The organism is Nonomuraea ceibae (genome assembly GCF_019396325.1).
Classification (GTDB): domain Bacteria; phylum Actinomycetota; class Actinomycetes; order Streptosporangiales; family Streptosporangiaceae; genus Nonomuraea; species Nonomuraea ceibae.
The window spans coordinates 1-93,698 of the sequence record NZ_JAHKRO010000023.1; the positions used below are offsets into that span (position 1 = coordinate 1).

Below are 93,698 nucleotides of genomic sequence, written 5' to 3' on the forward strand. Positions count from 1 at the left end.
CCAAAAAAGGTTTGATACCAGGCAACATTATCTCCGTCATATTTGACGAGGTGTTGCATGAAAAACTTCATGCACTGGCTTTTGACACACTGTTGAGTTCTCAAGAAACGGACGCTTGCTCCCCAGTCCTGCGAGAGGCGCTCATTTCGTTGTGTCTCAATTCTTTCAGCCGTTCAAGTCTCTGTCAAATTGACCGGACTTGCTCGACCTGCTGGAATTTCGACGCCCCGCTAACTTACCAGCTTGCGAGGAGTGCCTTCGCCAGCCGCACAGCCCATACCGAAATCACCTGAGTGAGGAGGTTGGGTTGCGCCGCACCGCGTCGGCTTCTAAAGATTAGCAGCGCCCAAGACCGTTCGTGCCGTGTTGCCTGCGCCGCCAGGCCACAAATCGATCACGGCCGACCATAGACTCCCCCACGTGAGCAGAGGCAACACGCCCCCTGTGGCGAAGAAGGTTCCGGCTGAGCGCACCCATCACGGCGACACCGTGATCGACGAGTACGCCTGGCTTACCGACAAAGACGATCCGGAGACGATCGCCTACCTGGAGGCGGAGAACGCCTTTCTCAAGGAGGAGACCGCCCATCTGACCGAGCTCCAGGAGCAGGTCTTCCAGGAGATCAAGGGCCGCACGCAGGAGACCGACCTGTCGGTGCCGAGCCGCAAGGGCGGCTGGTGGTACTTCTCCCGCACCGAGGAGGGCAAGCAGTACGCCACCTCCTGCCGCGTCCCCGCTGACGGCGACACGCCGCCGGAGATCACGCCGGGCGAGCGCCTCGACCGCGAGCAGGTCATCCTCGACGGCAACGAGCTGGCCGGCGACAGCCCGTTCTTCTCCGTCGGCACCAGCTCCGTCTCGCCCGACGGCACGATGCTGGCCTACTCCACCGACTTCAAGGGCGACGAGCGTTTCACGCTGCGGTTCAAGAACCTGGCGACGGGCGAGCTGCTCGAGGACGAGATCACCGACATCTTCTACGGCGGCGCCTGGTCGGCCGACGGGTCGGCGTTCTTCTACACGCGGGTCGACGACGCCTGGCGGCCCTACCAGGTCTACCGGCACACGCTCGGCACCAGCGAGGACGTGCTCGTCTACGAGGAGACCGACGAGCGGTTCTGGGTGGGCATCGGGCTGACCCGCAGCGAGCGCTACCTGGTGCTCGGCGCGGGCAGCAAGATCACCAGCGAGGTGCGCATCCTCGACGCCGCCGACCCGGCGGGCGAGTTCCGGCTGGTGAGGCCCCGCAAGACCGGCGTCGAGTACGGCATCGAGCACGCGGGCGACTTCTTCTACGTGCTCCACAACGAGAACGCGCGCAACTTCGAGCTGGCCACCGCGCCGCTCGACGACCCCGGCGTCTGGACGCCGGTGATCGAGCACCGGGAGGACACCCGGCTGCTGGAGATCGACGCGTTCGCGGGCCACGCCGTCGTGCACTTCCGCCGTGACGGCCTGACCGGGCTGCGGGTGCTGCCCGAGGGCGAAGCCCCGTACGAGATCGACTTTCCGGAGCCGCTGTACGACGTCGGGCCGGCCGGGAACCCGGAGTTCGTGACGAACCGGCTGCGCCTGGCCTACACCAGCATGGTGACGCCGGCCAGCGTCTACGACTACGACCTGGCCACGCGGGAGCTGATCCTGCTGAAGCGGCGGCCGGTGCTCGGCGGCTACGACCCCGAGGACTACGAGCAGTTCCGCGAGTGGGCCACGGCCGAGGACGGCACCGAGGTCCCGATCTCCGTCGTCAAGCGCAAGGACACGACGCTGCCGGCTCCGACGCTGCTGTACGGGTACGGCAGCTACGAGACGTCGATCGACCCGGGCTTCTCGGTGCCGCGGCTGTCGCTGCTGGACCGGGGGTTCGTGTTCGCGATCGCGCACGTGCGCGGCGGCGGCGAGATGGGCCGGCGCTGGTACGAGGAGGGCAAGCTCACCAGCAAGAGGAACACGTTCACCGACTTCGTGGCCGCGGCCCGGCATCTCAAGCAGGCCGGGTGGAGCGGGCGGGTGATCGCCAGGGGCGGTTCGGCGGGCGGGCTGCTCATGGGCGCGGCGGTCAACCTGGCTCCGGAGGAGTTCGCGGGCGTGGTGGCTGAGGTGCCGTTCGTGGACGCGCTGAACACGATCCTCGACCCGTCGCTCCCGCTGACGGTGATCGAATGGGACGAGTGGGGCGACCCGCTGCACAACGCGGACGTGTACGCGTACATGAAGGGGTACACGCCGTACGAGAACGTGGACGACAGAACGTATCCGCCGATTCTCGCGATCACCAGCCTGAACGACACGCGGGTGCTCTACCACGAGCCGGCCAAGTGGATCGCGCGGCTGCGCGCCACGGCCAAGGGCGGGCCGTTCCTGCTGAAGACGGAGATGGGCGCGGGACACGGCGGGCGCAGCGGACGGTACGACGCCTGGCGCGAGGAGGCGTTCGCGCTGTCGTGGATCATCGAAAGAGGGACAGCATGACGTACGAGGCCGACGCCGCCCGCTACGAGCGGCAGCCGTACAACCGGAGTGGGCGCAGCGGGCTGAAGCTGCCGGCGGTGTCGCTGGGGCTGTGGCACAACTTCGGTGACGACCGGCCGCTGGAGAACTCGCGGGCGATCCTGCGCCGGGCCTTCGACCTGGGCGTGACGCACTTCGACCTGGCCAACAACTACGGCGTGCCGTACGGGTCGGCGGAGCGGACGTTCGGGCGGATCTTCCGGCAGGACTTCTCCGCGTACCGGGACGAGCTGGTCATCTCCACCAAGGCCGGCTACGACATGTGGCCCGGCCCGTACGGCGAATGGGGGTCGCGCAAGTACCTGCTGGCCAGCCTGGACCAGTCGCTGGGCCGGATGGGCCTGGAGTACGTGGACGTCTTCTACAGCCATCGGCCCGATCCCGACACGCCGCTGGAGGAGACCATGGGCGCGCTGGACCGGGCGGTGCGCTCGGGCAAGGCGCTGTACGCGGGCATCTCCAACTACTCCGCGGAGCAGACCGCCCAGGCGGCCAGGATCATGCGGGAGCTGGGCACGCCGCTGCTCATCCACCAGCCGTCCTACTCGGTGATCAACAGGTGGATCGAGGGCGGGCTGCTCGACACGCTGGAGGAGGCGGGCATGGGCTGCATCGTCTACTCGCCGCTGGCGCAGGGGCTGCTGACCGACCGCTACCTGAAGGGCGTGCCGGCGGACTCTCGGGCGGCGACCAGCCGGTTCCTCAGCGAGAAGCAGATCGACGTGGAGCTGGCGCGCTCGCTGGACGAGCTGGCCAGGGGGCGCGGGCAGAGCCTGGCCCAGATGGCGCTGTCGTGGACGCTGCGCGACCCGCGCGTCACGAGCGTGCTGATCGGCGCGAGCAGCGTGCGTCAGCTGGAGGACAACGTGGCGTGCGTGGACGGCCCGGCGTTCACCGAGGACGAGCTCAAGGCGATCGACGAGATCACAGAGCCTCGTGCCGCTGCAGGTAGGTGAACGACGCCCAGCCCGGCAGCACCGGCAGCCAGAACGTGAGAAGCCGGTAGAGCAGCACGGCCGAGGTGGCAAGGGTCGGCGGCACTCCCGCGACGCTCAGCCCGGCGGTGAGTGAGATCTCGACCGCGCCCAGGCCACCCGGCGTGGGCGCGGCCGAGCCGATGGCGTTGGCGGTGAGGTAGACGACCGCGACCGTGGTGAAGTCGATCTCGCCGCGGAACGCGTGGACGCACGCGTAGAGGCAGGCCACGAAGGCGATGGTGATCATGAGAGTGCCGACGGCTCCCTCGATCATCTTGCGCGGCGTCTGCAGCACGTCGAGCAGCCGGGGCAGCACGTTGGCGAACAGCCGCTGCATCCGCCGGGTGATGAAGCGGCGCACCGGCGGGATGCCGAAGAGCACCACGACCAGCAGCGCCACCGACAGCAGCACCACGACGAGGCCGCGCGACGGCGTGAACGTGGTGGCGGTGTTGGAGCCGGTGATGTAGGCGAACAGCAGCAACAGGCCGATGTGGAAGACCATCATGACGAGCTGCGAGGCGCCCACGCTGGCCACGGCCAGCGCCGGGACGATGCCGCGCTTCTGCAGGTAGCGGGTGTTGATCGCGACGCCGCCGACGGCCGCGGGCGCGACGAGCTTGACGAACGAGGCGGCGAACTGCACCAGGACCGTGCGCCACAGGGGCAGGTGCTCGGGCACGAAGCCGCGCAGCATCAGCGCGGCGGCCACGAAGCTGACGAACGAGGCGAGCAGCGCCAGGCCGGTCCAGGCCCAGTTGGCGGTGGTGACGACCTGCACCACGTCGACCCGGCTGAGCTGGGACAGCACGATGTAGGCGGCGAACGTGCTGGCGATGATCGTGACGAGCGTGCGCGGCCGGAAGCGCTCCAGCCGGATCTCCTCCGGCTTGCTCTGCGGCTTGAGCGCGACGATCTGCTCGCGGATCGCGGTGAGCAGGTGCTTGTCCTTCTTCAGCGCGGCGCGGGTCTCGCGGGTGAGCGCGATGCGCTGGAGCAGCGGCATGGCGGTGGCCAGCGCGTCGGAGCCCATGACGGCGCTGGCGGCCCTGACGGACCGCTCGGCGCCGACGCGCAGCGCCAGATAGGTGAGGAGCTGGGCGATGTCGAGGCGCAGCAGCAGGTCACCGGCGGCGATCTCGCCGCTGCGGGCGTCGGTGAGCACGACGCGGCCGGCCCGGTCGAGGTGGATGCCGTCGCCGGTCAGCCTGCGGTGGGCGAGACGCTGGATCTGCAGCAGCGAGACCTGCTCCCAGATCTGGGCGAGGACGTCGTCGCTGATCTCCTCGTCGGGCACCTCGTCGAGCGGCCGGGTGTCGAGGTGCTCGTAGACGAGCAGCGCGGCCTCGGTGCCGATCTCGCTGGTGCCGAGCAGGCGGGGCGTGCTGGCCCCGGCGGCCTGGGCGGCGTAGGCCATGAGCGCCTCGCGCTCCAGCTCGGCGCGCAGTGACCTGATGGCCTTGCGCCGGGTCTCGGAGTTGAGCCGGATGCGCCGCCACAGCCGGTACGGCAGGCCGGCCACCTGGCGGTCGCGGTCGAGCACGGTGACGTCGAGGCTCGCGCCGTCGGCCAGCCCGACGGCGTAGCGGCGGCTGCCCTGGTGGTCGTCCTCGATGCGGCGGGCCGACACCGGGGAGAACGAGAGTCTGCGCAGCGTGGCCACGACGGCGTTGCCGGGCGGCCTGGTGTTGGGGCTGCCGATCCCGTACAGGGTGGCGTAGCCCATCGCCATGCCGACCAGGACGGTGACGATGGCGCCGGGCAGGGTGATCTGGCCGCCGGAGTAGAGCGCCAGGATGTCGAGGCCGATCACGGTCCACACGAGCGCCCGCCAGGTGGGGCGGCGGGAGATGCGGACGGCGGTGGCGTAGGCGGTGACGGAGGTGAGCAGCGTGTTGAGCGGCTCGATGGGCCGGCCGCCGGTGAGCAGCCTGCCGAGGTCGTCGACGTTGCCGCCGACCAGCCACTGGCCGAGCAGGAACGAGCCGACCATGCCGACGATGGCGGCGATGAGCCCTTCGGCGACGCGCAGGCCGTCGCGGTGGAAGACCCGTTCGACGGCGAAGGCGACGGGCACGATGAGCACGGCCGCGCCGCCGACGAAGGTCGCGACGCGGCTGAGCAGCGGCACCAGGGCGGTGCCCTCGCTGACGTCGCGTTCGAGGCCGCTGAGCGTCTGCTTGGCCACCAGCGCGAGCAGGATCACCGCGCCGAGCGTGAGCAGCGTGGCGAACAGCCGCAGCAGGTCGGAGGGCCTGCGCAGGCGCTGGGGCAGGAGCGGCTCGACGACGTAGACGTCCGCGTCAGCGCGCGCTTCGCCCACGGCTGGATCCCCTTCCGAGAGGTCCTCCGCGTCTTCGCTTTCTCTGATTTCGGCCACCGACAGTGATTCTGCACCTTTCCGGGCGCATCGTACGATCTGTGAGCCCCGTGTCGGTGGAGCTCCAACCCTTCACCTTGATTTCTACCGTGAACTCCCCCTGACCGCGCCGCAGGGGCTCCACATAAGCTGTGACGCATGTCGGGCGAACTGAAGGTGCTGGGAGCGTGTCCGCTTGACTGCCCGGACACCTGCTCCTGGGTGGTCACCGTGCGGGACGGCGAAGCGGTCAAGATGCGCGGCAACCCCGACCATCCCTATACGCGCGGCGCGCTGTGCGTGAAGGTCAACCGCTACCTGGAGCAGACGCGGGCGCCCGACCGCATCCTCCACCCGCTGCGCCGCACCGGCCCCAAGGGGTCCGGGCAGTTCGAGCGCATCTCCTGGGAGGAGGCGCTGGAGGAGATCTCCGTACGGCTGCGCGGCATCGTCGAGGAGCACGGCGGCGAGGCGATCTGGCCCTACCAGGGCACGGGCACGCTGGGCTACCTCCAGGGCTGCGAGGGCGTGGCCGGCCGCCGGTTCTGGAACATGCTGGGCGCCTCGCGGCACTGGCTGAACATCTGCTCGGCGGCGGGCACCTCCGGTCTCCGGCTGACCAACGGCACGGCCGGCGGCATGGACCCGGAGAACTTCGCACAGTCCCGGCTGATCCTGCTGTGGGGCACGAACACGCTCACCAGCGGTCACCACCTGTGGAAGTTCGTGCAGGACGCGCGGGCCGAGGGCGCGCACGTGGTGGCGATCGACCCGATCCGCACCAGGACCGCCGACCAGGCCGACCAGCATCTGGCGATCCGGCCGGGCACCGACGCGGCGCTCGCGCTGGGCCTGCTGAACGTGGTGCTGGCGGAGGGCGCGCAGGACGAGGACTTCCTGGCCCGGCACACCGACGGCTGGGAGAGCTTCCGCGCCGAGATCCTGAGATATCCGGTCGAGACGGCGGCGGAGATCACCGGCATCCCGGCCGCCGACATCCACAGCCTGGGGATGAGGCTTGCCCACACCCGGCCCACCGCGATCCGCGCCACCATGGGCATCCAGCGCCACGAGGGCGGCGGCACCGCGATGCGCACGATCGCCGCGATCCCCGCCGTGACCGGCGACTGGCGGCATCCGGGCGGCGGCGTCGCCTACTCGACCAGCGACCACGTGCACGTCAACATCGACACGCGCGACGACCTGCTGGCCAAGCCGGTGCGCACGCTCACCATGACCCGGCTGGCCTCCGAGCTGGCCGACCCCGACTCGGTCAAGTGCCTGTGGGTCTACGGCGCGAACCCGGTCGGCTCGACCTCCGACAGCAACCGGATCAGGCGCGGGCTGATGCGCGACGACCTGTTCACGGTCGTCATGGAGCAGTTCCCGACCGACACGGTCGACTACGCCGACATCGTGCTCCCCGCGACGATGCAGACCGAGCACATGGACCTGCACGCCGGCTACGGCCACCTCTACCTCCTGTGGAACGAGCCCGCGAGCCCGCCGCCGGGCGAGTGCCTGTCGACGACCGAGACCTTCCGCCGGCTGGCGGCGCACATGGGGATGACCGAGCCGTCCCTGTTCGACACGGATCTGGAGCTGGCCGAGAACCTGCTGTCCAGCGGGCATTCCTCGCTTGAGGGCATCACCGTCGACAGGCTGCGCAAGGAGGGCTGGGTGCGGATGAACTACCCCGATCCCTTCACGCCGCACGCCGACGGCTTCCCGACCCGGTCCGGCCGGCTGCGGTTCCCGCCGCCGGGCAAGGCGTACGTGCCGTCGCTGTCGGCGCGCACGGCGGGGCGCGGCCCGTACCCGCTGACGCTGATCACGCCGGCCCCGCACACGTTCCTCAACACCACCTTCGGCAACAACCCGGAGCTGCGGCGGCGGGCCAAGGAGCCGGTCGTGCTGGTCAACCCGGCCGACGCGCGGGCGCGCAGGCTGAGCGACGGGCAGCGGGTGCGGGTGCACAACGCCGGCGGCGGCTTCCTGGCCGACGTCGAGATCAGCGACCGGGTGGCGCCCGGCGTGGTGGCCTCGCCCAAGGGCCGCTGGCCCAAGCTCAGCCCGGGCGGCGCCAACCCCAACACGGTCGTCGCCGAGCGTGACGCCGACCTGGGCAGGGGTGCGGTCTACCACGACAACCTGGTGGAGCTCAGCCCTTGTGCCGGTCCATGAACGCCACGACCCGGTCGATGACCTCGGTGGCGTAGGGGCCGCGGAACAGGTCGGAGGCGTGCGCGCTCTCGCCCTTGATGACGTGGATCTGCCGGTCGGGGGCGCGGGTGGCGGCGTCGTGCGCGGTCTGCAGGTCGTCGGCGCCGCCGTAGCTGTCGTGCTCGGTGCCGATCTGGAGCAGCGGCACCTTCAGCTTCGCGGCCTCGGCGGCGTCGATCGCGCCTGACAGGGCGATCACCCCGGCGGCCTTGTCCCCCAACTCCAGCGCGGCGGTCGCCGAGACGGTGGCGCCGATCGAGCCGCCCGCCAGGAAGACCCGCTCGACGCCCTTCTCCTTGGCCAGCCGCCTGGCCATCGCCAGCGCGGTGTCCTCGGGCAGGTCGACGGACTTGCGCGCGTACAGCAGGACGCGGTAGCCGGCGGCGACGAGCCGGTCGGACAGCGGGCGCCAGGAGCACACGTTGCCGCGCCGCTCGTAGGTGATGACGACGCCGACCTCGCCCTTGCCGGTGATGACGCCGGGCATGTCGTCGCCGTAGGTGAAGATCTTGCCGTCGTCGCGGGTGTAGCAGCCGCTCACGTTGGGGCCCTTCGCCTTCGCCTTCGTCGGCGTGGGGGTCGGGGTGGGCGTGGGCGTGGGGGTCGGGGTGGCGCTGGGTGGCGGTGACGGGCTGGGGGCGGCCGAGGTGCTGACCGCGCCTCCGCAAGCGGTCAGCACCAGTACGAGTCCCAACGAGCCGACTATCGCGCGCATGGCCGCCCCTTTCTCTGAGACTATGTCAGAAGTGACATAGTTGCCAGGAACAATACTCTGGACGCACCATGACCTCAACGCTGGGATTCGCGATCCTCGCCGTGCTGGCCCGCGGCGAGCGCACCGGGTACGACATCGCCCAGGCGATGCGCCGGCCGGTGGCCTACTTCTGGACGGCCAGGCACAGCCAGATCCATACCGAGCTGCAGAAACTGCTGGCCGAAGGGCTGGTCGCGTACGAGACGCAGGCGGGGCCCGGGCCGCAGGACAAGAAGATCTACCGGCTGACCGGCGCGGGCACGGCGGCGCTGCGCGAGTGGGTGACCGAGCCGCCGCGCGAGCGGCCGGAGCGCGACGAGCTGGTGCTCAAGACCTACACGGCCTGGCTCGCCGAGCCGGAGGCGCTGCGGCGGCTCTTCGCCGACCAGCTCGCCCGCCACGAGGCCAGGCTGGCCGACTACGAGCGCGAGGAGGAGCTGTTCGGCGGGCCGCCGCCGGTCGGCGACCCGCGCTTCGGCAACTACGCGACGCTGCGGTGCGGGCTCGGCTACGAGCGGCACCGGGCCGACTGGTGCAGGTGGATGCTGGCTCAGCTCAGCGCGAGCTTGTAGCCCTCGTGCGAGGCGGTGAAGCCGAGCGAGTCGTAGAAGCGGTGCGCGTCGGCGCGGGACTTGTCGGAGGTGAGCTGCACCATGGCGCAGCCCCGGGCGCGGGCCCGGTCGATGCCCCACTGGATCATCCTGCGGCCCAGCCCCTCCCCCCGGCTGGAGGCGGCGACCCGGACGGCCTCGATCTGGCACCGCTCGGCGCCCAGCCGCGACAGCCCGGCCAGGTAGGTGAGGTGCATGGTGCCGATCACCTTGCCGTCGCGCTCGGCGACGATCAGCTCGTCGTACGGGTCGGCGTCGATGCGGTCGAAGGCGGCCAGGTAGCGCTCGTCGGACGGGTCGCCCTCGCGGGCGGCTCCGAGCGGGTCGTCGGCCAGCATCGCCACGATCGCGGGCACGTCGTCCCGGCGGGCCCGGCGGAAGAGCAGGGACAGGACATAGTGGGACTCGGGGATGTCGGGGTTGGACGGCAGGCCCATCTTCTTGCCGCTGGGGGTGAACCCCTTGCTCGCGTACAGCGCCCTGGCCGCCGTGTTGTGGTCGACGCACCACAGCTCGACCTCGTCCACGCCGACCTCCCTGGCGTGCGCGACGGCCGCGTCGACCAGCCGTGAGGCGACCCCGCGGCCCCTGGCCTCCGGCGCGACCCACATCGACAGCAGGTGCGCCCGGCCCTCCTCGACCCGCACACACACCAGCCCGGCGTCGCCGCCGTCGATGACGGCCACCCGCCACCACGACCCTGACAGCCGCTCAGCCCACGTCTCGGCGGTGAACGCGCTCTCCCGCTCGTAGGAGGACCCGAACGCGTCAGGCGCCTCCTGGAGCGCGCGCAGGCGGATCGCCTTCAGCCGCTCCCACTCCTCGGCGCCGAACTGCTCAATCGTCACATCTCGCATGAACTGCATCATGTCAGGGACTGGTCAGGGCTTCGCCCCTGCTAGTTGAGTCCGGGAACGGCACGATCCCCTCGATGCGCAGTCTGGGGGCGTCGGTGTTGTCCAGCACGGTCACCCGCACGTCCAGCAGCTCGACCACCTCGGCCTGCTCCTCCGGGCTCATGTTCGCCAGGCGGCTGCTGGCTCGCTCGGCCAGCTCGATCAGAGCGCGCACCCGCTCGGACTCCCCGTTGGCGTCGTCGACTCGGGCCACAAGCTGAGCCCGTCGCGTGCGCAGTTCGGCCATCTCCCCCCGGATGCGGTCGGTCGCGGCCTTGACCACATCCGCAGCTACCCCCACCCGCAGGTACTCGGCAACGTCGTCCACCAGGCTGCGCTCCAGCTTGGTCAACTGCGTTGAGATCTGCGCCAGTTCGTCGCGTTCGGCCTCCACCTGGTCGGCGCGGTTGGCGTAGTAGTCAGCGGCCAGCCGCAGCAGGCGTTCCGGTCGCCCGAGCAGGTCGCGCACCTCGGCCCACACCCGCAGCTCGATCGCCTCGCACGCCTGGTTGACGCAGTCGCACTTGGGTACCCCCGTCGAGGTCCACCTCCTCCCCTTGCACCGGTAGACCCGCGTCTTGCAGCCGGACGGCAGCAGCCCCCCGTAGGGCATCCTGCACGGCGACATCAGCCGACCCCGGTTGAGCAGGTACGGGCGGACCTGGGTCGAGTGGCGGGTGCGTCGGCTCAGCGCCTCTTGCAGGGCGAGCCACCGCTCTTCGCTGATGATCGGCTCAACGCGAATGAGGATCGGCTCGCCGTACTTGCCGCTGGACTTCTTGCCGCCCCAGCTCAGCTCACCGATCAGACCTCGGTTCTTGCGCAGCACGTCACGAAGGTTGTCGTAGTGCCAAGGGTTGCCGTTGCGTTGCCGATAGCCCTCGGCGTTGAGCCGCACTGCGGCCTGCCCTCGGGTCAGCCCCTCATCCACGATCCAGCCGACCACCATCCGCAGCATGGCGACCTCGTCGGCGTTGTGAACGATCTGGTTGTTGCGGCCTTGCCCGACGAGCCGGTAACCGTACGGCAGCGCGCTCGGGCTTGCAGGCCACCCGCCCGCCCTGGCCTTGGCGTGTTGCCCCTTGGCCATCTGCTCGACCACCGAGTCACGGTCAAGCTCGGCCAGTCCCAGGAACTGGAGTCGCAGGAACCTGCCTTGGGGGGTGGTGGTGTCGATGTTCAGCTCGGTCACGGCCAGTCCCACGCCGAGTTCCTCAAGCTCGAACGACAGGTTGAGCCCGATCCGCGCGTTCCTGGCGAACCGCTTGAAGTTCATGACCACCACCACATCGAACGCCCTGGCGGCTGCGGCTCGCATCAACTGCGACCACTCGGGGCGGTCGGCCTTCGTCCCCGTGTAACCCTCTTCCCGGTACACGGCCACCGCCTGCCACCCCCGACCCTCGGCGTACTGCCGACACACCCGGATCTGGTCGTCCAGGCTCGTGTTGTCGATCTGGTCCTCGGTCGAGACCCTGGCGTAAATCGCTGCTCTCATGTTCTGCCTCCTCGAATAGGGCTGGACCCCCGGTTTGCCGCATGGGCTCCGGGGGCCTGTGGTGGGGTGGGGGATCAGCCGGAGACTTTCTCGTCGCCGCTCCGCGCAGCCGCGCGAGCCGCCTTGGCCTGGGCGCGAGCCACCGCGCGGTCGCCCTTCTCCTTGAACCGCTTGTCGGCGTTCGCGAGCATCGTGGTCAGCTTGTTCTTGAGGGCGTCGCTGGCCTTGCCCGCCTTGGCGAGGGCCTGGGCCTTGGTCAGCTTCTTGGCGGCAACCGCCTTGACCAGCTCGCTGCACATCTTGGCGTCGTGTCCGGGGGCGAACAGGCCCTTGCTGTCCTTGCCGCACCCGCAGAAGCAGGGGGTCGGCTCAACGGTCTTCTTGGCGGGCTTGGCGGGGGCAGTGGTCTTGGCCATGGTTACTTCTCCTTGCGAGCGGTGAGGGTGAACGTCGAGTGGTTGGAGTCGAGCCGGATGAAGCCGAACGAATTCAGCATGTGGGCGAATTCAGCGGGCAGCTCAACGAGCCATTCGCCGCTGATTACGTCGCCAGCCTCGAATCGGGGGCAGTAGCCGAATAGTGCGGCCAGGGCTTCTCTTGCCCCGTCGGCCTGCTGCACCGGGATGTTATTGCCACCCCAGAGGAGCCGAACCCGCGCCTTTTCTGTCATACCCAATTCAAATATTTCGATTTGCCCTCGCATAAGTATTCGAATTAAGCCCGTTATAAGGCCGTGATTGGGGGCCTGGCGCTGCCCACACCGCCCCCGGTGCCCCTGGAGCGCCCCCGTGGGGTAGTACCGCCGCTGGATACCCCACGAGAACGTGCCCTGGCCGCTCATCGGGCCTAGCGCCCACCCTGAGCCCCACCCGGCTCCCACCCATTCGCCGAGAGGTCTCCAGGGGCTCCGCAGGCGGTGGGTGGGCGTAGGGGTGGGCGATCAGGTGGGCAGATCCTCCAGGCGATGCGGCATCCGGGGTGCTTGCTGCTTTGCCGGACCCGTCCCCCGAATGTTCCATTCGAGCAACAACCGATCGTCCTCGTCGGGGGTCCAGTCGGGGGTGGCCTTGAAATCGGCCACCTCACAGCCGAGGACCTTTGCCGCCTTAAATAGCGACTGCCAGCCGGGGTCAGCCCGACCGATCTCCCAGTCCTTGAGTGACCCTGTCTTGATACGAATCTTGCGAGCCAGCTCGGCGCGACCCATGCCCGCCTTAACGCGCATCAGCCGGAACTTGAGCGGGTGGAAGTGCTCGGTCATTACGCCTTCCTCTCGGGGAGCAGCCGGAACTCCAGCCGACCCACACGCCCGACGCTGTCGAACGCATTGATGAGCGGCTCCATCTGGGCTTTGTCGAGAACCAGGTATTCGCCTCGCATGAGGCAGGCGTGACCGGTTACGAACGACCACAACAACTCGTCCAGGTCGGCCCAGTGCGGGCCAGCCGTGACCTTGACGAGAATGTGCGTGTCGCCGTACCAGCCGTATCGCTTGAGCAGTCCATCGCCGCGCTTCTTGAACCTCGCCCAGACGGGCTTAACGGTGTAGGTGGTCATCGGGTTCCCCTCTCCTTTACGACGGCTCGCCAGAAGTCCGAGCCCTTCCTAATTCCGTATTCGCGACCCCACTCGGCGAGGGTGCGATAGCCCGCGTCGGCGGAGACTCCTGCCTTGTCGGCCTTGCTGGCTGCCTCCACAACCGCAGGGGGTGCGCTCGGCGCACTGGGCGCATGCACCGGGCGCATATCGACCTGGGCGGGTGCATGCACCGGGCTCGGGCTGGGTGCACCGGGCGCATGCACCGGACGGTTTGTCAGGTAGTCCTGCATCAAGTCGTCGAACAGATCCCGGTTCTTGTGAATGAACGTCAGGTCGCTGCCAGTCAGATCGATGGGTCGCCCTCGCGCGATCTCTGCCCACACAGCGACCAGCCGCGCCATTCGCTCCAGCCTGCTCATTCGCCCTCCCCGAGCCATTCGCTGACGACTTGCTTTGCGCGATAGTCGGCGAGGTGGAATATCAGCCGCCGCATGAACTCGACCTTGAATTCGGGCGTCTCTTGCAACGCGCCCAGGTCCTCGCCCGCCGTCTTGAGGAGTCGGTTAACGTCCATCACTCGTCGTCCTCGTCCTCGGCCAGGCCGACGTATTCGAACTCGCACCCGCTTTCGTTGACGTATTCGTAGACGGTAATGAGCCGCCCTCGTGCGCCGACCACCATCGCGCTGCCGTCTGCGTCCCAGGCTTCCACTCTCTCGGTCATGCGACTTTCCTTACCGTTGAACTTGAACGCGAAGGCGGCGACGAGTCCGGGGTTCGCGGGAATGAGCTGCATTTGATTTCTCCTAATAGTGGTTTGGGGGCGGGGTGCAGGGGGTGCAGGGGGTGCAAGCACCCGCCCACCCCTGGCTGCTCTGGGGGCTCTCCCAGCCCTATCCGCCCCCCACGTAGCGGGGTGGGGCCGGAGCTGCACCCCCTGCACCCCCTGGTGCTCCGTGCCCGGTGAGAAGGCTGCGGGGGTGCAGTGGGGTGCAGCTAGTGCTTGGCAGCCCAGTTGCGGAGATATTCGCCCTGGGGGTCGTGAATTACCTTGAGACCCCGGAAGCCGCGTACCCCCTTAACCGCTGCGGGTTCCACACCTGCACCCCGGAGTCGGTCGTAGAATTCAGCGGCCTTAAGGACGCCGTATCGACCGTGTTCCGCCCACCTGCGATAGGCGTCGTAAAGCTCGGTGCGCTTAACGTGGCTGTGCGCGGGGTCGCGCTCACAGCATTCGTCCAGCCAGGTCTCAACCTGGTTTGTCCGACGCTTGAACTCGCTCATTGCCTCCTTGGCGGACGGTGGCTCGTCGAAGTTGCCGCGTTGCATTAGCCGCTGGAGCGCGGGAATGGCCTTGGCCGCGATTCCCTTAATCTCCTCGGGCGTCTGGAGCCGGGCGTCAAGCCCTCGGTCCTCCCGACCCGTGAAGTCGTGGGGGAACGGCAGCACGACCCACCTCGACATGTAGCCCGTCGTCACGTCGGCGGACCCAGGAATCTTGTTGGCGCTGAATACCGGGACCGCCCAGGGCGTGAAGTCGAATGCGTCCCTGTTCTTGAACTCCGCCGTGATCACGTCTTCGCCCGTGATCGCCTTGAACTTGGCCGTCTGCTCCAGGTAGGTGCCGTCGATGTCACCCGCGATGTTGGCGATCTTGCCGAACAGGCTGGCCGCTGCGAACCGCTCCATGTTGAGGGCCTGGAGGGTCACCGCAGTGACGTTCTCGACTCCGAGGATCGACTTGATCATCCGAATCCAGGTGCCCTTGCCGTTGCGACCCGAGCCGTGCAACATGACCGCCTTGTGAAGCGGGTTGCCCGAGTACATCAGGTAGCCGATCAGCTCCCACACCATGCCGATCACGTCGGCGGGGACGACGCTCGCCAGGAACTTGTCGAACTCCGGACAGGTCGCGTCGGGGTCCCACTCGGTGTGGAGCTGGACCGTGGACAGCGCGTCCGGCGAATGCGGGTGGAGTGTCCCGGTCCGCCAGTCGAGGAGCCCGTTCCGGAAGTTGATCCACTCGCTGACCGGGTCGCAGGCGATCTCAGGCGCGGTGGCTCGGATCATCGCCTCGACGTCAACCGCGTGCCTGACCCGGAACGCTTCGTCCAGCAGCTTGGCTGCTCGGGTCCTGACCGCGTGCTTGTCGAGTCGCCACACGCCGTCGCGGTAGGCCCAGAGGTGGCCGCTGACGCCCAGCCCGATCGGTCCCTCCTTGAGGATCGCCTCGGCCAGCGTGGCGACCAGGAGCTGCTTCGTGTCTCCTCCGTTGAGGTAACCGAAGAAGTCCGAGTCGTAAGCGATGCTGGAACTCGGTCGGTCGAAGCCGTCGAAGTAACCCGAGTCGCGGGTCCGGTACTCGCTACGGGGGGCCTCGAAGCTGTCGAGCAGGTCCGTCAGAGCGTCGTACGCGTACTCGTGAGCCAACTCGCCGCCAGCCACATACTGCCCCAGCTTGAAGCAGCAGGCGTTGAGGGTGTTGTTGAAGGTGCCGTCGTCGGCCTTCCACACCTTCTTGAGCGTCTTGAGTACCTCGTCCAACTGACGCTTGCCGAAGCTGCTGCCCTCGGTGTTGGTGTACTTCGGCGCGCGGGGTGGCCCGAGCGGGGTGACCTCCTTGCCCGCGCGTTCGGGGGCTCCCGGCAGCGTGTGGCGAGACAGCAACGCGGCCTCGTCGTGTGTCAGCTCCTTGGCCTCGTCGAGGGGGCGAATCCACGCCCGGTTGCCGCCCTTGTGGTGCTCGGACGGCGGAGCCATGACCCCGCCTCGGCGCTGACCCAGCACGTCGAACCGGATGCGGTTCTTGTTGGTGCTCGGAGCAGCCCAGCGGAACACGCCCTGGCAGCTTGCGGGAAGCTTGAACCACCAGTGGGGCCTGCCGTGTGGCGGCTGGCTGACGGCAGCCTTCTCCAGGATGCTCCCGAGCCTCTCCGTCCAGTACTCGACGGCCTCGTCGGAGTCCGGATCGACCACCACCCACTCATCCGGCACGCGAACCCAGATGCCGCACTTGTTGCCGAACGACATCTCGTACTCGATCGTGTCGAGCGAGGTCGGCCCAGGGAACTCGTCCTTGTTCCACTTGCCGAACGACTTCTTGTCGGGCGAGCCATCCGCCTGCCTGCCGACCGTCAGGACGAACATGCCCCTGTCAGCCAGCTCCTTGGCGGAGTTCTTGAGCGCCAACCTAATGTCAACCTGGATTGACGGAGCGTTACCCTCCGTGCTTGACTGGGTGGCAGAGCGCGTAGTAGGGGCGGGGCTGTGCGGGTTGGCGTTCACGCAGCCTCGCCCTCCTCCGTGTCGGCCTCGTCCGGCTTGAAGAGGATCGCCAGCAACCTGCGGTAGCGGTCGGGGTCGGGCTTGTAGTCCCAGTTGGCCTCACGCATTGCCGCCCCCGAACTCCACGAAGTCGTAGAACTCAGCGACGTCGCAACCGAGGATCGCGGCGAACTCGACTGCCCTCTCGGGCGAGGGACTCCGGCGTCCGGTCTGGTAGGTCGGGATGCGAGTCTCGGACCTTGGGAACGGCCAGCGGGGGTCACGCAGCGAGACACCAGCCCGCAGTCTGGCCTGACGGAACTTCTCCCCGTTCCACACGGGTGTCTTGAGAGTCGTAGACACGACAAATGCCCTTCGGCTGAACCGAAGGTCGTCGGGGCGGCTGATCGACCTGGGTCCGAACGCCTCGGGCGTTCCCCAAAGAGTCCACCTGTCGGTGCCTGCATCAGCAGGAGGTCCGGAGACCCGCTCTCAATCCGCTCTGGTTTCCCGTACGAGCTGCCCGTTAATGCCGGGCTCAGCAGTGCCGCACCACCAGTAGAGCACAGCCCGCGTCAGCGGCAAAAGATAGCCGGGCTTGTCAAGTCCCGTAACGGGGCGGCCTGGGGCATGGGTCTTGGCTTCGTATGGGTCACGGGAAGTTACGGCCGGCCATACTCGTCGTTACTGCGGGAACGTGCCCCCCGGTTCCCCGAGAAAAAGAGGAAGACTGCGCGGTCTTGCATTGGGTTGAGGGGGCCATGTGCTGACCCCCTCCTTTCCCCTTCAGTCCTCCAGCGGCAACGCTGCGACCGCAGTCACCCAGTCGGGCGGCAAGGTCGGGTCGTTGAGGAACGCCAGCCACACCGCCGTGCGGTTGGCCTTCACTTCCTTGAGCGCGGCCAACACATGATCGAACAGGTTGAGGACCTCATCCGTGGTGGCCTGCGTCCGACCGTCATCGTCGGGCGTCAGTCAGCGGTCAAGCTCGTCGTCGCTCATCCAGCTCAGATCGATGTGCGCGGTGCTTGGCTTGTCCATCGCTCGCGGCGCGGTGGCCCGACCGTACTGGATCAGTGCCGCTGCCTGCGCCGCTTGCTGGCACTCGGGCGTGTCTTCGCCGTACGCCGTGACCGCTGCTGGGGCCTGGCTGGGCGCAGTGCCGGGGGCACTGGGGGGCTGGTTTTCCACTGTCTTCTCCTGGGTTGGTGCGGTGCGGTGCGGTGCCTGGCGGGGAGTGGGCGGAAGGCAACACACCCACTCCCCGTTCCCAGGTCGGACCCCCTCGGAGTTGGGGTCCCTTCGGAGGAGCACCACTTCCTCCGGGTCTTTGGGGCCTTGGGGAGGTCACAGTCCCCACCGTGACCTCCCCTTCGGGCCGACGACCCCTTAACCTTTAGGTCGTCTCCACGGGAGTCGCTAACCCCCAATGGGCGACCGGCTGAGTGAAAGTCGCCCACGTTGTTGACGGGGGAGGGAGGGAGTGACCGGGTGGGGTCGCCTCCCCCGCCAAGCTTTAAGCGGTGGTCGGCACGTCCAGCATCCGGAACGCGTTCGGCACGACCACGTTGCCGCCAGTGCGGAACCACATGTACAGCCCGCGCTGACCAGTCGGTCGGCGGTTCGGACCCGTCACCATCGGAACGGGCTCGATCGTGGTGCCGATGCGGTCGGCGATCACGTAGTTGTTGAAGTCGCCGTAGATCATGACGTAGTTGCTGGCCGTGGCAGCCGGGTCGATGACCCCGTCCATGTTGCTGTTCTCGTTCATCCGCCGACCCAGCAGGTTGCCGCCCGTCAGCTCCGGGAACTTGAGCGCGCCGTTACCGGTCTCGAACTGCCGAAGCAGGTTGATGATCGGCAGGGCGGCCATCCACTGCGCCCTCGGCGTGAACCTGGGCGGGAGCGACTCCTGGAGCAGGAACGGGTGCGCAGCGGTCAGGGCCTCGCCCGTGGCGTTGATCTCGGCGACCGTGCCCGCCAGAGCCGTCACGATGCCCGTGGGCTGGTTGGTCCCGGTGCCGACGACGTACGCCTCCGCCCTGAGCTGGTCGGCTGCGTCCACGAGCAGCCTGCTCAGCTCCTGGGCCAGGTTGACCGCGTCCATCCCGACCTCGAACGAGTACTGCACGTAGGCGTCGCCCTTGTGGACAGGCACGGACACCTGACCCACACTCGGCGAGGCGTCGGTGGTCTCCTCCTCCTCGGGCCTCCAGCTCGCCGTGACACCCGCGCTGGTGACGCCGTGCCACACGTCGCTGTTGGTCTGCACCACCCTGGCCAGTCGCCGCATGGGGTCCACGCTGCCGTCGCTCGTGAGCAGGATCGCGGGGTCCAGGTGGAACGGCACCATGTAGCCGCCCTCGCCGTCCGTGAGGCTCATGGACCGCATCTCGCTGCGCAGCTTCTCGACGGCGGTGAACGCCTGGCGTTCCTCGTCGTCCCACATCATGTGACCGCGCAGCGGGTCAGCGAGAACCTGGGCGAACGCCCGCTCGTACGCCGGGCTGCCTGTGGTCGTGATCCACCTCTCGGCGAGCCCCTGGTGCATCCGCGCACCCTGCCGGAGGAGGGCCTCGGCCTTCTCCTGGGCCGCAGCCGGAATCGCCGCTCGCTCGATGGTCCTGAGGGCCTGGTCGCGAGTGCTGCCGCTGTTGGTCGGGTGGTGGCCGTCGTATTCGTGGACACCCCGCTCGGTCTTGAGGTCGCCTCGGCTCGTCAGGCTAGCCAGCCGGAGGTTGCGCTCCTCGCGCGTCAGGTCCTCGAACTCGGTCGTCAGGGAGTCGAACTCCTGGGCCTGGGCTCGGGTCGGATTGTCGTGACTGCCCAGCCGCTCCATGTCAGCGGCGACGTCTCGCAGTCGGGCCACAACCTGCGCGTGGCGCTTCGCGTTGTTCATGTCTGGTTCTCCTAGGTGAGAGTGGTGAGTTCTCCCCTAGCGACGTCGAGCGTGCCCGCTGGCTCCGCGACGTGACGCCTCCGGCGTCCGGCCTGGTTCGAGGTGCTGATGGGGGTGGCATCTGCAACGGGTGAGCCAGGCTCGGCGCGTGCGTGCTGCCCCCCAGGGAATCAGCCCTGCGGGTTACGGCAAAAGCCCCCTGCTATGCAGGGGCGTCCTCAGGCTCGGGCGGTGGCCCCACGAACGAGCCGATCTGCGGAACCGTGTAGATCAAGCCTTCATCGCGGAGCGATGCCACCACTTTGCGAGCCGTGCCACGGGCGATGCCGAACTCCTGCATGATGGCGGTCTCGGACGGCAGCGGAACGCCACGCTTGTACTCGCCCGACTCGATCCGCTTGCGCAGGATGTTGGCGACCTGCCTCCATTTCGGCTGGTCAGCCCGTAGTTCCGTCACACCTCAACCGTAGACATGCAGGTCAGAGCATCTTCATTCGACTACGAGCATGCTTAACCTTGAACGAGTATGTACGAGCCCCTACGCTGGGGGAATGCTGCATCCCCCGTCACGAATCAAGATCGAGGTCGAGGGCGCGACCCTCACCGTTCCCGAGTTCATGCACTCGCTGGCCTACCTGGCGCGTGTCTACAAGGTCGGCGAAGTGTCCCCCATCGAGCAAATGCTTACGATCAACATCGACGAGGCTTACGGCTGGCTGGACACCCACATCGGAGACCAGCAGTACGGCGACATTCAGGTCTACGACGTCACTTGGGCTGCCACCAAGCCCCCGACGCTGCTGCGCACCCTGCCCAGCCGCCGCAGGCAGCGCTAGCGGGGATGGGTCTCGGAAGCCCTCGGAGGTACTCCGGACAGCACGGAGGGCACCCCCTGGGCTCTGTGGCCCTGGGCAGTGCCCTCGTGGTCTCCGTGAGGCTCCCGTCTACGCGGCTAACGTGAACGGCAGCCCACCCTTAACTGCCAGGGTCGAAATCAGGGTCCATCCCCGATGTGGGCAGGGGGCGGCCGGAGGCACGCTGAGGACATGAACGAAATCACCCGACGTGATGAAGTCTCGCTGTCCGCCGCCGCCCTGCGCGGCGCTCCGTGGAAGGCCGCCGCCATCGGCGGTGGCGCCGTCGCCGCGACCAGTTTCGGGGTCGGGCTGCTCGGCGGCGGCGGCGACATGGTGTGGGCGCTGGGGCTGGGCATCAGCCTGTTCGCGCTGATCGCGGCCGTGGGCGCGGTGTCCAAGCCCGAGGAGGGCGACCGGGTGACCCGGCAGGCGCGCGTGTGGGGCCTGCGCCACCCGTGGAAGTTCGCGCTGCTGCCGGCCGGCATCACCGCGGTGCTCGACTACCCGGTGCAGCTCGTGCTCGACGGGGAGGGCGTGTTCGGCTCGGCGGTGCACGCCGGCTGGCACGGACTGCTCGTCTACGTGATCGCCGCCGTGCTCACGCTCACCATGCAGGGCCGGGCGCGCTCAGCTCGCTGAGGCGGCCCGCTCGGCCTCGCTCCGGCAGACGCAGAACTCGTTGCCCTCGGGATCGCGCATGGTGACCCAGCCGAGACCGTTCTCGTCGCGCCGGTCGTCGTAGATGGTGGCGCCGAGGCCGAGCAGGCGCTCGACCTCCTGGTCGCGGGTGCGGCCCTCGGTGCCGTTGACGTCCAGGTGCAGCCGGTTCTTCACGGACTTGCCCTCCGGCACCCGGATGAACAGCAGGAACGGGTCGTGCTTGGTGCGCAGCATCACCTCGTCGTCGCCCGGCATGTCGCCGTCGCCGAGCGGGAGGCCCGTGGCCTTGCTCCACCAGGTGGCGAGCTCGTACGGGTCGGCGCAGTCAATGGTCACAGCGTGAATCTCGATCATTCGGCCACTCAATCGCGACACCGGCAATCGAGTCAAGCCGGTTAGTGCGCGCCGGCCAGGTTGAGCCCGACGACCCCGGCCAGGATGAGCCCGATGGAGATCAGGCGGATCGCCGAGACGTCGTCGCCCATGGCCAGCATGCCGAGCACCGCCGTGCCGACCGCGCCGATGCCGGTCCACACGGCGTACGCGGTGCCGACCTCGAGGGACTTGAGGGCGTACGCGAGCATGCCGAAGCTCAGGAGCGCGGTGAGCAGGAAGGAGACGGACCACCACACGTGGGTGAAACCGTTGCTGAGCTTGAGCGACAGGGCCATCGCGACTTCGGCGACGCCGGCGAGAACGAGGATGATCCAGGCCATCGTGGCATGACTCCTTCAGCGGGACTGCAGTGTCATGCGTCGTCTTTACCTACCGGGTACGGCGCGTCTCGTCCGGGAGCTGTGCTCACAACACGGAACGCCCCCAGGGCCGCGATCATTCCCACCAGATCGTGACCCAGCGGTCGCGGGGCATCGGCCACATCCCCATCTCCTGCGCCGTGCGCGCCACCTCGTCGGCCCGTGCCGGGTCGAGGCAGATGCGGTGGCAGGCGCTGGCGGCCAGCTCCTCCAGGGAGCTGAATCGTTCCAGCGGGGCCTCGCGCTCCTCCACGCGCACCGCGAAGCCCAGCGCGGCGGCCAGCGCCACGCAGTCCTCGGCGACGGGCCGCACGGGACGGTCGACGCCGTGGAAGTGCTGCCAGAGCGGCGCCAGCCAGCTCATGGGATGGCGGTGCGGCAGCTCCAGCACCACGCGGCGGCGGGTGCGCGAGTCCAGCGCGAACAGGAACGGCGCCAGGTCGGGGACGTTGTAGACCACGTGCGCGGCCACCGACACGTCGACCTCGGGCACCTCGCCCGCCACGTCCGGCCAGCGGCCCGCGATCGCGGTGGTGCGCACGCCCAGCTTGTCGGCGCGGGCCGAGAGCTCGTCGAGCATCTCGGGCGAGCTGTCGACGGCGTAGAGGTGGCCGATGCGCTCGCGCAGCGGCAGCGACGAGGCGCCCGGTCCCGAGCCGACGTCCAGCAGCGTGCCGCCCTCGGGCAGCGCCTGCCTCACGCGCGTCATGGTGGGCCCGTCGTCGGGCTCGGCGAGCGCTCTGTCGGTGCGGCTGGTGAACCGGCTCACCGGATAGCCCCACGGATCGACCGGGGCCGCGGCCAGGATCTCCGGCGGAATGGCCCAGGATTCCAGGCGCTCTCGCCATCTCGCGGCGAGTTCTTCGGCATCCACGGAGATGAGCATGCCACGCATATCCATGGTTACCGGCGGGTAGCATTGCTAGTAAGGTTACTCACCGGTAGATGAAGGACTCGGTTCAAGGAGAGCTGCACCCATGGGCCACTACAAGAGCAACGTGCGTGACCTGGAGTTCAACCTTTTCGAGGTGTTCGGGCGACGCGAGATCCTCGGCAGGGGCCCGTACGCGGACGTGGACGAGGACACGGCCCGCAGCATCCTGGATGAGGCCGAGCGGCTGGCGACGGGCGTCCTGGCCGACTCGTTCGAGGAGGGCGACCGCAACCCGCCCGTCTTCGACGCCGCCACCGGGTCCGTCACCATCCCCGACGGCTTCAAGAAGTCGTTCAAGACGCTGGTCGACGGCGGCTGGGCGCACCTCGACCTGCCCACCGACCTGGGCGGCCCCGGCATCCCGCGGAGCCTGGCGTGGGCCACCGCCGAGATGGTCCTGGGCGCCAACCCGGCGCTGTACATGTACGCGGCGGGCCCGAACTTCGCCTACACGCTGTGGAAGGTCGGCACCCCGGAGCAGAAGCGCTTCGCCGAGCTGGCCATCGAGCGCAACTGGGGCGCCACCATGGTGCTGACCGAGCCCGACGCCGGCTCCGACGTGGGTGCAGGCCGCGCCAAGGCGATCCAGCAGGACGACGGCACCTGGCACATCGAGGGCGTCAAGCGCTTCATCACCAGCGCCGAGCACGACATGGCCGAGAACATCTTCCACCTGGTCCTGGCCCGCCCCGAGGGCCACGGCCCCGGCACCAAGGGCCTGTCGATGTTCCTGGTGCCCAAGTTCCACGTGAACCTGGAGACCGGCGAGCTCGGCGAGCGCAACGGCGCGTACGTGACCAACGTCGAGAAGAAGATGGGCCTGAAGGTCTCCACGACCTGCGAGCTCACCTTCGGCGACAAGCACCCGGCGGTCGGCTGGCTGGTCGGCGACGTGCACGAGGGCATCAAGCAGATGTTCATGGTCATCGAGCACGCCCGCATGATGGTCGGCACCAAGGCCATCGCCACCCTGTCCACCGGCTACCTGAACGCGCTGGAGTACGCCAAGCAGCGCTTCCAGGGCGCCGACCTGACCAAGATGGCCGACAAGGCCGCCCCGCGCGTGACCGTGGTCAACCACCCGGACGTGCGGCGCGAGCTGATGCTGCAGAAGGCGTACGCCGAGGGCATGCGGGCGCTGGTGCTCTACACGGCGACCTTCCAGGACGCCATCCAGATCGACCCCGACGACCGGCACGCGCACGCGATGAACGACCTGCTGCTGCCGCTGGTCAAGGGCGTCGGCTCGGAGCGCTCGTACGAACTGCTGGCGCGCTCGCTGCAGACGCTGGGCGGCTCCGGCTACCTCCAGGACTACCCGATCGAGCAGTACATCCGGGACGCGAAGATCGACTCCCTGTACGAGGGCACGACCGCGATCCAGGGCCTGGACCTGTTCTTCCGCAAGATCCTGCGCAACCAGGGCGCGGCCGTGGGCGCGCTGCTGACCGAGATCAACGAGTTCGCCGCCTCCGAGGCGGGCAACGGCCGACTCAAGGAGGAGCGCAAGCTGCTCGCCGAGGCCGCCGCCGAGGTCAAGGCCATGGGCGACACGATGGCCGGCTGGGCGCTCGGGTCGCTGGAGAAGCCGGAGGAGGTCTACCGCGTCGGGCTCAACACCACCCGGTTCCTGCTCTCGCTGGGCGACCTGGTGATCGGCTGGCTGCTGCTGCGCCAGGCCGAGGTGGCGCTGGCCCGCCTGGCGGACGGCGACGACCCCTTCTACCAGGGCAAGGTCGCGGCGGCGTCGTTCTTCGCCACGACCGTGCTGCCCCGCCTGGCCGCCGAGCGCCGCACGCTCGACGCCACTGGTCAGGAGCTCATGGAGCTGCCCGAAGAGGCCTTCTGACGAACGCGCCGGCCCGATGGCCGGCGCGTTCTTCGCACCATTTCCCTATTAAACCTGTAGGAAATGTTGACTTAGTGGCGGCGGACGCCTAGGTTCGGCGGCATGAGAGTGGGCCGTTTCAGACATGCCGTTGCCGCAACCACGCTGCTGCTGGCCACCGCAGCCTGTGGGACGAGCCAGGCCGGATCCGTCCAGAAGGAACTGCGCTACCAAGGCAGCGTCGGCGCGGTCACCTTCCCCGAACTGGCCGAGGAGCTGGGCTACCTCGGCGACATCAAGCTGAAGTGGGTCGGCAACACCACCTCCGGGCCGCAGGACATCCAGTCCGCAGCCACCGGCCAGACCGACTTCGGCGGCGCCTTCAACGGCGCCATCGTCAAGCTCCGGGCCGCCCGGGCCCCCATCAAGGCCGTGATCGGCTACTACGGCGCGGACGAGAAGTCGTTCAGCGGCTACTACGTGCCCGAGGACAGCCCGATCAGGACCGCGCGCGACCTCATCGGCAAGAAGATCGGCGTCAACACGCTCGGCGCGCACCACGAGGCCGTGATCAAGGAGTATCTGACCCGGGCCGGGCTCACGCCCGCCGAGATCGAGCGCGTCCAGCTCGTCGTCGTCCCGCCGGTCAACACCGAGCAGGCGCTGCGCCAGGGACAGCTCGACGTCGGCACCCTCGGCGGCATCCTCAAGGACAAGGCGCTGGAGCGCGGCGGGCTGCGGCCGCTGTTCACCGACACCGGGCTGTTCGGGCCGTTCACCGCCGGCTCGGTCGTCTTCCGCGAGGCGTTCATCGCCGACAACCCCGAGGTCGTCCGCACGTTCGTGACCGGCTTCGCCAAGGCCGTGCACTGGGCCCAGACCCGCCCCCGCGAGGAGGTGGTCGCCAAGTTCGAGCAGATCATCAACCGCCGCGGCCGCAACGAGGACCCGAGCACCGTGCGCTACTGGAAGAGCTCGGGCATCGCCGGCCCAGGCGGGGTGATCGCCGTCAAGGAGTTCCAGACCTGGATCGACTGGCTGGAGCGCTCCGGCGACATCAGGCCCGGCCAGGTCGAGGCCGGCGACGTCTTCACCAACGCGTTCAACCCCTACGCCGGCCAGAGCGCCTCATGACGACACTGAGCGAGACCGCCGTCCGCACCAAGATCGGCATCCGGGGCGTGGGCCGGACGTTCACGGTCCGGGGCGAGCCGTTCACCGCGCTGGCGGACATCGACCTGGACGTGCGCGAAGGAGAGTTCCTGACGCTGGTCGGGCCGAGCGGCTGCGGCAAGTCCACCCTCCTCGACCTGATCGCCGGGCTGGCCGCGCCGAGCAGCGGCGAGATCCTCATCGACGGCGCCCCCGTCACCGGCCCCGGGCTCGACCGGGGCGTGGTCTTCCAGCAGTACGCGCTGTTCCCGTGGCGGTCGGCCCGGGCCAACGTCGAGTTCGGGCTGGAGGCCAAGGGCGTGCCCCGCCGCGAGCGCGCCGGGCGGGCCAGGCACTACCTGGACCTGGTCGGCCTGGCCGGGTTCGAGGACCGCTACCCGCACGAGCTGTCGGGCGGCATGCGCCAGCGGGTCGCCATCGCGCGCAGCCTCGCCTTCGACCCCGACGTGCTGCTCATGGACGAGCCGTTCGCCGCCCTGGACGCCCAGACGCGCGAGTCGCTGCAGGGCGAGCTGCTGGACGTGTGGCGCAAGACCGGCAAGACGATCGTGTTCATCACCCACAGCATCGACGAGGCCGTCTACCTGGGCCAGCGGGTCGCCGTCATGACCTCCAGGCCGGGGCGGATCAAGGAGGTCGTCGAGGTGTCGTTCGACTCGCGCGAGGGCGACCTCCGGGCCGACCCGGCGTTCGGCGCGTACCGGCACCACGTGTGGAGCCTGCTGCGCGCCGAGGTGGCGGCGGCCCAGGAGCAGGAGCGGGCCTCGTGAGCGCCGTCCGGCGGGCCGCCGCCCGGTCGGCGGCCGTCCTGCTGCTCCTGGCGGCCTGGGAGGGGCTGCCCCGGCTGGGCGTGGTCGACCCGGTCTTCGTGCCGCCGCTCTCGGTGAACCTCCAGGCCGGCTACGACCTGCTGCTCGGCGGTCAACTGCCCGAGCACGTACGGGCGTCGCTGGTGCGCTCGCTGTCCGGGTTCGGCCTGGCCATCCTGCTGGCCATCCCGCTCGGGCTGCTGATCGGCTGGTACCGGCCGGTGGCCGACACGCTGGTGCCGCTGCTGGAGGTGTTCCGCAACACCTCGGCGGTCGCGCTGCTGCCCGTCTTCACGCTGATCCTCGGCATCGGCGAGACCACGAAGATCACCTTCGTGCTGTACGCCTGCTCCTGGCCGATCCTGCTCAACACCATCAGCGGGGTGCGGGCGGTCGAGCCGTTGCTGGTCAAGTCGGCCAGGTCGATGGGCGTCGGCCCGGTCCGGCTGTTCCAGAAGGTGATCCTGCCCGCCGCCGTGCCCGCCGTCTTCACCGGCATCCGGCTGGCCGGGGCGTACGCGATCCTCGTCCTGCTCTTCGCCGAGATGGTCGGCGCCAAGGCGGGGCTCGGCTACCTGATCCAGGACGCCCAGTTCAGCTTCCGCATCCCCGACATGTACGCCGGAATCATCACGATCTCCCTGCTCGGCCTGCTGTTCAACCTGCTGCTGGTCAGCGTCGAGCGCCGCTTCAGCACCTGGAGGACCACATGAGCAGACAGCTACGCCTCAACGCCTTCCTCATGGGCGTCGGCCACCACGAGGCCGCCTGGCGGCACCCGCTGACCGAGCCCGCCCGCCTGGCCGACGTCCGCCACTACCAGGAGCTGGCCAGGATCGCCGAGGCGGGCAAGCTGGACTCCGTCTTCCTGGCCGACGGGGTGGCGCTGCAGGCCGACGTCCGGCACAACGCGCTCGGCGGGCTCGAACCGCTGACCCTGCTGTCCGCGCTCGCCGCCGTGACCGACCACGTCGGGCTGATCGCGACCGTCTCGACGACCTACAACGAGCCGTTCCACGTCGCCCGCAAGTTCGCCTCGCTCGACCACATCAGCGGCGGCCGGGCCGGCTGGAACATCGTCACCTCCGCCGGCGAGGCCGAGGCGCGCAACTTCGGCATCGAGCGGCCCGCGCACGCCGACCGCTACGCCCGCGCCACCGAGTTCCTGGACGTGGTCACCAAGCTCTGGGACAGCTGGGAGGACGACGCCGTCGTGGCCGACCGGGCGGGCGGCGTCTACGCCGACACCGGCAAGATCCACGCGATCGAGCACGCCGGCGAGCGGTTCTCCGTACGCGGCCCGCTGAACACCCAGCGGCCGCCGCAGGGGCATCCGCTGCTCGTCCAGGCGGGCTCGTCGGAGGACGGCAAGGAGTTCGCCGCCCGCTACGCCGAGGCCGTGTTCACCGCCCAGCAGACGCTGGAGGAGGGCCGGGCGTTCTACCGCGACCTCAAGAGCCGCCTGACCCGCCACGGCCGGCAGCCCAGCGACCTGCTCGTCCTGCCCGGGATCTCGCCCGTCATCGGCTCCACCGAGAGCGAGGCCCGCCGCCTGGAACGCGAGCTGGACGAGCTCATCATCCCCGCCTACGGGCTGGCCCAGCTCTCCACGCTCGTCGGCATCGAGCTGGACCACGACGCGCTCGACCGGCCGCTGCCCGACGTGGGCGTCGACACCGAGGGCGCGCAGAGCCGCCGCAAGCTCGTCGTGGACCTCGCCAGGCGCGACAACCTCACCGTGCGGCAGCTCATCGCCCGGCTGGCCGGCGGCCGTGGGCACCGGGTGGTGGCCGGGGCGCCCGAGCAGATCGCCGACCAGATCCAGGAGTGGTTCGAGGGCGGCGCGGCCGACGGGTTCAACATCATGCCGCCGCTCCTGCCCAGCGGGCTGCACGACTTCGTCGACCACGTCGTGCCGGAGCTGCGCGTCAGGGGGCTGTTCCGGCACGAGTACGAGGGCCGTACGCTGCGCGAGAACTACGGCCTGAGCAGGCCGGGCTCCCGCTACGCCGCCGATCGGGCCGCCGACCTGGTGGTGGCCGGATGAGCCTCGTCACGCTGGTCGGCAACCCGCGAGAGGGCTCCAGGACGCTCGCGGCGGCCTCGACGGCCGCCGAGGCCGTCGGGCGGCGGATCGGGCACGACGGGCCGCCCGAGGTCGTGGACCTGTCGGCGCTCGGGCCGCACCTGCTCGCCGCCACCCCGTCGGCCGCCGTGGAGGTGGCCGTGGAGCTGGTCACCGGGGCACGCGTGCTGGTGGTGGCCAGCCCCACCTACAAGGGCACCTACACCGGGCTGCTCAAGTCCTTCCTGGACCGGCTGCCTCCCGCCGCGCTGCGCGGGACCGCGGCGCTGCCCCTGCTGGTCATGGGCGACCCGGCGCACTCCCTGGCCGTCGAGGTGCACCTGCGGCCGCTGCTGGTGGAGCTCGGCGCCGTCGTGCCCACGCCCGGCCTGGCGCTGCTGGAGTCGCGGCTGCCGCAGCTCGGCGAGGTGCTCGCCGACTGGGCCGACCGGGTCGCGCCCCAGGTCGCGGCGGTGCTCAGGCAGGAGGTGGCGTCCTGAGGGTGTGATCCGCGTTACCCGGGTATGACCGAGGACGTACTAGCTCTTTGCCTGTCGCTGGAGGCCGTCATGGGTGTCGGGGTCAGCATCTTCTTCCTCACGCTCGGCGCCATCCTGAGATTCGCCATCGAGCCCGACGTGTTCGGCCAGAGCGTCCACATGGACGTGATCGGCCTCATCTTCATGATCGTCGGAGGCGCCGGGATCGTGCTGAGCGTCGTGCTCGCGCCCCGGCGCGGCCGCACCTCCGACGACCGGCTGATGCACCGCGAGAACAACCCGCCCGAGCTCTAGAGCGCTCTAGAGCTCCAGCTGCACCGCGGCGCGCGAGGCCAGGATCGGCTTGACGTGATGGGCGATCACCTTCTGGTGCTCCGGGTGGTCGCGGTAGGTCACGTAGTCGTCCTCGGAGTCGAAGTCGGCGACGACGGCGAACTCGTGGTTGCCCTGGTTGATGCCCGCGTCCATGCCAACCGTGTAGGAGCGGATCTGCGGGATGACGCCCGGCAGCCCGCGCAGCGCGGCCAGCACCCCCGCCTTCTGGGCGAGCGTGGCGTCTTCGGTCCAGGTGAACAGCACGATGTGGCGGATCATGGCGCCACCCTACAGAGGCCGGGAGGGGGCGTCCCCTCCCGGCCCGCGATCAGCTCCAGGCCAGCATCCGCAGCGGGTCCTCCAGCATCGCGCCCACGTCGCGCAGGAACAGCGAGCCCAGCTCGCCGTCGACCACCCGGTGGTCGAACGACAGGGCCAGGGTCGTCACCTTCCGTACGGCGAGCGCGCCGTCGACCACCCAGGGCATGTCCCGTACCTGGCCGAAGGCGAGGATGGCGGACTCTCCCGGGTTCAGGATCGGGGTGCCGGCGTCGACGCCGAAGACGCCGACGTTGGTGATCGTGATGGTGCCGCCCGCCATCTCCGCCGGCTGGGTGCGGCCCGCCCTGGCGGTCTCGGTGAGCTTGCCCAGCTCGGCGGCCAGGCCGGGCAGGGTCAGCTCGTGGGCGTTCTTGACGTTGGGCACCACGAGGCCCCTCGGGGTGGCGGCGGCGATGCCCAGGTTGACGTAGTGCTTGACGACGATCTCCTGGGCGGCCTCGTCCCAGGACGAGTTGATCATCGGGTGGCGGCGGGCCGCCGTGAGCACGGCCTTGGCCACCAGCAGCAGCGGCGACACCTTGACCTCGGCGAAGTCGGGCAGCGCGCGCAGCCGCTTGACCGCGTCCATCGTCTCGGTGACGTCCACCTGGAGGAACTCGGTGACGTGCGGGGCGGTGAACGCGCTGGCGACCATCGCCTGGGCGGTCATCTTGCGCACGCCCTTGACGGGGATGCGCTCCTCGCCCGCCTGCGGCCTGGCCGTCGCAGCCTGCTGCTGCGGCTGCGGCGGCCGGGCGGTCGCAGCGTGGACGTCCTCGCGGGTGATCGAGCCGTGGGGGCCCGTGCCCGTGAGGGTGGTCAGGTCCACGCCCAGGTCCTTGGCCAGCTTCCGGACGGGCGGCTTGGCCAGCGCCGCCACTCTGGCCGGGTCCGTAGACGCCGGGGGCTGCTCGGACGGGGGCTGGGGGGCCGTGGAAGGCGGGCCCTCCAGCTCCACGCGGGACGGGTTGGCGACCGGGTCGGCGGGGATCGTCGACGGCGCACGCCGGGTGCGGCGGCGGGCCGCGCCGGTCTTGACGCCGTAGCCGACCAGGACGGCCTGGCGCTCCTCCTTGGGCGCGGGGCTGCCGTGGGCGCCCGGCTCGACGGCGCCCTCCGCCGGCGGGGTGGGCACCAGGTCCTCGGCCAGGGCGGCCGCCTGCTGGCCGGCGGCGCCCGCGGAGCCGCCGGGACCGCCCGGTTCGCCCGGTTCGCCCGGTTCGCCGGTCTCGACGGCGATGATCGGCCCGCCGACGTCCACCGTCTGGCCCTCGTCCGCGAGCAGGTCCGCCACCTGGCCGTTCCACGGGATGGGCAGCTCGACGATGGACTTGGCGGTCTCGATCTCGACGATGATCTGGTTGACCTTGACCTCGTCGCCCGGTCTGACGTGCCAGCGGACGATCTCGGCCTCCGTCAGCCCCTCGCCGACGTCCGGGAGCTTGAATTCGCGTCGCATCAGTGCGGGATCCCCCTCAGTAGCCGAAGGCGCGGTCGACGGCGTCGAGCACCCGGTCCAGGTCGGGGAGGTAGTGCTCCTCCAGCTTGGACGGCGGGTAGGGGGTGGAGAAGCCGCCGACGCGCAGCACCGGCGACTCCAGGTGGTAGAAGCACTGCTCGGTGATGCGGGCCGCCAGCTCCGCGCCGAACCCGTTGTTGACCGGGGCCTCGTGGACGACGACGACGCGGCCGGTGCGGCGCGCGGAGTCGAGGACCACCGGCGTGTCGAGCGGGTTGAGCGAGCGCAGGTCCACGACCTCCAGGTCGCGCCCGTCCTCCTCGGCGGCCTTGGCGGCCTCCAGACAGGTCTTGACCATGGGCCCGTAGCAGAGCAGCGTCGCGTCGGTGCCGGGGCGCACCACGCGGGCCCGGTCCAGGGGCGTCCACCAGTCGGTGCTGGTGGTGTCGACCTCACCCTTCTCCCAGTAGCGGCGCTTGGGCTCGAAGAAGATGACCGGGTCGTCGCTCTGGATCGCCTGCTGGATCATCGAATAGGCGTCGGCCGGGTTGGCGCACGCCACGACGCGCAGCCCGGCGGTGTGGGTGAAGTACGCCTCGGGCGACTCGCTGTGGTGCTCGACCGCGCCGATGCCGCCGCCGCACGGGATGCGTACGACGACAGGGAGCTTGATCGCGCCGAGCGAGCGCATGGGCATCTTGGCGAGCTGGGTGATGATCTGGTCGGCGGCCGGGAAGACGAAGCCGTCGAACTGGATCTCGCACACCGGCCTGTAGCCGCGCAGCGCCAGGCCGATCGCGGTGCCGATGATGCCCGACTCGGCCAGCGGCGTGTCGATGACCCGGTCCTCGCCGAAGTCCTTCTGCAGCCCGTCGGTGACGCGGAACACGCCGCCGAGCTTGCCCACGTCCTCGCCCATGATGAGGACCTTGGGGTCGTCCTCCATGGCCTTGCGCATGCCCTCGTTGAGCGCCTTGGAAAGGCTCAGCACGGTCATCTCTCGAACCCCTCCAGGTAGGCGGCGTACTGGGCTCGTTCCTCGTCGATCAGCGCGTGCGGCTCGGAGTAGACGTGCTCGAACATGGCGAGCGGCTCCGGGTCGGGCATCGCCAGGCAGCGGGCCCTCAGGTCGGCGCCGAGCTGCTCGGCCTCGGCCTCGATCTCGTCGATGAACGCCTGGTCGGCCAGCTCGTTCTTGAACATGTAGGACTTGACCCGCTCGATCGGGTCCTTCAGCTTCCACGCCTCCAGCTCGCTGGCCACGCGGTAGCGGGTTGGGTCGTCGGCGCTGGTGTGGGCGCCCATCCGGTACGTGAACGCCTCGATCATGGTCGGGCCCTGGCCCTCGCGGGCGTTCTTGAGCGCGGCCCGGGTGACGGCGAGGCAGGCGAAGACGTCGTTGCCGTCGACGCGCACGCCGGGGAAGCCGAACCCGGACGCCCTGCGGTAGAGCGGGATGCGGGTCTGCTTCTCCAGCGGCTCGGAGATGGCCCACTGGTTGTTCTGGCAGAAGAACACGATCGGCGCGTTGAACACGCTGGCCCAGATGAACGACTCGTTGACGTCGCCCTGGGAGGTGGCGCCGTCGCCGAAGTAGGCGATGGTGGCGGCGGTGGCGTCGTCGCGCTGGATGCCCATGGCGTAGCCGACGGCGTGCAGCGTCTGGCTGCCGATGACGATCGTGTAGAGGTGGAAGTTGTGCTCCTTGGGGTCCCACCCGCCGTGGTTGACGCCGCGGAACAGGCCGAGCAGCTTGAGCGGGTCGACGTCGCGGCACCAGGCCACGCCGTGCTCGCGGTAGGTGGGGAAGGCCATGTCGGCGTCGGTGAGCGCGCGGCCGGAGCCGATCTGCGCGGCCTCCTGGCCGAGGAGCGAGGCCCAGATGCCGAGCTCGCCCTGCCGTTGCAGGGCCACGGCCTCCAGGTCCACGCGCCGGACGAGCACCAGGTCGCGGTAGAGGGACCTGACCTCTTCTGGGGTCAGGTCGATGTCGTAGTCGGGATGCTGGACCCGCTCTCCTTCCGGCGTGAGGAGTTGGACGAGCTCCGGGGGTGCTTCGGCACCACGAGAGGCGTCGACGGTCACGTGCCACTCCTGTGCGGTCGGGGCCGGTCCGGACGGGGTTGCCACCGGTGGCCGGCCTTCTGAGCGTCCGGACCATTTGGTGGTGGTTCGTACGCGCTTGGGGCCATCGTGGCAGACGTCACAGCCCTCCGCGCAAGCCCCATGATGTCCCCGTTCCCGTTGTGCCGCACGCAAACACGCGCCGGTAGGCTGTCCTTTGCCAACCCCGCCGTACCCAGGAGGAACGCAGTGGCGCGCGTCATCGTAGACGTCATGCTGAAGCCCGAGATTCTCGACCCGCAGGGCCAGGCCATCGCCCGTGCGCTGCCCCGGCTGGGTTTCTCGGGTGTGTCCGCCGTGCGGCAGGGCAAGCGCTTCGAGATCGAGCTGGAGGGTCCCGCCGACGACGCCGCTATTGCGGACGTCCGAAAGATGGCGGAGACTCTGCTGGCGAACACCGTGATCGAGGACTACACGGTCCGCGTCGAGGCGTAGAACGGCATATTTCACACCTCAAATGGCCTTGTACGGCTAAAGCCGCATTCCGGCGTGCCACAATGCCACGGGTTCGCCAAGCCCAAATAACAACAGCGTGATTTTGCGGTTAGCCCCGATTTCACGGGGAAACCTACTCCAGGTGACATTCCGGAGCCCGGAGGAGTCCGGTGGACATTGAGTTCTCGTTGGCACTGCCCCGGGATGCGATCGGCATCCCGATGGTCAGGCGGGTGCTTGGCGATGCCATGCGATCCTTGCATGTGAGCGAGCCCTGCATTGCCGACATGCTGCTCGCGGTCTCCGAGGCCTGCTCCAACGCCGTGCGTCACGGCGGTCCCGCCAACCGCTACGAGGTCACGGCCGCCATCGGCTACGGCCGCTGCGACGTGCGCGTCGCCGACAGCGGCGGCGGCCTGCCCTCCGTGCCGCTCCACTTCCCGCCCGCCGACACCGAGAACGGCCGCGGCCTGCTGATCATGCGCTCGGTCGTCGACGAGATCTCCTTCGGCATCACGCCCGGCCGTGGCACCACGGTCCATCTGCGCAAGCTGCTCGCCTGGGACGACGCGGCCGAGGCCCGCTCCCGCCAGCTCGCCGCCGTCTGACGTCTCCGCTGGTGCGGGGCGTGACGAGGAACACACGAAAGCACCGGCTACCCTAGGGAGCGCCGCCCGCCGTCCGCCCCGAAGAGACGGTGGCGTGTGCTCATTTCCTCGGAGGGGACGACAGTCATGAGCGCTGCCCGTGTGGGCGTAGTCACGTTTCCCGGCACACTCGACGACCAGGACGCCGCCAGGGCCGTGCGCCTCGTGGGCGCCGAGGCGGTGCCGCTGTGGCACGCCGACCACGACCTGAAGGGGGTCGACGCGGTCTTCCTGCCCGGCGGCTTCTCCTACGGCGACTACCTGCGGTGCGGAGCCATCTCCCGGTTCGCGCCGCTGATGGAGGAGCTCATCCCGGCCGCCCGCGCGGGCCTTCCCGTGCTGGGCACCTGCAACGGCTTCCAGATCCTGTGCGAGGCGCACCTGCTGCCCGGCGCGCTGACCCGCAACGCCTCCCTGCACTACGTCTGCCGCGACCAGCGCGTGCGCGTCGAGTCGACCGACACGGCCTGGACCAACGCCTTCGAGCAGGGCCAGGAGATCACGCTGCCGGTCAAGCACGGCGAGGGCCGCTACGTGGCCTCCGCCGAGACGCTGGCCGAGATCGAGGCCAACGGCCAGGTCGTGTTCCGCTACGTCGGCGGCAACCCCAACGGCGCCATGAACGACATCGCGGGCATCCGCAACGAGGCGGGCAACATCGTCGGCCTCATGCCGCACCCCGAGCACGCGGTCGAGGAGCTGGTCGGCGCCCCGAGCACCGACGGCCTCGGCTTCTTCACCTCCATCCTCAAGAAGCTGGTGAACGCATGACCACCGACTCCGTCAAGCGAGCGGAGAGCACGCCCGACGAGCCGATGCCCTTCGCCGAGCTCGGGATGAAGCAGGACGAGTACGACCGCGTCAAGGAGATCCTGGGCCGCCGGCCCACGGGCTCCGAGCTGGCCATCTACAGCGTCATGTGGTCCGAGCACTGCTCCTACAAGTCGTCCAAGGTGCATCTCAAGCAGTTCGCCACCAAGGCCCCCAAGTCCGACGCCCTGCTCGTCGGCATGGGCGAGAACGCCGGCGTGGTCGACATCGGCGACGGCTGGGCCGCCACCTTCAAGATCGAGTCGCACAACCACCCGTCCTACGTCGAGCCGCACCAGGGCGCCGCCACCGGCGTCGGCGGCATCGTGCGCGACATCATGTCGATGGGCGCCCGCCCGATCGCGGTCATGGACGCCCTCCGGTTCGGCGGCGCCCACCAGGACGACACCCGGCGCGTGCTGCCCGGCGTGGTCGAGGGCATCAGCCACTACGGCAACTGCCTCGGCCTGCCCAACATCGGCGGCGAGGTCGCCTTCGACCCCTGCTACATCGGCAACCCGCTGGTCAACGCCCTCTGCGTGGGCCTGCTGCGCAAGGACCAGATCAAGCTCGCCACCGCCCCCGGGCCCGGCAACAAGGTCGTCCTGTTCGGCGCCTCGACCGGCCCCGACGGCATCGGCGGCGCCTCCGTGCTGGCCTCGGCCACGTTCGAGGACGAGTCGCAGGCCAAGCGCCCCGCGGTGCAGGTCGGCGACCCGTTCATGGAGAAGCTGCTCATCGAGTGCTGCCTGGAGCTCTACGCGGCCGACGTCGTCGTCGGCATCCAGGACCTCGGCGCGGCCGGCGTCTCCTGCGCCACCACCGAGCTGGCCGCCAAGGGCACCGGCGGCATGCACGTCGACCTCAACCAGGTCCCGCTCCGCGATCCCTCGCTGCGCCCCGAGGAGATCCTGATGAGCGAGTCGCAGGAGCGGATGATGGCCGTCGTCCGGCCCTCCGACATCCCGGCGTTCATGGCGATCTGCGCCAAGTGGGACGTTCCCGCCACCGTCATCGGCGAGGTCACCGACACCGGCCGCCTCGTCATGACCTGGCACGGCGAGACCATCGTCGACATCCCGCCCGGCACCGCCGCCGACGACGGCCCCGTATACGAGCGGCCCTTCCACGAGCCCGCCGGGCAGGCCGCGCTCAACGCCGACACCCCCGACGCGCTGGAGCGGCCCGCCGACCTGCGCGCCACGCTGCTCCAGCTCCTCGGCTCGCCCAACCTGGCGTCCAAGGCGTGGGTGACCGACCAGTACGACCGCTACGTGCGCTCCAACACCGTGCTCGCCCAGCCGGCCGACGCCGGGATGCTGCGCATCTCCGAGGCCATCGCCGGGGCCGAGCCCACCACCCGGGGCATCGCGCTGTCCACCGACGGCAACGGCCGCTACGCCAAGCTCGACCCGTACGCCGGAGCCCAGCTCGCGCTCGCCGAGGCCTACCGCAACGTGGCCGTCACCGGCGCCAAGCCGCTGGCCGTCACCAACTGCCTCAACTTCGGCTCCCCCGAGGACCCCGAGGTCATGTGGCAGTTCGCCGAGGCCGTACGCGGCCTGGCCGACGCCTGCCGCACCCTCGGCGTGCCGGTGACCGGCGGCAACGTGTCCTTCTACAACCAGACGGGCTCCACCGCCATCCACCCCACGCCGGTCGTCGGCGTGCTCGGCGTCATCGACGACGTGGCCAAGCGGGTGCCCACCGGGTTCGTCGCCGAAGGGCTGCGCGTCGCGCTGCTGGGCGACACGGCCGCCGAGTTCGGCGGGTCGGAGTGGGCGCACGTCGCCCACGGCCACCTCGGCGGGCTGCCGCCGGAGGCCGACCTGGAGGCCGAGCGTTCGCTCGCCACCGTGCTCGTCGAGGCCGCCCGGCGCGGGCTCCTGGAGGGCTCCCACGACCTGTCCGACGGCGGGCTGGCCATCGCGCTGGCCGAGGCGTGCCTGGCGCGCGGCATCGGCGCCACCGTGGCGCTGAGCGGCGAGCCGTTCACCGACCTGTTCAGCGAGTCGGCCGCCCGCGCGCTCGTCGCGGTCCGGCCGGAGGCGTTCGACGAGTTCGCCGCCCTCTGCGCCGAGCACGAGGTCCCGTGCTACGGGCTCGGCGTCACCGGCGGGGAGTCGCTGGTGGTGCAGGACGTGCTGGAGGTTCCGGTCTCGGAGCTGCGCGACACCCACACGGGCGCGCTGCCGGCCATCTTCGGCTGATCCACGCCAAAGGGGCCGGTACGGGATGCCGTACCGGCCCTTCGTGTTGTGCCTGGGACTTTCGTGTGGTGCCTAGGACTTCAGGCAGACGACGTAGACCGAGCCCGCGGAGCCGTGGTTGCCGCCCTGGGTCGAGACCTCGGGCTGGGCGCTCTTGCTGTTGACGTCGTAGTCGTTGTTGTTGCCCTTGCTCGCCCGGACCGTCCAGCCGTTGCCGCCGCTGGGCATGCTGGCGGTCACCTGGTAGCGCCAGTCGACGGAGAAGCCGCCGCCGGTCGCCAGGTCGCCGCTCTTGCAGGTGGCCGTGCCGGAGCCGTTCTTGATGGAGGCCGTCTCCACGTAGGTGGAGAGGTTGGCCGCGCCGCCCGGGTCACCCTTCGGGCCCTGGGGGCCGCGGGGGCCGGTGTCGCCCTTCGGCCCCGGCTGCCCGTCCTTGCCGGGAAGGCCCGGCTTGCCGTCCTGGCCGTCCTTGCCCGCGGGGCCCGGCTTGCCATCCTGGCCGTCCTTGCCGTCCTTGCCGGGGAGGCCGGGCTTGCCGTCCTGGCCGTCCTTGCCTGCCGGGCCCTGCTGTCCGTCCTTGCCGGGGGCGCCGTCCTTGCCGGGGAGCCCCTGCTTGCCCTGGGGGCCGCGGGGGCCGACGGGGCCGGCGTCGCCCTTCGGGCCCTGGAGGCCCTGGGGGCCGCGGGGGCCGGCCTGGCCGCGGGTGCCCGAGGAGAGGGCGGGCTGGGTCTCGCCGCCGCCGATGATCATGCGGATCTCGGTCGTCCGGCACTTGGCCGTCGGGTTGACGATGCGCGCGTAGCGGGACTTCTTGTGCACGCAGGCGGTCACCTCACCGGCCGCGGAGGAGACGGACGAGGCGGTCGCGACGCCACCCACGGTGAGCAGCGAAGCGGCGAGCGCGCCGGCGGAGACGAGGGCGAGCGAGCGCCCACCCCGAACCTTGAGAGCCACGGCTTTCCTTCCGAAGAACAGGTGATGTTCATGTTGAACATGAGATTCACGTTTCAACCGTTCCATCGGATGGCAGAAGTGACATAACGTATCCATCACGAAACACAGCGTGACAGAACGGGCTGACGTCACTTGACGGGTCAAGAAGTGTCGAACCCGTAAAACAACACAGTGGCCCCTGGCCCCGCCCGTGGATAATCAGGGGCGTGTCAGCCCCCTACCTGCCGCCCGCCACGCAACCCGTGCGCGGAGTCGTCTGGGTCATCCATCTGGCGCTGCCCATGCTCGGGCTGTGGCTGCTGCTCGCCCAGCCGGACCTGAACGTCATGTGGCACCACAATCCCAGCCACTTCTGGCTGATCGTCGCCGTGGCCGGGCTGAACGTGGTGCTGGGCACGCTGATCAGCGAGGCGTCGCGGCGACGGCGGGACGCCCGGCTGTTCCTGGTCTCGATGGTGTTCGTCAGCAGTGCCGGGTTCTTCTTCATGCACGGGCTGGCGACGCCGCAGATCATCCTGCCCAAGGGGTCGCTCGGGTTCGACCTGGGGCAGATGGCCGGGCTCACGGTGGCCTCGGGGTTCGCGTTCGCCTCGGCGCTGCCGCTGGGCGAGCGGGCGGCGCGGGCGGTGCTGAAGGCGCAGCACGCGGTGCGCGGGGCGCTGTTCGGGTTCATGGTGCTGTGGGGGCTGGCCTCGCTGCTGCCGGGCTGGACGCCGCTGAGCCGCCCGCCGGAGGGGTCGCCCGCCGGGTGGGTGGCGTGGGGGTCGCTGCCGGGGCTGGCGCTGTTCGCGGCGGCCGGGGTGATGATGTTCCTGCTGCACCGGCGGCGGCCGTCGGCCATGCTGATCAGCCTCATCACCGCCTACGCGCTGCTGGCCGAGTCGATGGTCGCCGGGATGTCGCAGCTCAACTGGCATCTGACGTGGTGGGAGTGGCACGTCCTGCTGACGTTCGCGTTCGGGTTCGTCGCCTACAGCGCCTACCTGCAGTTCAGGCGGGAGGGGTCGGGCGCCGGGCTGTTCGACTCGGTGACGCTCTCGGCGACGGTGCGGCGCATCCAGCAGGACTACGACCGGGCGCTGGAGGAGCTCGTCGAGCACGTGCGGCGGGGCGAGCCGCTGGCAGCGACCCGGCTGTCGGGCAAGTTCCGGCTGAACGAGGGCCAGGCGGCGGTGCTCGACCGGGCCGGCCGGGCGCTGGCCGACGAGCGGGCGCTGTCGGAACGGCTGGCCGCGCTGGTTGACGTGGGCGCCAGGACCCGCGTCGGCCTGCCCGAGACCGAGCTGCTGGCCACGGCCCTGGACCGGGTCAGGCAGGCGTACGGGGACGTGCGGATCGGGCTGGTCTCCGAGGGCCGCACCCGGATCGGGTCGCGCGAGTATCACTTCACCACGCACGCGCCGATCCGCCGCGACGAGCTGGTCGCCTACCCGCTGACGGTGAAGAACCGGCTGGCCGGCGTGCTGGAGGTGCCCGCCGGGCGGGGCGCGCACGACGAGGCGCTGGCCGCCACGCTGGCCGGGCAGCTGTCGATCTCGCTGGAGAACGCCCGCCTCTACCGGGAGCTCGACACGCTCTTCCGCCAGTACATGTCGCCGGACGTGGCCAACGCCCTGCTCGCCGATCCGGGCCAGGCGGCGCTGGGCGGCCGGTTGCAGGAGCTGACCTCGCTGTTCGCCGATCTGAAGGGGTTCACCACGTTCTCGGAGCGGGTGACGCCGGGCGAGATCGTGGAGATGCTGAACCGCTATCACACGGCGGCGGTGCCGTGCATCCTGGCCAACGGCGGCACGATCGTGCAGTTCGTCGGTGACGCGCTGCTGGCGGTGTTCAACGCCCCGGCGGCGCAGGCGGGCCACGCCAAGGCGGCGTGCCGGGCGGCGCTCGCCATGCAGCGGGCCGCCGCCGAGGTTGCGCGGGAGGTGGCGGGGGCGGCCGTGGAGTGGCCGACGTTCCGCGTCGGGGTCAACACCGGGCCCGCGCTCGTCGGCAACATCGGCAGCCCCGAGCTGCGCGGCTTCAACGCGATGGGCGACTGCGTGAACGTGGCGGCCCGGCTCCAGTCGCTGGCCGAGCCGGGCACGGTGGTGATCGGCGCGACCACGCTCAAGCAGCTCGGCGCGGGGGCCCGGGTCGATCCGCTCGGCAGGCTGAGCCTCAAGGGCAAGGAGGAGCCCGTGGAGGCGTACGTTCTCACAGAAATGGCATAGCTGCCCGCCGCTCCGTACGGACATAATCGGGCGCATGACGCCAGAGGCCGGCGAGTTCCTGTCCACGCTCACCCCCGACGAGGTCCAGGCGGTGCTCGCCGCGGGGCGGCCGCGACGGTGGGAGCGCGGGACGACGGTGATGACCGAGGGCGACACCTCCGACTGGGTGCTCGTGCTGACCGCGGGCCGGGTCAAGGTCTCGTCCCATACGAGCGGCGGCACCGAGGTGGTGCTCGCGGTGCGCGGTCCCGGCGCGCTGCTGGGCGAGATGTCGGCCATCGACGGCTCGCCGCGCTCGGCCACGGTGACCGCGCTGGAGCCGGTCTCGGGGGTGGTGATCCGCGACTTCACCGGTTTCCTCCAGGATCACGGGCGGGTGGCCGTCCTGCTGCTGCGGCTGGTCACCGAGCGGCTGCGCGACTCCGACCGCAAGCGGATCGAGTACGGCGCGTTCGACACGACGGGACGGGTGGCGACGCGGCTGATCGAGCTGGCCGAGCGCTACGGCGAGCAGACGCCGGGCGGGCTGCGCGTGGCGCTGCCGCTGTCGCAGGACGAGCTGGCGGGCTGGACGGGGGCGTCGCGCGAGGCCGTCAGCAAGGCGTTGCGCTCGCTGCGCGACCGGGGGCTGATCGAGACCGGACGGCGGCGCGTGGTCGTCCACGACCTGGACGGGCTGCGCCGGCGGGCCCGCTGAACTATTTTCTAGAATTTCCCTCACCCCGCCGCGAAGTGGACGTACGTCGTACGTCATAGTTGAAGGCATGGTCGCGATCTCCCCCGATCAACATGCCAGGATGCGTTACGCGTGGCGCGTCTGCTCGGTCACCAGCCTGGGGCTCGTCCTCATCGGCATCGCGGGCAGCACGCTCAACGTGGCGCTCCCCGCGGTCGTCCGGCACTTCCAGGCCACGCCGTTCGAGTCGGGGTGGATCCTGCTGGCGTTCCTGCTGGTCAACACCGCGAGCCTGGTGTTCTTCGGGCGGGTGGCCGACCTGCTGGGCCGGCGGGAGGTCTACCTGGCCGGGTTCGCGCTGTTCACGGTGGCGTCGCTGCTCGCCGGGCTGTCGCCCGACGTGTGGTTCCTGGTCGCGATGCGGGTGGTGCAGGCCGTCGGGGCGGCGATGATCCTGGCGAACGGGACCGTGATCATCACCGACGCGTTTCCGCCCGAGAAGCTCAGCCAGGGCATGGGCGTCTACATCGGCACGCTGTCGGTGGCCCAGCTCGCCGGGCCCACGCTGGGCGGGCTGATCGCCTCCACCGCCGGGTGGCAGTGGATCTTCTGGGTGAACGTGCCCGCCGGGGTGATCGCCGTCGTCTGGGGGGCGGTCACGCTGCGCAAGATGCCGCGCGGGCCCAAGCAGCCGGTGGACGCGCTGGGCAACGCGCTGGTGTTCGCCGCGCTGTCGGCCATCCTGCTCGCGCTCTCCGAAGCCGGCTCCGGCGGGCTGACCAGCCCGGTCGTGCTGGCCGGCGCAGCGGTGTTCGTCGTCCTGGTCCCGGTCATCGTGCTGGTCGAGCGGCGGGCCTCGCACCCCGTGCTGGACGTGCGGCTGTTCGGCGGGCGGATGCTGGCGTGCGCCAACCTGGCGTCGTTCTGCAACGCGATCGCCCGGGCCGCGCTGATCCTCGTGGTGGCGCTGTACTTCCAGGCGGCCCGGGGCGTGGACCCGTTCGCGGCCGGGCTCAGCGTGTTGCCGGTGCCCGTTGGCATGGCGGTGGCCTCGCCCGTCGTGGGCGCGCTCGGCCGCCGCGTCTCCCCGTACGCGCTGTCGATCGGCGGCGCGCTGATGAGCTCCACCGGCCTGGGCGTGCTGATGCTGACGGCCGACCCCGGCACCCCGTACTGGATCATCGGGATCGGCCTGTTCGTGGCCGGGTGCGGCAGCGGCGCCTTCCTGACCGGCAACACCACGCAGGTCATGGCCGCCCTGCCCAGCGGCAGCCTGGGCGTGGTGAACGGCTTCCGGCTCATGGTGATGAACGTGGGCGTGGTGCTCAGCATCGGCCTGTCGCTCAGCGTCCTGGGCAGCGCCGTCGGGCCCGAGGTGCGCGCGCAGGTCTACGCGGGCACCCTGTCGACGCTCTCGCCGGTCGCGGTGGACCAGCTCATGCAGGGCTTCCAGCGCACGTACGCGGTGCTGTTCGCGGTCGCGGTCGCCGGGGCCGTGCTGGCGGCCCTGGCCCGCTCGCGCAAGGTCACCTGAGGGCGGCCGACAGGCGGGACTCGACGTCGCGGTAGCGGCTGACGGGGATCAGGTGCACCCCGGCGAAGGCGCCGCTGTCGCGGACGGCCAGGACCTGGGCGCAGGCGGCCTCGACGCCGGCCATGCGGTCGTCGGCCAGCCGGGCGACCAGCTCGTCCGGGATCGCGATGTCGGGGATGGCGGCCGACAGGGCGCGGGCGTGACCGGCGCTGGCCACGACCAGCACGCCGGCGTAGACCGGGACGTCGACCGGGTTGGCCTCACGCCAGCGCAGCAGCGCCTCCAGCGAGAAGCCGGCCTGGAGGAACAGGAAGTCGGCGGCCCGCTTCCAGGCCGGGAGCGGGCGCAGCCCGGCGGCGGCGCCGACGCGCAGGCCGGGCGAGAACGCGCGGGCCTCGTCGATCATCGAGCGCACGGTCAGGTCGCTGGTGCGGTTGCCGCTGGTCGGCTTGTCGCCGTAGACGAACAAGAACTGGTCCACCCCGTAGGCGGCGGCGGTGAGCAGGTCGCGGCGGAAGCCGAGCAGGTTGCGGTCGCGCGAGTTGAGGCAGGCGATGCTGCGCCCGCCCATCGCCTCGACCTCGTGCGCCACGGCGACGCTGGAGACGGTCGCGCGGCCGATGTGGTTGTCGGGGATCAGGAACGAGTGGGCGATCGTGCTCAGCGTGCCGATCTGGTGGCGGACGCGCTTGAGGTCGGGCGTGGTGGGCGGCTCGATTTCGCATACCAGCTCGAAGGTCATGGCCAGGACCCTAGCGTCTGGCCGCCAGGGCTTCTATGCCCGCGAGGACGAGGTCGACGCCGAACGTGTCGTAGAGCTCGGGGTCGACCTGGACGAGGGGGCCGGCCATCTCCACCAGGTTCGGGTAGGTCGCGGCGGGCAGCGACTGCAGGCCGAGGCGCTTGACCCGGACCAGCTCGGCGACCTCCTCCGGGGTGTTGCTCGCGGTGAAGTGCACCGGGGCGTCGGCGATGGAGATGGCGCTCTGCAGCAGGTATTTGGAGATCAGGCAGCTCTCCTCCATGGAGAACCCGGCGGACCTGGCCAGGCCGAGCGCGTCGTCCCACACGGCCAGGAAGCTCGGCACCGCGCTCTGGTCGACCTGCTCCAGCACGCTCTTGGCGCACGGGTGGGTGCGCAGCACGCGGACCAGGCCGGTCAGGACCTCGCGCAGCCGCTGCTGCCACGGCCGCTCGTCGTCGCGCGCGGGGGCGAACCCGGCGACGAGGTGGTCGGCCATGCCCTCCAGGAGCCGGTCCTTGTTCTTGAAGTGCCAGTAGAGGGCCATCGGCGTGACGCCGAGGTCGGTCGCGAGCCGCCTGATGGTCACGGCGTCGAGCCCTTCGGCGTCGCCGATCCGCAGGGCCCGCTCGACGATCGCGTCCGCGGTGAGCTTTCCCATCACGGTTGACAACTATACGCCGTACGAGTTTCCCTATACGTCGTACAAGTACGTCGTATAGGAGGGTTCGTGGAGCGCAGATGGTGGGCGCTGGGCGCGGTGACGCTCGGCACGTTCATGACGTATTTGGACAACAACGTCGGCAACGTCGCCCTGCCGACGATCCAGCGGGAGCTCGGGCTGACGCTGGCCGGGCTGGAGTGGATCGTCAGCGGCTACATCCTGGTGTTCGCCGGGCTGATGCTGGCCGGGGGCAGGCTGGCCGACGTGTTCGGCGCGCGCCGGGTGTTCGCCGCCGGGCTCGGCGTCTTCACACTGGCCTCGCTGGCCGCCGGGCTCGCCACCGACGGCGGCTCGCTGATCGCCGCCCGCGCGGTGCAGGGCGTCGGCGCGGCCCTGCTCACCCCGACCGCGCTGTCACTGATCACGCAGATCTTCCCCGACGGGGCCGAGCGCGGTCGCGCGGTCGGCATCTGGAGCGCGGCCGGGGCGCTGTCCATGGCCCTCGGCCCGGTGACCGGCGGCTTCATCAGCGAGAACTGGCACTGGGGCTGGATCTACCTGATCAACGTGCCGATCGGCGTCGCCACGCTCGGGCTGGCGCTGTGGGCGGTGCGGCCGGCCTTCACCCGGGTACGGCACAGCCTCGACCTGCCGGGCCTGGCCACCTCCGCGATCGCGCTGTCCGCGCTGACCTACGCGCTCATCGAGGGCGAGGCGGCCGGCTGGACCTCGCCGGAGATCCTCGCCGCGTTCGCCGTCACGGCGGTGTCGGCGGTGGCGTTCCTGCTGGTCGAGGCGCGGGCGGCGGAGCCGATGATCGACCTGTCGCTCTTCCGGGCCAGGCGGTTCACCGGCGGCGTGATCACCAGCGGCATCTGGTCGTTCGGCGTGTTCGGCATCTACTTCTTCAGCGCGCTCTGGCTGCAGAACGTGCTCGGCTTCAGCCCGACCGAGGCCGGGGCCGCGTTCGTGCCGATGGCGCTGGTCATGGGCGTCGTCGCGGTGCTGTCGCAGCGGATCGGCGCGGCGCTGGGCATCGGCAGGACCGTGGCGCTCGGGCTGGCGCTGATGGCGGCCGCGATCTACCTGATCTCCGGCGTCGGCGTCGACGGCGGCTACGCGGACGTGCTGCCGTGGTTCGTCCTGTACGGGCTCGGCGGCGGCCTGCTGGTGCCCCTGACCGCGGCCGTGCTCAGCGGGATGCCCACCGGCCGGTCCGGGGTGGCGTCCGGGGTGCTCAACGTGTCGAGGGAGGTTTTCGGGCTGCTCGGCATCACCGTGCTGGGCGCGATCCTGACCTCCCGGCAGGCGGCGGGCGACGGGCCGCCGCTCGCCGCCTTCCTCGACGCCTACCGGTTCACGCTGGTGATCGCGGCCGTCGTGGTGCTGGCGGGCATCCCGGTCGCGCTCCGCACGCTGCGCGCGGACCGTACGACCGGGGAGCCTCAGGCGGCGGCGATGGCCGGGTCGGCGAACTGAGTGCGGTAGAGCTCCTCGTAGCGGCCACCGGCGGCCAGCAGCTCGGCGTGCGTGCCGCGCTCGGCGACCCGGCCGTCCTCGATCACCAGGATGACGTCGGCGGCGCGGATCGTGGACAGCCGGTGCGCGATCACCACGGCGGTCCGCCCGTCGAGCGCCTCGGCCAGCGCCTCCTGCACGGCGGCCTCGGAGGTGGAGTCGAGCGCGGCCGTGGCCTCGTCCAGGATGACCACGCGGGGCCTGGCGAGCAGCAGGCGGGCGATCGTCAGCCGCTGGCGCTCGCCGCCCGACAGCCGGTAGCCGCGCTCGCCCACCACCGTGTCGAGGCCGTCGGGCAGCGACTCGATCAGCGTGGCGAGCCTGGCCCGGCGCAGCACCTCCCACAGCTCTTCCTCGTCCGCCTCAGGGCGGGCGAGCAGCAGGTTGGCCCGGATCGAGTCGTGGAACAGGTGCCCGTCCTGGGTGACCATGCCGAGCGTGTCGCGGATGGAGTCGGCCGTCAGGTCACGCACGTCCACGCCGCCGATCCGCACCGCGCCCTCGTCCACGTCGTACAGGCGGGGCAGGAGCTGGGCGATGGTGGACTTGCCCGCGCCCGACGAGCCCACCAGGGCGACCATCTGGCCGGGCTCGGCCCGGAACGAGACGCCGTGCAGCACCTCGACGCCGCCCCGGCTGTCGAGCGCGGCCACCTCCTCCAGGGAGGCCAGCGACACCTTGTCGGCCGACGGGTAGGCGAAGCGCACGTTGTCGAACTCGACCCCGACCGGCCCGTCGGGCACCTGGCCGGCGCCGGGCCGGTCCTTGATGAGCGGTTCGAGGTCGAGCACCTCGAAGACGCGCTCGAAGCTGACCAGCGCGCTCATCACGTCCACCCGGGCGCTGGCCAGCGCGGTCAGCGGCGAGTAGAGGCGGGTGATCAGCAGCGCGAGCGCCACGACCGAGCCCGGGTCGAGCTGGTCGCGCAGCGCGTAGAAGCCGCCGAGCCCGTACACCAGGGCCAGCGCGAGCGCGGAGACCAGCGTCAGCGCGGTGACGAACACCGACTGCGTCATGGCCGTGCGCACCCCGATGTCACGCACCCGCCTGGCCCTGGCGGCGAACTCGGCCGACTCGGCACGCGGCCGGCCGAACAGCTTGACCAGCGTCGCGCCCGGCGCCGAGAACCGCTCGGTCATCTGGGTGCCCATCGCCGCGTTGTGGTCGGCGGCCTCGCGGCGCAGCCGGGCGATGCGCACGCCCATCCGGCGCGCGGGCAGCACGAACACCGGCAGCAGCAGCAACGCCAGCAGCGTGATCTGCCAGGAGATGCCGATCATCACGGTCAGCGCCAGCACCAGCGTCACCACGTTGCCGGCCACGCTGGACAGCGTGTCGGTGAACGCCCGCTGCGCGCCGATCACGTCGTTGTTGAGCCGGCTGACCAGGGCGCCGGTGCGCGTCCTGGTGAAGAACGCGATCGGCATCTTCTGCACGTGGTCGAAGACGGCCGTGCGCAGGTCCAGGATCAGGTTCTCGCCCAGCCCCGACGACAGCCAGCGGGTCAGCAGCCCGAGCCCGGCCTCGGCCACCGCCAGGCCCGCGATCAGGCCCGCCAGCCCGAGCACCACGCTCATCGGCTTGCCCGCGCCGATCGCGTCCAGCACCCGGCCCGCCAGCACCGGCGGGGCGACCGCCAGGGCCGCCATCACCACGCTCAGCGCCAGGAAGAACGTGATCCTGCGGCGATGCGGCCGGGCGAACCCCCAGACGCGACGGAGCGTCGCCTTCGATATCTGGCGACGCTCCGGGCGGTTGTTCAGCGAGTACACCTGGTGCCAGGCCGTCATCTCCATGCTCATGGAGAGGAGCCTAGGACCTCAAGTTAACTTGACGTCAACTGCCGATCTTCTTGTTCCTGGCGTGCCACACCACCGCGACGGCCGGGCGCGGCTGGTCGCCGTCGGGCCAGCGGCTGGCGGGCTTGTCCGGGCTCGCGCCGTCGACCTCGCCCGGATGCTGCACCGCGACGAACACGCTGCGCTGGTCCTCCGTGATCATAGGGCCGCAGGTCTCCGCGCCGACCGGCACCGTGAGGAACTGCCGCACGTGACCCCGGTCCCGGCCGCGCACCGGCATGACGAACAGGCCGTCGTGGCTGCCGAGCTTGTTGCCGTCCGTGGAGATCCACAGGTTGCCGTCACGGTCGAAGGCCAGGTTGTCCGGGCAGGAGATCGGCGACACCTTGGTCTTGTCGAACCCGGCGAAGTAGGTGCCGGAGTCGTTCGGGTCGCCGCAGACCAGCGGCACCGACCAGGCGAACGTCGTCTCCGCCGCGTCGCCGCGCCGCTCGACCAGCTCCAGCACGTGGCCGTGCTTGTTGTTCGAGCGCGGGTTGGCCTCGTCGGCCTGCGCCGGGGTGCGGTTGGTGTTGTTGGTCAGCGCGACGTAGACGGCGCCGGTGACCGGGTTGCGCTCCACGTCCTCGGGGCGGTCCATCTTCGTGGCCCCGACCTTGTCGGCCGCCACGCGCGTGTAGACCAGCACCTCGGCCGCGGTCATGCCCTCGACGTGCGACTCGTTGCCGCTGACCAGCGGGATCCACTCGCCGGCGCCGTCGAAGGCGCCGTCGGACGGCAGCTTGCCCGAGCCGTCGATCTCCTCCGCCGGGCTGTCGCCGGTGAACCGCGCCACGTAGAGCGTGCCCTCGTCCAGCAGGCTCCGGTTGTGCCGGTCGTTGCCCCGGCGGTAGCGCTCCTTCGAGACGAACTTGTAGACGTACTCGAACCGGGAGTCGTCACCCATGTAGACGACCAGGCGGCCGTCCTTGGCCAGCGTCGTCGTGGCGGCCTCGTGCTTGAAGCGGCCCAGCGCCGTCCGCTTGATCGGCGTCGCGTCCGGGTCGAACGGGTCGATCTCCACGATCCACCCGAACCGGTTGGCCTCGTTCGGGTGCTTGGCCAGGTCGAACCGCTCCTCGACCCGGTCGAAGCGGCGGTTGTCGGCCGGCGTGCCCGTGGTGAGCGTGTAGCGCTGGACGTACGGCTTCTGCTCGGCGGGGACCTTGTCGCCGTTGACGAAGTACTGGTCGAAGTTCTCCTCGGCGGTCAGCACCGTGTCCCACGGGGTGGTGCCGCCGGCGCAGTTGTTCAGCATGCCCAGCGGCTTGAGTCCGGCCGGGTCGGCCGCGGTCTTCAGCAGGTCGCTGCCGGCGGCCGGGCCGGTGAAGCGCATCGGCGTCGTTGCGGTGATCCGCCGGTTGTAGCGGCGGCGGCCCCGGGTCACCAGCTTCCACTCGCCGCTGCGGTGCTCGCGCTCCACCTCGACCACCGAGCCGCCGTGCGCGGCCAGCGCGATCTTGATCTGCTCCTCGGTCGCGGCGGCGCCGCCGGTGTAGCCGCGGAACATCAGGTTCTCGTCGCTGTACTCGTGGTTCACCCAGAGCAGGCCACGGTCGCGGCCCATCGGGAAGAGAGTGACGAAGTCGCAGTTGTAGCCGAACTGCTTGGCCTGCGCGTCGGCCGTCTGGTTGGCGAAGTCGAACGCGGGCGCGTCCGGCAGCACCGGGTCGCCCCAGCGCACCACGACCGAGGACCGGTAGCCGTCGGGCACGGTCAGCTTGTCGTCGGTGTTCGGAGGAACGGGCGTGAAGTCCAGGCCGCCGCCCCGGTGACCGGCCGCCTCCGGCCTGCCCGGGTCGGCGAACGCCGGCGCGGCCCCGGCCAGCCCGGCCCCCGCCACCAGCACGCCCAGCGCGCCGGCGCGCAGCGCGCCACGACGCGACAGCGCCTGCTCGACCACCTCGCCGAAGTACGGGTTGCCGCTCGTGTTGGCCACGTCATGCGCGCACGCGTTGCCGCACCGGAACTGGCAGGTCATCGCGGATCGGCCACCCTTGTGCGGGGTGGAAAGCAGCGGCAGCAGCCGGCGCGGCGAGAGATTCGCCACAGGGTCCTCCAAGGTAGTGCGCAATCGTTCGAGCCGGACATTACGGTCACCGGAGAAACCGCAGGTGAACGAGGCCCTCCGGCGCGGTGAACGCTTCCAGGGAGCACAATGGTGGCGTGCCACCACGCAAACTCGATCCAGCGAAGCTCCGCGAGGCACTCGACGCCCAGCTCGTCGCCCTCGACCAACCGGCTTACGACGGGCCCGCCGGCGCGCTGGCCGACGCCCTCGTCACCGCCGTGCTCACCGCCTACGACCGCGGGGTGCGGCCCGAGCGCGACGCCGCGCGGCAGGCCGTACGCCATCTGCTGGACCGGCTGGTGACGGCCGCGCCCGGGCGGACCGTCGAGGTGCGCGTGCCGCCGTACGCGGCCGTACAGGCGATCGAGGGGCCGCGCCACACGCGGGGAACGCCGCCGAACGTGGTCGAGATGGACGCGCGCACGTGGATCGAGCTGGCGGTGGGGCGGATGACGTGGGAGGAGGCCAGGGGGAAGGGGGCGGTGGCGGCCAGCGGATCCCGAGCCGACCTGTCCGAATATTTGCCGCTATAACGCGCCGGAAGGCTACGTCGGCGTCGTCAGGACGGCGTGCTGCCCATCCACGGGATCCGCGCCTCGAAGCACCGGTCGGCCAGGCCGCCCGGGAGCTGGGCGCACTCCTGCACCACGTTCCAGAACCAGATCGCCACCGCCGCGAACAGCACCAGCGCCACGACGCTCAGCACGATGCCGGTGATCGCCCGGCCCTTCCCCACCCGCTTGGTCAGCGCCACGATGCCGAACACGATCGACAGGATCGCCGTCAGCAGGCCGATGAAGCAGACGAACACCAGGAACGGGCTCGCCACGCCCAGCACCAGCGACGCCGTCGCCAGCCCGCTGCCCGGCTGACCCGGCGGCCGCCAGTCGGGGGGATACTGCCCCGCCCCGCCGGGAGGCGGCGTGTACGCCCCGCCGGGCGGCGACCCGTACACCGGGCCCGCCCCCGGCGCTCCCCCGTACGGACTCGACGGCGCCGTCCCCGGCACCGCGGGCTCCTGCCCCTCCCCGTGCGGCGCGCCCTCTCCGTAGGGGGCGCCCTCCGGCTGGGAGGCGCCTGTCCCGTACGTGGGGCCCTCCTGCGCGGCCCCGCTCCCGTACGGGTGCGCGGCGCCTGTCTCGTGCCCCTGGGGGGTCTCTCCCTGAGGGGCCAGCGGGCTGTACGGGGTCCCCTGGGCCCTGGTCTCGTCCGGGGTCTCGGGGGTCGGCGGCTCGAAGGAGGGGCGGTCCGAGGGGGCCGGGTCGTAGCGGGACGGGGTGCGGGGGCCCGAGGGGCCGGGCTCGTCGTCCGAGGCGGCGCCTTCCCAGCCGGGGTACGACGGGGTGGAGCCGGGCATCGGGTAGGACTGCGTGTCGCCGGAACGGTTCCAGTCGGGCGTGCCGAACACCGCCGTGCGCTCCGCGTCCGCCTCGTCGGGGGCCGTCGCGGGCGGCGGCGTCTCGGGCGCCGTGGGCAGATCGGGATGCCGGGGCTCAGGACCGGGCCGCGGCGGGGCGGGCGTGCCGGGCTGGGGGACCACGGGCGGCGCCGGGGCGATCGGCTCCTCGCCCTCCCCGGGCCCCTCCCCGGGCCCCTCGCCGGGCTCCTCCGTCCCGGACGGCTCCCCCCGCTCGCGGGCGGGCCGGTCGGGGGCGGGCTCCTCGGCGGCGCCCTCGGCCCACCAGGCGTGCGCGGCCGTCTGGCCGGGCTCCTGGACGGGAGGCTCGTGGGCGGGCTCGTCCGGGCTGGGACGGTTCTCGCGCGGGCGAGGCTGGTTCGGGTCCCCAGGTGTGGTCACGTCTGCGTCTCCCCCGACGAGTCGAATGCCGGATACTTCACCTTTTCGCGGGAGCGCCCTTCGAAACCATCCGACACGGTAAGACAGGGGTCATCCTTGGCTCAAACAACCCGGGTGTGCGAGCACGGAAGGCCGCAACCTAGACTGAAGCATGTGCTGAAGGGCGACGGCCGGCTCGGCCATGACCTGGACCCCCAAGACCGCGCTCCGAAGGATGCCTGTGGTGTCTTCGGCGTCTGGGCGCCAGGCGAGGAAGTTTCCAAACTCACCTACTACGGGCTGTACGCGTTGCAGCACCGCGGCCAGGAGTCCGCGGGCATCGCGGTCAGCGAGGGCAGCCGCATCCTCGTCTACAAGGACATGGGCCTGGTGGCCCAGGTCTTCGACGAGTCGGTGCTGGGCACGCTGCGCGGCCACATCGCGGTGGGTCACTGCCGCTACTCCACGACGGGCTCCAGCGTGTGGGAGAACGCGCAGCCGACGCTGAGCTCGACCGAGGTGGGCGGTCTCGCGCTGGCCCACAACGGCAACCTGATCAACACCCCGGAGCTGGCCGAGCGGCTGGAGCCGGGCGCCACGCGGGCGACGACCGACACCGAGGTCCTGACCACGCTGCTGGCGCAGGATCGCAGCCGTTCCATCGAGGATTCGGCCGCTGAGCTGCTGCCGCAGGTCAAGGGCGCCTACTCGCTGGTGTTCATGGACGAGAAGACGCTGTACGCGGCCCGTGACCCGCAGGGCATCCGCCCGCTGGTGCTGGGCAGGCTGGAGCGCGGCTGGGTGGTCGCCTCGGAGACCGCGGCGCTCGACATCGTGGGCGCCACGTTCACCCGCGAGATCGAGCCGGGCGAGCTGCTGACGATCGACGAGCGCGGGGTGAGGTCGCGCCGGTTCGCGCTGGCCGAGCCCAAGGGCTGCCTGTTCGAGTACGTCTACCTGGCCCGCCCCGACACGACGATCGCGGGCCGCGGCGTGCAGGTGACCCGGGTGGAGGTGGGCCGCGTGCTGGCCCGCGAGCACCCGGTGGAGGCCGACCTGGTGATCCCCACGCCCGAGTCGGGCACCCCGGCGGCCGTGGGCTACGCCGAGGAGAGCGGCATCCCGTACGGCCAGGGCCTGGTGAAGAACTCGTACGTGGGCCGGACCTTCATCCAGCCGTCGCAGACGATCCGCCAGCTCGGCATCAGGCTGAAGCTCAACCCGCTGCGCGAGGTCGTCGAGGGCAAGCGGCTGGTCGTGGTGGACGACTCGATCGTGCGCGGCAACACGCAGCGGGCGATCGTGCGGATGCTGCGCGAGGCGGGCGCCCGTGAGGTGCACGTGCGGATCTCGTCGCCGCCGGTGGCGTGGCCGTGCTTCTACGGCATCGACTTCGCCACGCGGGCGGAGCTGATCGCGGGCTCGCTGTCGGTCGAGGAGATCCGCGCCTCGCTGGGCGCCGACTCGCTGGGCTACATCTCGCTCGAAGGGCTGACCGAGGCGACGACGATCCCGGCGGAGCGGCTGTGCCGGGCCTGTTTCGACGGCTCCTACCCCATCCCCATCGACCAGGACAACGTGGGCAAGTTCGTGTTGGAGAGCAAGGCATGAGCACGTACGAGGCGGCCGGGGTCGACATCGAGGCCGGTGAGCGCGCTGTCACGCTGATGAAGGACAAGGTGGCGCGGTCGCGGCGGCCGGAGGTGGTCGACGACGCGAGCGGGTTCGCCGGGCTGTTCGACGCCTCGGCGCTGCTGCGTTACAAGCGGCCGCTGCTGGCCACGTCCACCGACGGGGTCGGCACGAAGGTGATGCTCGCCCAGCAGTACGGCAAGCACGACACGATCGGCATCGACCTGGTCGGCATGGTGCTGGACGACCTGGTGGTGTGCGGGGCCGAGCCGCTGTTCATGACCGACTACATCGCGTGCGGCAAGGTGCTGCCGGAGCGGGTGGCGGAGATCGTCGGCGGCGTCGCCGAGGGCTGCCGGCTGGCCGGGGCGGCGCTGGTGGGCGGCGAGACGGCCGAGCATCCCGGCGCGATGGGCCCGGACGAGTACGACCTGGCGGGCGCGGGCACGGGCGTGGTGGAGGCCGACCGGATGCTGGGCCCGGCCCGGGTCCGCGAGGGTGACGTGGTGCTGGGGCTGGCGTCGTCGGGCGTCCACTCCAACGGCTATTCGCTGGTCCGCCACGTGATCGCCAACTCCGCGCTGACGCTCGACAGCGAGCCGCCCGAGCTGGGGCGGCCGCTGGGCGAGGAGCTGCTGGAGCCGACGCGCATCTACTCGCTCGACTGCCTGGAGCTGGCCCGCGCGGTCGACGTGCACGCCTATTCGCACATCACGGGCGGCGGCGTCGAGGGCAACCTGTCGCGCTCGCTGCCGGAGCATCTCGACGCCCGGCTGGACCGTTCCTCCTGGACCCCGCCGGCGATCTTCGAGGTGCTGGCCGGTCACGGCGGCATCGCGCAGAAGGATCTCGACCGCACCTTCAACCTGGGTGTCGGCATGGCGGCGATCGTGGCGGCCGGCGACGCCGACGCGGCGATCCGCCTGCTGGCCGGGCGGGGCCTGCCCGCGTGGGTGATGGGCGAGATCGTGCCCGGCTCGGGCCGGGCGGCCTACGCCTGACCGCTCCTGGCCCGCTCGTAGTGGCGGGCCACCCGGACCCGGTTGCCGCACAGCTCGGGCGAGCACCAGCGGCGTCGCGGGTGGGCGGGAAGGAACAGCATCCGGCAGCCCGGGGCCTCGCAGGACCTGATCCTGCTCGCTCCGGGCGTGCCGAGCAGCGTGATGGCGGCTTCGGCGAGCTCGGCGAGCAGCCGGTCGAGCGGCGCGGCGTCGCGGCGGGTCTCCACGCCGGAGCCGCCCAGGAACAGGTGGGTGGGGGCGGCGCGGGCCGCCTCGTTCAGCGCGGCGACGGCTGCGGCGGGCGGCGCCTGGCCCGCGACGACGGCCGTGACGGCCGCTTCGACGTGCGCGCGGAGCCGGTGCACCGCGGCGAGGCCGTCGGCCGTGAGCGGCTGCGGGAGGCCGCCCAGCCGGTCGGACTGGCGGGCCAGCCAGACGCCGAGGCCGTCGGCGGTGCCGAGGAAGTCCACGTCGCCCGCGGGCGTGCTGGCCCGCGTGTTGACCAGGTCCAGGGCCAGCGGCTCGCCTGTCAGCACGTCCATGCCCTAATGGTACGTGGCGCCGTCGACACGTTATGGGCACGCACGACAAAGCCCCACGGTCACCCGTGGGGCCCGACACTCGTTGAGCGGGTCCGCGCCGGAACGCGAACCCACGTCACGCGGAGGAACGGCTATCGACGGCCGGAGGGACGATCATCGTCGTCGTCTCCGGCACCGTAGCCGTCGGCGTAATCGGCATAGCGATCCGCCAGCTCGTCGTTGAGGTCGTCGGCGTCGTCGTTGCGGCCGGGGTCACCGACCCCGAGTTCGTCGCGAAGTCGGTCAAGATCCGTGCCACCGCTGTTGTACTTCAGCTGGCGAGCAACCTTGACCTGCTTGGCCTTTGCTCGGCCGCGCCCCATTGGCTCGACCCCCTCGTGTGGGGTCGTCCCCGACCCCTCGTCGCTAACGCACCACACACTGACGCCGCCCTGACTTTGGGCGTCAGCCTATCGTTCGCCTATTACCGTACCTGTTTTGTGCCCAGCTCGGTACGTCGTATGGGCGCGGGGCGTCAGCGGCCCAGCCAAATGCCCCTAATGCGCCCGACTTCCGACATTCTACGTTCAGCCAGCCTATCCGCTGCGACCGCCGGAGGAACGCCCTCGTCGGCGGCGATCCCGAAGATCTTCAGAGTCGTGTCGTAGATCTGGGCGGCCTTGGCCCTGGCCCGCTCCATGTCGAAGCCCGAGATCTCGTCGGCCACCTGGATGACGCCGCCCGAGTTGACCACGTAGTCGGGCGCGTACAGGATGCCGCGCTCGTCGAGCTGCTTCTCCACGCCGGAGTGGGCGAGCTGGTTGTTGGCGGCGCCGCAGACGATCCTGGCGCGCAGCCTGGCCACCGTGGCGTCGTCGAGCGCGCCGCCCAGCGCGCACGGCGCGAACACGTCGATGTCGGCCTCGGTGAGGGCCTGCGCGTCGGCCACCACGTCGACCTCCGGGTGGCGCTGCCGCACCCGCTCGACGGCCTGCTCGCTGACGTCGCAGATCACCACGTCGGCGCCGTCCTCGCGGAGCAGGTCGACCAGGCGGTGGCCGACCTTGCCGACGCCCTCGACGCCGACGCGCCTGCCGCGCAGCGACGGCGTGCCGAAGACGCGCTCGGCCGAGGCGCGCATGCCCTGGAAGACGCCGTAGGAGGTGAGGATGGAGGAGTCGCCGGCGCCGCCGTTGGCGAGGGTGCGGCCGGTCACGTGGCGCGACTCGCGGGCCACGACGTCCATGTCCTCGCTGTAGGTGCCGACGTCGCAGGCGGTGATGTAGCGCCCGCCGAGCGTCTCGACGAAGCGGCCGTAGGCGCGCAGCAGCGCCTCGCTCTTGTCACGGGCCGGGTCGCCGATGATGACGGCCTTGCCGCCGCCGAGGTCGAGCCCCGCCAGCGCGTTCTTGTAGGCCATGCCCTTGGCCAGGTTCAGCACGTCGGCGAGCGCGGCCTGCTCGCTCTCGTACGGGTAGAACCTGGTGCCGCCGAGGGCGGGGCCGAGCTGGGTGTTGTGGATGGCGATGATGGCACGCAGGCCGCTCTGCTCGTCGGCGCAGAAGACGACCTGCTCGTGGACGTCCTTGTGGGACGTGCCGAAGACGTCGGTCACGGTAGTGACTCCCTGTCCGGTCCGCCGCCCCGTCGCGGCGGAGATCGCCTACCAGCGTAATGGGCGCCACAGTGCGAGCGCCGACGGCTTCATGACACGATGCGTGCGTGCTGCCCTATGCCGCCTACCTCCGCGTCTATGAGCCGCTGACCGCGTTCGCCGAGTCTGAGCGCAAGGTCTGGGCCGACTATGCCGACTCCAACGACCGCCCGCGCCGCGCCAACGCGCTCCAGGTCGAGCACGGCGAGGCCGTCAGGCGGCTGCTCGGCGCCCCTCCCGAGCTGGTCCCCTCGCAGGAGAGCCCCAACGCCTACCTGCGGCGCGTGGAGGACCGGCTGTACGTGTGCCCCTGGCAGACCCGGCTGCGCTCCTGGCTGGCCTTCTCGAAGCTGCGCGGGAGCACTCCGGCCAAGCTGATGGACCGCATCGTCTCCAAGACGATCGCCGACCAGACGGCCGACGACTTCGACCGCTACAAGCGCGCCGGCGGCTCGTCGGCGCTGCGCACCCACATCCGCACCACGGCGTGGCACGTGCCGCCGTCATGGTTCGTGCCTTTCGACGGGAACGAGCGCTGGCTGGTGCTCGGCTCCTCCACACCCGGGCAGGACGTGACCACCACGACGGGGCGCAACCTCATCTACGTGACGTCCATGGCGCAGGCCCGGAGGCGGGCGGCGCGGGCGCTGCAGGTGCTGCGCCGCCATCTGGGCGACACCTCGCCCAACTTCGACGTGGAGGACGTGGCGCGGTGGCTGGAGGAGTTCCATCCGCACTCGCTGGTCGAGCTCGACTACGGCGGTCTGGTGCATCTGATGGACGACGACGCCCTCCAGGCGGACCAGTCGGTTGCGGAGCTTTCGGCCGCTTTGACGGGTCTGGACACGGGTCAAGAAGAACTTGCCTATGCCATGTACCAGAGGGTCATCCTTCGCTGGAAGTCAATGCAACTTCTGGAATCTGCCAACTGAACCCCAATACGACGCTCTGACCTGCATGAGTAGGTCACGACTCGCGGCTGCTCTCTTCTGCGAACTGAGTAGTTTGCCGTTTTCACTGCGATACCACGAAACGTGTCGCTAGAATCACCGAGCGTGACATCGCCATGGGGGCGGGCAGTTGGGTCAAAGAAGGGCTCGCCAATCGCTCTGCGTGGCGGTATGGTCACATCGGGTGATGCCGCATATGGCTCAGAAAGCCGCACGCTCTGCGCCATAGGGGGACATCCGTGACACGCGCAAAAGCAGTCACAGGATCGCGCTAAGCCGGTCCACACGGAGGAGAGGCCGCACAAATGTCAGCTCGTACACCCGAGGCCGAGCCGCTGCTCACGCCCGCCGAGGTCGCGACCATGTTCAGGGTCGACCCCAAGACCGTTACCAGGTGGGCCAAGGCGGGCAAGTTGACGTCGATTCGCACCCTCGGCGGTCACCGGCGTTACCGGGAGACCGAGGTCCGCGCACTGCTCGCGGGGATTCCGCAGCAGCGTTCGGAGTAGTTACGAACCTCAGGGGGGTTGAACGGTGGGCCAGGTCCGCACGACCCGGTCCACCCCTGTGACGATACGACGTCGCACGTGGGAGCTGGCGCCGCCCGCCCGGCGCCATTTCTCCACCGGTCAGCCGTGCTGCTCCAGCAGCCGGCGCGCGTCGGGGTCGTGCCGGGCGGCGACGCCGAGCAACGCCACCATCTGCTCGACGAGCATGCGTTCGAGCGTGGCCCGCTCGATGTCGCGGTGCTCCAGCCAGTCGAGCCCCGCCGTCTCCACCGAGGCGATCCATGAGCGCAGCGTCGCCCGCAGCACCGGGGTCGGCTCCTCGACGCGCATCTGCCGCTGGACGAGCCGGAAGAGCCGCTGCCGGACCCCGTCGACGATCTCCCCGACCTCGCCGGTCCGGTTGGCCGGCCCGCCGCGCAGCAGCGCCGCGAACCCCGCCGCGTGCTCTTCCACGAAGTCGAAGTAGCGCCCGAGCCCCGAGGCCAGCTCGCCGAGCAGACCGGCGCCGTCATGCGCGCGCGGCCGCGCCTCCCGCAGCCGCGCCTCCAGCTGGCCGGCCGCGCTTCTCAGCGCCGCCACGTAGAGCTCCTGCTTGCCGCCGAAGTAGTGATAGACCAGCGCCCGCGACGCCCCGGCCGCCGAGGCCACGTCGTCGATCGTGACGTCCTCGGCGTCCCGGGCGCCGAACAGCTCCAGAGCCGCCGCCATGAGCTCCTCGCGCCGCCGGTCGACGCTCAGCCTGCGCCGGGGCGGACGCGCCGTCTCGGGTGTCACCCCTGCACAGTATCCGAGCCCTGACCAGTGGAGATCGGGTCGTTGGCGACAAGGCCGTACCCTGCGGCGAACTCGATCGTTTGGTGGTACAGGTGCCCAACTTCGCATCGCGGGGGAGACACATGTCAGGACCGCCCGTCAAGACTCCGACCATCACCGACATGAGAGAGGTAGATACGCTGCCCCGGCCCAGGCCCACCATCCGCAACGTCGCCGAACGAGCCGGCGTCTCGAAATCGCTGGTCTCCCTCGTGCTGCGCGGATCCCCGCACGTGAGCGAGCACCGGCGCCAGGCAGTGCTCCAGGCCGCCCGCGAGCTCGGCTACCGGCCGAACGCGGTCGCCCGCAGCCTGGTCGAAGGCCGTACTCACCTCGTCGGCGCGCTCGTCGCCGACCTGCACAATCCCTTCTACGCCGAGTTCCTCGACGGCCTGCAGGAGAGCCTGCACGGCGACGGGTTACGCATGCTGATCGGCAACAGCCAGTGGGATCCCGCCTTCGAGGACGAGGCCGTGGAGGCCTTCCTGGAGCTGCGGGTCGACGGGCTGGTCCTCCTGGGCATCCCGCCGACCAGCGCCACCCTGATCGAGGCGACCTCCTACACCCCGACGGTCGTCGTCGGGGAACGTGACATCGAGCTCGAAGGCGTCGACATCGTCGTCGACGACGACCGGCTCGGCGCCCGGCTGGCCATCGACCACCTGGTCGAGGCCGGGCACAAGCGCATCGCGCACATCGAGGGCCCGCGGCCCTCCCGCTGCGAGGGCTACCTCGTGGCCATGCGCAGGCACTCCCTCGCCCCGTACATCATGGTCGAAGCCGCGGAGTCGACCGAGAACGGCGGCCACGACGCCGCCATCGCCCTCCTGACCCGGGACCCCAGGCCCACGGCGATCTTCGCCGCCAACGACGTGCTCGCGCTCGGCGTGCTCTCCGCCGCCACCGAGCTGGGCCTGCGCGTCCCCGAAGACCTCTCCGTGGTCGGCTACGACAACACCCACCTGTCGGCCTCGAACCACGTCTCGCTCACCTCGGTGGACCAGCCGCGCCGCGCCATGGGCCGGTCGGCCGCCACGCTGCTGAGCGACCGCATCTCCGAGCCGGGCAAGGGCGCCCGGTTGCGCGAAATCACGCCCGAGCTGATCGTGCGCCGCAGCACGGGTCCGGCCCAATAGCGGGCCAAAGCTGGGTCAACACGCCCCGTGACCGCGCCCCCCGGCTGTTTACTCGTCAGGGTCATGCTAATTGTGGCCGGATTCGGTCCGGCCACGATCTGATCCGGGGGGAACAGTCATGCGTGATCCGGAACTGGTGTCCTGCGCCCAGCGCGCGGCGGCCGAGCTCGAACGCGCCTGGGCGCAGTGGCGGGCCGGGCGCGGGCGGGGGACGGACGTCGGCGCGGAATCCGTGGCCAGCTACGTCGCACACTCCCTCGACCACCCGTGGGGCCGCCCCCGCGTCGTGCTCGGCCTGGACGCCGAGGACGCGCGGGAGCTGGCCGCCCTGCTGCAGCGGCAGGAGGTCGGCGAACACGTCTGGTGAGGCGTTTCGCGGCTCCCCGGGGGCGGGTTTCACGTAAGTTGGAGCCCATGCGCGCTCTACCCGCCTCCGTCCTGGCCGCCTGCGGCCTGATCGTCTCCGCGTGCGGCGGCGCCGGTTCCGGCGGGACCGCCGCCGGTCAGGCCGCCAACCCGGCCGCCACGCAGGCGGGCTCCCAGGCACGCACCCCGGCCGTCGTCACGGACGAGTCGGGCACGCCCGCCCCCGCCGAGCGGGCCCCGGCGCCCAAGCCGCTGGAGGGCAAGACGGTCGTCATCGACCCCGGCCACAACGGCGGCAACGCGCGCAACCCGAAGGCGATCAACCGCAAGGTCAACGTGCTGACCCAGTGGAAGGCGTGCGACACGACGGGCACCGCCACCAACGACGGCTATTCGGAGGCGGCCTTCACCTGGGACGTCTCCAAGCGGCTCGTCAAGATCCTCAAGAACCGCGGCGCCACGGTCAAGCTCACCCGCTCCAGCAACACCGGCGTCGGGCCGTGCATCACCGAGCGGGCCGCCATCGGCAACCGCAGCAAGGCCGACGCCGCGATCTCGGTGCACGCCGACGGCTCCGCCCCGGCCAACCACGGCTTCCACGTGATCATGCCGAAGAAGATCAACGGCCCGGTGGACCCGGTGGTCAAGCAGTCGTCCGACCTGGGCGTGGCCGTGCGTGACGCCTTCCGCAAGGGCACCGGGCTGCCCTACTCCACCTACATCGGCAACAAGGCCCTCGACTACCGCAACGACCTGGGCGGGCTCAACCTGTCGACGGTGCCGAAGATCTTCGTCGAGTGCGGCAACATGCGCAACGCGGCCGAGGCGGCCAAATTCCGTGACGCCCAGTTCCGCCAGCGCATCGCCCTGGCTTTGGCCAACGGTTTGCAGCACTATCTCACTACATGATTCCTCGCCCATCGCTGCACAACCCGCTCTCCGGCTCCTATGAGCTCGCCGCCGGGGCCACCGTCTCCGGCCCGCTGATCGAGCCCGTACGGACCGCGCTTCCCGGACTGGACCTGCTGCCCGGTGACGACGGCGCCGTCGCCACCCGGCTCGACCCCGCGCTGGGCGCCGAGGCGTACCGGCTGTCGGTCGGCTCGCGCGGCGTCGAGATCGCCGCGGGCGGCCGGGAGGGGGCCTTCTACGCCGCCCAGTCGCTGCGCCAGCTCCTGCCCGCCGACGCCTACCGGTTCGGCGCCGGCCAGGTGTGGAACGTGCCCGGCGTGCGGATCGAGGACGCGCCCCGGTTCGCCTGGCGCGGCCTGCACCTGGACGTGGCCCGGCACTTCTTCCCCAAGCGGGAGGTCATGCGGCTGCTGGACCTGATGGCCGTGCACAAGCTGAACCGGCTGCACCTGCACCTGGCCGACGACCAGGGCTGGCGGGTGGAGAGCCGGGCCTATCCCCTGCTGCACGAGGTCGCCTCGCACCGGCCGCGCACCGCGACCCACTTCTACCGCGAGCCCGAGGCGTACGACGACATCCCGCACGGCGGCTACTACACGCTGGCCGACCTGGCGGAGCTGGCCGCGTACGCGCGCTCCCGGGCGGTCACGATCGTGCCGGAGATCGACGTGCCGGGGCACGCCTCGGCGATCCTGGCGGCCTACCCGCAGCTCGGCGCGACCGGCGAGCCGCACGAGGTGCTGGACCGGTGGGGCATCTCCCCCGCGATCCTGTCGCCGCTGCCGCCGACGGTCGAGTTCCTGACGACGATCTTCGACGAGCTGCTCGGCGCGCTCGGCGAGACGCCGTACGTGCACATCGGCGGCGACGAGGTGGTGCTCGACCAGTGGGCCGCCTCGGCGGAGATCACCGCCTACGGCGAGTCGCTGGGCCTGGCGGGCGCCAACGACCTTCAGGCGTGGTTCCTGCGGCAGCTCGCCGACGCGCTGGCCGAGCGCGGGGCGCGGGCCGTGGTGTGGGACGAGGCGTTCGTCAGCGGGCGGCTGCGCCAGGACACGGTGGTGATGCCGTGGCGCGGCATGAACGTCGGCCGCCGCGCCGCCGCCGCCGGCCACGACGTGGTGGCCACGCCGGTGTTCCCGCTCTACTTCGACTACGCGGAGGCCGCCTCGGCGGAGGAGCCGATGGCGATCGGCGAGACGATCACGGTCGCGGACGTGGCCGCGTTCGAGCCGGCGCCGGCCGAGTGGCCGGAGGAGGAGCGGGCGCGCGTCATCGGCGTGCAGGCGCAGCTCTGGAGCGAGCGGGTGCCCGACGGCCGGGTGCTCGACTACCGGCTGTGGCCTCGTACGTGCGCGCTGGCCGACGTCGCCTGGGGCGGTGGCGAGGGCTTCACCGAGCGGCTGGAGGCGCACCTGGGCAGGCTGGACGCGCTCGGCGTCGAATACAGGCCGCAGGCGGGGCCGCGCCCGTGGCAGCGCCGCCGTCCGCACCGGCCGGGCGTCGTCGACGTGACGGCGGTGCTGGCGCGCATCGACGGCATGACGCACGACGCGGAGTCGACCCGCCCCAGCGTCTGACGGTCACGGCGCGGCGAGCTGGAGCGCCAGCCGGTGGGACAGGGCGGTGTTGCGCCGCCCGCCCAGCCGGTGCACGGCCAGCTCCAGCGCGTCGCGCCCGCCGACCAGCACCACCCATGCCTTGGCCCGGGTGACCAGCGTGTAGAGCAGGTTGCGGCGGAGCATGACGCCGCCCGCCTCGGCCACCACCGGCGCCACCACGAACGGGTATTCGCTGCCCTGGGCCCGGTGGACGCTGATCGCGTAGGCGTGGGTGAGCTCGTCGAGCTCGTCGAAGGTGTAAGGGACGGCGCGGCCGTCGTCGGTGCGCAGCTCGACGAGCCGTTCGCGCGGGTCGACGGCGGTCACGGTGGCGGTCTCGCCGTTGAAGACGCCCTTGTCGTAGTTGTTGCGGATGGGCATCACCCGGTCGCCGGGCCGGAAGACCGACGGGCCCGCCCAGTGTTCGGCGACGCCCTCGCGGGCCGGGTTGAGCCGGTCCTGGAGGCGGCGGCCGAGCTCGGTGGCGCCGGTCTCGCCCCGGCGCATCGGGCACAGCACCTGCACCTGGCCGGGCTCGACGCCCTGTTTGCGGGGGATCGCCTCGGTGGCCAGCTCGATGACCCGATCGGCCACCTTGACCGGGTCGTCCAGCTCCTCGAACCAGAAGCCGCCCCCGCCGGGCAGGTCGGGCAGCTCGCCGGCGCGGATGCGGTGGGCGGCCCGGACGATGCCGCTGTCGTGGGCCTGCCGGAACACGTGGGTGAGCCGCACGCGCGGCACCTCCGGCACGCCGAGCAGGTCGGCCAGCACCCTGCCGGGGCCGATGCTGGGCAGCTGGTCGCTGTCGCCGACGAACAGCAGGTGGCTGCCCGACGGCACGGCGGCGGCCAGCCGGGTGGCCAGGTGCAGGTCGAGCATCGACGCCTCGTCCACCACGATCAGGTCGGCCTGCGCGGGGTCGTCGGCGAACAGCGCGCCGTCGTCGGGCTCGGCGCGGGCGGACAGCAGCCGGTGCACGGTCATCGCGGGCAGCCCGGTCAGCTCCGACAGCCGTTTGGCGGCCTTGCCGGTCGGCGCGCACAGCGTCACCGAGCCGCCCATCGCCCGCACGGTCGAGGCGATCGCCGCCACGGTGTGGCTCTTGCCGCAGCCCGGCCCGCCGGTCAGCACGGAGACAGTGCTGGTCAGCACCAGGTTGACGGCGGCGCGCTGGTCCTCGTGCAGCCGCTCGTCCTCGGAGTAGGGGCGCATCCGCAGCGTCGAGCGGGCCCGCAGCAGCCTGGCCAGGTGTCCGGCCAGCGCCACCTCGCGGCTGTGCTCCTGCTTGCCGTAGACGACGAGCCGGCCCGGGTCGGACGGCGACGGCTCGACGACGACGCGCCGTTCGGCGCTGAGCGCGTCGACGGCCCGCCTGACCGGCCGCTCGTCCTGCTCGACCAGCGCCACCACCTGGGTGACCAGCGCGTGCAGCGACAGGAAGCAGTGGCCACCGCCCGCGGCCGCCGCCTCCAGCCGGTCGAGGACCGCCGCCCGCAGCCGCGCCGGGCTGCTCTCGGGCACGCCGGAGCGCAGCGCGATGCGGTCGGCCGTGTGGAAGGCGATGCCGCGCACCCGGCCGACGAGCTGGTAGGGGTCCTTGGTCAGCACGTGGAGGGCGTCGTGCCCGTACGCCTGGTAGAGCTTGGCGGCGAGCAGCGGGCTGACGCCGAACCCCTGGAGGGCGACCATGAGCTCGGCCACGGCCTTCTGCTCGGCCCACGCCTCGACGATCTGCGCCTGGCGGATCGCGCCGATGTTGACGACCTCGCGCAGCCGCTCGGGCTCGGTGTCGATGACCTTGAGCGTCTGCTCGCCGAAGTGGCTGACGATGGCGTGGGCCAGGCGCGGGCCGACGCCGCGGATCAGGCCGGAGCCCAGGTAGAGGGTGATGGCGCGGACGGTGGAGGGCGCGACGCGCTCGCACTGCTTGACGGCCAGGCGGCGGCCGAAGCGCGGGTGCGACTCCCACGCGCCGGCGAGCTGGAGCCGCTCCCCCGGCTGGACCCCGGCCAGCGGCCGGCCCGCGGCGACGAAGGAGCCGGCGTCGTCGGAGCTCATCCGGGCCACGGTGTAGTGGTCGTCGTCGACGAAGACGAGCTGCTCGACGGAGGCCTCTACCTTCACGCCCGGAGACTAACCCGCGGCTACGACAGTCGAGGGCGTCCCCGGGGCGCCGGTCATGCCGTGCGGCCGATGATCTCGGTGATCGACTTCAGGCCGTGGCGGCGTACGCGTCTGGAGAGCTGGCGGTGGATGCGGGAGGCCCACAGCGGGCCGCCGTAGATCCAGCCCGTGTAGCCCTGCACCAGCGTGGCGCCGGCCAGCAGGCGTTCCCACACGTCGTCGGCGTCCTCCACGCCGCCCACCGACACGAGCGTCAGGCGGTCGCCCACGCGGGCGCGCAGGCGGCGCAGCACCTCCAGCGAGCGTTCCTTGAGCGGGCGGCCGGACAGGCCGCCCGTCTCGCCCGCGTGGCGGATCGTGGTGTTGGTCGCGATGATGCCGTCGAGGCCCAGCTCGACCGCGAGATCGGCGACGGAGTCGACGTCCTCGTCGGCCAGGTCGGGCGCGATCTTGACGAGCAGCGGGGTGCGCCTGGGCGTGCCGTCGGCCACCTCCTTGACCGCCTTGAGCAGCGGGCGCAGCAGCTCGACGGCCTGAAAGTCGCGCAGTCCCGGCGTGTTGGGCGAGCTGACGTTGACCACCAGGTAGTCGGCCAGCGGCGCCAGTGTCCTGGCGCTGGTCACGTAGTCGGCGACCGCGCCCGACTCGGGCACCACCTTGGTCTTGCCGATGTTGACCCCCACCACGACCGGCACTCCGCGGGTGCGGCGCAGGCGGCGGGCGGCGGCGCGGGCGCCCGCGTTGTTGAACCCCATCCGGTTGACGACCGCGTGCTCCGGCACCAGCCGGAACAGGCGCGGACGCGGGTTGCCCGGCTGGCCGTGGGCGGTGATGGTGCCGACCTCGACATGCGAGAAGCCGAGCGCCGCCACCGCCTCCGCGCACGCCGCGTCCTTGTCGAAGCCGGCGGCGAGCCCGAGCGGCCCCGGGAAGTGCACGCCGAAGGCGCTCACCCGCAGGGCCGGGTCGTGCGGTGCGAGAGCCCGGTGCAGGGATCGCTTGAGCAGGGGCAGCCTGGCGAGGATCGCGAGGGCCCTGACGGTCTGATGGTGCACGGCCTCGGCGTCGAACCGCCGCAAGACCTGCGTGAACACGAGGCGATACATCACGGGTCAGGCTACCAATCCAGCCTCGTGGGCGATGATCGCGGCCTGTACGCGGTTGCGCACGTCGAGCCGGGTGAGGATGGCGCTCACGTACGCCTTGACCGTGCCCTCCACGATGTGCAGCGTGCGGGCGATCTCCGCGTTGGACAGGCCCGCGCCCAGCAGGGCCAGCACCTCACGCTCGCGATCGGTCAGCCCGGCGATGCGGTCGCGGGCGGCGGAGCCGCGCGCCATCCGGCCCCCGGCCAGCTGCTCGATGACCCGCTGGGCGACCTTCGGCGACAGGTACGCGGCGCCGCCGGCGACGGCGTGCACCCCGGCGATCAGCTCGCGCGGGTCGCCGGACTTCAGCAGGAACCCGTTCGCGCCCACGTCCAGCGCCTTGGCGATGTAGTCGTCCTCGCCGAACGTGGTGAGCATCACCACCGCCGTGCCCGGCGCCGCCCTGCGGATCTCCGCCGCCGCCGCGAGCCCGTCGAGCCTCGGCATGCGGATGTCGAGCAGCGCCACGTCCGGATGGTGGCTGATGGCCAGGTCCACCGCCTCGCGGCCGTCGCCGGCCTCCGCCACCACCTCCAGGTCCGGGTCGGAGGCGAGGATGGCCCGCACCCCGGCGCGGATCATGGCCTCGTCGTCGGCCAGCAGTATGCGAATCACACGCTCTATATTGGCCGACATGGCACAGGTGAAGGTTTACGGGCGCAGGGACGTGTGGGGCGGACACCAGAAGGAGGTCTCCGACCTGCTCCACCAGTGCGTGGTCAAGGCGTGGGGGCTGCCCGAGGACAAGAGGTTCCACCGGTTCCTGCTGCTCGACGCCGACGACTTCATCTGCCCGCAGCGCGGCGACGGTTATCTGATCATCGAGATCGTCTGCTTCACCGGCCGCAGTGACGAGGCCAAGCGCGCGCTGATCCGCGAGATCTACGACACGTTGCCGTATCCGAAGCAGGACGTGGAGATCACCATCATCGAGATGCCGCAGGTCAACTGGGGCATCCGGGGCGTTCCGGCGGACGAGTTGACGCTGTCCTACCGGGTCGAGGTATAGCGCGTCAGGACCGTGCGCGGGCGGGCGGTATGGTCCGAGTCATGAGCACAGACTATGACGTCGTCGTTCTCGGCGCCGGTCCGGGAGGATACACGGCCGCCGTCCGAGCCGCCCAGCTCGGGCTGCGCACCGCGGTCGTCGAGGAGAAATACTGGGGAGGCGTCTGCCTGAACGTGGGCTGCATCCCGTCCAAGGCACTGCTGCGCAACGCGGAGCTGGCCCACATCTTCACCAAAGAGGCCAAGACCTTCGGCATCAGCGGCGAGGTCAGCTTCGACTACGGCGCGGCGTTCACCCGCAGCCGCAAGGTGGCCGACGGCCGGGTCAAGGGCGTCCACTACCTGATGAAGAAGAACTCCATCACGGAGTACGACGGCCGGGGCACCTTCCTCGACGCCAACACGCTGCAGGTCAACGGCGAGACCATCACCTTCCGCCACTGCATCGTCGCCGCCGGCGCCACCACCCGGCTGATCCCCGGCACCCAGCTCTCCGAGCGCGTGGTGACGTACGAGGAGCAGATCCTCTCCGAGGACCTGCCGTCCAGCATCATCATCGCGGGCGCGGGCGCCATCGGCGTCGAGTTCGCGTACGTGCTGCACAACTACGGCGTCAAGGTCACCATCGTCGAGTTCCTCGACCGGATCGTGCCGCTGGAGGACGAAGAGGTCTCCGCCGAGCTGGCCAAGCGCTACAAGCGGCTCGGCATCGAGGTGCTCACCTCCACCCGCGTCGACAACATCGAGGACACCGGCTCCGCCGTCAAGGTCACCGTGTCGCGTGACGGGCAGCAGCAGGTGCTGGAGGCCGACAAGGTGCTCCAGGCGATCGGCTTCCAGCCGCGCGTCGACGGCTACGGCCTGGAGAAGACCGGCGTGCAGCTCACCGACCGGGGTGCCATCGCGGTCGACGGCCGCTGCCGCACGAGCGTGCCGCACATCTTCGCGATCGGCGACGTCACGGCCAAGCTCATGCTCGCGCACGCCGCCGAGTCGATGGGCATCATCGCCGCGGAGACGATCGGCGGGGTCGAGACCATGGAGCTCGACTACGTGATGATCCCGCGCGCCACCTACTGCCAGCCGCAGGTGGCCAGCTTCGGCTACACCGAGACGCAGGCCCGTGACCTGGGCTATGACGTCAAGGTGGCCAAGTTCCCGTTCACCGCGAACGGCAAGGCGCACGGCCTGGGTGACTCGGCCGGCTTCGTCAAGATCATCAGCGACGAGAAGTACGGCGAGCTGCTCGGCGCCCACCTGATCGGCCCCGAGGTCACCGAGCTGCTTCCGGAGCTCACGCTGGCCCAGCAGTGGGACCTCACGGTGCACGAGGTCGCCCGCAACGTGCACGCCCACCCGACCCTCGGCGAGGCGGTCAAGGAGGCGATCCACGGCCTGTCCGGTCACATGATCAACATGTGAGCCCGACGGCCGGGACGGCCTGCCCGGCGACCGGCGCCGTCGTGGCCGCTAGCCGAAGAAGCGGCGCAGCTCGGCGGCCACGCGCTCCGGCCTGCCGCCGGTGTCGGCGTTCCCGGAGCCGCTGTGGCCGACCCCGGCGAGCTCGACGCGGGCGGCGCCGGGGACGACCCGCTCCAGGGCGTCGAGGGCGGCCTTGAAGTAGGCGGGGCTGCGGCTGCCGCCGAGCAGGAGCGTCCGCGCGCCGACCGCGCCGTAGGCCGCCTGGGAGCGGGCCAGCTCGGCCACCACGCGCGTCTCGTGGCGCAGGGTCGGGGCGAGCATCCGCATCGTGACGTCGCCGTCGCCCGCCTTGCGGTCCTGGGCTGCCAGCATGCGCGCCGACAGGGCGTCGAGCAGCCGGCGCGGCATCAGGTCGAAGATCGCCGGGCCGAGCCTGGCGGCCTTCATCGCCGTGATCAGCGCCGCCGCGTCCCGCCCGGCGGCCAGTTCCCGCTCGTACCGCTCCAGCCACGCCGTGGGCGCCGGTCCGTCCACGAACAGCGCGGGCTCGTAGAGGACCAGCTCCCGGATCAGCCCCGCGCCCGCCGTCCGTAAGCCGCCTGGATGCCCTTTCGGTGAGCCCGTGCTCCCCGCGCGGTGGCGGGCGGCGGTGTGGAGGGCGACGAGGGCGCCGACGCTGACGGCGAAGACGCGCGAGGCCCCCGTGTGCGCGAGGAGCGCTTCCAGGTCTTCGGCCTCGCGGTCCGCAACGTGGTGCGGGCCGTAGGGTCCGCTGAGCCCGCGGCCCCGGCGGTCCGGCAGATAGACCGTGTACGTGCCGGCCAGCGCCTCGGCGAGCTCCAGGTGGCTGCGGGCCGACTCCATCTGGCCGTGCAGCACGACCAGGCCGGGCCCGGCGCCGAGCCGGTGGAACCCGATGACGGTGCCGTCCGCGGAGGTGACGTGTCCTGTGTCCATGAGCCCTCCCTCATAGTTGACATCAACTATTAGCCACAGGATAGTCAGTGTCAACTAAGCGATATTGTCGATCTTCCGATGACAAACACCGAGATCTCCCCCAGCACGGCCGCCCCCGCGCGCCCCCGGCTCGGCTGGCTCGACGCCCTGCGCGGGCTGGCCGCCCTGGTGGTCGTGTACGAGCACGCGCTGAACCCGCTCTACCCCGAGCTGCGCGGCGTCACGGGCCCGTGGTTCGACGCCGGCTGGTACGGCGTCATCGTGTTCTTCCTGGTCAGCGGCTACGTGATCCCGGCGTCGCTGGAGCGGCGGGGCAGCGTGGCCGGGTTCTGGATCGGCCGGGGCTTCCGGCTCTACCCGCTGTGGGCGGTGGTGGTGTGCGCCGCGCTGCTGCTGGTGGTGACGGGGATCGACGGCATCCACGTATACCTGACCGACAATCCGGTCACGGCCACGCTCGCCCACCTGACGATGCTCCAGGACCTCCTGAACGCGCCCAACGTCGTCAACGTGCTGTGGACGCTCTCGTACGAGATGGCCTTCTACCTGCTGGTCACGGCGCTGTTCGTGGCTCGGTGGCACCGGCGCAGCGCGGAGGTGGCGGCCGGGTTCGGCGTGCTGGCCGTGGTCGCCGGCGGGGTGCTGCCGACGATCCTGCTCACGCACCGGGGGCCGACGCTCGTCACGACGCTGGCGGCGGTCGTGCTGGGCGGCGGCGGGCTGGCGGGCGTGCTCAGCTCACGCCCGGCGCTGCGGCGGGCCGGGGCGGTGGCGCTGGCGGTGCTGCCGCTGGGGCTGATCGCGGTCAACAGCCGCATCCCGGCCTGGCAGAGCCTGACGATCCTGGCCACGATGTTCGCGGGCACGGCGCTGTACCGGTGGCAGGCGGGGCAGATCTCCCGGGGCCGGGGCTGGGCCGTCGCGGGCGGAGTGCCGGTGGCGGCCACCGGGGCGGCGCTGCTGTGGCACGACGGCGACCCGCTGCCGTGGGTGGCGGCGGTCCTGGCGGCGTGGGCGACGTTCGGGGCGGGGATGCTGCTGGCCGACCGGCGGGTGCCCGCGTGGTGGGCGTGGCTGGGGATGGTGAGCTACTCGGTCTACCTGATCCACCCGATCCTGCTGGAGATCGTCGACGGCTTCCTCGACGACCCGGCCGCCGTCGCCTGGCCGTACCGGGTGGGGCTGGGGGCGCTGGTCGTGGCGGTGCTGCTGGGCTGCTCGGCGCTCACGTACCGGCTCGTGGAGGCTCCGGCGCAGCGCCTGGGACGACGGATCGCCGCTCGATCCACGGGATCGTCAAACGCGCGGCGGAGCAGTCCGGGGGGCGGGTGAAGCTGCCTGGCGCCGGCGGGTCCAGGTGGTGCCAGGACTACCCTCACCTCTCCTCCGCGCACCAGTGAGAACGGCCGCCCGCGTCACTTGAATGGCGGGCATGACATCAACAGAGCTGCCAGGCCGCTGGGTCGAGGGCGTCGGCATGATCCTCGGCCCGCTGCTCCTCCTGGCCGGGGTGCTGACCCGGATCGGCGCGGACGACTTCTTCACCGGGCAGCTCGCCGCCCACGCCGCCCGGCCCGGCGAGATGGCGCTGTCCTACGGGCTGTTCGCGGCCGGGGTGGTGCTGCTGTGGCCGGCGGTGACGGGGCTGGCCCGGCGGCTGGAGCCCGGCTGGGGGCGCTGGGGCGTCACGCTGGTGGTGCTCGGGCTGTTCGGGCGGGTGTTCCACGCCGGGGTGAGCCATCTGGCGTTCCAGCTCGTGGACGTGCTCGGGCTGGAGGCCGCGCAGCGCGTGGTGGCCGGCACGTACGGGGCCTTCCACGTGTTCAAGGCGGTCAACGTGTGCATCATGGCGGGCTGGATCGTGCTGGCCGTGGGCGCGTACCGGGCGCGGGCGCTCGGGGCGGCCCGGTGCGTGGCGCTGGGCCTTACGGCCGCGCTGCCGCTGGGCGTGCTGAAGGGCAGCAGCGACCCGGTCTCGCTGGTCGCCCTCGCCGGGCTGGCCGTCGCGCTCGTCCCGCTCGGCGTCACCACGTTGCGTACGGGACCGGCGCCCCGCTGGTGGGCCGTGGCGCTGACCGTCGGCCTGGTGCCGGTGGCGTACCTGCTGGGCCTGGTGGGCTGATTTTTCCGATCATGCGGTAACAACGGGACTGCTCGGACCACTACCGGGTGTCAGAAACATCCGGAACGAAGGGGCGGGGCGGTGACGGATGATCAGCACCGGTTCACCGGCGTGTACGACGAATGCCGGCAACGCGTGTGGGCGTACGTGGTCAGTCGCTCGGGACGTCAGGTGGCGGACGAGGTCGTGAGCGAGACGTTCGCGATCGCCTGGCGGCGGCTGGAGGACGTGCCCGACCCGGCGCTGCCCTGGCTGCTCGGCGTGGCGCGCAACGTGCTGCGCGACACCATCCGCGCCGAGGCCAGGCGCGAGGCGCTCGCGCAGGAGTTGCGCGCCTGGACCGAAGGGGACGTGGCCGACCAGGTGACCGAGCGGATCGGCGTGCTCCAGGCGCTGGCCGCGCTCGGCGACGACGACCGGGAGATCCTCGTCCTGGTGGCATGGCAGGGGCTGTCGCCGAAGGAGGCCGCGCGGGTCGTCGGCTGCTCGACCGCCGCGTTCCGGGTCCGGCTGCACCGCGCCCGCAAACGGCTCAAGCAGGCCATGGAGCCCGCCGGGCCGTCCCGTCCCCGAGTGCGCAACAACCTCAGCGAGGAGTGGTCATGAACCCGATGGACGAGCTGCGTGCCGCTCGGCCCGCACACCTCGGCGACGCCCCGGTGGACGAGGGCACCCGGGCCAGGGAGCTCACGTACGCCATGTCGCACCCGCGCAAGGCGCGGCGCGGCCGGAAGGTCGTCTGGCCGGTGTGGGGCATCAGCCTGGCCGGGGCCACGGCCGCGGTCGCGGCGGCGGCCGTCGTCGTGACCGGGACGGGCGGCGCGCCGCCGAGCGCCCCCGACTCCGTCGCCCAGCCCGCCGCGACCGCGACTGCGACCGCCACGAAGGTGCGGCTGTCGGCGCGCGAGGTGCTGCTGGCCGCCGCCGAGAAGGCCGGCAGCCAGCCCGACGAGATGGGCGCGTGGTGGCACACGTCCACCATGCAGCGCACCCTGCACCAGGTCGCCGAGGGCGGCTACACGGTCGTGGAGCGGCAGCGGAGCGAGGGCTGGACGTCCAGCGCGACCGGCGGCGAGCAGGGCGGCACCTACCAGTCGCTCGGCGCGCGACCGGCCACGCCCGAGGACGAGGCGGCCTGGCGGCGGGCCGGCTCCCCCCGCGAGTTCGAGGTCAAGGTGCCCGGCAAGCCGCGCGCGATCACGCTGTCCACCTCGCCGCGCAAGCCGTGGGGCGGCTTCAGCCCGCTGGTCGACGGTGACAAGGTGTTCTGGCTGGGCCGCAACGTGACCATGAAGGAGCTGCGCGCGCTGCCGTCCGATCCGGGCAGGCTCAAGGCGTGGCTGCTGCGCTCGTACAAGGGGCACGACACCGAGTCGGAGAGCGTGCCGATGGCCTCCGACCCGTGGCTGTACCGGGTGAGCACCGGGCTCATCCTGGACATGCCGGTCACGCCTGAGGTGCGGGCCGCCGCCTTCCGGATGCTCGCCGACCTGGACTCGGTCAAGGTCATCGAGAACGTGACCGACGCCGAGGGCCGCCAGGGCGCGGCGGTGGCGGTCGAGGAGAAGGTCAGGGACAGCGTCATGGAGACCCGGCTGATCTTCGACCAGGAGACCGGGCGGGGCCTGGCCAGCGAGAGCGTGGTGGTCGAGCCGGGCGACGCGCACGCCGGGCACGAGCCGGGCACCGTGGTGGGCACGACGACGGTGCTGGAAGCGGGCTGGGCCGACAGCAGGCCGTGACATCGCGCCGGGGGTGCGGCTACGCCGGCGTGCCTTACGGTTGGTTCAGGCAGGACAGGTTGGCCGAGCGGTAGAGGACGACGACGAGCACCACCAGCGCCGCGAACCAGGCGACGGTCACGGCCAGGGGCAGCCCGGCGTAGCCGTACGGGGCCAGCATGCCGGCGACGCCCAGCGCGGCGACCGTCCAGCGCAGCACGTCGAGGAGCGCGGCGCGGGACGCGTGCCCACCGGGGCGGAGCCGCCCGGCCACGATCTCGCCGATCAGCCAGATGGCGAGCAGGGAGCCGGCCTTCTCGGCGAGGTCGAGCGCCTGCTCCAGGGACGTGTCCGGCGCGGCCGGGCCGATTATCAGGAGGTCGACGATCGACAGGAAGACCATCGACGTGGTGGCGGCAGCCCCCGCCGGGTCGGCCGGGTGGAGGGAGGCATCTCGCAGCCGGGACAGCCCGACCGCGCACATGGCCCAGCCGACCGGGTCGAGGAGCAGGTCGAAGCCGTCGAGCCGGAGGGCGGCGTAGACGATGACGAGACCGGTGGCGATCAGCGCGACGGGCGGCATGAGACCGCCGGACGCGGCGCGCGGGTGGGGGTTCGTCAGGACCATTCGTCGCTCACCGCTTCGCTGCACACCTTGTCGGACAGGCCGCGCTGCCAGGCGACCGGGACCGTCGCGCCGTCGGGCCCGGTCAGCTGCCAGGAGTCCCAGGTGACCTCCGCCGTCCGTGCCCCCAGATAGGTCTCGTACGTGAACCGCACCGGCTGCGGCGTGTGAGGCACGGCCGCGCAGTCGGTGATGGCGACGTGCCTTTCCATCACCTCCATGTCGCCTCCTTCGACGGTGACCTTCTCCGCCCCGGGGTTCTCGGCCGGCAGCAGCCGCAGGCCGGGGATGTTCATCGAGAGGCCGGAGACGGTGAAGGTGGTGGACCCCTCGTTCTCGATTTCCAGGAAAAGCCTGGTGGACAGGGCGCCGCTTTTCTCGTCCACCCAGGCGCCGGCGAAGAAGGAGTTGATGTTCCAGCTGATATGCGGGCTCACTGCCCCGGTCCCCCAAAGAAACGCGGTCACCATGACGAGCGAAAACGACGTCCAGATCACCACCCGTAATCGGACCGGTTCGGCACGCCAAGAGGTGACGCCGTATTGCTGCCAAATTTCATCGGAAGCCATGAGGTGAAACCATATATGGTGGCATCTCGTGACAATACCCCCGCTGATTCTCTGGGTGGCCGCCCTGCTCACCGTGCTGGCGGCCGCCTCGCCGGTCAGCCGGGAACGGCTCGACAGGTTCGCCGCGCAGACCGGATTCACCGTCACCGCGGCCGACGCCGAACAGGTCGTCGGCCATTTCCGGGCCGTGCGCCGATGGCGTCTGATCGCGCTCGTCGTCGCCGTTCCCGTGGCGGGGCTCACCAATGACCCGTTCTCTTTGGTGCTCGGCTGGTGCGCGGTTTCCGTGGTGTTCTCTCGGGGGGCCTCGAACGCGTACGACGAGGCGCGCGTTTATCGTGGCGCATGGCTCCTCGGATTGGCCGGCGCCGTTTCGGCGACCGCCTTTCTCCTGCGAGACGTCACCGCGGCCCGGATCGCGCACACCGGAATCCTGATCGCCGTGGCCGTGGCGGTGACGTTCGCCGCCCGGCGCGAAGCGGCGAGCGCCCCGGCCGAGCTGGCCATCGGCCGCTGGTCCACGCGCGGCCTCTATCTGGCGGGGACCGCGATCGTGCTGTCGGCCGCGCTGCTCACCCCCGGCCTGCCGGTGCTCCCCGAGCCGCCCGCGTACACGCCGCCCCTGACGTTCTCCGACAGCCGCCCGAGCTTCGAGACGGTGCGCACGTACAAGGCGCCCTCCTGCGCGTGGACCACGCAGGTGGCAGCCGACTGCAGAGGCTGGCTGGTCAACGGTCAGCCGTTCCCGCAGGCCGCGCCGTACGTCGTCGTCCCCGGCAAGGCGCCCCGGCCGGCCCCGTTCACCCGCAGCCCCGACAAGAGGGCCCTGGTCTACCTGCACCGGCACGACCGCCGCCTGGTGTACGAGGACGAGGCGGGCGCGCGCCCGCTCACCGGCGCGCTGGCCGACACCGAGCTGCCCAAGGTCACGTTCGCCGGCCAGAACAGGTACCTCGCCCTGGTCCGGGACGGCGCGCGGATCATCGACACCCGGACCTGGCGCACGCTGGAGCTCCCCGACGTCCGGCGCGTCCACGACCTCGGCAAGAGCGGCATCGTGGCCGCCACCGCCGCGCGGGCCCTCGTCCTCGACCACCAGGGGAAGCCCCGCATGAGCCTGCCCGCCGGGGACGCCTACCACCTGCACCCGAAGGGCCACCGCCTGGTCGTCATCGACGACGAGGGGCGGGTCACGACCTACGACGTGAAGACCGGCGAGCGCCTGCGCACGGTCACCCCGGTGTTCCGCGGCGACGACAGCCTCGGTTCCGGGCTCGGCTGGTCGGCCAAGGGCGCCTTCCAGGTCCGCGCCGCCTGGTCCGAACGGGTCTACAACCTCGACCTGTCCACCGGGAAACTGTGGCGCTGAGCAGCGGACCGAACCCGGGGTGAAAGTTTCAGCGTCGTTTGACGGGTGCGCCGCGCGCCACTCATGATCATGTCGTCTCCTGGTCAGGAGGAGGCGTCGAGTGAGGAACCACTGCCACGGCGAGGTGCACCGATGCCGAGAACCCTGCTGCGCTCCGCGTCCGCGATCCTGCTGGCGCTGACCGCCCTGAACGCCCCCACCGCCCATGCCGACGACGGCGTCCCCGTCGAGATCACCGTCAACACCCGTGCCGCGCTGGCCGGCGTGCCCGAGACCGGCATCGGGACCAACCACGCCATCTGGGATGCGCACCTGGGCGGCGACCAGACCGCGGACCTGCTCAAGGACGCGGGCGTGCGGCTGCTGCGTTACCCGGGCGGCTCGTACTCCGACATCTACCACTGGGCCGACCACACCGCCCCCGGCGGCTATGTCGCGCCGAACACCGACTTCGACACCTTCATGGCCGGGGCCCGCCGCACCGGCGCGCAGCCGATGGTGACCGCCAACTACGGCACGGGCACGGCCGAGGAGGCCGCCGCCTGGGTCCGCTACGCCAACGTCACCAAGGGCTACGGCGTGAAGTACTGGGAGATCGGCAACGAGAACTACGGCAACGGCCACTACGGCGCGGCGTGGGAGGCCGACAACCACGCGGACAAGAGCCCGGCCGAGTACGCCAGGCACGTCGTCGCCTACGCGGACGCGATGAAGGCGGTCGACCCCACGATCAAGATCGGCGCGGTGCTGACCACGCCCGCGAACTGGCCCGACGCGATCAGGGCGGAGGGCGACGCGGGAAGCTGGAACGAGGTCGTCCTGTCCACCGCCGGCTCGAAGATCGACTTCGTGGTCCTGCACTGGTACCCGGGCGCCCTGGACCGCACGGGACACGTACCGGACATGATCCAGCTCACCCGCGAGCAGATCGCCAGGCTCGCCGGGCCGGGCGCGGAGCGGATCGGCATCGCGATGACCGAGTTCAACACCGGTTCCAGCAGCAACGGCACCAATACCCAGCCGGGCGCGCTGGCCGCCGCCGACGCGTACGCGACGCTGCTGGCGAACGGCGTGTTCACGGTCGAGTGGTGGAACGTCCACAACGGCATCGGCACGGTAACCGAGGTCGAGGGGCACACCGACTACGGCGACTTCGGCCTGCTGTCGAGCGGGACGTGCACCGCCGACGGGTCGGTCTGCGAGCCGGCGTTCAACACGCCGTTCGCGCCCTACTACGCGCTGCAGATGGTCGGCAGGTTCGCCCGGCCGGGTGACCAGTTCGTCCGGGCGGCGAGCGACACGCCCGCCGTCAGCGCGCACGCCGCCCGCCGCCCGAACGGCGACCTGGCGGTCATGCTGATCAACACCTCGCGCGACACCTCGTACGCGGCGGCGATCGACTACGCGGGCTACACCCCGGCGGTCGGCGCGCCGACGGTGCTCACCCACACCAACGGCGCGACCTCCATCACCACCGCGACCAGCGGCAGCGCCACCAGCCAGACGCTGCCGCCGCTGTCGCTGACGACGATCGTCCTCAAGCCGGCCGCCGACCGGTCCGGTCCCGCCGCCCCCGCCCAGCCTGTCGCGTCGGCCGTCACGGACACCAAGGCCACGATCACCTGGCCGCGCGCCACGGCCGGCGACCGGCCCATCGCCAAGTACGAGGTGCACCGCCAGCACGGCGCGGTCACCGAGCAGCTCGGCGAGACCTCGGGCACCTCGTTCACGGCAGGCAACCTGCGGCCGGGCACCCGCTACACGGTCAACGTGATCGCCCGCGACGCCGGCGGCGGCCTCTCCTGGGCCTCGCCGCCGCTGACGTTCACCACGAAGGCCCCCGCCACCAGCTCGTGCTCGGTACGGCTGAGCGTCCAGTCCGACTGGTCGAGCGGCTACGTCGGGTCGATCGACGTCACCAACACCGGCGCGCCGATCGACGGCTGGACCCTCGACTTCGCCTGGCCGAGAAGCTGGCAGAGTCTGGGGAGCGGCTGGAGCGCGGTCTGGACGCAGGACGGGCGGGCGGTCAAGGCCGTCAGCGAGCCCGGCAACCGCGCCCTGGCCACCGGGGCGTCGGCCACGATCGGCTTCGTGGGCAACTACTCGGGGCCGAACGTGCTTCCGTCCGTGTTCAGGCTCAACGGCACGGTCTGCGCGGCCAGCTGAGAGGCCGCCGCTGGCATTTTCACGACATGTCGCCATCCGGTCAGCCGCATACCCCCCATTGACCGGTCCTTATCCCGCATCCTCATGAACGAGTAAAGCAATGTGTCATTGCACGACAGATCGGGTTCGTTCATGGGATGGATCACCCGCTTCACCGCCGTCGGCGCGGGCCTGGCGATGCTCGCCGTGCCCACGCAGGCGCAGGCGACGCCGCCGGAGCCCGCCTCCGGCGGCGGTGACCTGCACGAGGTCACGCTGATCACCGGTGACGTGGTCACCGTCAGGGAGGTCGCCGGCGGCAAGCGCGCCACGACCGTGCGGCCGGGCAAGGGCCGGGAGGACGTCAGGTTCTTCACCGAGGAGGAGGACGGCGAGCTCACCGTCACTCCCGCCGACATGGTCCCCTACCTGTCCCGGGGCCTGGTCGACGAGCGGCTGTTCGCCGTGAGCGACCTCATCGAGCAGGGGTACGACGACGAGAGCAGCGAGGTCCTGCCGCTCATCCTGTCCTACCGCGACAGCGACGCGAAGGCCGTCACGCTGCGCAGCGTCAACGCGCGGACGATGCGGGCCGACAAGGACGAACTGCCCGTGCTGTGGGCCGCCGAGCGCGCGGGCGGCGAGCCGAAGCTGCGGGACGGCCTGGCCAAGGTCTGGCTGGACGGCAAGGTCACCGCGACGCTGGAGCACAGCGTGCCGCAGGTGGGCGCGCCGCAGGCGTGGCAGGACGGCTTCGACGGCAAGGGCGTGAAGGTCGCGGTCCTCGACACCGGGATCGACGAGACGCACCCCGACGTCAAGGACAGGGTCGTCGAGGCCCGCAACTTCACCGACGACCCGTCGGCCAAGGACGAGCACGGGCACGGGACCCACGTCGCCGCGACCGTCGCCGGCGTCGGCGCGGCCTCGGGCGGCCTGCGCAAGGGCGTCGCGCCCGGCGCCGAGCTGGTGATCGGCAAGGTGTTGAACGCGAGAGGCAGCGGCACGGAGTCGCAGGTGCTCGCCGGCATGGAGTGGGCGGCCAGGGAGAGCGGCGCCGACGTCGTCAACATGAGCCTCGGCGGCGGCGCCACCGACGGCACCGACCCGCTCAGCACCGCCGTGGACGTGCTGACCGAGCAGACCGGCACGCTGTTCGTGATCGCCGCGGGCAACGACGGCAGCGAGTACAGCGTCGGCTCGCCCGGCGCCGCCACCTCGGCCCTGACCGTGGGCGCGGTGGACGCCGACGACGCCCTCGCCCCCTTCTCCAGCCGCGGCCCCCGCCTGGACGAGGCGGTCAAGCCGGACATCACCGCACCGGGCGTCGGCATCGTCGCCGCGCGGGCCGCGGGCACCGGCCTGGGCACGCCGGTCGACGAGCTCCACACCAAGCTCTCCGGCACCTCGATGGCCACGCCGCACGTGGCCGGCGCGGCGGCGATCCTGGCCCAGCGCCACCCCGGCTGGACCGCCGCGCAGCTCAAGAACGCGCTGGTGTCCACGTCGAAGACCATCGCCGGGCAGACCCCGTACGAGCAGGGCGGCGGGCGGCTGGACGTGACGCGCGCCCTCCGTCAGACCGTCACCGCGACGGGGACGCTGAGCCTGGGCGTGCACGAGGACGGCGACACCGGCGTCCCCGGCGGCGAGATCACCTACACGAACACGGGACAGGCGCCCGTCACGCTCGCCCTCACCCCCTCCGTCACCAACCTCGACGGCCAGGCCCCGGCCGAGGGCGCGGTCACCCTGTCGGCGACCACGCTCACCGTCGAGCCGGGCGCGAGCGCGAGCGTGCGCGTCACCGTGGACCCGGCCAAGCTCCAGCACGGCCGGCACGCGGGCTACGTCACCGCCACCGCGGGCGACGCCGTCGCGCACACCACGATCGCCCTCACCCGCCGGGGCAAGATCCACAAGGTCCGCTTCACCGCCGTGCACGCCGACGGCTCCCCCGCCCGCGTGCCCTTCATCTCCATGTACGGGGCCTCCAGCAGGGACGACGTCTACGGCTACATCCTCGACGAGCAGTCCGGCTGGACGGCCGAGGTCGCCGAGGGCACCTACCACATGCAGGCGATCCTGGGCGAGACGAGCTCCGAGACGCCCGTCGACACGCTCGTGGTGAACCCGGAGCTGCCGGTGACCGGTGACATGGAGATCGTGCTCGACCCCAGGACCGCCGTGCCCGTCGAGATCAGGACGTCGCAGCCGGTGATCCAGGAGGGCATCTCCACCTACTTCACCCACCGCACGTACGGGTCGCGCAAGATCAGCCTGGGCTCGATGAACTTCCCGTCGGTCGACGGGCTCTCGGTCACGCCGACCAAGCCCGTCACGAACGGCACGTTCGAGTTCGCCTCGCGCTGGCAGCTCGCCGCGCCCCGCGTGACCGCCGAGCTGGGCCGCGACCCGCTGGTGGTGCGCCCCGCGATCAGGTCGCCGGAGTTCGCCGGCAAGAAGCGCTGGCCCCTGGCCACCGCCGACGCCGGTGACGTGAAGGGCAAGGCGGTCGTCCTGGTCAGCGAGCAGTTCGGCGACTGGACGAGCAAGCTGCAGGGCATCGCCGACGCCGGAGCCGCCGCGGTGATCGTCGTCGGCCCCGACGGCCGGGCCATGTGGCAGCCGTGGAAGCCGGAGGGCGAGCGCGACCCGCTGCCCACCCTGCTGATCACCCACGACCGCGGCCAGGCGCTGCTGGAGAAGGCGCGCTCGGGCGGCGTGATCGAGGTGAACGGGCAGTTCGCCCCGCCGTACCTGTACGAGGTCATGCAGGTCTCCTCCGGCCACGTGCCCGAGCGGGTCGTGCACGACGTGAACTGGCGCAACACCGCCCTGGTCGAGGCCGGCTACCACGAGTCCGGCGGCGACCGCTACGGCAAGGACCAGCGCTTCGGCTGGCGCCCGTGGCAGACGTACGACCTGGGCTCGCAGATGGAGACGCAGCGCATCGTCAACACGCCGCTGCGCCGGGCCGAGTACGTCAGCGCCGGCGACACCCAGTGGCAGCACGTCGTGCAGCACGCGCTGACCTGGGAGTCGATGAGCCGGCTGCGCGGCGGGCTGACCGACCGGCCGCGGACCTACCGGCCGGGCGAGCGCGTCAAGGAGGACTGGTTCGCCCCGGTCGTGCGCCCGGCCGTCCAGGCGGCGACCCGGACGGGTGACGTGCTGACCGTGCAGGTGCCCGAGTTCGTGGACGCCGACGGGCACCAGGGCTACGCGCGGGACAGCGCCGACAAGGACACCACCGCGGCCCGCTTCTACCGGGACGGGCAGCTGGTGGAGGAGCGCAGCACGCTGCGCGGCGCCTTCCCCGCCGTGCCGGAGGACGCCGAGTACCGGCTGGAGCTGGACACCACACGCACCGGCGACGAGTGGCTGCACGCCACGGCCACGCGGACGTCGTGGACGTTCAGGTCCGCCAGGACGGAGGACACCCGGCCGCTGCCGATGCTCGGCGTCGACTACGACATCCCGGCCGACCTGGAGGGCCGGGTCCACCGGACGCTCCCGGTCAAGCTCGGCTTCACCGCGCCCGCCGCCAGGAAGCTCAGCGCGGAGCTGTCGTACGACGACGGCAGGACCTGGCGGCGGCTGCCGCTGATCCCCGCGGGCCGGGGGCAGCACGTCGCCCTGGTCTCGCACCGCAGGACCGACCTCGGGGTGTCGCTGCGGGTGACCGCGACGGGCGCCGCCGGAGAGCGGTTCGAGCAGACCGTCACCCGCGCGTACGGGGTCCGGTAGTCACAGCCAGCGCTCGCGGGCCGCATGCCAGGCAAGCTGCATCCTGGTCTGCGCGCCCGCGCGCCGCATGAGGTGGTAGACGCGGCGCTGCACGGTACGCAGGCTGAGCCCGAGCTGGCTCGCGATCGACTTGTCGGGGACGCCGGCGACCAGCAGCGAGAGCAGGTAGAGCTCGTCGGCGTCCAGCGGGCAGCCGGCCGCCGCGTCGATGACCTGCCCGTCGTCCAGCGACCGGATCGGCGTGGCCCGGTCCCACTGGGCCTCGAACAGCGCGATCAGCGCGTCCAGCAGGCTGCTGCCGCGTACCAGCGCGGCGGTGGTCTCGGTCCGCCCGCCCGCGTGCTGCACCAGCGGCAGCAGCGCGGTCGCCCGGTCCGCGATCATCATCCGCACCGGCAGGGACCGCACGGCGCGGGCGCGCTCGCCGAGCTTGATGCCGTAGGCGACGTTGGCCACCATCCCGGGCTCCTCCAGCAGGGCCCGCTCGTAGATCACCCGGTAGTCGACGCCCCGGCCGAGCGCGTCCAGCTCCTCGGTGTTGTCCTGGGACGGCATCACCACGTGCCCGGCGCGGCAGAAGTACATGACCTCCTCGCGGGCGCTGTTCTGCAGATGGCGCACCTGCTCACGCAGCGCGGCGCGGCTCGGCAGCACCTCGATCAGCCGGTCGGCGTCGCGGCGGCGCAGGCTGGTGCGGTATTCCTCGGCGAGCTGCTCGACCGCCTGGCGGGCCCAGTCGATGCTCTCCTGCCGCCGCATCAGCAGCGGCCCGAGCGCGACGTCCGGGGCCACCGGCGCGAACCCGCGCCCACCCGCGTCGCGGACCAGCCCCAGGTCCCGCATCGTGGCGAGCGCGCCGGCCGCCGCCTCGGCCGTGATCCCCAGCTCCTCGGCGAGGTCGGCCGCCTCCGCCTCGCCCGCGCGGACGAGTAAGCGGTACGCCCGTTCCGTCACCTCGTCGAGCCCGGCAGCCTCCAACATGGTCCCCATGATGACAGGTGGCCCCCAAACGGCACATAAGTGCACTTAAATCAGGTACGGGGACCTCGTCGCGCTCTCGGCTCCGCTCAGGCCGCGGCGATCCACAGATCGGGGCCGAACACCTCGTAGTGGATGTCCTTGGGCGCCATGCCCGCGCCGATGAGCTGGGCCCTGGCCTCCCGCATGAACGGCAGCGGCCCGCACAGGTAGGCCACCGAGCCCGCCGGGATGTCGACCCCGGCCAGGTCGATCCGGCCCGCCCTGCCCCGCCGGCCGTCCTCGTACCAGAAGATCTTCTCGGCCCGGGGCAGCACGGCGGTCAGCGCCTCCATGTCCTCGCGCAGCGCGTGCTCGGGCTCGGAGCGGTCGGCGTGCAGCAGCAGGACGCGGCGGTCGCTGCCGGTCTCGGCCAGGTGCTGGAGCATCGCGGTGATCGGGGTGCAGCCGATGCCGGCGGAGGCCAGCACGAGCGGCGCGTCGCCGCCCGCCAGCGTCACGTCGCCGAACGGGGCCGACAGCGTCAGCTCGTCGCCCGGCTCGACAGTGGCGTGCAGCAGGTTGGACACCTCGCCCTCGGGGGCGCCCTCGCCGCGCACCCGCTTGACGGTGATCCGCCGCAGCCCGTCGGCGCCGTGGCCGGACAGCGTGTACTGCCGGAGCTGGTGCACCCCGTCGGGCATCCGCACCCGGACGCTGACGTACTGACCGGGCAGCGCGGGCGGGACCGGCTCGTCGCCGACGGGCGCGAGCACGAGCGACATGACGTCGGCGGTCTCCTCGCGGCGCTCGACGACCCGCCACGGGCGCCAGGTGCGGCCCTCGCTCGCGCCGGCCTGCGCGTAGATGCGGGCCTCCATCGCGATCAGGGCGCCGGCCATCAGCCAGTAGACCTCGTCCCAGGCGGCGGCCACCTCGGGCGTGACCGCCTCGCCCAGCACCTCGGCGATGGCCGCGAACAGGTACTTGTGCACGATCACGTACTGGTCGTCGGTGATGCCGACGGCGGCGTGCTTGTGCGCGATGCGAGTGAGCAGCGCGTCGGGCCGCTCGTCCGGGTTGTCGAGCAGGGCGCCGGCGAACGCGGCGATGGACCCGGCCAGCGCCCTGCGCTGCTCGCCGCTGCGCTGGTTGCCCCGGTTGAACAGGCCGTCGAGCAGCTCCGGCCGCTCGGCGAACATCGTCTCGTAGAAGCGGGCGGTGATCGTGTCGAGCGACGCGCCCACGACGGGGAGGGTGGCGCGGACGGTCGCGGCGCTTTCCGCGGACAGCATGGGGGACCTCCAGATAATTGGTATCTGGAATGCATATTAAAGAGCCGGCTCGCCGGTCCCCGATCTGGGTGGGACGCTCAGCCCGAGCAGCACCGGCCTGGTCGGCCCCGTGACCAGCGCATCGACCGTCAGCGTGTCGAGCGACGCATAGAAGGCCTCCTGCGCCTGGCGCAGCGCCCCGCGCAACCGGCAGGCCGCCCGCAGCGGGCACGGCAGCAGCGCGTCCTCGCACCCCACCACCTCGTGCTCGCCCTCCAGCCGGCGCACGATCGAGCCCACCGTCGCCTGCCGCCCCGCCGCCGTGAGCTGTAGCCCGCCGCCACGCCCGCGCCGGGTCTCCACCAGCCCCATCTCGCTCAGCCGCGAGACCGCCTTGGCCGCGTGCGTATAGGGGATCGCCAGCACGTCGGCGGCGGCCCGCGTGGTCAGCAGCTCGTCACCGCTCACGACGGCCAGGCGCATCACGATCCGCAGGGAGATGTCGGTGAAGGCGGTCAGGCGCATGCCCCCAAGGTAATCCTCCCCACCGACCCACCTTGACACCACGCAAGGTAAAGCTACAGTTACCCTGAGTCATGGGGGTGGTCATGCTCTTGCCGCGGCACGTCGCCTGCGTGATGGACGGAAACGGCCGGTGGGCCGCGCAGCGATCACTGCCGCGCACCGCCGGCCACGAGGCCGCCGAGGCCGCCGTGATGGACGTCATCGAGGCGGCGCGCAGCGCCGGGGTCACCTGGCTGAGCCTGTACGCCTTCTCCACGGAGAACTGGCGGCGCCCGGCCGCCGAGGTCGACATCCTCATGCGGCTCGTCCGCCGCGCCATCCGCAAGCACGCCCCCGCCCTGCACGCCCGGGGCGTCCGCTGCCGCTTCCTCGGCATGGCCGACCCGCGCATCCCGCAGCCCCTGGTCCGCGACATCACCGACCTGATGACGCTCACCGGCGACAACAGGCGCATGACGCTGACCGTGGCCTTCGACCACGGCGGACGCCGCGACATCGTGGCCGCGGCCCGCTCGCTGATCCGCTCCGCCACGCCCGCCGACCAGGTCACCGAGGACAGCTTCGCCCAGCACCTGCCCTACTCCGACACCCCCGACGTCGACCTCGTCATCCGCACGTCCGGGGAGCAGCGCATCTCCAACTTCATGCTCTGGCAGGTCGCCTACGCCGAATGGGTCTTCCCGCAGGTGCTCTGGCCCGACTTCCGCGCCACCCACTTCTGGGAATGCCTCGACACCTACCGGCGGCGCCAGCGCCGTTTCGGCGACGTACGCCAGTCCACCACCTTGACCGGGGAGGGTCACCGATGAGCCGCACCACCACAGCGGAGACGACGGACGTCTTCGGCGCCGACTCCATCCTGCGCCGCCTGGTCGGCGAGGCGCGCTGGGGCCTCGCGGTCACCCGCGCCACGCTGCTCGAAGCCGCACATCCGCAGATCGGCGCGGCACTGATGGAGAACTCGACGTTCCTCACCCACCCCTGGCGGCGGCTGCGCAACACCGCGACCAGCTCGCGGCGCATCCTCAGCCCCGACCCCCGCGTACGCGACCGCGAGGTGGCCCGGCTCAACCGCCTCCACGCCCGCATGTCCGGCACCGACGCCCAGGGCCGCCCCTACGACGCCACCGACCCCGAGGCCCGCGCCTGGGTCGCCGCCACGCTCTTCGAGTCGACGGTGGCGATGTGCCGACTGAGCGGCGAAACGCTCGACGCCGGCGAGATGCGGCGGCTCTACGACGAATACCGCATCTTCCTGACCCTCATCGACGGCGACAACGAGCACCTGCCCGCCACGCTGCAGGAGTTCTGGCCCTACTACGACCACGTCGTCGAGAACCGCCTGGAGAACAACGACGCCGTGGGCGTCATCCTCTACCGGCTCCTGGCCAACGTCCCCGCGCCGCCGGCGCTGCGCGGCCATCCCCTGGTGTGGACGGTCGGCCGGGCCGTGGCGGGCCCGCTGGCCACCGCCGTCATCATCGCCTCGCTCCCGGAGCCGTTCTGCCGGCGCGTCGCGCTGCCCGACCTCCCCGGGGCCCGGACCCTCATGCAGGGCGCCTACCTGACCGCCGGCCTCGCCACCCGCTACCTCCCGGAGAGCTGGACGCGCGTCGACTCCGTCATGGGCCTGCTCGACCCGTCGTCCGCCACCCCGTGGGACACCGTACGCCGCAAGGCCGGGCAGGCCGCGGCCCTCCTGCGCCTCATCACCCCCGCCCCCGCCGCCGACGACCAGCAGGTGGTCCTGTCGGCCGACCGCTTCTTCAGCGAGGTCCTCGACCAGACCGGCGACGGCTACCTGCGCTGGCCGGACCTGGCCGCCATGGCGAGGGAGGTCGCCACCCGGCTCGACCTGGGCGAGCAGGACGAGGAGCGGCTCTTCCAGGCGTACGCCGCCTGGTGGCGGGAGCTGCAGGCCGCCCTCGACGGCGACGACGACGGCCGCGTCACCCGCCAGGAGTACGCCGCCGCGGCCGCCTCGCTGCCCGGGGCCGGCCTCATCAAGATCGCCGATGTGCTGTTCGACGTCACCGACGTGGACGACGACCAGAAGATCGACGCCCAGGAATACCGCGACCTGTTCCGGACGGCCTTCGGCCGCGACCTGGCCGGTGACGGCAGCTACTCGCGCGGCGCCTTCGTCCGGCAGTTCGTCTCGTTCATGTCCGGCCAGGAGCACTCCGAGGCCTACAGCACGCTCCTGACCCAGGCGTGACAGCGCGCGCTACCGCCCGCCGTCCGCCGACTTGACCTCGACCAGCACCACGTTCACCTCCCCCGCCAGCAACTCCCAGGCGTGCTCGAAGGCGTCGTCCTGCCAGACGACCGCGCCCGGGTTCAGATCCACGATCTGGGTGGACCCGTCCGCCCAGGTCACCTTCTGCCGCCCGGTGCCCAGGTTGACCACGAGCATCGGGCGGTGCGCGTGCATGGCGCTCTCCCAGCCGTGCGACGCCCGCGCCTGGATCACCCGTACGTGCTCGTTCTCGAACAGCACCTGATGCGCGTCGGGATCCACGACCGTCGCATGCCCGTGCTGTCGATCTTCGATCGAAACACTCACTGCGCCCTCCATCGCCTGCCGGCCTGTGCTCGCTCCGAGCTCCAGCACCACGGCGTGATCCGCCGCCGCACCCGCGAAACCGCCACCGGGCCCCAGGTCTACGAACTCACCGAACGAGGCAGGAAGCTGGAGCCGGTCATCCTGGCCCTGAGCGACTGGGGCATCGACGCCCCCCACCCGCCCGAGCCCACCTCACTCAGCGCCACCTCGGTGCTGATCTACCTCCGGGACCACGTCCACCCCGACCCGGCGGCCCCGCCGACCGTCTGCCGCCTCGAACTCGACGGCACCACCTGGACCCTCCGCGCGGAGTCCGGCCGGATCCAGGTCCACAGCGGCGAACCCGCCACGGCCGACCTCTCCCTCCGCACGACCCCCAAGACCCTCAGCGCCCTGCTGACCGCCCCCGCCGCCCTCGACGCGGCCCTGGAGGAGGGCACGGTGACCTTCGCCGGCAGCCGCCCCGCCCTCGACAGCCTGCTGTACGGACGCTGAAGGGAATGCCAGGGGCGTCCGTTGGTCCTGTGTAGTCGATGACTACTGAGTCACCCTCAACGTCCATTCGACCGACTCGGGGGCCTGCACGCGAACTCTGAGCCGCGTCTTCGATTTGAGGTCGATTTGGTTCATAGTCGGCGTGATCGTGCTGTCGAGGCATGTGAACGGCATCGAGACGAGCGGCTCCAAGGCAATCTCCGCTGTTCCTGCGCCTCGGCAGTCGAACATCACCCACATACTGCCCTTGTCCGCCCGAATGTCCGCGATGACGCTGGATCCCCATGTCGGTCCGGCAGTCGCCAGCGTTTTCGTGCCCGACTCCATGCCGGGGACTCTCAGGATCTCGGCGGCCGGAGGTTCGATGGTCTCCTCCACTGCGGTAGGGCCAGGCGACGAGACAACGCCTGACGCGCCAGGCGTTGGGCGGGCTGCGGGTGTAGAGGTGCACGCCGTCAACATCCCGGCGACAATGAGAACTCCAGCGAGCGACGCTACCTGCCGAATTGCCATTGCCCTATGTCCTCAGCCCTGGGCGATGTACCAGCCGACCTTTCCACTGCCTTCACGATGTCACGCTCTGCCGTCACCTCGACCGAACCCGGACGCGACCGTAACCGACGTAGCCGAATTCGTGCCGACCGACCCACTCGACACTGGGCCGGGTCGGGCGCCGATGCCGACGACTTCGCCCACCGTGAAAGCTTCTCAGTAGAGCCACTTCTCGCATCGGCGGTGTCTGGTCGGCGCCGGCTCCTCGCCTCTCAGCAGGGTCAGCCGTACGCTCTGCCGAGCTTTCCGCTCAGCGATGTTCGCGACTTTCCCGACGCCCTTGTAGGACCCGCCCACGTCGTGCCTGAAGCGGCGGCCGTCCTGCTGCTGGATGCGTAACGGCATGGTGTTGTCCGTCCGGCTCACACCTGGATTCTGCCAGCCGCCGGTGTCGTCGGCACACAAAAACGCCCCGGAGCGAGATCGCTGCGGGGCATCTTGATTGTTCGAAAGCTGGTGGTCAGGGGCAGGGTCGAACTGCCGACCTTCCGCTTTTCAGGCGGACGCTCGTACCAACTGAGCTACCTGACCCAGAGCGGTCCTGACGGGACTTGAACCCGCGACCTCCACCTTGACAGGGTGGCGAGCACTCCAAACTGCTCTACAGGACCTTGCGACTTGCTTCGTTCTCTTTGCGCTCGCTTAGCTTACCAGCTCTTCGGAGGTCCTTCGACCTGCCGTTTCGCGGGTGCGCTAGGCGCTCGCGGTGCCCCCAACGGGATTCGAACCCGTGCCGCCGCCTTGAAAGGGCGGTGTCCTAGGCCGCTAGACGATGGGGGCTCAGGATTCCCTGTCGCCTTCCGTCGGAGACCTCTGAAGCATAGGGGACGATTGCCCTTGATGCCAAAGTGGCGAACCGGCGGCCGGTGACGTAGTGCCGCTGAGCGTCCCCGTTGGCGACGGGGCGTTCGTCGGCGCTGGGGAAATCATACGTCCCGGGTCGGGCTCCACGTGACGCTGCATGTACACCGACTGCTCGCCGAGTCCGCCGAGGGTGATGTCGTCCCAGGCCTGCAGGCGTTTCGTCTCGCGGTCGAAGTACAGGACGGAGGCCTGGACGGGCGTGGGCTCGGCGTGTTCGAGGGCGCGCAGGCCGGCGCCGCCGGTGGAGCCCTGTACGAGGACGCGGGTGCCGGTGGGCAGCATGGTGGTGGAGCGTTTGTGGGCGTGACCGGCCAGGACCATCGGCGTGGCGCCGGAGAAGCCGCGGGCGACGATGTCGTCGTGGACGGCCACGAGGTCGGCGTTCTCGACGTTCTCGCGGTGGGCGCGGCCGAAGGCTTCGAGCGAGGCGGGGTCGGTGTCGACGTGTACGGACTTGTCCGGGGTGAAGCGCGGGTCGCCGAGGCCGTAGATGCTGAGTCCGGCGACGTTGCGCATCTTGTCGTCGAGGACGACGGCGTTCTTCTGCTTGGCGACGGCCTTCTCGGTGGTCTTGGAGTCGTGGTTGCCGCGTACGTACACGTACGGGACGCCGAGGCGGCCGATCTCCTCCACGAACTTGTTCTCGGCCTTGCTGCCGTGGTCGGAGATGTCGCCGGTGTCGACGATCAGGTCGACGGTGAACTGTTCGGTCAGGGACCGGATGACGTTCCAGGCGATCGGGTTGATGTGGATGTCGGAGACGTGCAGGACGCGGATGGAACGGGGGTCGGCGTCGTACACCGGAAGGGTTGAGACCGCGTCGTACAGCTTCGAGACGTTGGTGACGAGTTTGGTGAGTTGCGAGCGGTACGACTCGAACCGGGTGACGATCGACTCGGCGCTGCCCACGAGGGAGGGCGCCGCGGCGACGAGGCCCGTGTAGCGGGGCTCGACGAGCGAGCCGGGGTGAAAGGTCCGGGCGGCGACCAGTCCGGTCGTGGCGAGCGCCACAGCGGCCACCAGGAGGCCCGTCAGGGCGACGCGGGGCCGCCTGAACACCATGAGGACGGCGATCAGCGCGCCGGCCGCGGCGCACAGCAGCGAGCGGATGGCGAGCTCGCGCACGCCCGCGAGCAGGTCGCGCTCGATGATGCTGGGCAGCCGGTCGGTGAGGCGGGGGTCTTCGAGGAGCGATTTGGCGCGTTCCTGGTCGATGTTCTCGAGCGTGATGCGCAGGGTCAGCGGGGCATCGTGGGTGCGGAACGTGAGCGTGCCCAGCGGGCTGGCGTCGACGATCGTCTCGCCGCCCCAGGAGGGGGCGACGGACATGCCGGTCTCGACGGGGCCGACCTGCGCGTGCACGGTCCCGCTGAGGAAGATGCCCAGCCAGGCGCCGGCCGCGGCGACGACGAGCACCGCCACAGCTTTGGACGCCCGCGACCTGATGACTGCTTTCAACCTGTCCAGGAACTTCATACGGTTTCTTGCTTACCCAGCCCGCGAGGCAGAATGGCACGTGTGATCGAGGTTTCCCCGGAGAAGTTCGAAGAGCTCGTGGCCGAGGCGCTGGACACGATCCCTCCGGAGCTGACCCGTGTCATGAGCAATGTTGTCGTCACTGTTGTGGACGATCCGCCAGAACCCCACCTTCTGGGCCTGTACACCGGCATTCCCCTCACCGAGCGCGGCGACTGGTACTCCGCAGTCCTGCCCGACCGCATCGAGATCTACCGCAATCCGATCTGTCAGATCTGCGACACGGAAGAGCAGGTCGTCGAGGAGGTACGGATCACGGTGGTTCACGAGGTCGGCCACCACTTCGGCATCGACGACGACCGTCTCCATGAGCTGGGTTGGTGACCCTTTAACCTCCGGGTGACGCCAATGGGTTGCGCCTTGCCGAATGATCGGGCACCTTAGGTGACATACTGAACACTCTCAGTCAGGCACAGCGGAGTCCAATGGGGGCCATGCGGACGCGACGGCTGCCGGGACGGCATCGCCGTGCCACAGAGCGCCAAGCCACTTACGGCGAGGTCATCGCCGTCAAGGAGTTCAGAGCGCTCTGGTACGGCCAGGGGCTGTCGCTGCTCGGCGACCAGCTCGCCCAGGTGGCCCTCGCCGTGCTCGTCTACGACCGCACCCGCTCCGCCCTGGCCACCGCCGCCGTCTACGCGCTGACCTACCTGCCGTCGATCCTGGGCGGGCCGCTGCTGGCCGGGCTCGCCGACCGGTTCGCGCGCCGGGGCGTCATGGTGGCCTGCGACCTGCTGCGCGCCGCGCTCGTGGGCGTGATGGCGCTGCCGTTCATGCCGTTCCCGGTGCTGTGCGGGCTGGTGTTCCTCGTGGTGCTGCTCAGCGCCCCGTTCTCGGCCGCGCGCGCCGCGCTGCTGCCCGAAGTGCTGGAAGGCGACCGCTACGTCGTCGGCTCGGCGTTGCAGAACATGACGAACCAGGCCGTGCAGATGCTCGGCTTCGCCGCCGGCGGCGCCGTGATCGCCGCCCTCGGCCCCTACCGCGCGCTCGCCATCAACGCGGCCACATTCCTCGCCTCCGCGCTGATCCTCGTCACCGGCGTACGGCGGCGCCCCGCGGGCGAGCACGCCGGCGGCAGACCGTCCATGTGGACGATGACCAGGGCCGGCGCCCGCCTCGTGTTCGGCGACCGCAAGCTGCGCACGCTGGTGCTGTTCGCCTGGCTGTGCGGCTTCTACGTGCTGCCCGAGGGCATCGCGGTGCCGTACGCCGTCGAGCTCTACACCGGCACCCTGCCCGTGCCGGTGATCACCGGCCTGCTGATGGCGGCGATGCCGCTGGGCACGGTGGTGGGGGCGTTCCTGTTCAGCAGGTTCGTCACGCCGCCCGGGCGGATGCGGCTGATGGGCTGGCTGGCCATGCTGAGCTGCGCGCCGCTGATCGTGACGGCGATGCGGCCGCCGCTGGAGGTCGTGCTGGGGGCGTGGGTCCTGTCGGGGATCGGGGGCGCCTATCAGCTCGCCGCGAACGCCGCCTTCGTCCAGCGAGTCCCTCCTGACCAGCGCGGACAGGCGTTCGGGCTGGTGCAGTCCGGGCTCATGGCCGCGCAGGGCGTCGCGATCCTCATCGGCGGCTACGCCGCCGAGAAGCTGGGCCCCGAGCCGGTGGTCGCCCTGTCGGGCATCACCGGCCTCATCGTGGCCGCCGTGCTGGCCATGATCTGGACCGAGTCGCGCGGCCGCGTGCGCACGCAGACCGCGACCTGATCACTGCTGCGGCTTCTGCTCGTCGCTCCACGGGCTGGTGCCGCTGCCGCTGTTGCTCTGCTGCTTGTTGATCAGGTCCTGGACGATCGACGTCTCCTTGCCCTCCTCGGGCATGAGCAGCCAGCCGATCGCGTACACGCCCACGCCCAGCCCGCCGAACAGCGTCATGACCGCGAGGCCGATGCGGATGAGGTTCGCGTCGATCCCGACGTACTCCCCGACGCCCGAGCACACGCCCGCGATGATCCTGCCCTTGCGGGTCCTGCGCAGCTGCTTGGTGTTGTATTCGCTCATGCCCCAAGACTGCCCTGCCGCCCTGCGTTCGCACATCGGGATTGCCCCTGGTAGAACCCTGGTAGCCCCCTAAGCGAGGAGAGGACGCGCGATGGACGACCTGCTGCGGCTGGACGACCGGCTCGACGCCGACCAGCGACTCATCCGCGACACCGTGCGCACCTTCGTCACCGACCGCGTGCTGCCGCACGTCGGCGACTGGTTCGAGGAGGCGACCTTCCCCGCCCGCGAGCTCGCCCCCGAACTCGGCGCGCTCGGCCTGCTCGGCATGCACCTGGAGGGCTACGGCTGCGCCGGCACCGACGCGACCTCGTACGGCGTCGCCTGCCGCGAGCTGGAGGCCGGCGACTCCGGGCTGCGCTCGTTCGTGTCGGTGCAGGGCTCGCTCGCCATGTTCCCCATCTGGCGGTACGGGTCCGACGAGCAGAAGGAGCAGTGGCTGCCGCGCATGGCCGCCGGCGAGGCCATCGGCTGCTTCGGCCTGACCGAGCCCGACCACGGCTCCGACCCCGCCAACATGCGCACCTACGCCAAGCGCGACGGCGACGACTGGGTCCTCAACGGCTCCAAGATGTGGATCACCAACGGCTCCATCGCCGACGTGGCCGTCGTCTGGGCGCAGACCGACGACGGCATCCGCGGCTTCGTCGTCCCCACCGGCACCCCTGGCTTCTCCGCCCCTGAGATCCACAAGAAGCTGTCCCTTAGGGCATCGGTCACCTCGTCCCTCTACTTCGACGACGTCCGCCTGCCCGGCAGCGCCGTGCTCCCCGGCGTACGCGGCCTCAAGGGGCCGCTGTCGTGCCTGTCGGAGGCGCGCTTCGGCATCCTGTGGGGAGTCGTCGGCGCCGCCCGCGCCTGCCTGGAGGCCGCCGTCGAGTACGCCAAGACCCGCGTGCAGTTCGGCAAGCCGATCGGCGCCTTCCAGCTCACCCAGGACAAACTCGCCTGGATGTACGTCGGCGCCGCCCAAGCCGGGCTGACCGCCCTCCACCTCGGCGCGCTCAAGGACGCCGGCACCCTGGAGCCCCGGCAGATCAGCTTCGGCAAACTCGCCAACGTCCGCGCCGCCCTGGACATCGCCCGGGAGGCCCGCACCATCCTCGGCGGCAACGGGATCACCCTGGAGTACCCTGTGATCCGGCACATGAACAACCTGGAGTCGGTGCTGACCTACGAGGGCACCCAGGAGATCCACACGCTGGTGCTCGGCGAGGCGCTGACCGGGCTGGCCGCCTACCGGTGACGAGACGAGAGCGAATGGCGTCGCGGGCGGGGCGGTAATCTCTGTACGCTTGTCGTTGCGAGGGGCGTTAGCTCAATTGGCAGAGCTGCGGACTTTTAATCCGTAGGTTCCGGGTTCGAGCCCCGGGCGCCCTACCAGCTCCCCACCTGGGGAAACCCTCGCTCGAAGATCATCTTTGAGTGAGGCGTGACAGCATAAAGTGACAGCGC

The 93,698-nt window shown here is 70.8% G+C and carries 92 protein-coding genes, 4 tRNA genes, 1 pseudogene and 1 riboswitch; of the genes and pseudogenes, 47 read left to right on the plus strand and 50 right to left on the minus strand.

The window, feature by feature from the left end; all coding sequences use genetic code 11:
- The 3 genes from KME80_RS17290 to mgrA form a co-directional block, all read left to right on the plus strand.
- Nucleotides 1-293: hypothetical protein (locus tag KME80_RS17290; protein WP_219506436.1), on the plus strand; the 293-nt coding region annotated here is incomplete at its 5' end.
- Between the two features lie 127 nt (nt 294-420).
- Nucleotides 421-2,472 carry a S9 family peptidase gene (locus KME80_RS17295; protein WP_308125800.1) on the plus strand — a complete coding sequence of 684 codons (2,052 nt, stop codon included), beginning with the start codon at nt 421-423 and terminating at the stop codon, nt 2,470-2,472.
- Nucleotides 2,469-3,467 (plus strand): L-glyceraldehyde 3-phosphate reductase, encoded by a 999-nt coding sequence (gene mgrA / locus KME80_RS17300; RefSeq protein ID WP_219506438.1) that lies wholly within the window; start codon nt 2,469-2,471, stop codon nt 3,465-3,467. Before KME80_RS17295 ends, mgrA begins: the two co-directional genes overlap by 4 nt.
- Here the strand turns inward: mgrA and KME80_RS17305 are convergent.
- Nucleotides 3,436-5,811 (minus strand): lysylphosphatidylglycerol synthase transmembrane domain-containing protein, encoded by a 2,376-nt coding sequence (locus tag KME80_RS17305; protein ID WP_219506440.1) that lies wholly within the window; start codon nt 5,809-5,811, stop codon nt 3,436-3,438. The two genes, mgrA and KME80_RS17305, sit on opposite strands and share 32 nt — an antisense overlap.
- 195 nt (nt 5,812-6,006) lie before the next feature.
- Between KME80_RS17305 and KME80_RS17310 the strand changes: the two genes are divergently transcribed.
- A complete protein-coding gene (locus tag KME80_RS17310; protein ID WP_219506441.1) occupies nt 6,007-8,031 on the plus strand; it encodes a molybdopterin-containing oxidoreductase family protein in 2,025 nt (674 codons plus the stop codon).
- Here the strand turns inward: KME80_RS17310 and KME80_RS17315 are convergent.
- A complete protein-coding gene (locus KME80_RS17315) occupies nt 8,009-8,785 on the minus strand; it encodes an alpha/beta hydrolase (protein WP_219506443.1) in 777 nt (258 codons plus the stop codon). The two genes, KME80_RS17310 and KME80_RS17315, sit on opposite strands and share 23 nt — an antisense overlap.
- 68 nt (nt 8,786-8,853) lie before the next feature.
- Here KME80_RS17315 and KME80_RS17320 point away from each other — a divergent pair, with 68 nt between their 5' ends.
- Nucleotides 8,854-9,396, plus strand: coding sequence for a PadR family transcriptional regulator (locus tag KME80_RS17320; protein WP_219506445.1), 543 nt, complete (start codon nt 8,854-8,856; stop codon nt 9,394-9,396).
- Here KME80_RS17320 and KME80_RS50350 read toward each other — a convergent pair.
- The 14 genes and pseudogenes from KME80_RS50350 to KME80_RS17385 form a co-directional block, all read right to left on the minus strand.
- Nucleotides 9,375-9,773, minus strand: coding sequence for a GNAT family N-acetyltransferase (locus KME80_RS50350; RefSeq protein ID WP_246645116.1), 399 nt, complete (start codon nt 9,771-9,773; stop codon nt 9,375-9,377). The genes KME80_RS17320 and KME80_RS50350 overlap by 22 nt on opposite strands.
- A 114-nt stretch (nt 9,774-9,887) precedes the next feature.
- A pseudogene (locus KME80_RS50355) lies at nt 9,888-10,304 on the minus strand (GNAT family N-acetyltransferase); the annotation flags it as partial.
- Between the two features lies 1 nt (nt 10,305).
- Nucleotides 10,306-11,829: a recombinase family protein gene (locus KME80_RS17330; RefSeq protein ID WP_219506458.1), complete on the minus strand. Its 1,524-nt coding sequence runs from the start codon at nt 11,827-11,829 to the stop codon at nt 10,306-10,308.
- Nucleotides 11,830-11,903: 74 nt separating this feature from the next.
- Entirely contained in the window at nt 11,904-12,245 is a 342-nt protein-coding gene (locus KME80_RS17335; RefSeq protein WP_219506460.1) for a hypothetical protein, read from the minus strand.
- 2 nt (nt 12,246-12,247) lie between these two features.
- Nucleotides 12,248-12,499 (minus strand): hypothetical protein, encoded by a 252-nt coding sequence (locus KME80_RS17340; protein ID WP_219506463.1) that lies wholly within the window; start codon nt 12,497-12,499, stop codon nt 12,248-12,250.
- Between the two features lie 270 nt (nt 12,500-12,769).
- A complete protein-coding gene (locus KME80_RS17345) occupies nt 12,770-13,090 on the minus strand; it encodes a helix-turn-helix domain-containing protein (RefSeq protein WP_219506465.1) in 321 nt (106 codons plus the stop codon).
- The gene (locus tag KME80_RS17350) at nt 13,090-13,386 is read right to left on the minus strand and encodes a hypothetical protein (protein ID WP_219506467.1); all 297 of its coding nucleotides are present in this window, start codon (nt 13,384-13,386) and stop codon (nt 13,090-13,092) included. Before KME80_RS17350 ends, KME80_RS17345 begins: the two co-directional genes overlap by 1 nt.
- Complete coding sequence (locus KME80_RS17355) at nt 13,383-13,787, minus strand: hypothetical protein (RefSeq protein WP_219506469.1); 405 nt, start codon at nt 13,785-13,787, stop codon at nt 13,383-13,385. Before KME80_RS17355 ends, KME80_RS17350 begins: the two co-directional genes overlap by 4 nt.
- Nucleotides 13,784-13,942, minus strand: coding sequence for a hypothetical protein (locus KME80_RS17360; protein ID WP_219506471.1), 159 nt, complete (start codon nt 13,940-13,942; stop codon nt 13,784-13,786). Before KME80_RS17360 ends, KME80_RS17355 begins: the two co-directional genes overlap by 4 nt.
- Entirely contained in the window at nt 13,942-14,163 is a 222-nt protein-coding gene (locus tag KME80_RS17365; protein WP_219506473.1) for a hypothetical protein, read from the minus strand. Before KME80_RS17365 ends, KME80_RS17360 begins: the two co-directional genes overlap by 1 nt.
- A gap of 200 nt (nt 14,164-14,363) precedes the next feature.
- Nucleotides 14,364-16,556 carry a phage/plasmid primase, P4 family gene (locus KME80_RS17370; RefSeq protein ID WP_219506475.1) on the minus strand — a complete coding sequence of 731 codons (2,193 nt, stop codon included), beginning with the start codon at nt 16,554-16,556 and terminating at the stop codon, nt 14,364-14,366.
- A gap of 1,050 nt (nt 16,557-17,606) precedes the next feature.
- Entirely contained in the window at nt 17,607-17,822 is a 216-nt protein-coding gene (locus tag KME80_RS17375; protein WP_219506477.1) for a hypothetical protein, read from the minus strand.
- 325 nt (nt 17,823-18,147) lie between these two features.
- Complete coding sequence (locus tag KME80_RS17380; RefSeq protein ID WP_219506479.1) at nt 18,148-19,530, minus strand: phage major capsid protein; 1,383 nt, start codon at nt 19,528-19,530, stop codon at nt 18,148-18,150.
- A gap of 202 nt (nt 19,531-19,732) precedes the next feature.
- On the minus strand, nt 19,733-19,987 hold the full coding sequence (locus KME80_RS17385; RefSeq protein WP_219506481.1) for a GntR family transcriptional regulator: 255 nt from the start codon (nt 19,985-19,987) through the stop codon (nt 19,733-19,735).
- A gap of 94 nt (nt 19,988-20,081) precedes the next feature.
- Here KME80_RS17385 and KME80_RS17390 point away from each other — a divergent pair, with 94 nt between their 5' ends.
- Nucleotides 20,082-20,366, plus strand: coding sequence for a hypothetical protein (locus KME80_RS17390; RefSeq protein WP_219506483.1), 285 nt, complete (start codon nt 20,082-20,084; stop codon nt 20,364-20,366).
- A gap of 210 nt (nt 20,367-20,576) precedes the next feature.
- A complete protein-coding gene (locus KME80_RS17395) occupies nt 20,577-21,026 on the plus strand; it encodes a hypothetical protein (protein WP_219506484.1) in 450 nt (149 codons plus the stop codon).
- On the opposite strand, the gene KME80_RS17400 is transcribed toward KME80_RS17395, so the two are convergent.
- From KME80_RS17400 to KME80_RS17410, 3 genes are all read right to left on the minus strand, one after another.
- Nucleotides 21,015-21,383, minus strand: coding sequence for a VOC family protein (locus KME80_RS17400; RefSeq protein ID WP_308125801.1), 369 nt, complete (start codon nt 21,381-21,383; stop codon nt 21,015-21,017). The genes KME80_RS17395 and KME80_RS17400 overlap by 12 nt on opposite strands.
- Nucleotides 21,384-21,442: 59 nt before the next feature.
- The gene (locus tag KME80_RS17405) at nt 21,443-21,763 is read right to left on the minus strand and encodes a DMT family transporter (RefSeq protein WP_219506487.1); all 321 of its coding nucleotides are present in this window, start codon (nt 21,761-21,763) and stop codon (nt 21,443-21,445) included.
- 33 nt (nt 21,764-21,796) lie between these two features.
- A riboswitch (guanidine-III (ykkC-III) riboswitch) is annotated at nt 21,797-21,860 on the minus strand.
- An 18-nt stretch (nt 21,861-21,878) separates the two neighbouring features.
- A complete protein-coding gene (locus tag KME80_RS17410; protein ID WP_308125802.1) occupies nt 21,879-22,676 on the minus strand; it encodes a class I SAM-dependent methyltransferase in 798 nt (265 codons plus the stop codon).
- Between the two features lie 103 nt (nt 22,677-22,779).
- Here KME80_RS17410 and KME80_RS17415 point away from each other — a divergent pair, with 103 nt between their 5' ends.
- The 7 genes from KME80_RS17415 (at nt 22,780) to KME80_RS17445 (ending at nt 29,405) form a co-directional block, all read left to right on the plus strand.
- Nucleotides 22,780-24,585 (plus strand): acyl-CoA dehydrogenase, encoded by a 1,806-nt coding sequence (locus KME80_RS17415; RefSeq protein WP_219506491.1) that lies wholly within the window; start codon nt 22,780-22,782, stop codon nt 24,583-24,585.
- A gap of 102 nt (nt 24,586-24,687) precedes the next feature.
- Nucleotides 24,688-25,698, plus strand: coding sequence for an ABC transporter substrate-binding protein (locus tag KME80_RS17420; RefSeq protein WP_219506492.1), 1,011 nt, complete (start codon nt 24,688-24,690; stop codon nt 25,696-25,698).
- Nucleotides 25,695-26,507, plus strand: coding sequence for an ABC transporter ATP-binding protein (locus KME80_RS17425; RefSeq protein ID WP_219506494.1), 813 nt, complete (start codon nt 25,695-25,697; stop codon nt 26,505-26,507). The genes KME80_RS17420 and KME80_RS17425 overlap by 4 nt, the downstream gene beginning before the upstream one ends.
- A complete protein-coding gene (locus KME80_RS17430; protein WP_308125803.1) occupies nt 26,504-27,259 on the plus strand; it encodes an ABC transporter permease in 756 nt (251 codons plus the stop codon). Before KME80_RS17425 ends, KME80_RS17430 begins: the two co-directional genes overlap by 4 nt.
- Nucleotides 27,256-28,593, plus strand: coding sequence for an LLM class flavin-dependent oxidoreductase (locus KME80_RS17435; RefSeq protein ID WP_219506497.1), 1,338 nt, complete (start codon nt 27,256-27,258; stop codon nt 28,591-28,593). The genes KME80_RS17430 and KME80_RS17435 overlap by 4 nt, the downstream gene beginning before the upstream one ends.
- Nucleotides 28,590-29,111 (plus strand): NADPH-dependent FMN reductase, encoded by a 522-nt coding sequence (locus KME80_RS17440; RefSeq protein ID WP_219506500.1) that lies wholly within the window; start codon nt 28,590-28,592, stop codon nt 29,109-29,111. The genes KME80_RS17435 and KME80_RS17440 overlap by 4 nt, the downstream gene beginning before the upstream one ends.
- 69 nt (nt 29,112-29,180) lie before the next feature.
- Nucleotides 29,181-29,405, plus strand: coding sequence for a DUF6458 family protein (locus KME80_RS17445; protein ID WP_219506502.1), 225 nt, complete (start codon nt 29,181-29,183; stop codon nt 29,403-29,405).
- A 6-nt stretch (nt 29,406-29,411) separates the two neighbouring features.
- Here KME80_RS17445 and KME80_RS17450 read toward each other — a convergent pair whose 3' ends face one another.
- From KME80_RS17450 to pdhA, 4 genes are read right to left on the minus strand one after another with little or no spacing between them, the layout of a single operon-like run.
- A complete protein-coding gene (locus tag KME80_RS17450) occupies nt 29,412-29,705 on the minus strand; it encodes a Dabb family protein (protein WP_219506504.1) in 294 nt (97 codons plus the stop codon).
- A 49-nt stretch (nt 29,706-29,754) separates the two neighbouring features.
- Nucleotides 29,755-31,206 carry a dihydrolipoamide acetyltransferase family protein gene (locus KME80_RS17455; protein ID WP_219506506.1) on the minus strand — a complete coding sequence of 484 codons (1,452 nt, stop codon included), beginning with the start codon at nt 31,204-31,206 and terminating at the stop codon, nt 29,755-29,757.
- A 16-nt stretch (nt 31,207-31,222) separates the two neighbouring features.
- A complete protein-coding gene (locus tag KME80_RS17460; protein ID WP_219506507.1) occupies nt 31,223-32,203 on the minus strand; it encodes an alpha-ketoacid dehydrogenase subunit beta in 981 nt (326 codons plus the stop codon).
- Nucleotides 32,200-33,291 (minus strand): pyruvate dehydrogenase (acetyl-transferring) E1 component subunit alpha, encoded by a 1,092-nt coding sequence (pdhA, locus tag KME80_RS17465; protein ID WP_219506509.1) that lies wholly within the window; start codon nt 33,289-33,291, stop codon nt 32,200-32,202. The genes KME80_RS17460 and pdhA overlap by 4 nt, the downstream gene beginning before the upstream one ends.
- A 228-nt stretch (nt 33,292-33,519) precedes the next feature.
- On the opposite strand from pdhA, the gene purS reads away from it, so the two are divergent.
- The 4 genes from purS to purL all read left to right on the plus strand — a co-directional run bounded on the left by purS (nt 33,520) and on the right by purL (nt 37,432).
- Nucleotides 33,520-33,765 (plus strand): phosphoribosylformylglycinamidine synthase subunit PurS, encoded by a 246-nt coding sequence (purS, locus tag KME80_RS17470; RefSeq protein ID WP_219506510.1) that lies wholly within the window; start codon nt 33,520-33,522, stop codon nt 33,763-33,765.
- A 221-nt stretch (nt 33,766-33,986) separates the two neighbouring features.
- On the plus strand, nt 33,987-34,373 hold the full coding sequence (locus tag KME80_RS17475; RefSeq protein ID WP_219506592.1) for an ATP-binding protein: 387 nt from the start codon (nt 33,987-33,989) through the stop codon (nt 34,371-34,373).
- A 126-nt stretch (nt 34,374-34,499) separates the two neighbouring features.
- Nucleotides 34,500-35,183, plus strand: a complete 684-nt coding sequence (purQ, locus tag KME80_RS17480) for a phosphoribosylformylglycinamidine synthase subunit PurQ (RefSeq protein WP_219506511.1) — start codon at nt 34,500-34,502, stop codon at nt 35,181-35,183.
- The gene (gene purL / locus KME80_RS17485; RefSeq protein WP_219506512.1) at nt 35,180-37,432 is read left to right on the plus strand and encodes a phosphoribosylformylglycinamidine synthase subunit PurL; all 2,253 of its coding nucleotides are present in this window, start codon (nt 35,180-35,182) and stop codon (nt 37,430-37,432) included. The genes purQ and purL overlap by 4 nt, the downstream gene beginning before the upstream one ends.
- Nucleotides 37,433-37,504: 72 nt before the next feature.
- Here purL and KME80_RS17490 read toward each other — a convergent pair whose 3' ends face one another.
- Nucleotides 37,505-38,386, minus strand: coding sequence for a collagen-like domain-containing protein (locus KME80_RS17490; protein WP_219506513.1), 882 nt, complete (start codon nt 38,384-38,386; stop codon nt 37,505-37,507).
- A gap of 206 nt (nt 38,387-38,592) precedes the next feature.
- On the opposite strand from KME80_RS17490, the gene KME80_RS17495 reads away from it, so the two are divergent.
- The 3 genes from KME80_RS17495 (at nt 38,593) to KME80_RS17505 (ending at nt 42,806) form a co-directional block, all read left to right on the plus strand.
- Entirely contained in the window at nt 38,593-40,596 is a 2,004-nt protein-coding gene (locus tag KME80_RS17495; protein ID WP_308125804.1) for an adenylate/guanylate cyclase domain-containing protein, read from the plus strand.
- Nucleotides 40,597-40,630: 34 nt separating this feature from the next.
- Nucleotides 40,631-41,293, plus strand: a complete 663-nt coding sequence (locus tag KME80_RS17500; RefSeq protein ID WP_219506514.1) for a Crp/Fnr family transcriptional regulator — start codon at nt 40,631-40,633, stop codon at nt 41,291-41,293.
- Between the two features lie 100 nt (nt 41,294-41,393).
- Nucleotides 41,394-42,806: an MFS transporter gene (locus KME80_RS17505; RefSeq protein WP_246645110.1), complete on the plus strand. Its 1,413-nt coding sequence runs from the start codon at nt 41,394-41,396 to the stop codon at nt 42,804-42,806.
- Here the strand turns inward: KME80_RS17505 and KME80_RS17510 are convergent.
- Together KME80_RS17510 and KME80_RS17515 are read right to left on the minus strand one after the other, a co-directional pair.
- Nucleotides 42,799-43,548, minus strand: a complete 750-nt coding sequence (locus tag KME80_RS17510) for a methylenetetrahydrofolate reductase (RefSeq protein ID WP_219506516.1) — start codon at nt 43,546-43,548, stop codon at nt 42,799-42,801. The two genes, KME80_RS17505 and KME80_RS17510, sit on opposite strands and share 8 nt — an antisense overlap.
- A 10-nt stretch (nt 43,549-43,558) precedes the next feature.
- Nucleotides 43,559-44,209, minus strand: a complete 651-nt coding sequence (locus tag KME80_RS17515) for a TetR/AcrR family transcriptional regulator (protein WP_246645121.1) — start codon at nt 44,207-44,209, stop codon at nt 43,559-43,561.
- Between the two features lie 69 nt (nt 44,210-44,278).
- Between KME80_RS17515 and KME80_RS17520 the strand changes: the two genes are divergently transcribed.
- Nucleotides 44,279-45,691, plus strand: coding sequence for a DHA2 family efflux MFS transporter permease subunit (locus tag KME80_RS17520; RefSeq protein WP_308125805.1), 1,413 nt, complete (start codon nt 44,279-44,281; stop codon nt 45,689-45,691).
- On the opposite strand, the gene KME80_RS17525 is transcribed toward KME80_RS17520, so the two are convergent.
- On the minus strand, nt 45,658-47,532 hold the full coding sequence (locus tag KME80_RS17525) for an ABC transporter ATP-binding protein (protein ID WP_219506518.1): 1,875 nt from the start codon (nt 47,530-47,532) through the stop codon (nt 45,658-45,660). The genes KME80_RS17520 and KME80_RS17525 overlap by 34 nt on opposite strands.
- A gap of 34 nt (nt 47,533-47,566) precedes the next feature.
- Entirely contained in the window at nt 47,567-49,618 is a 2,052-nt protein-coding gene (locus tag KME80_RS17530; protein ID WP_219506522.1) for a PhoX family protein, read from the minus strand.
- Between the two features lie 116 nt (nt 49,619-49,734).
- On the opposite strand from KME80_RS17530, the gene KME80_RS17535 reads away from it, so the two are divergent.
- Entirely contained in the window at nt 49,735-50,172 is a 438-nt protein-coding gene (locus KME80_RS17535) for a sterol carrier family protein (RefSeq protein ID WP_219506523.1), read from the plus strand.
- 26 nt (nt 50,173-50,198) lie between these two features.
- Here KME80_RS17535 and KME80_RS17540 read toward each other — a convergent pair whose 3' ends face one another.
- The gene (locus KME80_RS17540; RefSeq protein ID WP_219506524.1) at nt 50,199-51,437 is read right to left on the minus strand and encodes a DUF4190 domain-containing protein; all 1,239 of its coding nucleotides are present in this window, start codon (nt 51,435-51,437) and stop codon (nt 50,199-50,201) included.
- Nucleotides 51,438-51,590: 153 nt separating this feature from the next.
- Between KME80_RS17540 and purF the strand changes: the two genes are divergently transcribed.
- Together purF and purM are read left to right on the plus strand one after the other, a co-directional pair.
- Entirely contained in the window at nt 51,591-53,027 is a 1,437-nt protein-coding gene (purF, locus tag KME80_RS17545) for an amidophosphoribosyltransferase (RefSeq protein ID WP_219506526.1), read from the plus strand.
- The gene (purM, locus tag KME80_RS17550; protein WP_219506530.1) at nt 53,024-54,049 is read left to right on the plus strand and encodes a phosphoribosylformylglycinamidine cyclo-ligase; all 1,026 of its coding nucleotides are present in this window, start codon (nt 53,024-53,026) and stop codon (nt 54,047-54,049) included. Before purF ends, purM begins: the two co-directional genes overlap by 4 nt.
- Here the strand turns inward: purM and KME80_RS17555 are convergent.
- The 3 genes from KME80_RS17555 to KME80_RS52735 form a co-directional block, all read right to left on the minus strand.
- Nucleotides 54,040-54,591: a CGNR zinc finger domain-containing protein gene (locus KME80_RS17555; protein WP_219506532.1), complete on the minus strand. Its 552-nt coding sequence runs from the start codon at nt 54,589-54,591 to the stop codon at nt 54,040-54,042. The two genes, purM and KME80_RS17555, sit on opposite strands and share 10 nt — an antisense overlap.
- A gap of 131 nt (nt 54,592-54,722) precedes the next feature.
- On the minus strand, nt 54,723-54,953 hold the full coding sequence (locus KME80_RS17560; protein WP_219506533.1) for a DUF3073 domain-containing protein: 231 nt from the start codon (nt 54,951-54,953) through the stop codon (nt 54,723-54,725).
- Nucleotides 54,954-55,105: 152 nt separating this feature from the next.
- Nucleotides 55,106-56,185 (minus strand): Leu/Phe/Val dehydrogenase, encoded by a 1,080-nt coding sequence (locus KME80_RS52735; RefSeq protein ID WP_219506535.1) that lies wholly within the window; start codon nt 56,183-56,185, stop codon nt 55,106-55,108.
- Between the two features lie 107 nt (nt 56,186-56,292).
- Between KME80_RS52735 and KME80_RS17570 the strand changes: the two genes are divergently transcribed.
- A complete protein-coding gene (locus KME80_RS17570) occupies nt 56,293-57,156 on the plus strand; it encodes a DUF8083 family protein (RefSeq protein ID WP_219506536.1) in 864 nt (287 codons plus the stop codon).
- Between the two features lie 323 nt (nt 57,157-57,479).
- On the plus strand, nt 57,480-57,683 hold the full coding sequence (gene bldC, locus KME80_RS17575; RefSeq protein WP_013133571.1) for a developmental transcriptional regulator BldC: 204 nt from the start codon (nt 57,480-57,482) through the stop codon (nt 57,681-57,683).
- 120 nt (nt 57,684-57,803) lie between these two features.
- Here the strand turns inward: bldC and KME80_RS17580 are convergent, their stop codons facing one another.
- Nucleotides 57,804-58,457, minus strand: a complete 654-nt coding sequence (locus KME80_RS17580) for a TetR/AcrR family transcriptional regulator (protein ID WP_308125806.1) — start codon at nt 58,455-58,457, stop codon at nt 57,804-57,806.
- A 161-nt stretch (nt 58,458-58,618) separates the two neighbouring features.
- Between KME80_RS17580 and KME80_RS17585 the strand changes: the two genes are divergently transcribed.
- The 4 genes from KME80_RS17585 (at nt 58,619) to KME80_RS17600 (ending at nt 62,490) form a co-directional block, all read left to right on the plus strand.
- Entirely contained in the window at nt 58,619-59,632 is a 1,014-nt protein-coding gene (locus KME80_RS17585; protein ID WP_219506537.1) for a LacI family DNA-binding transcriptional regulator, read from the plus strand.
- Nucleotides 59,633-59,750: 118 nt separating this feature from the next.
- The gene (locus KME80_RS17590) at nt 59,751-59,999 is read left to right on the plus strand and encodes a hypothetical protein (RefSeq protein ID WP_049572779.1); all 249 of its coding nucleotides are present in this window, start codon (nt 59,751-59,753) and stop codon (nt 59,997-59,999) included.
- Nucleotides 60,000-60,046: 47 nt separating this feature from the next.
- Nucleotides 60,047-60,907, plus strand: a complete 861-nt coding sequence (locus KME80_RS17595; RefSeq protein WP_219506538.1) for an N-acetylmuramoyl-L-alanine amidase — start codon at nt 60,047-60,049, stop codon at nt 60,905-60,907.
- Complete coding sequence (locus KME80_RS17600; RefSeq protein WP_219506540.1) at nt 60,904-62,490, plus strand: beta-N-acetylhexosaminidase; 1,587 nt, start codon at nt 60,904-60,906, stop codon at nt 62,488-62,490. The genes KME80_RS17595 and KME80_RS17600 overlap by 4 nt, the downstream gene beginning before the upstream one ends.
- 3 nt (nt 62,491-62,493) lie before the next feature.
- Here KME80_RS17600 and recD2 read toward each other — a convergent pair whose 3' ends face one another.
- From recD2 to KME80_RS17615, 3 genes are read right to left on the minus strand one after another with little or no spacing between them, the layout of a single operon-like run.
- Nucleotides 62,494-64,635: an SF1B family DNA helicase RecD2 gene (gene recD2, locus KME80_RS17605; protein ID WP_219506541.1), complete on the minus strand. Its 2,142-nt coding sequence runs from the start codon at nt 64,633-64,635 to the stop codon at nt 62,494-62,496.
- 53 nt (nt 64,636-64,688) lie between these two features.
- On the minus strand, nt 64,689-65,741 hold the full coding sequence (locus KME80_RS17610) for a quinone-dependent dihydroorotate dehydrogenase (RefSeq protein WP_219506543.1): 1,053 nt from the start codon (nt 65,739-65,741) through the stop codon (nt 64,689-64,691).
- A gap of 6 nt (nt 65,742-65,747) precedes the next feature.
- Entirely contained in the window at nt 65,748-66,398 is a 651-nt protein-coding gene (locus tag KME80_RS17615) for a response regulator (RefSeq protein ID WP_219506546.1), read from the minus strand.
- 19 nt (nt 66,399-66,417) lie between these two features.
- Between KME80_RS17615 and KME80_RS17620 the strand changes: the two genes are divergently transcribed.
- Both KME80_RS17620 and lpdA read left to right on the plus strand, forming a co-directional pair.
- Nucleotides 66,418-66,792: a tautomerase family protein gene (locus tag KME80_RS17620; protein ID WP_219506548.1), complete on the plus strand. Its 375-nt coding sequence runs from the start codon at nt 66,418-66,420 to the stop codon at nt 66,790-66,792.
- Nucleotides 66,793-66,833: 41 nt separating this feature from the next.
- Complete coding sequence (lpdA, locus tag KME80_RS17625; protein ID WP_219506551.1) at nt 66,834-68,213, plus strand: dihydrolipoyl dehydrogenase; 1,380 nt, start codon at nt 66,834-66,836, stop codon at nt 68,211-68,213.
- 48 nt (nt 68,214-68,261) lie between these two features.
- Here lpdA and KME80_RS17630 read toward each other — a convergent pair whose 3' ends face one another.
- Nucleotides 68,262-69,170, minus strand: a complete 909-nt coding sequence (locus KME80_RS17630) for an alpha/beta fold hydrolase (protein WP_219506553.1) — start codon at nt 69,168-69,170, stop codon at nt 68,262-68,264.
- Nucleotides 69,171-69,248: 78 nt separating this feature from the next.
- Here KME80_RS17630 and KME80_RS17635 point away from each other — a divergent pair, with 78 nt between their 5' ends.
- The 4 genes from KME80_RS17635 (at nt 69,249) to KME80_RS17650 (ending at nt 73,034) form a co-directional block, all read left to right on the plus strand.
- Complete coding sequence (locus KME80_RS17635) at nt 69,249-70,502, plus strand: acyltransferase family protein (protein ID WP_219506555.1); 1,254 nt, start codon at nt 69,249-69,251, stop codon at nt 70,500-70,502.
- 100 nt (nt 70,503-70,602) lie between these two features.
- On the plus strand, nt 70,603-71,292 hold the full coding sequence (locus KME80_RS17640) for a hypothetical protein (RefSeq protein ID WP_246645112.1): 690 nt from the start codon (nt 70,603-70,605) through the stop codon (nt 71,290-71,292).
- Between the two features lie 81 nt (nt 71,293-71,373).
- Nucleotides 71,374-71,898 (plus strand): RNA polymerase sigma factor, encoded by a 525-nt coding sequence (locus tag KME80_RS17645; RefSeq protein ID WP_308125807.1) that lies wholly within the window; start codon nt 71,374-71,376, stop codon nt 71,896-71,898.
- Entirely contained in the window at nt 71,895-73,034 is a 1,140-nt protein-coding gene (locus KME80_RS17650) for a CU044_5270 family protein (RefSeq protein WP_219506559.1), read from the plus strand. Before KME80_RS17645 ends, KME80_RS17650 begins: the two co-directional genes overlap by 4 nt.
- Nucleotides 73,035-73,068: 34 nt before the next feature.
- Here the strand turns inward: KME80_RS17650 and KME80_RS17655 are convergent, their stop codons facing one another.
- The gene (locus tag KME80_RS17655) at nt 73,069-73,641 is read right to left on the minus strand and encodes a hypothetical protein (RefSeq protein ID WP_219506561.1); all 573 of its coding nucleotides are present in this window, start codon (nt 73,639-73,641) and stop codon (nt 73,069-73,071) included.
- A complete protein-coding gene (locus KME80_RS17660) occupies nt 73,632-74,207 on the minus strand; it encodes a hypothetical protein (protein WP_219506563.1) in 576 nt (191 codons plus the stop codon). The genes KME80_RS17655 and KME80_RS17660 overlap by 10 nt, the downstream gene beginning before the upstream one ends.
- 28 nt (nt 74,208-74,235) lie before the next feature.
- On the opposite strand from KME80_RS17660, the gene KME80_RS17665 reads away from it, so the two are divergent.
- The 3 genes from KME80_RS17665 (at nt 74,236) to KME80_RS17675 (ending at nt 81,474) form a co-directional block, all read left to right on the plus strand.
- Nucleotides 74,236-75,576: a cupredoxin domain-containing protein gene (locus tag KME80_RS17665; protein ID WP_219506564.1), complete on the plus strand. Its 1,341-nt coding sequence runs from the start codon at nt 74,236-74,238 to the stop codon at nt 75,574-75,576.
- A gap of 132 nt (nt 75,577-75,708) precedes the next feature.
- Entirely contained in the window at nt 75,709-77,745 is a 2,037-nt protein-coding gene (locus KME80_RS17670) for a cellulose binding domain-containing protein (protein WP_219506566.1), read from the plus strand.
- A gap of 132 nt (nt 77,746-77,877) precedes the next feature.
- The gene (locus tag KME80_RS17675) at nt 77,878-81,474 is read left to right on the plus strand and encodes a S8 family serine peptidase (protein ID WP_219506568.1); all 3,597 of its coding nucleotides are present in this window, start codon (nt 77,878-77,880) and stop codon (nt 81,472-81,474) included.
- On the opposite strand, the gene KME80_RS17680 is transcribed toward KME80_RS17675, so the two are convergent.
- The 3 genes from KME80_RS17680 to KME80_RS17690 form a co-directional block, all read right to left on the minus strand.
- Entirely contained in the window at nt 81,475-82,455 is a 981-nt protein-coding gene (locus tag KME80_RS17680) for a helix-turn-helix domain-containing protein (protein WP_219506570.1), read from the minus strand. It abuts the gene before it with no gap.
- Between the two features lie 86 nt (nt 82,456-82,541).
- On the minus strand, nt 82,542-83,726 hold the full coding sequence (locus KME80_RS17685; protein WP_219506572.1) for a globin domain-containing protein: 1,185 nt from the start codon (nt 83,724-83,726) through the stop codon (nt 82,542-82,544).
- 36 nt (nt 83,727-83,762) lie between these two features.
- Nucleotides 83,763-84,230 carry an RrF2 family transcriptional regulator gene (locus KME80_RS17690; protein ID WP_219506574.1) on the minus strand — a complete coding sequence of 156 codons (468 nt, stop codon included), beginning with the start codon at nt 84,228-84,230 and terminating at the stop codon, nt 83,763-83,765.
- Between the two features lie 83 nt (nt 84,231-84,313).
- On the opposite strand from KME80_RS17690, the gene uppS reads away from it, so the two are divergent.
- Nucleotides 84,314-85,039 carry a polyprenyl diphosphate synthase gene (gene uppS, locus KME80_RS17695; RefSeq protein WP_246645113.1) on the plus strand — a complete coding sequence of 242 codons (726 nt, stop codon included), beginning with the start codon at nt 84,314-84,316 and terminating at the stop codon, nt 85,037-85,039.
- The gene (locus tag KME80_RS17700) at nt 85,036-86,448 is read left to right on the plus strand and encodes an EF-hand domain-containing protein (RefSeq protein WP_219506577.1); all 1,413 of its coding nucleotides are present in this window, start codon (nt 85,036-85,038) and stop codon (nt 86,446-86,448) included. Before uppS ends, KME80_RS17700 begins: the two co-directional genes overlap by 4 nt.
- Nucleotides 86,449-86,457: 9 nt before the next feature.
- Here the strand turns inward: KME80_RS17700 and KME80_RS17705 are convergent, their stop codons facing one another.
- A complete protein-coding gene (locus KME80_RS17705; RefSeq protein ID WP_219506578.1) occupies nt 86,458-86,796 on the minus strand; it encodes a hypothetical protein in 339 nt (112 codons plus the stop codon).
- Between KME80_RS17705 and KME80_RS17710 the strand changes: the two genes are divergently transcribed.
- Nucleotides 86,761-87,291: a winged helix-turn-helix transcriptional regulator gene (locus KME80_RS17710; RefSeq protein WP_246645127.1), complete on the plus strand. Its 531-nt coding sequence runs from the start codon at nt 86,761-86,763 to the stop codon at nt 87,289-87,291. The two genes, KME80_RS17705 and KME80_RS17710, sit on opposite strands and share 36 nt — an antisense overlap.
- Nucleotides 87,292-87,333: 42 nt before the next feature.
- Here the strand turns inward: KME80_RS17710 and KME80_RS17715 are convergent, their stop codons facing one another.
- From KME80_RS17715 to KME80_RS17740, 6 genes are all read right to left on the minus strand, one after another.
- Nucleotides 87,334-87,669, minus strand: a complete 336-nt coding sequence (locus KME80_RS17715; protein WP_219506580.1) for a hypothetical protein — start codon at nt 87,667-87,669, stop codon at nt 87,334-87,336.
- Between the two features lie 330 nt (nt 87,670-87,999).
- A complete protein-coding gene (locus KME80_RS17720; protein WP_219506581.1) occupies nt 88,000-88,209 on the minus strand; it encodes a hypothetical protein in 210 nt (69 codons plus the stop codon).
- Nucleotides 88,210-88,297: 88 nt separating this feature from the next.
- Nucleotides 88,298-88,374, minus strand: a tRNA-Phe gene (locus tag KME80_RS17725).
- Between the two features lie 5 nt (nt 88,375-88,379).
- Nucleotides 88,380-88,454, minus strand: a tRNA-Asp gene (locus KME80_RS17730).
- Between the two features lie 96 nt (nt 88,455-88,550).
- A tRNA-Glu gene (locus KME80_RS17735) sits at nt 88,551-88,623 on the minus strand.
- Nucleotides 88,624-90,183, minus strand: a complete 1,560-nt coding sequence (locus KME80_RS17740) for a metallophosphoesterase family protein (protein WP_219506582.1) — start codon at nt 90,181-90,183, stop codon at nt 88,624-88,626. It lies immediately after the preceding tRNA gene.
- A 33-nt stretch (nt 90,184-90,216) separates the two neighbouring features.
- Between KME80_RS17740 and KME80_RS17745 the strand changes: the two genes are divergently transcribed.
- Together KME80_RS17745 and KME80_RS17750 are read left to right on the plus strand one after the other, a co-directional pair.
- Nucleotides 90,217-90,567: a metallopeptidase family protein gene (locus KME80_RS17745; protein WP_219506583.1), complete on the plus strand. Its 351-nt coding sequence runs from the start codon at nt 90,217-90,219 to the stop codon at nt 90,565-90,567.
- A gap of 110 nt (nt 90,568-90,677) precedes the next feature.
- On the plus strand, nt 90,678-91,949 hold the full coding sequence (locus KME80_RS17750; protein ID WP_308125809.1) for an MFS transporter: 1,272 nt from the start codon (nt 90,678-90,680) through the stop codon (nt 91,947-91,949).
- Here the strand turns inward: KME80_RS17750 and KME80_RS17755 are convergent, their stop codons facing one another.
- On the minus strand, nt 91,950-92,243 hold the full coding sequence (locus tag KME80_RS17755; RefSeq protein WP_219506587.1) for a PspC domain-containing protein: 294 nt from the start codon (nt 92,241-92,243) through the stop codon (nt 91,950-91,952).
- Nucleotides 92,244-92,334: 91 nt separating this feature from the next.
- On the opposite strand from KME80_RS17755, the gene KME80_RS17760 reads away from it, so the two are divergent.
- Entirely contained in the window at nt 92,335-93,489 is a 1,155-nt protein-coding gene (locus tag KME80_RS17760; RefSeq protein ID WP_219506589.1) for an acyl-CoA dehydrogenase family protein, read from the plus strand.
- A gap of 61 nt (nt 93,490-93,550) precedes the next feature.
- A tRNA-Lys gene (locus tag KME80_RS17765) sits at nt 93,551-93,626 on the plus strand.
- Nucleotides 93,627-93,698: the final 72 nt, after the last annotated feature.

Coding starts and splice junctions, on each gene's coding strand:
- mgrA (WP_219506438.1), top strand. CDS start 2,469: ATGACGTACGAGGCCGACGCCGCCCGCTACGAGCGGCAGCCGTACAAC.
- KME80_RS17310 (WP_219506441.1), top strand. CDS start 6,007: ATGTCGGGCGAACTGAAGGTGCTGGGAGCGTGTCCGCTTGACTGCCCG.
- KME80_RS17315 (WP_219506443.1), bottom strand. CDS start 8,785: ATGCGCGCGATAGTCGGCTCGTTGGGACTCGTACTGGTGCTGACCGCT.
- KME80_RS17320 (WP_219506445.1), top strand. CDS start 8,854: ATGACCTCAACGCTGGGATTCGCGATCCTCGCCGTGCTGGCCCGCGGC.
- KME80_RS50350 (WP_246645116.1), bottom strand. CDS start 9,773: ATGCTGGCCGACGACCCGCTCGGAGCCGCCCGCGAGGGCGACCCGTCC.
- KME80_RS17330 (WP_219506458.1), bottom strand. CDS start 11,829: ATGAGAGCAGCGATTTACGCCAGGGTCTCGACCGAGGACCAGATCGAC.
- KME80_RS17335 (WP_219506460.1), bottom strand. CDS start 12,245: ATGGCCAAGACCACTGCCCCCGCCAAGCCCGCCAAGAAGACCGTTGAG.
- KME80_RS17340 (WP_219506463.1), bottom strand. CDS start 12,499: ATGACAGAAAAGGCGCGGGTTCGGCTCCTCTGGGGTGGCAATAACATC.
- KME80_RS17345 (WP_219506465.1), bottom strand. CDS start 13,090: ATGACCGAGCACTTCCACCCGCTCAAGTTCCGGCTGATGCGCGTTAAG.
- KME80_RS17350 (WP_219506467.1), bottom strand. CDS start 13,386: ATGACCACCTACACCGTTAAGCCCGTCTGGGCGAGGTTCAAGAAGCGC.
- KME80_RS17355 (WP_219506469.1), bottom strand. CDS start 13,787: ATGAGCAGGCTGGAGCGAATGGCGCGGCTGGTCGCTGTGTGGGCAGAG.
- KME80_RS17360 (WP_219506471.1), bottom strand. CDS start 13,942: ATGGACGTTAACCGACTCCTCAAGACGGCGGGCGAGGACCTGGGCGCG.
- KME80_RS17365 (WP_219506473.1), bottom strand. CDS start 14,163: ATGCAGCTCATTCCCGCGAACCCCGGACTCGTCGCCGCCTTCGCGTTC.
- KME80_RS17380 (WP_219506479.1), bottom strand. CDS start 19,530: ATGAACAACGCGAAGCGCCACGCGCAGGTTGTGGCCCGACTGCGAGAC.
- KME80_RS17390 (WP_219506483.1), top strand. CDS start 20,082: ATGCTGCATCCCCCGTCACGAATCAAGATCGAGGTCGAGGGCGCGACC.
- KME80_RS17395 (WP_219506484.1), top strand. CDS start 20,577: ATGAACGAAATCACCCGACGTGATGAAGTCTCGCTGTCCGCCGCCGCC.
- KME80_RS17405 (WP_219506487.1), bottom strand. CDS start 21,763: ATGGCCTGGATCATCCTCGTTCTCGCCGGCGTCGCCGAAGTCGCGATG.
- KME80_RS17415 (WP_219506491.1), top strand. CDS start 22,780: ATGGGCCACTACAAGAGCAACGTGCGTGACCTGGAGTTCAACCTTTTC.
- KME80_RS17420 (WP_219506492.1), top strand. CDS start 24,688: ATGAGAGTGGGCCGTTTCAGACATGCCGTTGCCGCAACCACGCTGCTG.
- KME80_RS17425 (WP_219506494.1), top strand. CDS start 25,695: ATGACGACACTGAGCGAGACCGCCGTCCGCACCAAGATCGGCATCCGG.
- KME80_RS17435 (WP_219506497.1), top strand. CDS start 27,256: ATGAGCAGACAGCTACGCCTCAACGCCTTCCTCATGGGCGTCGGCCAC.
- KME80_RS17440 (WP_219506500.1), top strand. CDS start 28,590: ATGAGCCTCGTCACGCTGGTCGGCAACCCGCGAGAGGGCTCCAGGACG.
- KME80_RS17445 (WP_219506502.1), top strand. CDS start 29,181: ATGGGTGTCGGGGTCAGCATCTTCTTCCTCACGCTCGGCGCCATCCTG.
- KME80_RS17450 (WP_219506504.1), bottom strand. CDS start 29,705: ATGATCCGCCACATCGTGCTGTTCACCTGGACCGAAGACGCCACGCTC.
- KME80_RS17455 (WP_219506506.1), bottom strand. CDS start 31,206: ATGCGACGCGAATTCAAGCTCCCGGACGTCGGCGAGGGGCTGACGGAG.
- KME80_RS17460 (WP_219506507.1), bottom strand. CDS start 32,203: ATGACCGTGCTGAGCCTTTCCAAGGCGCTCAACGAGGGCATGCGCAAG.
- KME80_RS17475 (WP_219506592.1), top strand. CDS start 33,987: ATGGTCAGGCGGGTGCTTGGCGATGCCATGCGATCCTTGCATGTGAGC.
- purQ (WP_219506511.1), top strand. CDS start 34,500: ATGAGCGCTGCCCGTGTGGGCGTAGTCACGTTTCCCGGCACACTCGAC.
- purL (WP_219506512.1), top strand. CDS start 35,180: ATGACCACCGACTCCGTCAAGCGAGCGGAGAGCACGCCCGACGAGCCG.
- KME80_RS17500 (WP_219506514.1), top strand. CDS start 40,631: ATGACGCCAGAGGCCGGCGAGTTCCTGTCCACGCTCACCCCCGACGAG.
- KME80_RS17505 (WP_246645110.1), top strand. CDS start 41,394: ATGCGTTACGCGTGGCGCGTCTGCTCGGTCACCAGCCTGGGGCTCGTC.
- KME80_RS17510 (WP_219506516.1), bottom strand. CDS start 43,548: ATGACCTTCGAGCTGGTATGCGAAATCGAGCCGCCCACCACGCCCGAC.
- KME80_RS17515 (WP_246645121.1), bottom strand. CDS start 44,209: ATGGGAAAGCTCACCGCGGACGCGATCGTCGAGCGGGCCCTGCGGATC.
- KME80_RS17525 (WP_219506518.1), bottom strand. CDS start 47,532: ATGAGCATGGAGATGACGGCCTGGCACCAGGTGTACTCGCTGAACAAC.
- purM (WP_219506530.1), top strand. CDS start 53,024: ATGAGCACGTACGAGGCGGCCGGGGTCGACATCGAGGCCGGTGAGCGC.
- KME80_RS17555 (WP_219506532.1), bottom strand. CDS start 54,591: ATGGACGTGCTGACAGGCGAGCCGCTGGCCCTGGACCTGGTCAACACG.
- KME80_RS17560 (WP_219506533.1), bottom strand. CDS start 54,953: ATGGGGCGCGGCCGAGCAAAGGCCAAGCAGGTCAAGGTTGCTCGCCAG.
- bldC (WP_013133571.1), top strand. CDS start 57,480: ATGTCAGCTCGTACACCCGAGGCCGAGCCGCTGCTCACGCCCGCCGAG.
- KME80_RS17585 (WP_219506537.1), top strand. CDS start 58,619: ATGAGAGAGGTAGATACGCTGCCCCGGCCCAGGCCCACCATCCGCAAC.
- KME80_RS17590 (WP_049572779.1), top strand. CDS start 59,751: ATGCGTGATCCGGAACTGGTGTCCTGCGCCCAGCGCGCGGCGGCCGAG.
- KME80_RS17595 (WP_219506538.1), top strand. CDS start 60,047: ATGCGCGCTCTACCCGCCTCCGTCCTGGCCGCCTGCGGCCTGATCGTC.
- KME80_RS17600 (WP_219506540.1), top strand. CDS start 60,904: ATGATTCCTCGCCCATCGCTGCACAACCCGCTCTCCGGCTCCTATGAG.
- KME80_RS17610 (WP_219506543.1), bottom strand. CDS start 65,741: ATGTATCGCCTCGTGTTCACGCAGGTCTTGCGGCGGTTCGACGCCGAG.
- KME80_RS17620 (WP_219506548.1), top strand. CDS start 66,418: ATGGCACAGGTGAAGGTTTACGGGCGCAGGGACGTGTGGGGCGGACAC.
- lpdA (WP_219506551.1), top strand. CDS start 66,834: ATGAGCACAGACTATGACGTCGTCGTTCTCGGCGCCGGTCCGGGAGGA.
- KME80_RS17630 (WP_219506553.1), bottom strand. CDS start 69,170: ATGGACACAGGACACGTCACCTCCGCGGACGGCACCGTCATCGGGTTC.
- KME80_RS17635 (WP_219506555.1), top strand. CDS start 69,249: ATGACAAACACCGAGATCTCCCCCAGCACGGCCGCCCCCGCGCGCCCC.
- KME80_RS17640 (WP_246645112.1), top strand. CDS start 70,603: ATGACATCAACAGAGCTGCCAGGCCGCTGGGTCGAGGGCGTCGGCATG.
- KME80_RS17650 (WP_219506559.1), top strand. CDS start 71,895: ATGAACCCGATGGACGAGCTGCGTGCCGCTCGGCCCGCACACCTCGGC.
- KME80_RS17655 (WP_219506561.1), bottom strand. CDS start 73,641: ATGGTCCTGACGAACCCCCACCCGCGCGCCGCGTCCGGCGGTCTCATG.
- KME80_RS17660 (WP_219506563.1), bottom strand. CDS start 74,207: ATGGCTTCCGATGAAATTTGGCAGCAATACGGCGTCACCTCTTGGCGT.
- KME80_RS17670 (WP_219506566.1), top strand. CDS start 75,709: ATGCCGAGAACCCTGCTGCGCTCCGCGTCCGCGATCCTGCTGGCGCTG.
- KME80_RS17675 (WP_219506568.1), top strand. CDS start 77,878: ATGGGATGGATCACCCGCTTCACCGCCGTCGGCGCGGGCCTGGCGATG.
- KME80_RS17680 (WP_219506570.1), bottom strand. CDS start 82,455: ATGTTGGAGGCTGCCGGGCTCGACGAGGTGACGGAACGGGCGTACCGC.
- KME80_RS17685 (WP_219506572.1), bottom strand. CDS start 83,726: ATGCTGTCCGCGGAAAGCGCCGCGACCGTCCGCGCCACCCTCCCCGTC.
- KME80_RS17690 (WP_219506574.1), bottom strand. CDS start 84,230: ATGCGCCTGACCGCCTTCACCGACATCTCCCTGCGGATCGTGATGCGC.
- uppS (WP_246645113.1), top strand. CDS start 84,314: ATGCTCTTGCCGCGGCACGTCGCCTGCGTGATGGACGGAAACGGCCGG.
- KME80_RS17700 (WP_219506577.1), top strand. CDS start 85,036: ATGAGCCGCACCACCACAGCGGAGACGACGGACGTCTTCGGCGCCGAC.
- KME80_RS17710 (WP_246645127.1), top strand. CDS start 86,761: ATGCCCGTGCTGTCGATCTTCGATCGAAACACTCACTGCGCCCTCCAT.
- KME80_RS17740 (WP_219506582.1), bottom strand. CDS start 90,183: ATGAAGTTCCTGGACAGGTTGAAAGCAGTCATCAGGTCGCGGGCGTCC.
- KME80_RS17745 (WP_219506583.1), top strand. CDS start 90,217: ATGGCACGTGTGATCGAGGTTTCCCCGGAGAAGTTCGAAGAGCTCGTG.
- KME80_RS17750 (WP_308125809.1), top strand. CDS start 90,678: ATGCGGACGCGACGGCTGCCGGGACGGCATCGCCGTGCCACAGAGCGC.
- KME80_RS17755 (WP_219506587.1), bottom strand. CDS start 92,243: ATGAGCGAATACAACACCAAGCAGCTGCGCAGGACCCGCAAGGGCAGG.
- KME80_RS17760 (WP_219506589.1), top strand. CDS start 92,335: ATGGACGACCTGCTGCGGCTGGACGACCGGCTCGACGCCGACCAGCGA.